The sequence below is a fragment of the Aquimarina addita genome (assembly GCF_039539305.1).
GTDB lineage: Bacteria > Bacteroidota > Bacteroidia > Flavobacteriales > Flavobacteriaceae > Aquimarina > Aquimarina addita.
Genome location: NZ_BAABCW010000014.1, coordinates 1 through 103,342 on the forward strand (window position 1 = coordinate 1; position 103,342 = coordinate 103,342).

The window sequence follows — 103,342 nt, forward strand, 5'->3', positions numbered from 1 at the left end:
TACAACACCAAAAGAAGACATACTGAAATCGGAAAAGTACCTCCAAATCAAATATTTTATCAAAAACAAATGGCTTCTTAGAAATTAAAAATATCTTTATCCTGTCCTAAGCATTGGGAGTATCATAGCAGAACAGTCTATACTATTAGGTAGTCCACATGTTTGTAATAAATTATTAAAACAAGCTTTTGAAATGCGTAAAATTAATTATAATAAAATTATGATTATTAAAGAAGTATGCTAGCAAAAAATGGTTAAATTTTATTTATTTTTTGTCTCATTTCTTTATTATCTGCTGGCATTTTCTCGTTCATAATTTATCAACCATTTCTTTCGTTCAATTCCCCCGCCATAACCAGTCATTTTTCCGTCTTTTCCAATTACTCTATGACAAGGTATAATTATAGAAATTCTATTATAACCATTTGCAGATGCAACTGCTCTAATTGCTTTTGGGTTGTTGATTTTTTCTGCTTGTTTTTGATAGGTTGTCGTTGTTCCGTATTCTATTTGTTGTAAACAGTTCCAAACTGAATTTTGAAAATCAGTTCCTGGTGTTTCAAGTTTTACATCAAATTTTTTTCTTGTACCTTCAAAGTATTCTTTAATTTCTTTCTTGGTTTGTTTGATATGTTCGTTTCCGCCCGAAATAATATTTGCATTTAGTAATTTTTGCAAATCTTTAAATTCTGTTTCGAGCATTCTTCTGTCCACAAATTCTAATAAACATATTCCGTTATCAGTTGCACAGATAAACATAGGTCCTAAAGGTGTCGTGAGTCTGTTTATGAGGATTATATTTTTATCTTTAATTTGCTTTGGTGATTTACCTACGAGTTTTTTAAAAGTATAGCCAAAACCACTTAACGATTCGTAACTCGTGTCAAAAGCAGTATGTGTAGCATTTTTTCCTTTTTTTAATTCTTGAAAGGCATTGTTTATTCTATACATTCTTTGATATGCTTGAAAAGTCATACCATAATTATTCTTGAACCATCTACGTACCACCTCTGGACTAATTCCTCTTTGCCTTAATTGAAAGTCGGTTATTTTGTCTTTAGAGTTTTCTTTTACCAAAATAATTGCTTTCTCAACTTGTTCAGGTGCTTGATTTGCATTTTCTGTTGGTTTACAGATTTTACAAGGTCTGTATCCATTATCCAAAGCCTCTTTAAATGATGTATAAAACTCTACATTTTCTCGTTTTGGTTTTCTTGCTCTACACGTAGCAATGCAAAAAACAGAAGTTGTTTTTACTCCTACAAAAAAAATACCAACAAAGCTTTGTTCTCTATCTATGAGAGCTTGATAATATGTTTCGATTTTAGTGTGGTCTGTAATTAGCATTTTAAAAGATAGACTTAAATGAATTTTGGTTTAAAACAGTTTGTACAGTTTCTTCAAATGTATTGTACATTTTGTCAAAAAGGAAATTACCCATACTTATTCGTTTTACTCCTAGCTTTGTCAATGTATCAAAGTCCGGAAGGTCAGGCATACACATTACATTAATTGGTAAAGTTGTGGAGTTTACAATTGTTTTAATATCATTTTCTTTCTCAACGCAAGGTGTAAAAATTCCATTTGCTCCAGCATTTTGATAAAGTTGAATTCTTTTTTTTGTTTCTTCAATGATATTTTCTTGAAGCAAGATAAATGTATCTGTTCTTACGTTTATAAAAACGTCAACATGTTCCTTTTCTAAATGTTCCTTTATTTCTGTTAGTGTCTTAGTAAAATCACTAGGGTTTAATAAAATTCTTTTCTCATTCATAACCACACTATCTTCAATGTTAATGCCAGTAACTCCTAATTCTACTAAACTTTTAATATGCCTGACAATTTGTTTTGGATTACGGCTGTATCCTGATTCTAAATCAACTGACAAAGGTAAATTTGTGTTGAGTGCAATTCGCTTTACAAAATATTCTAGTTCAGAAAATTCCATTTCTTCTCCATCATGATATCCTAAAAGTTGAGCAATTGCAGAACTTGAAGTTCCAATTGCCTGAAAATTTAATTTTTCTGCTGTTTTAGTACTTGGTACGTCCCAGACATTTCCGATTAATAAAGGTTTTTTCTGATTGTGTAAGTTTTTAAATTCCATCTTCTAGTTAAGATTTAGTGATATATTTAAAATTGTTCTTGTATTCAGACTCAAATTTTTTTCATTGTATCCTGCTCCAACGCATACAGGAAGTCCGATTGAACCCCAGTTGAAGCTATAATTAAGGAAAAAGCAAAGACCAGTTGTATAAGTGAATGAATCCGAAGACAATAATTGTTTTGGTACATAGGTTACTTCTCCAAACCAATTGGTGTGTAATGTCAAATTTCTATCCAGTTTTTTTGTTTTTATTGTAGTTCCAAAAAATGTATAAAATCCATAAATGTCATTGTTATTTATGAACGTTGCTAATTCGATAAAATTCGATGCAAGTGATAGTCCAAGTCCAAATGAAATGACTGGACTATATGATATTTGTTCTTGACTGAAATTGTAATTTACGACTTGTGGTGTTCTTAAAAAGACACTTGATTTCAGCTCTTGTCCGATTGTTACAATTGGCAACAATATTATGAATAGAAGCGAACATATTCTTTTGTGTAATTTCATAAGGCAAAGGAATACTTAAGAAATTTGTTCAGCAACCGAAAATTAGACGAGTATTTTTTTTCGCTTGCACGTAATGGACTTTTGTATCAAACGTAGCTTGCAAAAAGGCACTAACTTTTCGGATTAACACAGAGCCAAATTTTTCTCTTTCAAAAGCCAAATTAAAAGATTTTGCGGACCTTGTTACAAGCTCTAAATCCTGAATTAAGAACCAAAAATGTATTAATTATAGCCATTGTGGTTGTTGCACACCCTAAAATGCTAGTAGATCAGGTGGTTTTAAGGTTATGATCATTTGTAAGATGTTGATATTCAATATCAATTTTCATTTAAACAACTAAAAATCATATCCTCTTGTGGAAAAGGTTAGTTGTGTAACGGTTGCTGTTGTTGTGCGTAGTGTTTTTTAATTTTTTATGTATTTTAATAACTTTATTTCATTACAATTAAACTCTTCTATTGACTTTCCTAAATATAATTCTTCAAATTTTTTAATTAAGTCAAAAACAATAATTGTTTCATCTATTTCTTCTTGATTTTCTCTTATTTCTTTTTCAAATAGAGTTTGTGAACCTTCAGAAAATATTCCATCTCCACATTCTTTTGCACAAATAAATTTACCATTTATTCCTAATGCAAATCCAAAAACCATAACTCTATCATCATAAGATTTTGAGAAAATTTCGCAGTCAGAAAACTCTTTTAGGAAATTTTTTCTGATTTCGTCATTATGAATCATTTTATATGTTATTCCATTTCCAAAAATGATTGTTCCATTATTGATTTCTCCAATAAATAAATCTCTCACAATTCCTGTTTCACATAAATCGGTTTCATTAGAAAAATCGTGATGTTCAATTTCTAAAACAGTCGTTATTGATTCAATTTTTATTTCTGTTACTTTCTTATCTTTTAAAAAGATATAATCAGTTATTTGAGACATTCTTTATTTTTTAATGTTCGTTAAGATACATCGTTTATACAAAATAAAGATGTGAAATGGATATTAGTCAAAGTAGCCAGAAAATTATTAAGTCGGATTCATGCGATTATAAAAACAGAAACACCTTATCAAATAGGCGTGATAAAGTAAAAAATAACATAAGCCTTAAAACTCGAAAATACTTTTGGTACAAAATTAGTTTTGGGCAAGCGCATCTGGACAGATAGGACAACTAAACAATTTGAGTGAAATTCGATGAGTTATCACATTTTATAGCAAGTTGCCTTGTTAGCTAATCATAATTATAGAGATGCTGGTGGATCCGCAAGCGGATACCGTATATAGGATGCGGAGTTATTTATAGGTTGAGTCTTGAAATATTGACAACGCTTTAATTGCGTTGCTAATATTCTAACACTCTAAAATCATCATCATAATGAAATAAATCAAATAAAAAAATATCGTAAATTTATCTTAAGACTTGGGAAAGGGCTTTACATAGGATACATTGTTATGCAACGTTATTTTTTATGACGGATATAAATCTTTCCGCCATATTTTGGTACTTCTTTAATTTTAACACCTTTTATTTTCTTATCGATTGTTTTAATTAATTTCGTGTTAATATCCTTAAGTGCATCTTTTACAGGTTTAGCCGTATTCTTACTTTCGTGTAGTTCTAAAATCAAAACGTCTTCGTTAAATTTTAACACAACTCCATCAATATCAGTAACTATTCTTTTCTCCGGTGCTAAAGAGTAATTGTAAATTTTTATTCTTGAGATACAAATTAGAACTGTTCCTTCAAATTTTCTATAAGCAGATTGTTTTAATTGGTTTAATTCGTGTTTCCTATCCAAATATTTCTCAGAAACTATTGCTTTATCTAAATTTTCTTTAAGTGGGTTTAAACCAGCAACCTTCACTCCAAAATAATCATATTTTTCAATAGAGTGATTGTCAATGTCAAAATGATATTTTGGGTCTAAGTGATAACGTAATACAGCCCAAAGTATATTTTTGAATATGGGTAAGTTTTTATTTAATAAGGCTTTTCTAATATTAGAAGAAATGTGTTTTCGGATTGGGTTTTTAAAATCTGTTTTTTGTGCTTCTGTAATTGGTAGTTTATTCAAATTGGCATCGATTAAATCATTGATTTTTTTAGTTTTATTAAATTCATTAGATGCAGTTCCGATAATTTGTCCAATCGTAATGTTTCCAATATTATAGATGAAAGTTGAAAAGTGTTTAATGTCAAAATTATCTTCTATATAGAAATCAATAACTCGTTCATCTGTAAATGGGTTTAAGTCCATTGATGCGTTAACACCAGTTATTCCTTTTTTTACAGTCAAAATTTGTCTAGTGGCATTTGAGATTTCTTCAAAAACCATATTTTTTTTATCTAGTTGAATTCTTAGAAAATGATGTAAGTGGCAAACTGTAGGATTATATAACCCATTCTCTATGGCTTGATTAAGGTTTTTGACTACATCTGTTCCAATTGTTTTCGATGCATTTATTTCATAAGACCTTTGGTGGGTTTGACTCTTAATATTTAGATATAGATTATCGCATAGTATTGAAATGAGTGGTTCCAATATGATTGAAATCCTTTTATTTTGATATTTATTTTCAAACGAGTCTAATGATAAAACTGTGGAAAGAATGTCTATACTTAAAGGTAGGGAGCTATTTCTAGAATCTAATGCAATCATCGAAATATCCCTTAGTATAAAATAGATGTTTTTTAATTGAGATATTTGATTTGAACTTGCAATTATTTCGTTTTCTTCCTCTGGTAAAAGTAAGAGTCTATATATTTTTAGTAGCTCGTTTTGTCTTGTAACACGTCTTCTGAATGTTTTATAAATTCTAATAAAACTTATGATATGATGAAAACTTACATAGTCAAAATTAGGAATTACTTCTTCCGACCATTTTCTAAGTCTAGTATCCCTAATACAATTTAATAGCTTTCTTTTGAAAGATTTATTTTGGATACAATGAAGAAGAATTGTTTTTTCATCACCTATGGTGTTTTTACAATGGCCAAAATTAGAAAGTAAAATCCAGGTTTTAATTATATCATTTCCAAAATATTTAGCTCCATCTATTGTGATATTCCCTTGAGCGTTAGTTGTTCCTTTAAAAGTATTTTCAATTAATTCTGATATCACACATTGCAATATTAAATAATCAAATCTACTGTGATTAGAATTTTTAAAAGCGTGGGAAATTAAACCTAAATGAGCTGTCTTTTTTTGCCTATCTATTTCCTTAACATCCATGTAATGTTGATATAGTTTAGCACTTAAATCAAGGAAGTTTACTGTAACTTTTCCTAGTATTGGAATATCTTCCTTTATTCTCATTTATTTAATTCTAATGTTGTCTAACGGCTAGTGTATGGTTTATTAGCTATCTCGTAGGGAGTAGCTATGAACTATACACCTCTTTGCTGTGCTTTAGTGATTTTATTCTAAAATAGTAAATCATCTGAATTATTATAATCATTAAGCTTTTCTTCTTCCTTATTTTCTGATGTTTCACTATGATCAATTGATGAATTAAACCTTTCATAGATACCAGAAACTGTTTCTTGAATCAAAGTTAGTTTTTCAATATTATCTGCTTGACTAAAATCCTCGAACGTCGAAGTAAGTTTCAATCTCTTGGGAATTAGTTGTATTAAATAGTCAATAACAGGTTTAAAGTTGACATCATTAGAAACAGTAATGGTAATTTGGTTTTTGATAATTGTATCACCAAAAAACTCAATACTTAAATTATTCTTTTGAAATTGATTATTTACATTTATCATGAGTTGAGAAGTTTTTTAATGTTATACTTTCTTGATCTCATATCAAATATTGATTTTCCTCCATCAAGATTATCAATTATCAATTTTTGAAAATCTTTATTTTCTAAGAATAATTGACTGTATGAAATTTGACCACTTGTATTCTCTGCCAAAATAATTGATTCTGCGTCTCCATAGACTACAATTGAAGGATTATGAGTGACTAATATTATTTGTTTCAAAAATTTGAAATCTCTTAGTAAATTAATTAGATCTTCATTTTTGAAAGTGTTACCTAAATTGTCTTCAGGTTGATCAATCATTACAACCTTACACTTTTCATAATGTAAAATTGTTTTCAAATACATTTCAGCGTTGAATCCAGGTGACTTGTTTTTTGAATTTCCATTTCCACCGTAGTCCAAGTATGTTCTTGGGGCATCATAATTATTTAAAATCAGTTTTGTCTCTTTTTTGAGTTTCTGTATTAGACGATCTTCAGTATATTCTTTATAATCTTTAAGGTTATTGTTATCTCTAACTAAGACTAAGTAATTTTCATAAATAGATTTCTCTATTTCACCGCCATTTATGCAATTAGTAATACCTTGTCTTAACTGATCATTATTTTCTATTTCTAGAATCAGTTTTACGGATTCAGTAACTTTAATTTCTTCCTTATTATCACATTTAAGTTGTTCTAAAATCATACAGGATTCATCAAACTCTAAAGCTTGTTTGAATAATGTTTTACAAGTCGTTAATAGTGATTGTTTTCTGCTGAGAGCCTCTTTTTTTGCTCTTGAAGCTGATTCCAAATTATTGTTTTTTTCATCAAGAACTGTTTTAACCCCTTCAATAAAATGACTAATCGATTCATTTGTGAGCTTCTTTTGAAGTATTAATTCTTTTTTAGTTTTAATAAGATTCTCAAAAGATTCTACAACTGTGTTTTCACTATTATTGAACTCGAATATTTCATCATTCTTTAGGCTGGAAATATTATTTGAAATATTTTCTAATAACCTTTCTTTTTCTGTAAGGTCTATAAGTTCAACCGATGGTGTAAATTCGACAAAATGAAATTTATCATTTGTCATACTTTCAAAATCCCCCTCGTGTATTATAAAATCTTTGCGATATGAAGAATTGAATCGGTCAAATCTATTTTTGAACGTTTCAAATTCACTTAATAAATTGTTCTTAGTTGATTGTAATTTCTCCTTAGCCTCCGAAAGTTGATTTTCCCTTCCTGAGTCAATAACTAACTCTTTTAAATCACCAGTTTCGAAGTATTTAACAATGTCACCTTGATTAATGTAAATAACTTCATCATCGTTAAAAGGTAGTGTTAATTGAGGAGTTTGACTATTTGATGCCTTAATTAAAACTTCTGAATCATTACAGTTATATTTTTGGAAGTCATGCTTATTATTTCCTATTTTTTTTCCGATCAAATTAAAAAGAAGACTCTTACCCGATGAAGCTCCGCCTATAATAACATTTAGATTAGGGCTAAACTCGATATTACAATCATCAACATCTTTAATGCCTTTTATCTCTATTGTAGAAATGTGCTTTTTTACATTTTTTAAAAGGTCAACTTCCTGTTGTTTTCGGATTCTAGATTGTGGGTCAATAAAGGCAAATCTTAATGTTTCAAAGGTAGGTTCACCTTTTAGACAATAAAATTCGTGGGTAGCACCATTTTTTGGATTCGGATATATATCACAATTATGATTGTCTGAGAAATTTATGAATGCCTCATCTTTCTTATTTCGAAAATCTGGGTCTTTTAATTTATCAAACTCTTGCTGGTGCCGTAATCTATGCTTTTCTTTTACTTTTTCATGAGCACATTCCATTAGTAAAACCATTTCTTGTGCCTTTCTAATGTCAGCGTCTTTATAGGCATCAATAATATTTTTGTGCCCTCCGGCATGTGGTATGTAGAAAAAATGGTATGGTTGAAATAATTCAAAAATTTCATCTTCTGAGACACTCCGTTCTTTGATATTTGTTTCAGTTAAATGATTCTCAATTATAGATGCAATTTCATTTGCTTTTTCTGTTGTTGTTTCATCGAAAATTAATAGAGTATGATAAGTCAGAAAACTATCATCGTCTTGTTTGACTTTAATATCGAATTCACAACCTACCAGTAATACAGGATCTCCATTAGTAAAATTGTCATAGTAGTTTTTGTAAGCTTCAGCGTTTATAATATTGTGATCAGTTAATGAAAAAAGTTTGACTTGGTTTTCAATTAGTTTCTCTTTAAGGATGTCAATATTAAAGCTACCATCGTAATCCTTAGTTTTAGTCTTATTACTAAAGTCAGAGTGAATATGTAAGTCGACTTTAAACCAGTCGGAATAAATTTTATTCATTTTCTAATATTGATGATTTCTAGCATGAAGCATAACATGAATATATAGTTACCACGATAACCATATAACCTCGATATCAAGAATATAGTTACCATTTCAACCACTAATCTACTGTAAACATTCTACTTCACCTTACGGGAATCCGCAGTGTCAGTTTTTATTATTGTTATATGAGATAAAGCTAGTCCTTATAAAACGATTATAGACAAGTATACATACCTGTTTTATAAACAGGAGGATTTTAAATGTTATTATGGTTTATGACCTAGTAAAGAATAACAACCTACAAACGGTTATTAATTTCTTAATTCCTATCTTTCTTATCTAAACCTTCAAAGAAACTGACCTAAACGCTAACTATAAAGTATTGGACATTTATGGAAAAAATAATAATCAATTGTAACGATTGTAATCATAAAATGCGGATCCCTAAGCATAAAAAAATAACTTTTAGCTGCCCTAAATGTTCTTGTCCTATGGCATATGATGGCACTCCACAACCCATTAAGATCAAAAAGAGCCGCTTCTATATTATTGGAGGTATCATTGTACTAGCGATTGCTTATTTTTCATTTTTTGATGATTATTTTAAATACCTACAGGTAAAAAGTGAAAGAACAGAAGTGGTCTGTAATCAATATGCCTATAAATTTCCGGATGGATATTTTATAGAAGAAGTAGCCATGATTAAGTTCCAGACGACCAGAGATATTGAACACGTGAAGGATTTTATGAATACCTATCCTGATAGTAAAGAATATAAAGAAGTTGAAGATTTTAAGAATCAATTATGGGCATCAGAAATTAAGAGATATGACTCTATTGTAAATGTTAATACCGGGTTTGACAAAGAGGCGGTTTCATTTTTTAGAAATTTGTTACTGTATATGCGAGATCAAAATAATACAGAAATACAGCTTGATTTACAAGGGGATGTAGAAGTAAAGGATTTTGAAGAATATCCGGAAGAAGTAATTACATTACTGGATATGCAATTTAAGGCAAGCGAAAACAGAACCGTTACCGATAATATAGCCGCTATAAAAAAACATTACAGGCGAGGAAATATTCGTTCTTATGAAAGAATTATTACCAACTCTATTGAAGAGAGTTTTGAGAATGTATTGTCAGAAAATTTTATAAAGATTGTAAAAGAAGGCTCCTCTGATACCGGAGTGGCGATTAAGATTACCTATCATATTAAAAATCAGGAATACGGTAATCTGGATGCACAAGAAGATGAAGGAACAGGAGTTCCTAATATATGGGTATATGGTAAGGATGGTGCAACAAATGGGTTTATCTCTTATATCATAGGAGTATCAATAGCTTATGATTTTAAGATGGCGATTCCTGATACTCAGTTTACCTATGCTTTTAGTCATAAGACAAACGCATTGGATGATATCAATAATGTTGCCAATATAGAAGATGGATATCAACGAATGACAGAGCAAAATTTTTATAATTATGCGAATGATATCTCTGTAAAATTTGGGTTGACCAATATTACTTTTTGTGATTGTGTACTTGCCAGAAAGGTATTTACTAAGAAGATGGAGACAAATGGTGCTGATATAAAAGCATTGCAGCGAGAATATATTGGGCTTCAGAATACGTGTGAAAAATTTAGTAGAAATAAATCAGAAGCTGAATTAGAAGTTCTTAATAAAGAAGCAGAAGCATGTGGAGATCAAGAGAAAGAAAATGATAAGGCCGTCTAATGAGACGACCTTACTTCTGTTAAAGACAGAAACAAGTACGGGTACGAGGATCAATTATCCCTCCAAATTCGCATTCTGCAGCACAATCAGTACTATCACCATATCGTATTCCTCCATTAATAGTTTTTTGTTCTGTTTTAGATAAAATTGTACCTAACTTTTTTAAATCTTTCATAATTAAAATATGTATAAATAAATTTTTAGTGAACATTTAAAGACACTCACTTTTTGTGTCTGTTCTTTTTAAAAGAATATGATTCTAGCCGCAAAACCTTGTTGTATTAGGTTGTACGTTCTATAGAACTTCTTGTTGTGGTTCAGTTTCTTCATAAGCATAAGAAGCACCATGTACATCTTTAATAAAAAATCAGGAAGTTGAAATAATGAGTGTAACGCTACAGGTACTTCCGCTATCACATGACTGATATTAAAGTTTGATAAAACATTATTGATAATATGTAGACTCAGGTAGGAAGGATTACTTTGTATCTGAAAGCTTAGTTGCTCAGAATCTATTGTTGTTTTATCCTTTTGGAGCAATGTATCTATCATATAGATGAGTGGGTTTTTTGATTTGTGTGCTTATTGAATTTTTCAGACCATATACCGTATACTCTTAATAGCATACCCTAGGGGAATGTTACGTTTTTTTGTAAAAAAAATAATAGTTAATAATAAAAGAGAAGCGCGGGGAAATATAGCATAAGAATTAAAAGTCCAATAAACAGATGAATAATTATATTTGCACAATTTTAAGACAGTATGAGTATTACATTAGTATCTTCTCCCTTGCAGGGGTTTACAGACTTTCGGTTTCGGAATGCTTTTAACAGCTATTTTGGTGGGATTGACACATTTTATGCACCTTATATTCGTTTTAATAATAAACTCATTATAAAATCTTCGTATCAAAGAGATTTACAACCAGCTAATAATACTGTGGATCATCTGATTCCGCAGATTATGACAAACGATGCTGAAGAATTTTTGTTTGTAGTCAAATATATTCAGGAGTTAGGATATACAGAGCTCAATTGGAATCTGGGGTGTCCTTATCCTATGGTGACTAAACGCGGTATGGGCTCCGGGCTTATCTGTAATCCAGAAAAAATAGATCATATTCTGGATCGTGTACACTCAGAAACGGATATTACAGTATCGATGAAAATGAGGATGGGGTATGAGCATAGTGAGGAGATTCTGGAAGTGTTTCCGATTTTAGACAAATATCCTATTAAAAATGTAGCGATTCATGCACGGATCGGTAAGCAGTTATATAAAGGAGGAGTAGATTTGGAGTCTTTTCAGCGATGTCTAGATACGACTCATCAAAAACTTTATTATAATGGAGATATTACTACGGTTGCCGGATTTAAAAAAATGCAGGAACGCTTTCCTGTGATTGATCATTGGATGATAGGGAGAGGACTGATCGCAGACCCTTTTTTACCTGGTATGATTAAGAATAATACAACGTCTTATCCAGAGAACCGATTTGAAATATTTGAAAAATTTCATGATACTATTTACCAACAATATGATGCAGCACTTTCCGGACCTACACCGATTAAAATGAAAATGTTAGGTTTCTGGGAGTATTTTGCCACCTCTTTCCCGAATCCACAAAAAACATTTAAGAAAATAAAAAAGGCAGGTAACCCCAGAGCCTATCGATCTGCTGTAAAAGAGATTTTAAACGCAGTCTAGTTATGTTTTTAGTGGTTGCTGCTTTCTAATGTATTCTTAATAATTTTTTAAAAAAGTTAAATAAAAACTAAAACAGAAAGTCAGGGTTCGATTAATTGATTTTTACTTGTTTAATAAGTGTGTTGCTACTTATAATATAGGAGTAACACATAGACACAATCATTTTATAAACATTAATCTTTATCAATTATGAAAACCAATTACAAATTTCTCCTTTTTGTTGTGCTTCTATGTATTTCTAACATAGCGACGGCACAAATGGCACGAGTTCAGGTAATCCACAATTCTGCTGATGCTGCTGCAGCATCTGTGGATGTATATTTAAACGAAGTGTTACTTTTAGATGATTTTAATTTTAGAACAGCATCTCCTTTTGTAGATGCACCAGCAGGCGTACCTTTACATATAGAGGTATTCCCTTCTAATAGTATGGATTCTTCAGGAACTCCTGTGTATGAACTTACCGAAACTTTAGCGGATGGCGAGACTTATGTATTAGTCGCGGACGGTATTGTAAGTAGTACAGGATATTCACCAGCACCAGCCTTTGGATTACAAATTTATGATATGGGATCAGAGACCGCGGCAGTAGCTGGTAACACAGATGTGCTTGTACACCACGGATCAACAGATGCCCCTACAGTAGACGTAAATGTACAGGGTGGTGGAGCCACTTTAGTAGATGATATCTCTTACACAGAATTTGCAGGTTATTTACCATTATTGACTGATGATTATGCAATTAATGTGTCTACGAGTGATGGTACAACAATCGTAAAAGCATACGATGCTCCCTTAGCTACATTAGGTCTTGAAGATGTTGCTTTAACCGTTGTAGCAAGTGGGTTTTTAGATCCTTCTGTAAATAGTGATGGAGAAGCTTTTGGCTTGTTTGTAGCATTGCCAGCAGGTGGAGATTTGATTCCTTTACCAGAAAGTACTGCCAGAGTACAGGTGATTCATAATTCTGCAGATGCAGCAGCAGCTTCTGTAGATGTATATTTGAATGAATCATTGTTATTAGATGATTTTAATTTTAGAACAGCCTCTTCTTTTATTGATGCACCAGCAGGCGTACCTTTAAATATCGAGGTATTTCCTTCTGATAGTATGGATTCTTCAGGAACTCCTGTATACTCAGTGACTCCTACCTTAACGGCTGATGCAACTTATGTACTGGTAGCAGATGGTATCGTGAGTAGTACAGGGTATTCACCAGCACCAGCCTTTGGATTACAAATTTATGATATGGGATTAGAGACAGCGGCAGTAGCTGGTAACACAGATGTGCTTGTACACCACGGATCAACAGATGCCCCTACAGTAGATGTAAATGTACAAGGAGGTGGAGCTACTCTAGTAGATGATATTTCTTACACAGAATTTGCAGGTTATTTACCATTATTGACTGATGATTATGCAATTAATGTGTCTACCAGTGATGGTACGACAATCGTAAAAGCATACGATGCTCCCTTAGCTACATTAGGTCTTGAGGATGTTGCTTTAACCGTTGTAGCAAGTGGGTTTTTAGATCCTTCTGTAAATAGTGATGGAGAAGCTTTTGGCTTGTTTGTAGCATTGCCAGCAGGTGGAGATTTGATTCCTTTGCCAGAAAGTACTGCCAGAGTACAGGTGATTCATAATTCTGCAGATGCAGCAGCAGCTTCTGTAGATGTATATTTGAATGAATCATTGTTATTAAATGATTTTAATTTTAGGACAGCCTCTCCTTTTATTGATGCACCAGCAGGCGTACCTTTAAATATCGAGGTATTCCCTTCTGATAGTATGGATTCTTCAGGAACTCCTGTATATTCAGTGACTCCTACCTTAACGGCTGATGCAACTTATGTATTGGTAGCAGATGGTATTGTGAGTAGTACAGGGTATTCACCAGCACCAGCCTTTGGATTACAGATTTACGATATGGCCAGAGAGACCGCAGCAACCGCAGGTAATACTGATATTCTTGTGCATCACGGAGCTACAGATGCTCCTACAGTAGACGTAAACGTACAGGGTGGTTCGATCTTAGTTGATGATATTTCTTATACAGAATTTTCAGACTATTTAGAATTAGCGACTGATGATTATTTTATTAATGTATCTACCGCCGATGGTGCTACTATCGTACAAGGATATGATGCTCCCTTAGCTACATTAGGTCTTGAAGATGTTGCTTTAACCGTAGTAGCAAGTGGGTTTTTAGATCCTTCTGCTAATAGTAATGGAGAAGCTTTTGGCTTGTTCGTAGTATTGCCAGCAGGTGGAGATTTAATTCCATTACCTTCTAATACATTAGATATAAGAGAGTTTGCTAATGTAGACGCATTAGTAGTATATCCTAATCCATCTGTAGCAGGCGACCTGTTTGTTAGATTACCTCAAATAACGACTGATATTGATGCGACAATTTATGATATGACAGGAAGAGCAGTACTAAGAGCATCTCTTTCTGAAGAACTTACGAAATTAGATGTGAGTACATTAGAAAAAGGAATGTATATGATGAATCTGAATAAAGGAAAGGATTCTTTTGGAACGATGATCTCTGTGCAATAAGATTATTATCAAAGTTATAAATTGTAAGCCTGTGATTTTTAAAGTCACAGGCTTTTTTTAGTTCAATCAAATTTGCTGAGACACTGATTCAGGTAAAGTATTTGGATGATTAGCAATCTAGCTTCACGATTCAGGATGAAAAAAATCCTGTTGTTGAATCTTCCCATACAGCGATCCTGATCCGCATATCTGACGGTGATGTTTAAAGTGATTTAAGGAATAGAGGAGGGACCGGTATATTTATAGTGTCCTATTATCTTATAATCAAAAAGACAATCAGATAATTCTTGTCCGCTGCCTATATTATGTACTATTAAATACCGCTGTTGGTCCTTTGATTTTTTATCCACGACTAACCCTATATGGGTAATAGCACCTCCCAGATTCCAACATACAATATCACCGGGCAGATAATCTGAAGCATTGGTAGATATCGGTTTTGTTTTCCCAAATCGGGAGAAGTAAGTCATAAGGTTGGGTACTCTTCTATGATCAATATTTTTATCTGTGCCAGAAAGTCCCCAGATTTTTGGATAAGTACTAAAATGAGCCTTCATATCCTCGTGTACCTCTTTTTGTAAATCGATACCTAGTTTTCTGTAGGCACGAATCACCACATCGGTGCAAACTCCTACGTGATCCGGAACATCACCATTAGGATATCCTATAGAAAAATAAGAAGGATTATAGGTCACTTGTTGTTCTGTTAAGGCTAAGGCTGCATTAGATAATTTGATATTAAAATTCTGTTGTGCAATGATACATTGCCAGGATATAAGTGTCAGAAGAACAGAAGTGCAGATCTTTTTTATCATATATTTATATTTTTTGCTAAGTTTAACATATTTTAAATTTTCATATTCAAGAAAAATCCTACAGTAAAATTCATTTAATTTAATGTTTTGTCTTTCTCTTTGCGAATTATGTATATTTAACTATAGTATACTAATGTATCATTTTTTTTAGACCCGTAAACTCATTTTTTCGTAATTTTGTTGTTGGCACTTAGGGGAAAAGGGTGTCAAAATAATTTTCTACTACGATCAACTTATGGGGGCAAGGTTGTTTTTATCAATCGCATTTTGTATACATTTTAGCGTTTTTGCGCAGAAAATTGATGTTAATTTCGCAAAGAATGGAGTACTGGTGTTTAAAGAGTTAGGTATGTTTTCGTCGAATATAATCGACTTTGACGTATTAGACGAACATAAAATTAATGTACTGTTTGAATCTGATGTGAATCGGTATTTAGTTCGCTTTAATGAAAATGGTACTCGCAATGTGGTTTTTGATACAAGCCATAACACTATAACACACGAGTTAATAAATCCTATTGCGATGAGCTCTGCTATAGATGGTGGTGTCTTAGTTTTATCTGATGTCTGGAAAGAGAATAACTGGGTGCTTACGATCCGTAAATATCAGGATAATGGTTATTTAGATCAGAGTTTTGGTGTTGAAGGATTGTATGAAAATAATATTCTGGATAATCAAGATAATAATTTTGGTCAACATATGTATATGTCGTCAAAAGGCGAAATTATTATCGTTGCCAGAGTAAGCCAGTTCCATATGGTCAAAGAAACCGAGAAAATTGCCATCATCAAAGTGTCTGAATCGGGAATAACTACCTCTACTAAATTATATGATGATCATCATTTTAATTTAAATTGTTCAACCATGCGCAATGATCAATTACTTGTCGCATATTCTGAGTCTATGGATAATGGTGCAGAAAGAGCCACCTATATCGTAGGATTAGATAGTAATAATATGGATAGCAATCCTGTAGATTGCTTAAATATAGATTCTGAATATCAGTTTTTTAATAAGTTAGTCATTGCAAATGGTCATATATACGCGTCAAACATAAAAAGTGATTTGTATAACCTCTATAACATTAGGAAATATGATATGGAAGGAAATCTGGATGAAGCTTTTAAAAACTTAGGAGAAATTGACTTCAATGCCGATATTTACAATACTGATTTTGTAGTGAATGATATTGGCGAACTTTTTATTGTATCTACCAGTCTGGATAACGAACAAGGGATTATTGTAACAAAATTGACCAATCGCGGAGAAATAGACCGTAGTTTTGGAGATAATGGAGTAACTACAGTATTCTTAAAGTATCCTATTACGGGGCTTCATCAACTAAAACTGGATGCAAAGCAAGATTTATATATATCAGGAACCATGGATATTTTAAGTGGTTCTTTTGGTTTTATTACTAAGATAAACCTGAATTCACAAGTACTTAAAAGAAAACAATTAGATAAGTTTATCGGAGAATTGTTTAAGAACTAGTTTAGATATATAATGATCTGCTACCTTTAATATGGGAAGGTATCAGGACTTATACCTATTTTGTCTATATTTCAGGCTAATAAGCCAACCTTTTCTATTTTTTTAGTTTAAAAATTTAACGATACCTACGACTATTCTAGAATTTTATAGCGTAAATCAGCAAAAAATAATTCGACCTAAATAAGTATATTACAAAAATAGAATTGATATGGTTCATTACTATTTAGAAAGTTCTTCCAGCCGTTCTTTTTCTATCTTAGATAATCTATGAATTCCTTTGTTATGGATTTTATCCAATAATGCATTGAGCTCTTCTTCTTTAGTCACTTTATCAATATTGTATCTGTCATCTACATCTAAGAGTCCTTCTGGTTTTTCGGATAGTAATTTTTTAACTGCCAGAAAATCAGGTTTGATGAATATGATACTCAAAAAAATGAGAGAAGGAACAAATACCAGTATAATGGGGATCGGATTCTGAGCTGTAACACCCGGAACCAAGGCAATAGCAATTAATAATCCAATAATACCACCTCCCAGATGTGCTTCATGTCCTATAGAATTGTTCTGTGATTTTATACCATAGATAGAAATGATTATAAATACTAATCCATACAACCAACCGGGAATACCAAAAGTAGTAAATAGCAAGCCTACTTCCATATTTTTAAATAAAGCAACAGCTCCCAATATTACACCACTGATAGCACCAGAGGCTCCTACAGCACTATAATCTCCATGTTTTCTATGAATGAATAATGCCAGCAGGTTTCCACCGATCAGACTTCCAAAATAGATAAGTAAGAACGAAAAAATTCCTACAGTAGATTCAATACAATAGCTAAAGAAATAAAGAGAAGCCATATTAAATCCAAAATGAATCCAATTGACATGAAGAAACCCAGAGGTAATCATACGTTTATAATCTTTGTGGACAAGTATCTCATCGATCTGAAAAGCATACTTTCTTAAAAACGCACTGTTTTTAAACCCTTTATAAGAAATAATAGTGTTTAGTATTATGAGTATTATTCCTGCGATTCCTATTTTTTCCATAGTGTACTCTGTAGGTTTCTATACTTATCTAATCCCTTTTATAAAATGAGCAATGGTATCTGCGCCGTGATTGGTAAGGTGTTTTATAAAAGCAGACCCTATAATGGCCCCTTTGGTCGTTTTTGTAGCTTGTGTAAACGTTTTATGATCACTGATCCCGAAACCTACAATCTGGGGGGCATTGAGATTCATTGCGTGAATACGGTCAAAATATGCTTCTTGCGTGTTGCCAAATCCAGAGGTTGATCCAGTAACACTGGCAGAACTTACCATATAGATAAAACCATTAGATACACTATCAATAAACCGAATGCGTTCTTCTGAAGTTTGTGGAGTTATCAGAAATACATTGATCAATCCATATTTTTCAAATGTTTCCTGATAGTGCTCATGATATTCTGCTACAGGAAGATCGGGGATGATCAATCCATCAATACCTATTTCCTGACATTTAGCACAAAACGCTTCGACTCCATATTGCATCATAGGATTAAAATACCCCATAATAATCAATGGAATACTTACTGATTGCCTAATATCTTTTAATTGCTCAAAAAGGAGCTTAGATGTCATCCCGTTTTTCAGCGCAGCGGTAGAGCTATCCTGTATGGTAGGGCCATCTGCTAATGGATCACTAAAAGGTAATCCAATCTCAATCATATCCACACCACTTTTCTCCAGATCCTGAATTATTTTTACAGTATCATCTATCGCAGGATATCCAGCGGTAAAATATATAGATAACAGTTTTTTATCTGTTGCTAGTTTTTGGTTTATTCTGTTCATGTTTTTTAGTACTGAGTATTGAGTGTAAAATATTAAGCATATAGACTTACTACTTTATACTCAATTTTATTTTTACAATTTAAAATAATCTATATATGTATTTAAATCTTTATCGCCACGTCCGGATAGGCTAATTACTACAATATCATCCGGTTTGAATTTTTTATCATTAAATATAGCCAATGCGTGTGAGGTTTCTATGGCAGGAATAATACCTTCTAATTGTGATAATTCTAATCCTGCTGTCATCGCATCATCATCAGTAACTGAATAAAATTCTCCACGCCCTGTTTTGTATAAATGAGAATGAAGAGGTCCTACTCCTGGATAATCTAATCCTGCAGATATAGAGTAGGGCTCAGTAATCTGACCATCTAATGTTTGCATCAATAAGGTTTTGCAGCCATGTATGATACCTTCTTTACCTAGCTGAGAGGTAGCAGCACTTTCTCCAGAATTCACTCCTTTGCCTGCTGCCTCTACGGCAATAATACCAACCGCCGGATTGTCCAGAAAATGATAATAGGTTCCTGCAGCATTACTACCGCCACCAATACAGGCAACTACATAATCAGGATCTTCTTTTCCTTCTTTTTCTTTTAATTGCCATTTGATCTCTTCTGAGATCACGGATTGAAAACGAGTCACCATATCAGGATAGGGGTGTGGTCCAATTGCAGATCCTATAATGTAGTGCGTATCTACCGGATTATTAATCCAATCACGGATCGCCTCATTGGTTGCATCCTTTAAAGTTTTACTTCCTGATAATGCAGGTTTCACCTCGGCTCCCAGCATTTTCATACGTGCTACATTAGGCGCTTGGCGTTTGATATCAATCTCACCCATATATACAATACATTGTATACCCATGAGGGCACAAACAGTAGCTGTTGCTACTCCATGCTGTCCGGCTCCGGTTTCTGCAATGATTCTGTTCTTACCTAATTTTTTTGCTACCAGAATCTGACCTATAGTATTGTTTATCTTATGAGCACCGGTATGATTTAAGTCCTCACGTTTTAGATACACCTTCGTATTGTATTTTTCTGAAAGGCGTTTTGCAAAATATAAAGGAGAAGGACGCCCTACATAATCTCTTAATAATTGATTGAACTCCTCTATAAAAGAAGGTTCGTTCATAATCTTAAGATAGGTAGTTCTTAATTCTTCTACATTAGGGTATAACATTTCCGGGATATAGGCTCCGCCGAACTCTCCATAATATCCTTTTTCATCAGCTTGGTAACTCATAATCATTGTTGTTTTTAGTGGGCAGTACATAAGTTGATAACATCTACTATGTACTGGTATTTTTTATTTGTAAAGTTTCAAAGAGCTAACGTTTTCTTTCTTTACAGGCTTTTATCTTTTCAACTTTTTTTAATTACTATTGTTTTTCAGTTTAGCTATATACGTTTTTAACTGATCTACATTTTTTAACCCAGGCTCAATTTCAAATTTACTATTTACATCAATAGCATATAAATACCTGGATGCCGGACTATTTTTAAAAGAAAGTACTGCATTCATCTCATCCGGTCCAATGCCTCCACTTAATATAAATGGCGTTGTGGAATGATATTCTTTTAAAACACTCCAGTCAAAAACATAACCATTGCCTCCTTTTTCTTTTCCCTTTGTGTCAAAAAGGAAGTAATCCACAATACCTTCGTATGGTTTTAGGATATTAAAATCAAATTGGTCTTTTATAGAAAAGACTTTAAATAATTCAATTTTATTAGAACTGGCAGTTGTATGCATTGTCTGTAATCTTGTTTTTAACTCCATGCAATATGCAGCAGTTTCATTACCATGTAATTGTACTGCTCTAAAACCATACATAGCTACTTTCTCTAAAATAAAATCTATAGAAGCATCCACAAAAACCCCTGTTTTTTTTATTGATTCGGGTAATTGAGGAATAGTATGCTCAAAATGACGAGGAGATTTTTTATAAAAAATAAAGCCAAGATAGTCAGGCCTTAACGCCGCTACTGCTTCTATATTTTCCTCATATTTCATTCCACAAACTTTGAGCTTCATGGTTCGTTTTTTAATTCATTTATAAATGTTACCGCACTTGCTCCCGGATTTTCTGTTTTCATAAAGTTTTCACCAATTAAAAATCCTTGATATCCATACGGCTGTAAATCTTTAATCGCTTCTACACTACTAATGCCGCTTTCTGATACTTTTACAAAATCATCCGGAATATGCTTACTTAGAGATTTGCTAACTGCAGTGCTTACTTCAAAAGTTTTTAAATTCCTGTTATTTACACCCAGCATATCCAGTGATGGCATGATCGATTTCTCTAACTCCTCCAGATTATGCACTTCTAATAACACATCTAATGAAAGACTTTTTGCAAATTCTGATAACACTTTAATCTCATCTCTTGTTAATACGGCAGCAATAAGTAAAATTACATCAGCACCATAGGCTTTGGCTTCCAGAATCTGATAGGTGTCAATAATGAATTCTTTGCGGAGTAATGGCATTTGTACAGATGCTCGCGCCAGTAAGAGGTCGTCTAAGGAGCCTCCAAAATATTTACCATCTGTCAATACTGACATCCCACAAGCTCCAGCGGATTCATAATCCAATGCTACATCTTGCACACTTACTTTCTGATTGATCACGGCCTTAGAAGGAGAACGTCTTTTATGTTCTGCAATAATTCCTGTATCACTGTTTCGCAGCGCAGTAGCCAATGATGTTGTAGGACGGTCAAAAAGTACTGAGTTCTCTAATTGCTTCGTAGGAATTAATTCTTTTTTAAGCGTAACCTCAATTCTTTTGTCTACGATTATTTTGTCTAATATATTCATATATTTAATTCTGAATGTAGTATGCTGAATTATTCAATTCTTACTTACTTAATTCTTGTACTTTCTTTAATGCAGTTAATCCTTTTCCTGATAGTAAAGATTCCTTAGCTCTTTCAAACCCTTGTATAGGAGTGAGCCCTTCTACAGTTGCTATGGCCATACCGGCATTCGCACATACTACATTATTCTGAGCTGTTGTCCCTTGTCCGTTAAGCACATCCATAAAAATCTGAGCAGAACTTTCTATAGAATCTCCTCCGGCAATATCTTTCATTTGTAAAGCCGCTACACCAAAATCCTTAGGACTTAACATACTTTCAGTATGATTAGAAATAGTTTTAGTATCTCCGGTTAATGAAATCTCGTCATAGCCATCTAATGCATGAATAATGGTAAAATTCTTATCGGTATTCTGATATAAATACCCATACATTCTGGCTAACTCTAAATTAAAAACTCCTACAATCTGGTTTTTAGGAAAAGCTGGATTCACCATGGGGCCTAGCATGTTAAAAAAGGTTTTTACTCCTAATTCTCGTCGGATGGGTGCTACATTTTTCATTGCTGGATGGAATAGGGGAGCGTGTAGGACACAAATGCCCGCTTCATCAATACTACGTTCCAGAAAATCTTTTTCATTACTGAATCTGATTCCCAGATGTTCCATTACATTAGAACTACCACAGGTAGATGAAACACCATAGTTGCCATGTTTTGTAACTTTAATACCCGCACCTGCAGCAATAAAAGAGGATAATGTAGAGATATTAAACGTGTCTTTACCATCACCACCTGTCCCGCATAAATCGATAGGATTGTAGTGGCTCAGGTGTACAGCAACACAAAGCTCTAATAATGCATCTCTAAAGCCCTCCAGTTCTTCTACTGTAATGCTGCGCATCATATAAACGGTTAGAAAAGATGCAATCTGGCTTTGATTATAGTCTCCTTTAGAAATATTAACCAAAACATCTTTAGCTTCCTCCTTAGAGATCGTCTCGTGATTTATTAATCGATTTAGTAAATTCTTCATACGCATAAACCCATCCTAACCTCCCTAAAGGAAGGAACTCATATCCGGGTAAAATAGAGTTTTACTTGTTCTATATATACTATTACCTATTCATTGATTAGGTGAACAGTTGCGATCACAACGATACATTAGTTCTTATTTCTAATACGGTCGTTGATACTAATTTAATTTTCAACCCAATTCTTTAATATTTTTTTTCCATCCGGTGTTAATACAGATTCCGGATGAAATTGTACACCACGGACATCTAGTTCTCTATGGCGCAGGGACATAATTTGACCGTTTACATCAAGTGAGGTGATTTCTAAGCAAGACGGTAAATTTTCTGTTGCTACTACCCATGAATGATATCTGCCAACATCAAAATTAGTGTTTAATCCCTCAAAAATTTTCTCGTCTAATACAGAAAGCGTAATATTTGTAGCTACTCCGTGATACACCTGATCAAGATTAATAAGATTTCCGCCAAAAACTTCTCCAATTGCTTGTTGCCCTAAGCAAACCCCAAAAATACTCTTTGTATCTGCATACCGCTTAATAATATCTTTTAGCAAACCAGCTTCTTCGGGAATTCCCGGGCCTGGAGAAAGCAATATTTTATCAAAAGGAGCAATTTCTTCTAAGGTCAATTGATCATTACGTTTTACGACAACATCGCAATCAAGATCCTCCAGATAATGAACCAGATTGTATACAAAAGAGTCGTAGTTATCAATTACCAATATTTTATTTTTCATTATTCTCTTTTTATTGAGTTTTTGGTTTTTTAGAGTCTTTTTTCTTATCACTCATCACTATAGACCTACTATATAACGTCATATCTCCTCAGCCATTTTTAGTGCTTTTGTCAGGGCACCTAATTTGTTATACACTTCTTGTAGCTCGTTTTCTTCATTAGATTCATTAACTAATCCTGCGCCTGCTTGCCAATGCAGTTCGTGGTTTTTGCTTAAAAATGTTCGGATCATAATGGCGTGATTAAAATTGCCCGAAAAATCCATAAAACCTATAGCACCTCCATAAAAATCACGATTTATATTTTCATACTTTTCAATCAGCTGCATTGCCATATGCTTAGGAGCACCACTTAGTGTGCCTGCAGGAAATGTATCTGCTACTACTTGCATAGTGCTGGTGTCACTGTGTTTTTTTCCAGTTACTTTGCTGACTAGATGTATAACATGTGAGTAGAATTGTACTTCTCTATAATTTTCTACTGTTACATTACTGCCATTGCGACTTAGATCATTACGCGCTAAATCTACGAGCATCACGTGTTCAGCATTTTCTTTTTCGTCAGCGGATAATTTCTTAGCAAGTTCTGCATCTTGTTCATCATTTCCTGTTCTTTTAAAAGTACCAGCAATGGGATGAATCTCTGCAATTTCATCTTTTACAACTAACTGTGCTTCTGGTGAGCTTCCAAATATTTTAAAATCTCCATAATCAAAATAAAAAAGATAGGGAGAGGGGTTGATACTTCTTAAAGCTCTGTATACATTGAATTCATCACCCTTAAATTTTTGCGAAAAACGCTTTGATAAAACTAGCTGAAATACATCACCTCGCTGACAGTGTTTTTTTGCCAATACCACGTGTTTTTTATATTCCTCATCATCAAGATTGGAACTGGTATTCCCTACAGAGGTGAAATTATATGATGCAAAATTTTTGACTTGTAATAATGATTCAATTTCAGCAATATTACTTTCAGAATTATAGCAATGCGCAAAAATATAGGCTTCATTATTAAAGTGATTGATTGCAATTATATTCTGAAACACGGTATATTGCACATCAGGAATATTGAGAGCACCTTCTCTTTTCTGAATTTTTATATCTTCAAAATAACGAACAGCATCATAAGAGATATATCCAAAAAGCCCATTGTTTATAAATTTAAAATCACTTTTAGAGGTTTGAAACTGGTTTCCAAAAGTTTCTATAACCTGAGGAATGTTAGTATCCTTTGTAATACGTGCTTCTTCAGTACTTTTGTCAGGAAATGATTTATATACAGTTTCATTTTCAATTTTAATATGTGCAATAGGATTACAGCAGATATAAGAGAAACTATTATCGTTCCCTCTGTAATCACTGCTTTCTAATAAAAGGCTGTTAGGAAATCGATCTCTGATTTTTAGATACACACTCACAGGAGTAAGTGTATCTGCAAGAATCTGTTTGAAATGTGTGGTTAATTTGTAATTCATTATATATATTTTACTTCACCAGAGGAAATGAAAAAAGGCTTGTCGTGAATTGACAAGCCTTTATATGTTTACTTACTAATATAAAAGGGGTTATCTCACGAAATTTTCGTTTCGAATAGACCACCACCAAGTATGTAATAAGTTATTTATCATTTGTTCTTTAGATTGCCTCAAATATATAAATTTATTGTAGTTCTAAAAAAGAAATTTTTACATTTTTAAATTTATAGCTAATTCGAACTCATCATAGATTGCTTTATCCCCCAAGTTGTCAAAAAAGCTACCAGATCCATATTTGATATTATACTTAGTTCTATCGATACTAAGTGTAGTTGATGCACTGTTCTCTGCTACTTTTAAATCAAAAGTAATAGGATTTGTAATTCCTTTTATAGTTAGGTCTCCTTCCATTTTATAAGTATCTCCAGATTGTTTTGTAGCTTTTGTAATCACTAATTTGGATGATTTATGGTTTGTCGTGCCAAAAAAGTCATCAGAAGTAAGATGTCCTTCTAATTTTTCTTTTCCTTTTCCAGTCTCCAGATCGGTCACGGATAGGGTTGTCATATCTACAACAAATTCACCTCCGGTAATAGTATCGCCATTTAAGGAGAGATGGCCTTTAGAAAATTTTAGAGTGCCTGTGTGTTCACCAGTCACCTTTTTGCCAGTCCAGTTAATAGTACTTTCTGATGTTTTAATTTCTTTTTTTTGACCATATGAAGCTATGGAGGTTATCATTAATAATGATATAGTGATGAATGCAAATTTGTTTTTCATAATAATTAGTATTTATTTATTAAATGTGAATATGTCTATTTATGCTCTTAATTTGTTTAGTAATTTATTTAATAGGATAAGTTCCGTTTCTGTAAGATTACACGTGGTTGTTTTTTCAAAATTGTCTACAATTGGATTAATTTGTTCAAGAAAATCAATCCCTTCTTTGGTAATTGTGATTTCAACTTTTCTTCTATTGGATTTACACTGTATCCTCTTCACTAAACTCCTTTTTTTGAGTTTATCTACTAAACGTGTAGTGTTACTCATTTTATTGACCATTCTTTCCTGGATGGTAGAAAGGTTTGCTGGTTTTCCTTTTTGACCCTTTAGAATTCTTAATACATTAAATTGCTGTATAGAAATGTCATATGGCTTTAAAACAGTATTCATATTGTCGCTAACCCAGTGCTCTGTATATAAAAGATTTACAATTGCTTTTCTGGATAGCGGTAAGGCTGAATTTGTTTTTATAATATCTTCAATATTCATTTGTATCAACAATTGTTGTATATACAAATGTATAACTAAATCATGTTGCACTATGGAGATTAGATATTAATTCTTTGTTAAAGTTAAATTTATTCCTCTTGTTTAATCTTATTATTGTTCATCGATACAGAGTGTTTGGTTATACAAAGTTGAGGGGATTAGGAAATTGTGAAAAATAGTGTAATTGAAATAATTGATATTTAATTATCTGATATTCAGTTTTTTGATTTTTTTATTTGAAGTGTTTTGTTCCTAATATTGTAGACTTTTGTAGATAACACTTGATTTATATTTATATGATGATAAGAAGTATTAAAGTTTTCTATACGAACTCTATAAGCCGTGTTAATTATCTTTTACTTAATCAAGCGTTTTAATATTTTAGTAATATGCAAAAGTTGATTTTGTTTTTAGGGTTGATGCCATTGTTTGTTAGCTGTAAGGTGGAACAGAAAATGAGGTTAGAGGCTGATAAGATTATTTCTAGTAAAGGAGTGGACATCCCAGTATATGATTTCCAGAGTTTTGAACCCTTATTGCATTTGGATGATGGTAAAACGAGAATTATTAATTTTTGGGCTACCTGGTGCAAACCTTGTGTTGTAGAGTTACCTTATTTTGAATTGATTAATAGTAGGTATAAAGAAGCAGGAGTAGAGGTGATACTGGTAAGTCTTGATTTACCAAGTCAAGTGGATACTAAATTAATCCCTTTTCTTGCCAAACAACATATTGAGAGTGAGGTACTCTTATTAGATGATCCTGATGCTAATGGATGGATTTCTAAAGTAGATAAAAATTGGTCTGGTTCCATTCCTGCAACTATTATTTGTAAAGGAAATAAAATGAACTTTTACGAAAGATCATTTACCTATAATGAATTAGAGCAGGAGTTAAAAAAGATTCTATAAGTAGTACAATATATAATAGAAGGGGGTACCTCTTATATTATCTAATGATTTTAAAATTGAGTATATGAAAACTTTAAAGATTTTAGTGGGATTAGCATTGATTATTGCGGTTAGCGCATTTGCTATTGATAAGGTAGGTGTTCACAATACTAATGTGGATGGGTATGGTATTGGAGATGTTGCAAATGATTTTGAACTTAAAAATGTTGACGGTGCTATGGTTTCTCTAGCAGATTATAAGGATGCTAAGGGGTATATTGTAATCTTTACGTGTAATCATTGTCCTTATTCTGTAGCTTATGAAGATAGAATTAATGCATTGGATAATATGTTCAAAACTAAAGGATATCCCGTGATTGCTATTAATCCTAATAATCCAAAATTATATCCTGAAGATAGTTTTGATAATATGAAAGTGAGAGCAAAGGAAAAAGGATTTACTTTTCCATATATTTTTGATGATGGACAGAAAATTTATCCTCAATATGGTGCTAAAAAAACACCACACGTATATGTTTTAGAAAAGACAAAAACAGGTAATGTTGTTCGTTATATAGGAGCTATAGATAATAATTATAAAGATGCAGCCGCAGCAAATGAAAAGTATGTAGAAGATGCTGTAAATGCTTTATTGGAAGGGAATAAAGTTCCGCTAGAAGTTACTAAAGCGATTGGGTGTAGTATCAAAGCCTAATATTCTATGTAATATTTTTGATAAATTTGTTCATCGCTTTTTAGAATTCGCTCAGGACGCCTATATTTGTAGATGATAATAGTAAATACAATTGATTTTATAAATTCTATATATGGCTGAAGATATATCACAAGATGAATGGCAAGAACTAATTAATAAAGATGATAAAGCAATCATTCTTGATGTAAGAACCGAAGAAGAAGTGGCTGATGGCTATATTCCTAATATGGTTCATTTAGATATAAGAAAGGGACAAGGTTTTCTGGATGAAGTGGCCAAATTAGATAAAGATAAAAACTACTACATTTATTGTAGGTCAGGAGCCCGTAGTGGACAAGCCTGTCAGTTAATGAATCAAATGGGATTTGAGACTACTTATAATTTAATAGGAGGTTTTATGAATTGGGATGGAGAAACGGTAGAATAATTAACGTAAAGAAAATTATGAGATTTAGAATAGCTTCACTTTTTATAGTATTCTCTCTATTACTATCCAGTTGTAAAGAGCATAAAGATTCTAGTTCTGTTGAACTTATAACTGTAGAAGAGATGGACTCTCTTTTACAAATGGAAAAAGTACAATTAGTGGATGTACGTACTTCAAAAGAATATGCAGAAGGTCATATAGAAGGAGCTATTAATATTGATTTTAGAGATAAAAATTTCGAAAATTTGATTTCTACTGTAGATAAATCAAAACCTGTCGCTGTTTATTGTGGACGTGGAGGAAGGAGTGCTAAATGCTCTTCTTTTATGGAAAAAGCTGGTTTTACCAAAATTTATGATCTTGATGGCGGAATTACAGAATGGAAATTTAAAGGAAAAGAAGTTATAGAATAAGTTTAGGACTTAAATGAAATATTAGAAAAGCCATTTGTTTGTAGATACATCAAATGGCTTTTTTGATGAATGTTGTCTCGTTCTTAAAAAAGAAAATACAAAACGAAACAGAAGGTGTATCAGCCTTTTCTAATATTTAGACTCAATACGGTTCATTTTGAAAAATTTATAAGTCAGTATCCTGATAAAGATATTGTAACAGTATCAGAACAAGAAATAAGAGAGTACTTATGACTGCTTATTAGTTAAAAGAAATCTACTAAATTTGTAAAAACATAACGTGTGTGTATCAGTACACATAAATCCTTGTTGTACTTAATTAAAAAAAAATGGCGTTCCCTAAAAAAAAGTCTCGAAGAATTATAGTTGATGACCACCAATATAGGTGGATGGTTAAAGGTGATTTTTATGGTGTTATGCTCTTAATTATTTCTGAAGAATATAATGGACAAAAACTATTGCAAATTTCAGGCATAGCATAAATGGAGAAAAATCTTGTATGTACGACAATACATTTATTATTGAACCTGAATTAGTTAAAAAAACTATTCTTTATGGACTATCAAAAGGCTATTCACCAGACCAAAAAGGCAATGACTTAAATTTAGGAGATTTGAGTCAACAATTAGTTTTGAATTTAATGTATAAAAAGTAATAAATGGATAAAAAAACATATGCTCTCCTAAAACTTATGGAAAAAAGGCCAGCAATGTGGCTAAGTGAAGTTACTTTGAAATCATACGATTCATTTTTGATGGGTTATTCTTGTGCTATTCGAGAATATAAAATCAAAGAGAATTTTGGTATTACCTTTGATTTTATGGAATGGACTGCAAATAAACTTGGCTATTTTGAATCTACAGCTGGTTGGGCGAATATGATATTAGCTTCAACCATTGGATTAAACCCTAAAGAAATTAGATGGGAAAATTATAATACAAATGTGACCAAAGAACAGCACCAAAATTCAGTAAAAAAATTTTATGAATTAATAGATGAATATATTACAGAAATCAAAAACTAAGTACAACAAGGTGTATGAAATCATAGTGGCTTTCGCCACAACGATTCATACACGCAACGTTTTAAGCTAATAAAGAAATTTGGAAATTGAAAACAAAATATTATTAGTACTTGATTTAGATGAAACTCTAATTCACGCAACTGAACGAAAACTCGAAATTGATTTTGACTTTCAATATGCGGATTATTTTGTTTATCGAAGACCACATCTTAAATGGTTTCTAGAATCAATGAGTGCTAATTTCAAATTAGCTATTTGGTCATCTGCTGACGATAAGTACGTTGAAGAAATAGTTGAAAAAATAAAGCCTGAAAATATTGACTTTGAATTCATTTGGGGCAAAACCCGCTGTACAACAAAAAGGGATTATCAACTTGACGAGTATGTTCACGAAAAAAGGCTAAAAAAAGTAAAAAAGAAAGGTTTCTCAATTGAACGGATATTGATGATTGACGATTCTCCTGAAAAAACAAAAGACAATTATGGAAATGCTGTTTATGTAACTGCTTTTGAAGGAAATCGAACCGACTCGGAATTGAAAATTCTTGCGGAATATTTGAACTCAATAAAGAACAGCTCGAATGTGAGGAGTTTCGAAAAGAGGGGTTGGAAAAATAAAAAAACGGCTTAGAATAACACCAATGCGATAATGTGGTTTTTGGCTAGATCAAAAAGTTACTGCCTATTTGATTTGTCGCCAACGTATTAGATCTAAGTATTGTAGAAAAAGATAAAAACAAAATATAAACTTTGGCTAATTGTACTAAGTACTAAGTCGAAAAACAGTAATTTTCTGCTCCCGCAATACGCATAGCTAAACGTCAGGCACAAACTGAACAAAATTAACTTTAAATTACAAAATCGAGCTTTAGGACAGAGTCCTATTTTACTTTGAATGTTCACTTCATTTTTAGTGTCAAGAAGGTAAACATCGTTGATATGAAAATGTGTTTTAATTTTACCAAAATCACCTCGTCTTGGAATATTAATGATATTTTCCTGATTTGTAACATCATTAATATGAGTTACTTCCCATGTGCCAATTAAGCTTTTAGTATCCACTTTAGTATAACAAGAAGTAAATAAAATCAATAGAAGAAGTATAGACAGGTATTTAATTCTGTATTTGTAAATAGAAAGAATATTTAATTTATTCATTTAAATAATTAGTAGAGTTTTTTTATTTCAGATTTTTCCATCTCTGCGGTATTTCTACTGGTTATTATAGATCGTATTAATGTTTTGCGAGATTCTATTTTCTAAAAGGAAGAATCTGGTATTTATTTTATATTGGTAGCGATCATTAGAATATTTATTTGTCCCCTAAAAGAACTCGTTTACCATTTTTAGAACCTTTTAATTATTGTTTCATTGAGATAAGCCTCATCTTTTATAATTCTTAATTGTCTGTGAGCCAATCGATCACCGAATTCATTCTGTTTATTAAAAAGCGATCGCATGGAATATTATTCAAGGTATCTTCAAGACCTAAAATAGGACTCAGACATTGGAATTTATAGTAATTTAGTGATTAATTTTTCAGGCTTCTTTGATGAAAAAGACATTAAAGACAAATAACAATTGACAAGGCTAGAAATTAATTTAGTGTAAACTTTAATCTTTAATTTTTATAAACTATGTATCTTAACGAACATGATGAAAAAGCATACTGAAACACTTTTTTTATTGATAGCCCTAATTTTCATAAGTTTTTCTGCAATAGCACAGAATGAACTTAAAATGGATATTGACTTCGATGGTGTTACTGATACTATTTTTATTGATACAGAAAAATCTACTATTGTATGTTTATTATCAAGTAAGAATTTTAAAAGAGTGGAAAGTAACCCTATAGAAATACTAAACCCACAATCCAGAATTACGGATGCAAGAAATGGGTTTTATTTTGAAAATGAATGGATGACTGCTGGCTACTCGAACCAATTTAGATATGATAAAAAATTAAAAAGAATAAGACTTATTGGAATGAGTCGATATGAATTTGGAAATGCTGCCAATGATGGAAGTGGAGAGTCTAGCGTAAACTTGTTAACAGGAGACTATTTGGGAAATTGGAATTATTATGATAATTGGAAAGAAGAATTGATTAAAATCCCTGAAATCAAGACAAAAATGCATTTTAATAAAATATATCTCGAAAACTTTGAAGAAGAAGTCTATTTTGACTTTGCAACAAAATGTTCAAAACTGTATTATAGATATAGAGAAATAGTTAGAAACAAAAGAAAATAAGTATTGGTAATAAAATGTCTAAAACATAGCTAATAAGTATTGAATCGGTAGTTTTTTGTATATTTCTGAAGACCGTCAAATTTTTGAATATATAAAAAACCCATCTTATATTCGATCATATAGATGGGTTTCTTTATTAATAGTAACGACTCATTTAGTATGTAAGCTAATTATAGCTGAAACTATAGTGTGATAAATTTATTTTAAGCATTCTTTTTCGGTAGATCTTTTTGAAAGATATGAATATCTGTTTGTGGGAAAGGTATAGAAATACCAGCATCTTCAAGACGTCTTTTAGCTTCTTCTATGACATTGAAATGAATATCCCAAAAGTCTTCATTTAATGCCCAGAATCTTAACGAAAGTGTGACAGCACTATCTCCTAATTCTGATACTACGACCATAGGAACTGGTTCTTGTATAACTCTTTTATCTTCATTAATCAGCGCTAATAAAATCTCTTTGGCAGTTTTGATATTGCTTTCGTACGCAATACCAATGTCTATTTTATCTCTTCTTTTATCCTCAGAAGAATAATTAACGATATTATCATTGGATAATTTTCCATTTGGGATAATGGCTAGTTGATTTCCAAAAGTATTAACCTTTGTCGTAAATATGGAAATCTCTTTGACTGTTCCTTCTATTCCTTGAGCCGCAATAAAATCTCCAATTTTAAAAGGTTTAAAAAATAGTATGAGTACACCTCCGGCAAAGTTTGCAAGAGAACCTTGTAGAGCAAGTCCTACTGCTAATCCTGCAGCACCAAGAATAGCAACTAAAGATGAACTCTGTACTCCTAACTGAGTAATAACTAAAATAACAAGCAGCACCTTAAGCCCCATGTTAATTAAATCGTATAGAAATTTTTCTAAGGTTTCATCATAATCTTTCTGTTTGAAGAATTTACGAAGCATTCTGCTAAAAAAGCCAATAAACCAAAGTCCTATTACAAGGATCAAAATAGCAGAGATAGCTCCGGGTATAAAATCCCATAACCATTTTAAAAATTCATCCCAATTTTTCTCTGTGATTCCTAAAGTTTCCATGATGATATATTTTTAGTGTAAAACTATTTAAACTAGTATTGTTTTACAAGCATAAACGTCATCTTTATAAAAATTAGAACGCAAAAACTAAGTTTCTTAAATATTTATTAGGAGAAAAATCAGTAAGTGAGACAATTACAGTATTTTCTTAATAAAACAATTCTTAATTAAAATCAAATTTGTTTAATTTTAAGTAAAATAAGTTAAACATTTAGTATCTTTAAACACGTAGGAGTATGATATAGAAAGAAGACAAAAGGATGATTTTAGAAACGACATATAAAAATAAAGATACTAAAAAGCGTATTAACGATACAGTAGGGAGACCTTTCTCTTTTATGGATAGCTTAAAAATGAGAGGGATTGGGTCAAAACGTATGATTATTGATCAGGTAAGTCCTAATCTAGATGTATATCTTAATACGGTGGCGGATGTTAATTATGGGAATATAGAATTGAGACCTAATGGAATTTTAATAGCAATTATTAAAGGATTGAGAAATTTTACCTGGGTAATTCCATATTACCAGTTTAATTTTTATAAAACAAATGGTGTTAGTATTCATGCTCAGGGACGTTTTGTGCATTTTAAAAAGAATAAAACCCTACAGGAAAATAAAGCTTTTTTTGATAAATTAATTCGGTTAAAAATTGAGTATGATGAAAAATATCCACATATCGATTCAATCGATCTTTAATCATTTTTAATGTATTTTTTTTGAACTATGAAGAAACGTGATTTACCAACGAAAATGTGTGTTGTCTGTCAACGTCCTTTTTCCTGGCGTAAAAAATGGGAAAAGCATTGGGAAGAGGTAAAATATTGCAGCGTACGTTGTAGACATAATAAAAAAAATAGTATAGCTGGTAATTAATATTTAAAGTAATAACATATTTATGTTAAAAACAGGTCTGGTATGGTTCAGAAATGATCTTAGAACAAATGATAATTATTCGTTATACAAGGCTGTATCAGAAAATGACAGGGTGATCGCGATGTTTTGTTTTGATCCACGACTGTTTGAGAAAGATATATTTGGTTTTAGGAAAACAGAAAAATACCGAACTAAATTTCTGTTGGAAACTATTGCAGAATTAAAGCAAAATCTGGAAAAACTCAATATTTCTTTACTTACTTATCAGCAAATGCCAGAAAATATAGTCCCTAAGTTGATAGATGATTTTGATATCACTACTATATACCTTCAGAAAGAATGGACTGATGAAGAAGTCATTGTAGCTGATCAGGTAAAATTAAAAGTTCAAGCTGTAAATTGGGTAGAAAGCTATGATCAGTTTCTCTTTCATCCGGATGATCTTCCGTTTACGATACAAGAGGTTCCTAAAGTATTTACTAATTTCAGAAAACAATGTGAGAAGTCTGTTACGGTGAGGTCATTAGTCACGATTGATCCCTTACCAGTACGACATAGAGTTACTCAAACTACTAATATACCAACGCTCAAGGAATTGGGTTTTGAAGAATTTACTACAGATAATCGTTCTGCGTTTCCATTTAAAGGAGGAGAAAATCAAGGCTTAGCAAGAATTCATGATTATTTTTGGAGTACCAAAAACCTTTCTTATTATAAAAAAACCAGAAACGGACTTTTAGGCATTAATTATAGTTCTAAACTCTCTGCCTGGTTAGCCAATGGAAGCATTTCGCCTCGTTACATCTATTTTGAAATACAGAAATATCAAAAAGTGATAGTAAAAAACGATAGTACCTATTGGCTTATTTTTGAATTAATATGGAGAGATTTTTTTAAATATATTTCTATGAAACATAGAAATGATATTTTTAAGATCGGAGGGATTTTACATAAAGACTATGAATGGTCTACCGATCAAAATCATATCGATGCATGGATACAAGGAGAAACTAAAGAGGATTTTGTGAATGCAAATATGGTAGAACTCCAGAAGACCGGATGGATGAGTAATAGGGGAAGACAAAATGTGGCCTCCTTTTTTGCTAAAGAATTAAAATTGGACTGGAGAATAGGTGCCGCTTATTTTGAGTCTTTGCTTATAGATTATGATGTACATAGTAATTACGGTAACTGGTTGTATATAGCAGGTGTAGGTAATGATCCCAGAGATCGAAAATTTAATATAAAATCACAGTCAGAGCGATATGATCCTAAACATACATATAAGAATCTCTGGCTTCAATCTACTTTATTTTAGTATATGATATTACGACTAATACTTGGTGACCAACTCAATCAGAAGCATTCCTGGTATCAGGAGGATTCACAAGATATCTGCTATTTTATGGCAGAAATGAGACAGGAAACGGATTATACTATGCACCATATTCAGAAAGTAACCGCTTTTTTTCTAAGTATGAGAAATTTTGCCAAGTGGCTAGACGAAAATGGGCAAGATGTTACATATTATGAACTAGATCACAAACAGAATCAGCAGGACCTTACTAAGAATTTAAGTCATTTAATTAAGGAAAAGAAAATTAAGAAATTCGAATATCAATTACCGGATGAATATCGATTGAATGAACAATTAAAAAATTTCTGCAAAACACTTTCTATAGAAACGTCAGTGTATGACAGTGAACACTTTTTAACATCCAGAACAGAATTGAACGACTTTTTTAAAGGTAAAAAACAATTCACCATGGAATATTTCTATCGGAATATGCGAAAGAAATATGATATTATGATGACTACCCCAAAGGATCCAGAGGGAGGCAAATGGAATTTTGACCAAAGCAATCGAAAAAAATGGAAAGGTAGTCCCGAAATCCCTGCTTATAAGAGTTGTAAAAAGGATGTTACTACATTGACAGAACTCCTACAGCGTTGTCACGTGAAAACAATAGGTAGTGTGGATGCTAAAAATTTTAGTTGGCCCACAAATAGAGAGGATTGCCTTCTTGTTTTGACATATTTCTGCGAACACCTGCTTATTCATTTTGGAGATTATCAGGATGCAATGCATCCGGGGGAGTATTATTTATTTCATAGCAGGCTTTCTTTTGCTATGAATAGTAAAATGTTACATCCTATGGAGGTTATTAAAACAGTAATAGCATACTGGCGAGCACATCAGGATACCATTGATATTTCACAGGTAGAAGGATTTGTACGTCAGATTCTTGGATGGCGTGAATATATGCGCGGCATGTATTGGATGAAGATGCCTGAGTATAAAAGCTTAAATACATTAGATAATCATAACAAACTTCCGGATTTTTATTGGACTGCAGATACAAAGATGAATTGCATGCATCATGCGATTAAACAAAGTCTGGAAGATGCATATGCGCATCATATACAACGGCTTATGATTACAGGTAATTATGCACTATTAACGATGACGCATCCCGATGCGGTGGATGAGTGGTACCTAGGTGTGTATATAGATGCTATTGAATGGGTAGAGATCACCAATACGCGAGGAATGAGTCAGTTTGCAGACGGCGGCATGGTAGCGACTAAACCTTATGTGTCCAGTGGTAGTTATATCAATAAAATGAGTGGATATTGCAAGGGTTGTCATTATAAAGTAGCAAAAAAACTAGAAAAAGATGCATGTCCGTTTAATGCACTGTACTGGAATTTCTTAGATGAAAAACAGCAGTACTTTAAAAATAATCAACGAATGTCAATGATGCTAAACTTATTGCATAAAATGGATGCGGATAAATTAAGTGCACTAAAAGAAAGAGCTTATGATATTATCCAACATCCCGAAAATTATTAACATATCGCGTGAAGTACAAAGTAGTTTGATTTTACTAGGGTAAAAAATTATATATAAAGTAAAAGTCAGAACGAAAATTCTGACTTTTACTTTATATTATCTTATCCTCATGAAGAAGGTCTAGTTTAACAACTCCAATAACTTTTCTGCAACTAATTCTGAGGATGCAGGATTTTGTCCTGTTATTAATAGTCCGTCTGTAACACTATAAGGATTCCAGTCTTCTCCTTTAGAATAAACGCCTCCATTATTTTTAAGCATATCTTCAACCAGAAAAGGAACCACATTTGTTAGTTGTACAGCTTCTTCTTCAGAATTAGTAAAACCAGTTACTTTTTTACCTTTTACTAAGGCATTTCCATCTTTTCCTTGTACATTTTTTAAGACTCCGGGTGCATGACAAACGGCAGCTACAGGTTTGTTGTGATTATAAAAATCCTGTATTAATGCAATCGAGTTTTTATCCTCTGCCAGATCCCATAGAGGACCGTGTCCTCCAGGATAAAAAACAGCATCATAGTCAGCTTGGTTAATATTCTTTAATTGTAAAGTGTTGCTTAAAACCTGTTGTGTCTCTTTATCATTATTAAACCTTTCAGTCGCAGGCGTTTTAAAATCATCGGATGCGCTTTTTGGATCAATAGGAGGTTGCCCACCTTTTGGCGAAGCTAAAACTACCTCAATTCCTTTATCTTTTAATAAGTAATAAGGGCTTGCAAATTCTTCGATCCAAAACCCGGTTTTTTCTCCCGTATCCCCTAATTCACTATGACTCGTTAATACAAATAATACTTTTTTCATGATTTTTTTTTATAGGTTAGCATTCAGGATAGTTATGCCGTAGTTTTATGATCAGAACGACGCAACCCTTTCCTGGCCTGACTTTATATTAATTACAAAAATACAGGAGATCATCAAGATATTTATTGATATAGATCAATAGAACAGATAACTTTTTTCTAAATTGATGAGAGTCGTTCTTAAAAATTAGTAGGAGTTACTAAACTGATAGTGAGAGCACATCCTCCACCAGGGGCAAGGTGCAGATCAAGAATCGTTGTAGCATCCACTTCTTGTTCTCTGATGAGATAAGCTTCTGGATTTTTAGAAAAATGTGAGTCAGGAGTATCGGCATATATTTTTGCCTTGTACTTTTTATGAGCATCTAAAAATTGTAGTGGTAATTTTAGATCCCTCTGATGTTCATCTGTAATACTTCCTATAAACCAATTTCCTGTATTTTTTTCCTCGCGAGCCATAGTGATATAATCACCAATTTCTGCATGTAATACTTTAGATTGTTTCCAGTCTACGCCAACATCACGTATAAATTGAAATGCAGGATGATCCTTGTAATGAGGTATAAGATCCGGTACCATTTGTACTGGACTGTACAGTACTACGTACAATGCTAGTTGATGAGCTAATGTAGTATTGATCTGATTATTTTCTTTAAACGGTTTTAGAGTAGTATTAAATATCCCGGGAGTATAATCTACAGGGCCACCAAGCATTCTGGTAAAAGGAACAATGGTAAGATGTTCCGGTGGGTTACCTCCATCATCAGACCAGGCATTATATTCCTGGCCACGTACACCTTCTCTGGAAATAGCTACAGGGTATGTTCTTCTTTTTCCAGTAGCTTTAATAGGTTCGTGTGCGTTTATTACTACCTTATTTTTGACTCCTTGCTCTAATACTTTTTGATAATGATTGACCATCCATTGTCCATGGTGATATTCTCCTTCGGGAATTATAGTACCTACATATCCGGTTTTAACCATATGGATTCCTAAATCATTCATTAAAGAAAAAGCAGTGTCTAACTGTTTTTCGTAGCGCTCCACATCTGCCGATGTTTCGTGATGCATCATCAGAGAAACTCCCTTGCTTTTTCCATATTGGACTACTTTTTTAAGATCATAGTCAGGGTAGGGTGTTACAAAATCAAAATCTACACTTTTTTGTTTTTTATCCCACCATTGTTCCCATCCTATATTCCAGCCCTCTACTAAGATCCCTCCAATATTATTTGCTGAGGCAAAATCGATCATTTCTTTAGTGTATTGTGTGTTTGCCGCATGATTTTTACCGGAATAATCCCAATTACCAGTACCAATATGCATATCCCACCAGATCCCCATATATTTTGTTGGTTCAAAATAAGGAAGGGCTCCTATGACATTTGGTTCATTGAGATTGAGAATCATTTTGGATTCCACGAGATTACCTGGTTTTTCTGCTATTTGTATGGTTCTCCATGGTGTATGAAATGGCGTCTGCTGAATAACTTTGCTTCCTGTTTTATTCCCTACTAATTCACTTTTCATCTGTAGCGCAAGAGTATCAACTTTTAATGTCATTCCGGCATAGTTAGTAAGATCAGCTTCATGAAAACTGAGATAGATTCCCGATTGGGTTTTCATAGTGACCGGAGTGTTTACAGCATTTTCTGGAACATATGTTTGCCCCAGATGTGTGCCCGGCTCGTAGTGCTCCAGTGCATTTATTTCTGAAAAAACAGTAGTATTATATGTATACTCATAAATATCCCAATCTCCGGGTGTCCACCATACCGTATGATCTCCTGTGAGGTTAAATTCTGTGTTTTCATCAGTAATTGTTACTTTTTTTAGATGATTCTGATCCGGAAACTCATACCTAAAACCGACTCCATCATTATAAAGCTTAAAAACTAAAGTGACTTTTCTATGTAGGTGGGTGGTTTCTTCTAAGTATACTTTTAGTTCCTTATATTGATTTATTATTTCGTGATCTTCACCCCAGACCATTTTCCAGGTATCATTAAATGAGGTGGTATCTATTTTTTTGATAATAAAATTATCTTTTAAAGGAAGTTTATTTTTGAAATCTATTCCTAATAAGGAAGAATCAATAAGTACATCATTATTATATTTTATAAGGTATGCAGCTTGCTTTTTTGAAGTAAGAAAAAAGGAAAGTTCAATTTTTGAGTCTGGTGATGTAAGACGAATCTGTGTATCTTCTGATCTTTTACACCCTACTATTGTATATAAAATTAGTACTATGATTATTAATTCTTTCATCTGTCTTATTTACTATTACTTACAACATAATTCTGCAAAGATTTCTCTTCTTATTTTTAGAGATCGGTTCTTATCAAAGACCAAGTATTAGCTGTTATAATTTTTGGTTTATTATTTTCCTCTTAGTTTCTCAAAGTTTTTATATGCTTTTTCTATTTTTTCTGTAGGAGCCTTCTCAAACTCTTTTTCTGTTACACCATATACGGTTTGAACTGAGTCGAGTTTAGTTTTCATCAATCCCACCATTTTCTGATATTTAATGTTATAAATAAGATTCTCTGTTTCTTTGGGATCTTTTTCTAAATCATAAAACTCCCATGTATCTATATCATCATAAAAATGAATTAGTTTATAGCGTTTGGTACGAATTCCGTAGTGTTTTTTTACCATATGAAAAGCTGGATAATCATAGTAATGATAATAGATGATATCTCTAAAATCTTCTTCTTTCAAATCACCATTGAGTAGCCCGCTAAATGATTCGCCCTGCATCTCATCTGTGAGATCAGCAGCACCTGCAAAATCTAAAAAGGTTTTAGCAAAATCCAGATTTTGAACCATGGCATCGATATTAGTATTAGGTTTAATCACCTCCGGATATTTGATTAATAAAGGCATTCTTAGTGATTCTTCATACATAAAACGTTTGTCAAACCATCCTTTTTCCCCTAAATAAAAACCTTGATCAGAGGTATAAACTACAATCGTATTTTTATCTAATCCAGTTTCTTTTAAATAATCTAATAGTTTTCCTACGCCTTCATCTACAGCAGCTATCGTGGCAAGATAATCTTGTAGATAACGCTGCCCTTTCCACTCAGCTAGTGCTTTCCCGCTTAGATTTGCTGTATGAAATGCATCATTTTTTGGCAAGTAGGCTTCGTCCCAAATTTTACGTTGTTCTGCAGTCATTCGGTTAAAATCAGTTTTCCAGGGATTATGGGCAAGTGTAGTACTTCCTTTTGCAACCGTCATTTTTAGATCATGACCTTCATACATATCTTTATAAATAGTTTGCTGCTGTTCTTTTGCTGCTTGTTGTCCCTCATGAGAAGTAAAATAAGTATCAGGTAACGGAAAAGGAATTGAATCATATTTGTTAAGGTGTCTTAATGCTGGCATCCAGTTTCGATGTGGAGCTTTATGATGCACCATCATAAAAAACGGTGTATCTTCTTTTCTTTCCTTTTGTAACCATTGCAGGGCTTCATCGGTAATAATATCCGTGGCGTAACCTTTTATTCTAAGTGAATCTCCGTTTTTAATAAAATTAGGATTATAATAATTTCCCTGATCTTCAATAATATTCCAATAATCAAAACCTTGCGGATATCCATGTAAATGCCATTTACCCACCATTGCTGTTTGATATCCTACTGTTTGTAATATTTTGGGTAAGGTAGGTTGATCACCATTAAATATCTCTCCATTCTGACGAAACCCATTGATATGACTGTGCTTTCCTGTGAGTATAACCGCCCGACTAGGTCCACAAATTGAATTGGTACAAAAAGCATTAGAAAAAAGTGCTCCTTCTTTTGCAATTCTATCAATATTAGGAGTAGGGGCTAACTTGCCAATAGGGTGATCATAAGCACTGATAGCCTGAGCTGCATGGTCGTCAGACATAATGAAAATAATATTAGGAGTTTTTTTAGTTTCAACAATATCTTTTTGTATTTCTTTTTTTTGAGTACAGGAAAAGAAACTGAAAATGAGAAGCGTTAAAATTATTTTGTTCATGTTTATACGTTTTAGGTAGGATTGTTAAAATGATGAGTGTATTAAAACAATGTTTACTTAATAGATGAAGCTTTAATCAATAAAATTCCTGGACGCTCTGCCTCGGGTGCATTGTATATAATCTGGATAAAGGAATTTTGTTTCCTGACGCTTGTAACGAAGCGGTCTTGATTTTGATACCTTTTACCCTTGGGTTGAGGTAGTTCATTTAATAAGTTTTTCATTTCTCCTCTAGTTTAAAATGATGTGTATATGGTAATTCTGAGTTACCACCTACAAAAAATTCAAATTCACCAGGTTCTGCTACCTGTTTTAATTGTTGGTTATAAAATTTTAGATCATCTGTTGTAATGGTGAATATCACCTTTTTACTTTCTCCTTTTTTTATAAAAACTTTTTGAAATCCCTTTAATTCTTTAACTGGGGGTGTAGTGCTTCGTACTTTGTCATGAATATATAATTGTACAATTTCTTCTCCATCATAATCTCCGGTATTTGTGATTTCTGCCGTTACTTGTATTGAAGATAATGGCGTTAGTACCGTACTATTTGCAGTAACCTCATATTCAAAATCTGTATAACTCAATCCATACCCAAAAGTGTATAAAGGTGTATTAGGAGAATCCAGGTAATTAGATTTATAATCTTCTGAAGGATGAGAAGGGGTAATGGGACGTCCTGTACTTTTCATATTATAATAAATAGGAACCTGACCTATAGTTCTGGGAAAGGTAACGGGTAATTTTGCAGAAGGATTATAAGTACCAAACAAAATATCAGCAATACCTGCTCCTCCCATGGTACCTGGAAACCATGTTTCCAGCATAGCATCTACCAGCAGGTGTTCCTCTGATAGATCCAGTGGTCTGCCATTCATAAGAATGAGAACTATAGGCTTGTCTGGGAACTCTGCGGCTACCTTTTTAATAAATTCTGATTGTAGACCAGGTAATTTAATACTAGTTCTGGAAGCTGCTTCTCCACTCATATGATAATGTTCTCCCATGGCCAAAAGAATTATATCTGCATCTTTTGCAATGCGTATAGCCTGATCAAAATTCCCTGCTTCTGTAGAATCAATTGTACACCCTTTAGCATACAATATATTTCTTTTATCAACATATTCCAGTAAGCCTTCATAGATACTTACTGCTTTTCCAGTTCGATCTCCGGCCGCAGCCCAGTTGCCAATAATACTTTCTTCGTCCTTAGCTAAGGGGCCTAAAAGTGCAATTTTTTTATCAGGTGTTATTGGTAATGTCTTATTATCATTTTTTAAAAGGACAGAAGCAGCAGCAGCTGATTTACGTGCGGCATCCAGATACTCTTTTTTATAAATAGTTTCTTTCTCTCTGGTTGCGTTGCTATATCGATAGGGGTCATCAAATAATCCCAATTTAAATTTAGTTTCTAATATTTTTCTACATGCTTCATCCACCGTTTGTTTTGTTACTTTCTCCTCTGTAATTAATTCTTTAAGATATTGCTTGTTTACATTTCCCATCATATCCATGTCTATGCCGGCATTCATGGCAAGACGTGCAGCATCTTTTTCATTGGTAGCAAAACCGTGAGAAATCATCTCATTAATTGCGGTATAGTCAGAGACTACAAATCCTTTAAAATCCCAAGTATCCCGTAATACTTCTCTGAATAAAAAGTTGTTACCAGAAGCAGGAATTCCGTTTAATTCATTAAAAGCTGTCATAAAAGTAGCCACACCAGCATTAACAGTTGCCTCAAAGGGAGGTAAATACGTATTCCATAATTCGTTGGTACCTATATCTACGGTATGGTAATCTCTACCCGCTTGAGCTGCTCCATACCCTGCAAAATGTTTTGCACAGGCAAGTACCGTATTATTAGCGGCTAAATCATCTCCCTGAAAGCCTTTTACATATGCTTTAGCAATCTGACTTCCTAAGTAAACATCTTCTCCTGCACCTTCAGAAATACGTCCCCATCTGGGGTCTCTGGCGATATCGACCATAGGGGCAAAGGTCCAGTGGATTCCTTCTGCGGATGCCTCTTCTGCAGCAATTCTAGCACTTTGTTTAATGAGTTCCAGATCCCAGCTTGCTGCCATACCCAGGTTGATAGGAAAAATGGTTCTATGTCCGTGAATTACATCATATCCAAAAAGTAATGGGATTCCTAGCCGTGTTTCTTCAACCGCTATTTTCTGAAGATTTTTTGTAGCTTTTGCAGAATATACATTCAGCATGGCACCTACATTTCCTTCTCTAATGTAGGTTCTGTTATGATCACTAATTGTAGGGCCTGTTTTGTCCCAGCCTCCACTATACATTGCTGTTTGCCCTATTTTTTCTTCTAATGTCATTAATGACATTAAAGAGTCTATTTGTAATTTGAACAGTTGACTGTTGACCTCTGTTGTTTTTTTCTGTGCAAATGAAAAGCAACATACAAAAACTAATAATTTTGTACAGATAGGTGTGAAAAAGGAATTATTCATTTTTTTCTTTTTTTTGGGCATATAACCAATGTAATAAGCCTGGTTCTGCAAAAGCAGCATCCCAACTATTGTGATTAGCAAAATCATATAATGTGAATCTGGGGAACCCGCCATTTTTTAAAATAGCCTGTACCATTTCTATCGAAAATGTAGGGTCTACGACGGTATCGTGTGCTCCATGAAAGACCCAAAGAGCTACCTTCTTACTATATGCAGAAGCGGCGTTTGGGGAGCCGCCACCGCAAATAGGAAATGCTGCTGCAAACATCGATGGTCTCCTGTATAGCATTTCAAATGTTCCCATACCTCCCATAGATAAACCACCTATGTATATCTGATTATCTTTAGTATACTTTTTTTGAACCATGGTATCCATTAGATCAATTACTAAGCTTAGAGATTTAGTCGGTTTTTCTGTATAACTAAAATTGAATTTTTCTCTTCCTTTTTTATTTCTGTCTATATTCACAGTAGACCAATAATCATCCTCAGGACATTGTGGAAAAATGAGTATAGAAGGGAATTCACTACTGAATTCATTATTTAGAAATAGATCACTTCCATGGGTCAATTGTTTTTCATTATCATTACCTCTTTCACCTGCACCGTGTAAAAAAAGAACTACGGGATACTCTTTATTTTCAGAAAAGTCTACAGGCCAGAGAATACGATAATGCAGCGTATCTAAATCTTTGATAAATATCTCTTTATCATACGTTCGATCCTCTTGTGCGCTGGTGATAAAGCCTGCTAAGATTGTGATTAAAAATACTATTGTTATTTTATGGAACATGTGTAAACCCTAATTTTTGAAGCCCTCTTAGTACATCTTCATTTTTCATAAACAGGTTCCAGATAAGCTGTGTTCTGTAGTTTTCTATCATTACAGTAATGGGCCCTTGATCAATTGATAAATACCTTGGTAAATACCAATTATGTTCTAAACTAAAGGCATCATAAGGCCCGTATTTACCAATAAGCGTGTCTTGTTTCTCATATAAATGTCTTAAAAAATGCATACTTTCTTTTGGTGTATAAGGAAATGAAGATAATGCAGCAGTTGGCGAGATGACTCCTAAATCTTTTCCTGGTCGATGGCCTTTATAACCCGACATAGAATAGCTAGAAGTTAATCCCCAGTTGTTTTCGCCATATCCCTCATAGTTTTTTGGATTATCCAGACTATATAAGTAATGGATTTTAGCATGATTTTGATTCAGTTTCCAATAATCTCCATATTGATCTTTTAGTCCGTTTGGGTTTAATCCTAAATAGGAATAATGAGCCCAAAATAATGGGCCAACTGCATCTTCATTATGCTCATAATGATCTAATTCTGTATCCAGACCATAGTAAACGGTACCATTTGATATTGCACCATTTTTTGCCCACCCTTGTTCATATACTTCTTTATCAATGGGGTGCGTAGGAGAAGATGCTGCCAAAATGTACATAATCAAACATTCGTTATATCCTCCTACAGGAAAATTCATTTCCCATTGGTACTTAGGAGACCAATGCCAGTACAATACATTTTTTCCGTTTTGAGTATACCAATCCCATTCTACTTCTTCCCAAAGGGTATTTATATTATTAACAAGCTCTTTTTCTTCGACACTTCCATCTTTAAAATATTCTGATACTGTTAGTAGCCCCTGTATTAGAAAAGCTGTTTCAACAAGATCTCCACCGTCATCTTTTTCACTAAATGGTTTTACTTTTCCTGTCTCACCATTAATCCAATGTGACCAGGCACCGTGAAACCGCTCTGCTTTTTCTAAAAATGCTACTATTTTTTTGAAACGCTCAAAGGCTTGACTTCTGGTAATGAATCCTCGTTCTACTCCCACAAGGATTGCCATTAATCCAAACCCGGTACCTCCTGTAGTAACATTATTTAAATCATTAGAAGGATACTCATTGTCAAGGTGAATGCGCTCTCTTGCCATACCAGAATTAGCTTCACCACCTTCCCAAAAATATTGGAATGTCTGTTTTTGAACTAAATCTAATAATTCTTCATCTGTAAGTACATCTATAGGTTCATCTGGTGTTTCTTCAATCAGTATTTCTGTGGCTGAAAGTGTTTCTTTTTTTTGATTGTTACATCCTATACTTATGCACATGCATACAAGTAGAACTTTCAGTATCAGGAGATTTCTTTTCATATCGTTTTATTAAAGTAAATTTATTTTTTTTGTTACCACCCTGGATTTTGTGACATATCAGGAGTTTGAATCAATTGATCATTTGGGATCGGAAATAATTCATGTTTTCCGGTAATGAACGGTTTTCCGTGTGCTGTCATTACTGAAGAAGCCTGCCCGGTTCTTATAAGATCAAACCACCGATCATGCTCCATAGCAAGCTCTAACCTTCTTTCATTCCAGATTAATTCTCTTAATGATTCCTGATCGGTAGTAGTAATATCCGGAAGATTTACTCTGGTACGAACCCTGTTTAAAGCATTTATGGCAGCAGAAGATTGATTTAACTCATTTAAAGCTTCTGCCTGTATTAATAAAACTTCTGCAAAACGTAGAATTCTTATGTTTTTATCACCATCACCATTCCCCGCATTGGCACTGGAATATGCTTTTTCATTATACCTGGGGTTTTCTACAGAAGCACTCACTTCTCGTCCATCAAATAAAGTTTCGCCAGCAAAAATGATTGTTGCATCTCTTCTAATATCATCTCCGGCAGCGTTAAAAGCGTTCAGAAGATCTTCTGATGGCGTATTGAATCCCCAGCCCCAACCACTTGTTCCTTTAGCACCTTGTGATGTGGAGTATTGTTGTATACCATGTGCTATAATCTCACCTCGTGCCTGTAACTCGAATATAGATTCTATACCATTTTCTCCCGATGCTCTCCATATTGTTGCAAAATCAGATGCTAAATCATATTGACCTGAGTTAATGACAGTAGTAGCCATATCGGCAGCATCTTGCCATTTTTCCTGATACAAATATACTTTTGCTAAAAGGGATTGAGCAGCACCTCTGGTTACTCTACCTAAATCTGAAATTTCATATTCACTTTTTTGTGGTAACGCATCTATAGCTTCTAATAAATCTTGTTCTATATATTCATATACTTCTGTAGTAGAAACTCTGTTTATAATATCCAAATGCTGTAATGGGATATCACCAAAGGACCGAACTAACCAGAAATAGTTTAAAGCTCTTAGAAATTTGCATTCTGCAATGAGCCTTGCTCTTAACGCTTCATCACTCATTTCGAATGTTTCTGTGTATTCTATAGCTAAGGAAGCTCTTCCAATAGTTTTATACCATTGTGTCCACATGGCTCTGATAGATACGCTTGATGTGGTATGCGTTAAACCATCTAATAAGTTTTTATCATTTCCGGTATCAGTAGGGGAACTTCCTTTATCTCCATTATCGGAGATAATTTCTGTAATACCAAGAAATGAAAATCCGTATGCAAAATCCGTATGTCTCCCATATACACCTGTTACAAATTGTAATGGCTCAAAGACTTCACCGCTTTCTTCAGCAGTAGGGGAAACGACCTCTACATCCTCCACAAAATCATCACAGCTTATCATAAAAATCCCTAAAAACAAAAGGGGAACTAAATATTTAGATCTTGTATTCATAGTGTTGTTTTTTAATAATTCCGTTTTTTTATAATTGTAAGTTAAGTCCTAATATAAAAGCTCGGGTAGTAGGATATGCAGATAATTCGATACCTGTAGTTCCTTTTGGATCTCCATATTCATCACCATCCAGATCATAGTTTAATTCTGGAGTAAAACCAGAATATTGAGTGATAATGAATGGGTTTTGTACCGTAAAATAAATACGAGCTTTATTGATCACTGATATTTCATCAATAGTATAACCAACAGTTATATTATTAACTCTAAAGTAATTTCCATCTTCTAACCAATAAGAGGAAGCTAAAGCATCTCTGTCTGCTCCGGGTGCAGTATTTGTAGATCCTTCTCCTGTCCATCTGTTATTGAATGTTTCTACTGTAATGTTTTCTCCTCCTAATCGTGTATTTGCAAGTCCATTATAGATTTTGTTACCACCCACACCAAAACCATCAATACTGAAATCTATGTTTTTATAGGTCCCACCAATGGTTACCCCATAGTTGAACGTAGGAAGATAAGAACCAAAGAATTTTTTGTCTCTATCATCAATAACTCCATCATCATTTTGATCTACATAACGCAAATGACCAGGAGCGGCATTACCTACAGATGGGTTATTATCAATTTCATCTTGATTTTGCCAGACACCATCTGCTTCTAGTAGCCACCAGGAAAATAAGGGTTCTCCATCTGCTAATCTTTTAGTGATTTGTCCATTAACCAGTGTGCCGCCAGTTTCTCCATCAAAACCAGGAGTTACATTTTCTACAGTGTTTTCATTTGTAGAAAAGTTAATACCGATGTTGTAGCTAAAATCTTTACCTATCTGGTCTTTCCAGTTTAATAAAGCTTCTATACCTGTATTTGATACTTCAGCAGCTTGTGCCAGAAAATTACCTTCAGATTGAGAGTTAAGTATATTCTGAACATTGATTATAGCATTTGTATTTCTTCTATTGTAGTAATCCACGGTTCCTGATAACTTACTTTTAAAAAGAGAGAAATCAAATCCAGCTTCCCATTCTTCAGTTATTTCCCATTGTAGTGGCGCTACGGGGCTTCCTAAGGAGGCCCCGAAAATTAGACTTTGTGTAGGTCCAAAAGCATAATTTTGATTACCACTGGCTGCATTCGTATTCACTTGTTGTACATTAAACGGTACATTTGCATTTCCTAATTGCCCCCAACCAGCAAAGATTTTAAGATGGGTCAGGGTGGGGTTATCTTTTAAAAAGTTCTCATTAGAAATAGTCCATCCTAAACTAACTGCAGGAAAATTATCAAAGAAATTTTCTCCTGTTACAAAATCACTCGTTCCATCTCTTCGGATTACTGCTCTTATAAAGTATTTTTGATCAAAATCATATTCTATTCTTCCAAAATAGGATTGAAGATTAGTAGATTGATTAAATTCTTGATTTATAGTGTTGTCAAAAAATGATGAGGTCCTATTGCCTAAACTTCTTAATCTTTCTTCTTCAAAAACATCGTATCCAAAAGCAGTAACTCTTTCTCTACTTCCAAAATTTTCTCTACTCATACCTAAGGTAGAGGAAAGGTTATGCCTGCCAAAGGATTTATTAAATGTAAGGAACCCTTCCAGATTCCATCTGTAATACTCTTCATCGATAACCTGCAGCGAGTTGTTTGCAAATTCTGTAGAAATAATACCATCACCATCTGTATCTATTCTTCCTGCTTCAAATTCTTCTATCGTTCTTCTGGGATCAGCATTTAGCCATCGTTCTCTAATGGGATTATATGTATTTTGTTTAGAATAAAATTGAGTGGCTCCAAATCTACCAGTAAATGTCAAAAAATCCGTGATATCTAATGCTGCAGTAATTTGCCCTTGTAGGGTAGTGGTATTGATATCTTCATCCTGAAATACTATTTCGGAAACTGGATTTCCGTGTGGGTACAATCTTCCAACGGATTCTCCTTCTGCAGCTTCATAACCTGCAATTCCTGTTGTTTGATTGACAAATGATTGTCCAAACCTTCCATTATCATAATATACAGGTATTAATGGTGATTGACGATATGCATTATTGAACGCTGTAAAAGGCTTGGGATTTTGATTTGTATACGTAATATTGACATTTTGAGTAATTCTGAATTTGTCTTTAAAAAGATGGTACGTATTGTTGTTACGGATAGTTCCTCTTCCAAATTTACTGTCGTTTATCCCTTCTTCTTCTAAGAAGTTATAACTAAAGAAGTAATCTATATTTTCTCCTGCACCTGCAACTGAGAAATTATGATTGGTAGTACTACCTAGTTGTATGAGTTCGTCATACCAGTCGGTATCATATCTCTGATTTTCTTGTAACAAAAAACCGTCTGAAGCAGCACTTTCTTCATTAAAGTATTGTGTATACTGTGCTGCATTTGCCATTTCTACTTGATTGAGAATTGTTTTTACTCCATAGAAAGAGTCAAAACTGAAAACTGCTTTTCCTTTTTTTCCTTTTTTTGTTGTAATTAAAATAACACCATTGGCAGCTCTTATACCGTAAATATTAGCGTAAGAAGCACCTTTAAGAAATTCTATGGACTCTATATCTGCAGGGTTAATACTTCTTATATCTTGTATGGGTTGACCGTCTACAACATAAAAAGGTTCTCTACCAGCTTGTGCAGTTCCTAAACCTCTTACAATAACAGTGGGCGTGGCACCAGGGGCATCATTTGCTATAATATTAACACCAGCAACTTTTCCTTGTATGGATTGTAAGGCAGTAAGTGCAGGCTGTTTTATAATTTCATCTGATGCTATAGATACTACGGAGCCAGTGATGGATGCTCTTGACTGACTACCATATCCTATGACAACTATTTGTTCTAATTCGGATGTTTTAGCGTCCATTATAATAGAGAGTTCCGTTTGATCTCCAATAACAGTTTCTTCTGCCTCTAATCCAATGTAGGAAAACACAAGTGTTTGTCCTTTTGATGCCTCGATACTAAAATTTCCATCAAAATCCGTTTGTGAACCAATATTGGTTCCTTTTATTAAAATGTTAACGCCTGGTAAGGGTAATCCACCTATATCAGTAACAGTGCCTGTGATTAGTGTAGTGTCCTGAGCATTTAGGGTTTGGAATAAACACATAGTAAGTATACATATTACTATTCTGATCATTCGTTTATCGAATTTTGATCTATGATTTAATAAGCACTTCATTTTGTGATAATTTAATTATTAAGTTAAATTTTTATCAAATTAATAATATTTTATTGTTGTTCAGGATTTGGGCAAGTACATAAAAAATACATCATTAGAGATTTATGTGGCTTAGACTTGTGTTACAACGCTTTTGAAGTAGTAGTTTACCAGCATTTTATGTTGCTTTTTTAACTTATTGATGTAGTGATGATGTAGTTCTAAAATTAATGTTTTATGATTTTCTTAGCTATTTTGGAGTAAGACTACCTCAGTAATCAAAAATTCGAAGTTCAGTTTGTATTATTCTATACTCAGGTTGAATAAAGATGCGTATATTCTTCTTTATCTAGGCGATCGTGGATAAAGCGGTATTCTTTTAGTTTATAAATCCTTGTGAAACTTATAAAGGTCTTGTCATACTAATAGTGCTAATTATTGGATTCTTTTTTCTATTGTCTCATTATTGGAAAAGTAATTCTAAGCGATATCTATAAACGAATTATTTTTTTTAAAAAGTTAATGCATTTGTATATCTAAGCAGTATTAATCTTAAATAACTTAACGCTTATATCAACCTGTAAGTAGGATACAGTAAATGTTACTTAAATGTGATTAAGAAATTAGATAAGTTCTTAGAACTATCTATTTCTAATTTTTTTCTTAAACGATATCTATGTATTTCAACACCTCTGATTGTAATGGCCATTAGCGGTGCTATTTCTTTAGAGGATAAATTCATTTTGAGATACGCACAAAGTTTTAGATCCTTTGGTGTCAACTGGGGGTAATGTTTAAGAAGGTTATCAAAAAAATCTTCGTGTAATTCTTTAAAATTGACTTCAAAACGTTTCCAGTCTTCATTATTATTTATAGAATCATTGACTTTTTTGATAATAGATTTGTAACGTTGTTGGTTAGAAAATTTCTCTTTGTTCAACAAGATCATACTTTTTAGTTCCAGAATTACTTCGTTCTTTTTGGCAATATTCATAGTTATTCCCGCTAATTCTTTTTGTTTTAACTTAATTTCTTTGGTCAACTTCTCTCGTTCGAAAGCAATTATTTTTTCATTTTGCTGTTTTTCTAAACGTTCTTTTAATTCTTTATGATGTTTTTTTAGTTTATTTTTATTGTACAATCTTATCAGATATATAAGCCCTAATAAAATTAAGAAATACAGAGAGAGACTTACATTAGATAAATACCACGGGGGTTTAATTTCAAATTGGATTTCCTTTGGGATCGATTTTTGATTATTAACTCCTATAGTAAAGATGTTAAGTTTGTAGTTTCCATAGGGTAGATTCTGTAAATTAATGGTACTTGTTTCTAGATAAGAAGACTGTGTCTTAGTGCCGGATAATTCATAATAATATTTTTTATTAATAAGACCAGGGGACGAGACTTCCAGAGTAATATTTTGAGAGTTTTTGAATGGAATTTTTATGATTTCAGTATCTAATGGATATAAAGTTTCTTCATCTTTGATGACATATATTTTAGGGGCAGGAATACTATCAACCCGCTGTTTTCCCTTTAATTTTAAAAAGTTCACCTGAGCATATCCATCTCCCAGTGTGATGAGGTGCAGAGAGTCGTTTAATCGAAGACTATTTTCTGCATCAGGAACGAGTCTATTCATTAATTGATTTTCAGAAATAACCAAACTATCTTTTTTAAGATCTGTATAGATAATTCTTTTAGGATTTTCATTATCTATAAACCAAAAATGTTCTTGATCAAAAGAAACAAGGTCAATATTAGTATAGGTTTCAAATTCTTTGAATTTTACGATTTTATCAGGAATTGGATCATATTTATACCAGGTTCCTTTACTATTAAATACAATTTGATTTTTAATATTATAGAGTTTTACCTGATAATTACTATCCGTGGTATCTGTATGAAATTCTTGTATTTGTTCAATAGTATCATAGCTTTCATTTATTTTTATTTTATAAAATCCTTTATAAGGGTGGGCAACCCAGATGGAGGTAGGATTTTCAAAACATAACTGTTTTACCGGGAATTCAATCCCTTTAAGTCGGGATGTGTGCCAGATACCGAGTTCAGTTTTATGATATTTTACAATTCCATTGTAGGTACCTTGTAAAAAAGTATGTGGTTGTTCCGGGATTTTTATCATCTGATATCCACCAGAAAAATTTGAAATCTTTTGAAGTGTTGATGTATTTACTATAAAGGTACCTGTATTATGACCACAAAATAATTGATCGTCTAAGACTGTTAAATCCCACACATGTCCTTGTGAACCTTCTACAAATTGTAATGTATCATTTTGTATATAATAAACCCCGGTATTACTACCCAGGTAAGTAATAGTGTCTAATACTGCAATATCATATACAGTGCCTACAACACCAGAATAATCCGTATAATATTTGGTCGGCGAATCTAATTGAATTCGATCAATTCCACTATCCAACCCAACCCATAATTGTTCTTTGAACTTATGAAGTGATAATATAGTGTTGTTTTGTAATCCTATTTTTCTATTAATCTGCTCTATTTTTTTTGTTTTAGTATCATATATGTAGATCCCATTTTTTATGGTACCAAAAACAATGTTGTATGGACTTATAGCTAACATCTTATTTAGTTGATGTTGCTGCAAAAAGCCATTGATCGTCTCATTCCAGGGGATTACCTTATCGTCTTTATAAAAGTAACAACCTTGTAATTTTGTTCCTACCAATATGCCTCCATCATATAAAACCATATCGGTAATGGTTTTATTTTTAAAGAGTTTTTGATCTTTTAACGGTATTAATTTATTATTAACAAATTCATAAAGCCCTTGTTTCCTGCTGGCAGCAATAATTTTGTCATCTTTTACAATGAGATCTGTTATAATTTGATCAGTATCTAATACAGTAATTTTATCGTTCTGATAGGTATAAATCCCAGAAAAAGATCTAAAAATGACAGTATTATTATAAGGTATTATTTGCCAAAACTCTTCATTTGTAAACGTATGATTTTTGATTAAATTTGTAAGAGACACGTATTCAAACTGTCCTATGCTATTAGTCGTCCAGTATCCAAATTCTTCATAAGAACCAGTAAAAACTTTATTATCAACGATTGCTATGGAGCGGATAATTGTATTGTTGGGTAATTTATTTAGTTTCCATCGTTCTCCATTAAAATGAAGTAATCCTCTATTATTAGCAACAAATAGTTCTCCATCCTTGTTTGTAGTTAACCCCCAGTTCTGACTGGCGGCATTGTACTCAGAGACTTTATAATTATTAATTGGTGGAATAAGGTCTTGAGCTATTATTTCAGGACATAAAAAACATAAAAAAAGTACTAGGTTAATGTGTTTTTTTATTTTACTCAAATACATTTTCTAAAAATTAGTGAATGATATCATTTTCTACCCTGATATAGTTATTTAGAATATTTTCTTTTACTAGCATCTTCTTATCGTTAAGGACAATATTGTAGAAAGGAAGTACTGCATTACAAAGAAATGCATAAAGCAATCTCATCTCCTAAGCACAATTTAATTCATAAATAAAACAGGGAGTTTATGTAAACTTATTAAAAATACTTTGAATCTGATTCCTAATGATGAAAATGTTAAGATGATATGTTGCTTTTACACATTACATAATTATATGAAGAAATTGAATAAAACAACAAGGGGCTATTAGTAATTTTATTTAGGAAATCATTATATACACAAAAGCCCTTTGGTTAAAGGGCTTTTATAAAATTATGATGATGGTATTATAATACTACTTACAAAGTTTTTTGAGAAATCGTAAGTATTTGGTTAATAGGTTTTAAGGTTGTAATTTCGGTTGATTTAGTTCTATAAGAGTGTTTAAGATGATACAGCAACAACTCTAGGTTCTTCAATTTGTTTTTCTTCAATCTGTTCCTTAGTTATCTCTCTGGTTAACCATCCACTTCTACCTGCTGTAGCAATAGCATAAGGAGTAATCCAAAATAAAGTAAATGCATAGAAAAGACTATATGGATATGCCCATAATGCTTCTGACGAGCTATGTTTTTTAGCATAAAATAAGGCTTGCATACTTGAGAAAGCTAAAATACTAACTAAGGTAGAGCTTAAAAATAGTACAGGATAAGTAAAGATAAAAAATAACATTAGTACCACTGCAGGATATGCCATTATCATTTTTAACCATTGATTTAACAATAATATTCTTGTTCCTGTTTTAGCTCCATCTCTAAAATTTCCAAAAGCAAATTTACTCATAGCAAGATTCTCACGCACATTACTTCTTTCCCAACGTGTAAACATTTTATTAAGGTTTCTGTAATTTTCAGGGATATTTGTGTATACAAATGCTGTACGCTGAAAAAATACTTTATATCCTTGTTTCAAAATCATATTCGTCATTGCCCGATCTTCACCAATCTTAGATACTTGCCCCATAAAAGTTTGACTAATCCATTCTTCTCTACAATTAAAAACAGCCTCTTTACGATATGCAGACAAAGCACCAGGTGTACATAATACAGACCCTAATCTACTTTGTGCAGAACGAATGAACTCAAAACTAAAAGCAAAACTCACATTTAGCATACGAGGAATTAACGCTTTATCTCTATTAAGGACACGTACATTACCCGCTACTGCTCCACATTCTTCATTCACAACAAAAGGGCTGGCCATAATACGTAAAGTATCTTGTTTTACTATAGAATCGCTATCTACAGTAATAAAAACATCTCCCATACCTAGATTAAATCCACGGTATAATGCATGCCTTTTACCTTTATTTTCAGGTTGTTGATATATAGAAATACGGTTACCTAATTCTGCTTTAGCTTTTTGCATCCATTGCCAAGTATCATCTACACTTCCATCATCAATAGAAATTATTTGTAATTTTTCGTGTGGATAATCACTTGCAACCAAACTTTTTAAGGTTTTATATACTAGCTCTCCTTCATTGTACGCAGGTACAATCACTGTACATAATGGTAATTCTTCATTCGACACTGATTTAATAACTTTATATCGTAGGTATAATGATAATATATATACTAAAAAACCTACTTTGATAGCTAGAAGAGATAATCCTGCGATCATCAAAGTAATACCCCAGGCAGTACTCATTCTTTCTAAATATATTTTTTCAAAGTAAGGTTGTAAGAAATAAAACAATGATACAGCTCCAAATAATAATAGAAATGTTCCTACTAAAATAAAAGATGAAGATGAATTTGCAATTAGCCTTTCTAAACGATTAGAAGGCTTGTCTACAGACATAATTTTTTCTGTGGATATGGATGTTGTTGATCGCTTCATAAATATTTCCCTTAATTTTTATAATTAGAGGTCAAGTTTAATGCCGTTTTGAAATATGACTGAATAACAGTGTTTTAGGGTTTTTCAGGCCATTTTTAAGTGTGAAAATTTTACACATGTGTAGATATTTTACCCACAATTTCACTTGTAATTAAGGTCATGTATATATTTTTATGATAGGCATTGTAAAAGTATAAGGTATATAACCCACGGATCAAGCGATCAGGTGTATTAGAAATATAAAACTATTCTTTTATTATGTAATAAATAAAATTCCTAAATATTAGCATAGTAGTAAGATAATGTTTTGCTAATGGGGGTATTTTTTTATGCAGGAGATGAATTATAATCAAATGGCAACCTCGTATTTTTGTAGCATTTCTAAGCTGATGTATTCAAGAGCTTTTTGATGAGTTGCCTTGAGAATTACGTTTGGAGCTTTTCCTGCACGTTCAGCTTCTAACCATCGGTTAATACATAAACACCATGTTGAGCCAACTGTAAGACCAGGAAAGTTCCAATAGGGTATTGGAGTGGATAGATCATTTCCACGAGATTTTGTATAATCTAAGAATTCTTGAGTCATGATAGAGCATACGATATGCGTACCTGTATCCTCTTGTATGGTTCTACAAAACCCATCTCTGAAGTATCCGGTTTTAGGATCTTCACAACAAGATTGTAAAACGGTTCCCAGTACATTTAATTCTTTTTTGTTTGTCATATTTATATTCCAGGATCAGGTCTTCCTTTCAGCCTTATTTCGATTCTTTTTTTCTTTGCAGTCAAACGTTTCATGACGTCCATTAAGGATGTATCTTTTGTTTTCTTATAAATTTCGTTAATCGCTAAAATAAGTCTTTTTGCTTCTCTTGATGCAACAACTCTATCGCTGGTAGACATATGACTCATTTTTGCATTTTCAAATAGGGTAGCTTCTTTTAAAATATCCATTGCATATCTGTTTAATATTATTTAAAAATAGTTAAACAAATTTATTTTGCAAAATAAAGACACTTGATTATAATAATTTTAAGAATATTTATTAGTAACTATAATATCATTCAATTTTTGTATTTAAATCTAATTAGATACTAAAATTTGTTTGTAGTTGCTTTCTTTGTACGTTGTAAATTATTTTTATAATACTCCATCTTTTCATTAAATTCGTTTTTATCCATTTCATTTTTTGAACTTAAAAGTATATCCATTGCTTTCTGAAAAGAGGTATTGGCTTTGCTAATTTCTTCATTTTTTTCATAAAATTCTCCTTGGCTATCATAAAGGTTATGTGCTTTAGGGAATTTGTTGATTGCCCAGTTTATTACTATAAGTGCATCATCTGTTTTTTGGTTCCAAAAACATTCATAGGCAAATGTATTTACCATTTCTGGATCTAATGTGATTAGGTTATTATTTGCTAAATCCTCATAGTATTTGATAATATTTTTTCCCGTCCTGAATTGATAATCAATGTACGCCTTAATACCATAAAATACTCCGACAGGAACTGTAGTACTGTGGTTCTCAGTAACAGAAAAATCTTTTGTACTTAGATGAATTTTAGATGTAAATTTTTTATCGCTAAGTAATTTGATAACCTTTTGATTAGCTTCTGACCAACCTGCCCATCGGTCTGCAGTCCGCGTATTTTCATTAGAGTTACTGATGAAAACCATCTTTTCTGTTTTTATATCTTTAGGGGACAATTTCGTGAATTTTTTTACCAGCTGTCCATCATCGTATGCATAATTTGGGGATATAGCAATGTATGCATCAAAAATATCTGGTTCTTTTATAAGACTATAACTGATAAAGGTAGCACCATTAGAATGTCCTATGGCAATTTTTTCAGGAAGTGTTCTATATTGCTTATCAATATAAGGGACAAGTTCTGTTTTAATAAAATTTAAAAAATTATCTGCTCCTCCAGAAAAATTACCATATTTCTTAATCGTTTCTTGGTTAGTCGCTTTTGGTAAAAAATCATTATTTCGGCTTTGATTCTTTTCTCTATTAAATGGTGATTCAATTCCCACTACGATAAAGGCAAATTCTTGACCACTTTCAAATTGAGTAATAGCATGTACCAGATCAAAGTATTCTCGTGCCTGCGCATCAAAAACATATATAACTTCTAGTTTTTTATCAGGATATTCTTCATATTGCCATGGAGTATATATCCAGATATTTCTTTCCTGATCTAATACAGCAGAACTAATTCTTGTTGATTCTATGTGTTGCGCACATAGCGAAAAATGAAATAAAGTCAATAAAAAAACCAGTTTTCTCACGTGTCTATTTAATTTTATTTGTGTTTAGTAAAATAATTAAAAGTAATCATTTTTCGAATATACATAATTTAACCTCTCTTTTCTTACTGAAGTATCCGTCTGGTCTACTAACTTTCTATTCTTTTGTCTATATTACTTTATGAAAACTGTTATTATAAAATCTACATCAAAAAACGGGATCATAAATATCAATGTCTTTTGGAAGATAAACGCTGATCGTTTCTATTTAAATCGTAGTACTACAGTTTCTTTATCATTGGGATAGAAAGTAAAAATATAAATAATGATGCCAGTATCATTGGTAGTATAGTTTGTAACCATGATACAGGCAACCTCTCTTTATAATATTCTGGTGTAAATTGACTCCAATCTATAACATCTGCTTTTTTGCCTTCGAATATTGTGGGGTAAAAAAACAAACGTAATTTTTCATGAAACTGACGTGTAGCATCTAAGTAGTTTAATTGCTGGCTCATACTAGTTCCAGATAATTGGTTGAAAATAAGCTGTATGTACATATTGGGAACTGCTGTCGCCAATTTCTTGCTAGTCTGTTCTCTTAATCTGATTTTTTTATTTAATGCCTCTCTTTCTTTTTTCGAATCATCATCACCCATCTGCTGCATTGCATAGTACCATAACCAATTAAAACCATCCGTAGGATACCCGTATTTTTCAAATTGTGGGTAATGTTTATAAAACTTGGCTATCGTAGCTGTTTTATCAGTATCCCATTTTACGTGATATCCATCTCGTTGTGCTATTGCAGTACTTAATGCTTCAGGAACAGGATATTTTAAAGAGACGTAACTATTGATTCCGGCGGGTATAAGTATTAGTAATACAAGCCATGCGGATAAAAGAAGTAACGCATTAAAGCCTGAAGTTTTTTTGTGAATAATCACAAAAAATGAGAGTGCAAACCAAAAAATAATATAACAAATAGCAAGTGCAATCATTGCTAAAAAACGACTGGTAAAAGGAATATTCATAACAAACTTAGCAATACAAAAAAGAAGGATGAGTACTGAAACTAATAATACAAATCTGATTGCGAGTTTGGATATGATAAAACGAAGCTTTGATGTTGCCTGAATGGCTACTAATTGCCAGGTGCCGGTTTCTGTTTCTTCTGAAACTACATTAAAACTCAAAACAATGACTAATAGAGGAAACAAGTAAATAATTACAAAAGAAAGATCGAGATTCCCTGATTGAAGATTCATTGGATTGACCAAATCTGTATCAAACCTTTGTGCTTCAAAAGTTTTTATGGTAATCTGTTTTACTATTGGGTTTACATCTGTCTGACCAATAGATATTCCAGCTAGCGGGTTTAATGAATTAATGTAGCTAAACTTTGTGTAATACAATAATAGACCTAAATCATCATTATGAAGTGCTATTTGCCGATCTACATGTGTTTTTTGATATTCATTCACTTCAGCGATTGCCTGTTGTTGTCGCTCGATGTGTTTATTTCCGATATTAATTGCAATAATACCTAGTACTGTAATGAGCAGTAAACTAATCCAAACTTCCTTGGATCTGATACATTGCTGTAAAAATAAGATATAAGTCTTCATATCGCTTTTGCTCTTTTTGATGTGATCACTAGCCATACCATAGCTACAATTGTCCACAGCATTAGGGACAGTAATGCCGGGAAAGCAATTTTAATTGAATTACTAAATTTTATAGGTTCGTGACTGAAATCCTGAAACGCTGACCAATGGGTGTGATCTATGATATGCTTTTTTCCCTCAGAACCACTTGCTTTTTTTGGACTTATATATTCCATCTGTAGTTCGTTCATGGTTTGCGCTAATTGATATCGATAATCATCAGCCTTATTTTGAAAATCCATATAAGATGAAAAATCCGTTTCTGACAGGGTCATTGATACTAATTTAATAGCTGTAAATGGATTGATAAAAGATGAAAAGTGTGTAACATTATTTTGTTTTTTATAAATATTTACTAATGCTTCATGATGTTTTCTATATAAGGCAGACGAGATTTTTTCTCCTTCTCTCATTACAAAACCTGAATAATTAAAGGGTAAATCAGTTACTTCATCTACGTTATGAGCTTTTAAAACAGAATCTTTAAGATGTTGGTAGTGCGGATCATCAGGATTATGGCTGTCACCTTGCTCAATAACCTCTTTCTCAATAGCAGATTGAAACGCTAATTTACTGGGTGTAGGGAACCAATAGTTCCCTAACGCCTGAGCAGATTTAGGCAACAGTACTAAAAATAATAACCAGATCCCTAATAATCGCAATAAAGCATTTTTAGGACTGCTACTAGTCGCCGATACTACAATGGTTAGTATAGATACAATACACAAAAATACTAAATACCCCAATCCGATGAGTATAAATCGTAACCAAAGATGATCACTCATAGCTTGATCATTACCTGTTATAAGTGTAATGGTAAGTAATAAGAAGACAGGAATAAAATATAATAAAGAGATGGCTAACAGCCCCATTGATTTTCCTATCAATAGTTCTTTCCAACTAGCGCCTTGAGAAAGCAGGATCTTCAGCGTGCCATTTTGTCTATCTGCTGCTACGCTCGGAAAGCCAATAAAAAATATTATCAAAGGTAATACGAGTTGTAATAATAACGCTAAACTTAATTCACCAAATCGTAAAGTACCCGTAGAGAATGTTGCCTCAGAAAAATTAACACTGTTTTGCTGGTGCGCTTCTAAAAAAATGGTGTTTCCGGTAAAACTTTCCAATCCATAATCAAACATAGCGAGTGGAGGATGTTTCCGAAATGCAAATGTTCCAAAATGAGACATTCTGTGGGGATGCTTATCAGGGTTAGCTTCCCAACTTTGTCTGGCTTTCACTTGATGGTCTTGCCTGATATTATTTTGCGTAATATGATTTTGAACACCATTAACTATGGCATACCCAGCGAGTACTATAAAAATAAAATATAATACATAAAATGCTTTGAGGTTCGTCGCATTACGCCAAAAGTTAAGTGCGAATAATCGAATGTTTACCCATTTCATATGTTCATTTTTATTGTTTTTTAATTATCATACTTGTGTCGATACAGATCAGTATAGCACCTTTTATGATTCAAATAATCATAAGATGGAATGATTATTTGAATCATATTGGTTTCATCTTTTTTAAAATTTATAGGTGGTTGTTAGTAACACATTTCTAGGTGCTCCCGGAAAAACTCTGGTCGCATTCAATGCTCCATTCCAGTAGGTTTCATCTAATAAATTATTAAGTTTTAGTGCGATCTGCATATCAATTCCCGAAGGGCGATAATAAACCGCAGCATCAAATACTGTATATTCTGGTAATACAAGACGATCTCCGTACCATGACAAGCGATCTCCTCGATATTCCATGCCTAAACCTACTCCGATATTTCGAAGCGTTCCGTGTGTAAAATCATATCTACCCCAGAGATTAGCGCTGTGTTCTGGAGCTCCCCCAATACGTTCACCAATTAAAGCAGGGTCATCATCTTCAATAATCTCTGCATCAATAAATGCATATGAAGCACTTATCTGAAGATTAGGAAGTACATATCCGTTAAGATCCCACTCAAAACCACGACTCTGCTGTTCTCCTCTTTCAGTCAATATAGACTCATCATTGGGGTCTTGTTGCAATAAATTCTTTTGAGTAATTTGATAAATTGCAGCATTTACAGTTAGTTTTCCTCCTAAAAATTCTCCTTTTGCACCAAATTCGATATTATTACTTTCTAAAGGATCAAAACTAGCGGGAGAGCCTCCCCAGAAAAAACTTTCGGTAGCTGGTGATAATGTCACCGTGTTAGATTGCGGTTGAAAACCTTCTACATAGGAGCTATATATACTAATCGCATCTGTAGCTTCATAGGTTACACCTATTCTAGGAATAAAAGCTTCATTCTTAAAGGATTGTTCGTTATTTGACTTGTAATCAAATACATCTTCATACCAATCGTAACGTAAATTTAGCAATGCTGAAAATTTACCTATTTTAAATTGATTCTGAATATAAATACCATTAGAGGTAGTAAGGTTAGCTGGAATAGCAAACTCAGAGATAATATAATTTGCAGTTTCTCTGGCAGTATTGTTTGGATTCGCAAGGTCAAAATGATCTACATTAGGTCTTGGCGCAGTGATACCATCAATATCTATGGTTTCAAACTGATCTGCTGCATCAGGATCAAAAGAAGTTGCTGTACCGTCTATCCTTCTGTATCTACGAGCTCCATTAGACGCGCCACCTATGGTACGTTCCCATCTGCTACCATCATATCCGGCTAAAAATTTATTGGTAATCTTATCATGTTCCATATCAATGTTGATAAATGCACTATAGTTGTCTGTAATCCAAAACTGCTGTCGTTCTGTATAGCGCAATTCAGCTAGGGTAGGGATACTATTTCCATCGATATCCACCGCTGCAGAACCTGCTACACGGTGTTCTGCAAGATCCTCTTCCCATGTTTGTTTCATATAAGAAGCATTAAATCCAATATTCTTTGTAATCTCCTTGCTAAAATTACTCATGATCATAAATTCTTTGGATCCATAAAAGTCGTTAGCTGCTCCCACATTAGTAGAGATATCCGTACTATTTAGATCAAACTCTCCATTAATAGCACCAAACAACGGTTGCCCACGATCCAGATTTCCTACACCGTTACTATATATCATTTCTACATTTAATGCGGTGGTGGTATTAGGCAAAAACGTAATAGACGGTGCTATCAGGAACTGATTGTTCTGTACCAAATCTCTAAAAGATCTTGCTTCTTGAACCGCTGCATTAAAACGATACAATAAAGTTTTAGATTCATTCAATGGTCCGGTGAAGTCTGCAGTAGCTCTAAGTGTTCCGAAACTTCCTGCTGTAGCACTAACCTCATTTCTTTGTTCTTTTAAAGGTTTTTTAGTTACCAAATTCACAGATCCACCGGGATCAACACTAGAGAATGTTACAGAGGATGGTCCTTTAATAACTTCTGCTCTTTCAATATGGGAGGTAATGGGTTGTAGAAAATAATACTGACGTGTTCTTAAACCATTAATAAGTTGACCGTCTTCTGCCTGAATGATCCCTCTGATATTAAAATGATTGTAGAAACCGGTATGTGTTACACTACTCGAAGTTTTTATAGCATCTGCAATCTGAAAAGCTTGTCTATCATTCATTAACTCTTTCGTGATAGTGGATACTGCCTGAGGTAATTCTTTGTTTTTTATGGCGACTTTTGTTGATGAAAACGAATAATCACTGTTATAATCCGTTCTGGCTCGACCCACTACTTCTACACTTTGTAACTGCTCTGTGCCTTCTTCTAATAAAATGGTTCCTATATCGAATGATGGACTATCATTAATCTCGAAGGTGTTTTTATAAGGTTGAAATCCTAAATAGCGCACTTCAATAGTATAGGTGCCAGAAGAGGCGTTTATAGTAAACAGACCTGTGTTGTCTGTGAGTCCGTTATACTTATTTGTAGAATTTTTTATAGAAATAGAAGCTCCTGGTATTGGCAAATTTTGAGAGTCGAAAACAGTACCTGTTATTTTTACCTGTGCAAAAGAAGCATAGTTGACTACTAAAAATAATAGGAGGGTAATTGATTTAAAAAGTTTCATTATGTGAATTGTTTTTTTTAAAAATTTAGATGGTTTTTAAATATAGATTTTGTAATTCGGTCGCGTTAATAGTACTAGTGTCAGAAGTATGAACCAATGTTCCTTCTTTCATAATACCAATCTGGGTGCCTACGTTTACTGCGTTAAAGATGTCGTGGGTAGCCATAAAAATAGCTTTCCCTTCGTTGCTTAGTTCTTTACATATTTTTGTAAATTCTTGTGTTGCTTTAGGATCTAAACCAGAGATAGGTTCATCCATAAAAATGTACTCGGCATTTTTAGAAAGTGCGATGGCTATTCCTACTTTTTGTCGCATTCCTTTAGAATAGGATGATAATTTTTTCTGGTGCGCAGCTTCTTGTAGCCCGGCTTTTGACAAAAAATCAGACAATTCTGATTTTGTATAAGTTGCCCCTGCCAACCTACTGAAGAAGTTAAGGTTCTCTATACCCGAAAGATTTCCATATAATTGAACTACTTCTGGGATGTAGGCAATCATCTTAGTAGTTTTATTGTTATTAGGTTTTACTGTAATTCCGTTGACTAATGCTTCACCACTGGTAGGAGCCATAAGTCCTAAAAACAAATTAATAGTGGTGGTTTTACCGGCACCGTTTTGACCAAGTAGACAAAAAATCTCTCCTTTTTCAACAGATAGGTTTAATCGATTGAGTGCTTGATGCTTACCGTACGTTTTTGTAAGATCTATAGCTTTTAGCATATGTTTATATTTAGAAAATGTATGATGATAGTTTTTTGTTTTTTTAGATGTTAGCATTGGGAGCATGCGTATAACAATTTTTGTTCGTACACTTGTAATAGTTGTGATTATAGATATAGAGAGCTACTAATGCAATTGATGGTATATAGATTGTGGTCTCTATTATATAAGAGAAACCTGATTTTTCGTTTAAAATGAATACAAACATAAGTATCCAACTTAACCAAAACGCGCGTGGTATCCATTGCTTCGTGGTATGATGAAACGACCAGAATACAGCTATAAATGCAACGGCTATTAAAATAAGATCTGGTGTTCCCCACCATAAGGGATTAGAAGGATGAAGCTGTTTGTGCCCAGCGTGTGTAGTCAATAGAAAAGGTGTAGCTACACAATACGTAAGGCACAAACCGCTTGCAAAACGATCCAACATATCGTGGGACTCACTCAATCTTGTAACTACTTTCATAAAATTTAAGGTGCTGAAAAAAACTTACTGTTGTAGGGTAACGGTTCGGACAACTTTATTAAAAGGACCTGGTATCAGATTTCCTTCTGCATCAATAAGTTCCAGCTGGATGGTAACTTCACCTTTTGGCAATCCTTGAATAATGTGTGGAGCCCATTCAGCAATCATAAATTCCTCTCCATTAATAGTAGCGCGAACCTTATGACCATTTTCTGAAAGTTTTGTGTTGAGTACAAAGAAATCCAATAACAGGTTCTCAGTGTCTTTACCTGAATATGTTCCTTTAGGACGACTATAAATGAGGGTGGGAGTATCCATAGTAAGACCAAGAGTGTCCTTTGGGTTTGAACCTACCTCTAATTTCTGTACTACTACAGAATTTTCATTTTTAACCGACTCGTGATAGGAACGGCTTAAAAAGGCAACTAAGTGATGAACTCCATCAGGAATTTCTTTTTTAAATGTAGGTTCATAATGTGCAGAGTAGGGTTGATTATCCAATATAAAATGGATGTGTTGTCCCTTATCAGAATTGGCTAATAATGTTGCATTTTGGCCTTTGGTTTGCGCACCTAATTCATAATTATTTACGGCAAAAGTAAAATTAATTTCTCCATTATTAATAGCCTTATCCGTTTTGGGGATATTCATCTGTAATTCGGCATCAGCATACGCTGGTGAACCCTGTAGTTTTTCAAGAGTGATTGGCGGTACTGCGATTTCTTCAGAAACTTCTTCATCAATTATAACTTCTTCTTTTGAACTGCGTTGCTGCTGTTTGCAAGAGGTAATAGTCAATGCAATAAGTATGAGTGTTGTAAAACGTTTTTGGATCTTATTTTTCATGTTACTATATTTTTAAAAAGGTTCCTATTTAATAACTATTGTTTTTATGTAGTTGGTTAAAGTCCCAAATTGATACTTTACCATTATTTGTTATGGTCAGATTTCCTAGTTGGCGGGTAGTGTTATCCTTTTTATTTAGATTACAAGTGATTTGAGTAATTCTACTGTATTCTATTTTGTCTGAGAATTCAATCACTATATTAATATCTCCACTTTTGATAGTATATACCTCATTTTCCTCTTTTATCAATTTGCACTTTAAATACCCTAACTCTTGTGCAATCCGCCGAAAATCATTCAGGGTACAAGTCAATCGTATAGATTTGATGCTATGAAATAGCTTATGGTTTTCATAAATACCTTCTAAAAACTTTTCTCTCGAATAAGAGGTATGTTTCTGGTTGTGAAGATGATCTAAAAAGCCAGGATTATAGAAACCATACCAGGTATGTAAAGATGTTCCGAAACTGGGAGTGTAAAAAGCTTTAAACCAGGTCTGTTCTTCGCCGTTAAGAGACATTTTTACAATTTCTGAAGCATGTAATAAGGAATCTTTTGCTTTCCTTAATTTAGGTTTCATACCTACATGAAAATGCTCTCCTTCATTTTTTAATGAAAATCCTATACCACTTTTTCCAACTGGTTCATTGAATCTATTATTTGGACCTAAAATTTCAATATAATGCTGGTGTCCTCTTAGGTAACAGGTAGAAAAACTTTCAGTCATCGGTGCAAAATCCGGTAGCCCTGAGTCTATGGCACCATAAGTATTTTTCCAATGGTTGTTTTCGTTTAAACTAGCATAGGTGGTACTATCAACGACTACATATAAATGATCAAACAAAACTTTAGAAATATCTTGCCCCAGAGCCGCATCCACTTTTTGTCGGTCAATGATGGAGGGGTCATATTCTTTCTGTCCTTTCCTTTGGCAAGAAATGAGAAATAATGTAAATAGTGTAACGGCTGTAATACGAAGTATCATATTAAAACTATTTAAAAATGTTATTTTATCAATAAATTATGTATCTCTGTTTAAGCCCTTGTGTTGTAGATAATAAAGGCTAGAAGACATTAAACGTTGTAGGATACCGTATTCCTTCTAAGCAATTATGGTAATAAGATTATAGTATACGTTTTAGCTATCGCTTCTTAGCCTATTGGATAAAAGCATAAAACAATTACAGAGATTATTACAAATTAATAGATAGAAATAAAGACTTTATAACACAGGAGGTGGTTTATTATAAACCGAGGTAGGAGAAACAATCTTAGCTATTGGACTGTTAAAGAAACAGTCAACTACAATAGAACTTGGATTATTTACAATATGTCCGTTATCGTATGATGTATCTCCTGTGTACCAATCTAATTGGACTGATTGTGATGTAATATCGCAGAGCTCACAAGAAATAGTATCATCATCTTCAAACATATGATCTAATGCATGCATATCCGCAATCCTTGGCACAAGAAAAGCGACCAAAAACAAAAAAGTACTTATATGTTTATGAATTGGATGCTGCATTTTATACTTTAAGACGATAAAACTAATCATTTTCAATTAAATAAAAAGATATAATGACTATATTTTAATGTCCATACGCTTCTATTTTTTCAATAAATACTTATGAGTTATTAAATTAACATAAATGATTGATTCTTTTAGTGTAATTAACATTTCACAAATACTGAATTTTAGTAGATCTTTAATTTGTTAAAATTACATATCTTTGCTTGCTTAACTAAAATACTATATTTATGAAATACTTAATGATTTTTGCAGTTGTATTCGCTGTAATTTCCTGTAAACAAAACCCTGCTGAAACTGCCGAGCATAAAGAACTTATATCAGCGCATGAGGCTATGGAAACAGCTCACGCAACAATGACCTCTGAGCATGATGCAATGAAAGACAATCATGATCAAATGATTGCTGCTCATAAAGAAATTGAGAACGATTCTGTTCATTTAGAAATGGAAAAGCAGCATAGTGACTTGTTATCAAAACACCAAGGACTTATCGATTCGCATAACGAACTTCTTAAAAAGCATGCAGAACTAGAAACTAAACATGCTACGGGTGAGATGACTTTAGAAGCAATGAAAGAAGAGCATGAAGCTATGAATGTAGAGCATGAAAAAATGGAAAAAGAGCATCAAACCTTAAAATCTGAGCACGATAAAATTGCAGAAGAGGACAAGAAGATGATAGAAGAGCATAAGAAGATGATGATAGAAGATGCCGAGAAAACTGTTGAAGAATAACTTGTACCTTTATGATAGATAGTATTAAAAGTCTTTTTGTTAGAAAAACTGTAGTTTTATAATAACACAACCCTTTTAATAATTTATCAAACCGTAGTATGTCTGTCTATAATTTTTTTAGGAATTAGGAAAACTAAAAATGATTTCTAAAACTGATACATATACATACTAATCGTTAAAAGTAAGAAAGTAAAAAGCCCTTAAAAACATACATGTTTTTAAGGGCTTTTTTTGTTGTATTGTGTAAGAGTACAGAAATGTAAAGGAATATACTAATAGACCACGCAGCAAACATAAATTATTAACTATATTTTTTATGGTCTAAGATGTACTTTAAGCGGAAGATATATTCAACATAAAAATGTGTTTTAAAGCTCATAAAAGATAACATTATTTTACAAACGCAACCTTGTTGCATTTGTAAAATTTATTTACTTTTGACAAAATAATTTTATGATCCAAACAAAATCGTTGAGGTTTACCTATCAGAATGCAAAAAAGGATACCTTTTGTTTTCCTGATATTAATGTGCCTTCAAAAGAAGATCTATTAATTTTAGGAGCTTCTGGGGTTGGTAAAACTACTTTTTTACATCTTTTGGCAGGACTTTTACCGCCTAAAGAGGGCGATATTTGTATTCATAATAGTTATTTGAACAGACTTACAAGAAAGCAACTTGATTATTTCAGAGGGCAGCACATAGGATTAATCTTTCAAAAAACATATTTTATCAAATCATTAACCTTACTAGAAAACTTAACGCTACGAGAGCGACTTGCTAAAAAGAAAAGTGATCGTTATCGAAGAGAAGAATTGATCATGCACTTAGGGCTTTCTAATCTTCAAAATAAGAAGGTGTATCAATTAAGTGAAGGACAACAACAACGATTGTCTATCGCACTAGGAGTTATACATAAGCCTAAAGTGATATTAGCTGATGAACCTACCTCTAATCTGGATGATATTAATTGCAGCATGGTTATTTCATTATTAAAAAAAGAGGCCGAAATCTGTAAAAGTAATTTGGTGATCATCACTCATGATCAAAGAGTAAAAGCACATTTTAGTAATCAGATAATTTTATAGAAATTGATATATCTGGCGTACAAAAATTTGATTTCTAAGCCTTTGAATACTTTGTTAAGTATCTTACTACTAATGCTAAGTATTTCATTGGCAACTTTTGTCTTACAGATAAGAAATCAACTCAACAAACATTTAGAAAGTAATATCAAACCATTTGATATGGTTATTGGTGCCAAAGGAAGCCCATTACAGCTTGTACTGTCGTCTGTATTACATATTGATAATCCTACTGGTAATATATCATTAGAAGAAGCTTTAAAAATTTCCAGAAATCCTATGGTGAAGGAAACGATACCTGTTTCTTATGGCGATAATTATAAGGGACATAGAATATTAGGCACATCAAAGGCGTATTTGACTAAGTATAGCGCAACGTTACTGGATGGTATGCTATATCAAAAGCCCTTTGAGGTTGTTATTGGTAGTGATGTAGCAAAAAAGAATTCGCTACAGATTGGAGACACTTTTGTAAGTGCTCATGGCTTAGTCAAAAACGGACTCGAAACTCATGATGAAAAACCATTTGTTATTACCGGAATATTAAAAAAAACAAATACAATTATAGACCACCTCATCATTACGAGTCTGGAAAGTATCTGGAAAGTTCATGAACACGAGGGAGCACAAGTTGACGGACATAATCATCATGAAGAAAAGCATGAAGAACAGCATAAAATAACTTCTTTATTAATTAAATTTAGAAACCCTTTAGGAGCTTTACAAATGTCCAGATTTATTAATGAAAAAACGACCATGCAAGCGGCACTTCCCAAATTTGAGATTGAACGGTTGATGGAGTTTTTGGGATTTGGTTTTCAAACAATTAATGGTATTGCTATTGCAATATTATTGGTAGCGGGCTTGAGCATTTTTATAAACTTAATAAAGACAGTAAGAGAAAGAAAACAGGAGCTGGCCTTGTTGCGCACTTATGGTGCTAACACCTTTCTATTGATAAAATTAGTTTTTTTTGAGGCACTTTTTTTGTCTTTATTAGGAGCTATTGTAGGCTGGTTTTTAGGAAGGATAAGTATCTGGTTATTTTCAGTTTTTACAGAAAATATGTACGGATATCATTTTGTACTTAGTTTACCTGATAATAAAGAGTTATATATATTAGGATTAGTAATTCTAACAACGCTACTGGCAGCAGTTATAGCTTCATTTTCTTTGTTTACATTAAACGTTTCTAAAATCATAGCTGATGCATAAAACAGTTTTCTTATTCTTACTTCTTGTACTCATTAAATTCAACTTGTTTTCTCAAGAAAAATTGACCTGGAATGATTTAGCCGATGTAAAATTTTATAATGTTTACAGTGCACAGTATGATGATATCTTTTTAAAGCCAAAATTTGGATCTACTATAAAGTCATATCAAGGTAAAAGGATTCAAATTAAAGGCTACTTTTTAGATTTTTCTATTGAAGAAGATGAATTTTATTTGATTTCTAAAAATCCTAAGTCTTCTTGTTTTTTTTGTGGAGCAGCAGGTCCGGAAAGTGTTGTAGAGGTTGTTTTTAAACAAAAACCAAATTTTAAAATGGATCAGGTAATTGAGGTAACAGGCGTTCTGGAGCTTAATGTAGAAGATGTAGATCACTGTAATTATATACTTAAAGATGCTGTTGCTACCTTAGTACAGTAAAATATATTACATTGTCTATCGGTTTACACCTGTGAATTAATTGGTTTTTAATTGATAATACAAAGTTGATACTATATTTTTTTACTAAAAATTTTTGTGCTAAACTTCATAATTTAGCAAACGATATTGATCTAATGAAAAACACTATGTACAAAAGTTTCGTTTTACTCGTATTTTTAATCTTACTTTCATCCTGTAAGAAAAAAAATCACCTTTTAAAGGCTGAGAGTACAAGAATTGAAATCAATGATCAAGCTTTGTCCAATATAGCTATTGATAGTTTTATAAAACCATATAGGCAAAATGTAAAGAAAAATCTGGACAGTGTTTTGGCGTATTCACCAGAGGCACATACGAAAGGAGATGGAGTGTTAAATACAGCTATTGGTAACTTAATGGCTGATATTGTTTTAAAACAAGCCAACCTGGTTTTTGAATCTAGAACAGAAAAAACGATACACATGACGTTGCTAAACTATGGAGGGATTCGTGCACCTATCCCAAAAGGTGATATTACGGCACGCACTGCTTATGAGGTGATGCCATTTGAAAATAGTATTGTAGTAGTGGAAATGAAAGGTATAGATATCAAGAAACTGATTAAGTATTTACAAAATTCTAAACGAGCACACCCCATAGCAGGATTAAAGCTGGCTGTTGATGCTAATTTTAATCTAGTCAAAGCTTTAATTAAGGATAAAGAAATTAAAGATGACGAAATCTATTTTGTTGCGACTAATGATTATTTATATTATGGAGGTGATGAAATGTATTTTTTTAAACAGGGGATCAAATCATATGCATTGAATTATAAAATTAGAAATGCTATGATTGATTATTTTAAAAAGGTTGATACGATCATAGCTAAAAAAGATGATCGATTCATACAGATTAACTAATCAAATTTTGAAATGAAACGAAGAGCATTTGTAAAACAGACCGCTGTAGCATCCTTAGTCACATTAGGAGGAGTAGGTCTATCATCCTTTTCTGCCAGTAGTGGTGCAAAAAAAATAACTATCTTACATACGAATGATGTACATAGCCATATAGATCCATTTGATCCCAAAGATGGAAAATATCCTAATATGGGCGGTGTAGCAAGAAGAGCATCAATTATTGAAAAAATAAGACAAGAGAATCCAAATACAATATTACTGGATGCCGGAGATATTTTTCAAGGAACTCCTTACTTTAATTTTTATGGAGGGGAACTCGAATTTAAGCTTATGAGTATGCTCAAATATGATATATCAACTATAGGCAACCATGATTTTGATAATGGTATTAACGGGTTCTATGCACAACTCCCCAATGCGCAATTTAAGTTTGTTTCTGCTAATTATGACTTTACAGATACGGTAATGAATACCTTAGTTAAACCTTACGAAATATTAATCAGAGATGGTATTAGGATTGGAGTATTTGGTTTAGGTATACAATTAGAAGGGTTAGTAATGAAGGACCTGTATAAGGAAACTAAATATCTCAATCCCATAGAGATAGCTCAGGATATGAGTACTACGTTAAAAAAGGAAGAAAAATGTGACCTTGTTATATGTTTGTCACATCTGGGATATGACTACAAAAATGAACCAGATAGAGTTAGCGACCTTATTCTTGCCAGGAATACTGAAAACATAGATCTTATAATAGGCGGACACACTCATACTTTTCTAGAGCAGCCTACTAAGGTGCAAAATAGAAAAGGTAATAATGTACTTGTTAATCAAGTAGGTTGTTATGGATTGTATTTAGGAAGAATAGATTTTTATTTTGACAGCCAGAAAAATAAAACTTCTGAAGATAGTTTTATTAGTATCTAAAGCTATACATAATTCTTTCTCAGCGTTGTTTTTATATCATTCATCAAAATTTGTGATAAATCTGTTATTATGATAAGTAATTATCTATAATAGATTCATGTTTATTAGAAGTACCGGCACTATAAACAGTATACAAGTCAGGACAACTGATGTATTTAAGGAATATGGAGAAATATATTGAGACAGCACATATATCCGTAAGCTACTAAACAAATAATTAGTGAAGGTTTTTTGTTTTTAAAATTTTGATAGAAGCTTTTTCTGTGAAATTTTATGTGGCAATGTTATGTTTGTTGAGGGAAAATTTAGATGTTTTTAGCTGTTAGGTAACGAAATTCTGAGATGTTTTTGTTAAATTTAGTTTAAATAAGTTAAAAAATGTTAATATTTTAATAGTGATAAACCACCGCTTTCCTACAAATATGATTTGAAAGATTTTTCTTGTTAAATACTTGTCAAAGTACTGTCTTTGTTAAAGCAACAATGTTGCAATAAATCATGATTTTATATTTTTGTTTCCTCTTAATTTTTGTCAATCAATAACTTAGCCTACGGTTTTTCCATAATGTATTCATTATCTGAATTCATACTTTTGAAAAACTAACTCAAATTATATTTAGAATGAAAAATTTTAGTAAACTTGCTTTAGGAACCTTCCTCACAGCATTAGTAATTACTTCATGTCAGAATGAAACTGTTTCTGAAGGAGTAGTAGAATCAGCAGTAGAGCCAACCAGCACTGAAGGGAAAATTATTCCCGGACAATATATTGTTGTTTTTAAAAATTCAAAAATTGAACCTGCATCAAATGTAGTTCAGAAATCCGCATTTACCAGTAGAGAATCAAAATCCTCATCAATTAGAGAGATTTCAGAAGCTTCTATTAAGAAAATGAATACGATTTTGTTAGATAATGATTTAGATGAATCTAAAGTACTTGATTATTATACGACCAAAATTTCCGGAATGGCCATCAAATTAAGTGATGATGAATTCCAAAAGTTATCAAAAGATGGCAATGTAGCTTCTGTTGAATATGACAGAGTTGTAGAGCTACCAAAATTCGAGGTGGAACAAATCATTCCTCCATCTGATGGGTCACAAAAAATGGCGCAACAAACTCCATGTGGTATTTCAAGTGCAGGAGGTGCTGCCGATGGTACTGGTAGAGATGAGTGGATATGGGTAATCGATAGTGGGATTGATTTAGATCACCCGGACCTTAATGTGATTACAGATTCCAGGTATGCAAAATCTTTTGTAGGTGGTTCGCCTGATGATTGTAATGGTCATGGAACTCACGTTGCAGGGACTACAGGAGCTGTTAATAATAGTATTGGTGTTGTCGGTGTTTCTGCAGGAGCTAATGTTGTACCCGTTAGAGTTTTTGGATGTAATGGCTCCAGTAGCACATCTATTATCCTTTCTGGGATTAATCATGTGGGGCAATTCGATCTTCCTGGTGATGTTGCTAATCTAAGTCTAGGAGGATTCTTCGGATCAGGATGTTCTTCTAATTCTTCATACAGTAGCGCTCTTACATCATTAGGTAGCAGTGGTACTTTTGTTGCTATTGCAGCAGGAAATGATGGTGCTAATGCAGCTAATTATCAACCAGCTTGTGTGAATGGAACTAATATATACACGGTAGCTTCAATGACATGTAGCGGTGGATTTTCATCCTTCTCTAACTATAATATAAACCCAATTGATGTTATCGCTACTGGTAGTAGTGTAACAAGTACTTATTTAAATGGAGGATATGCCACACTAAGCGGTACCTCTATGGCCTCTCCACACGTAGCTGGAATAATGCATGCCAGAGGGTCAGGACCAAGAACTTCTGGCTCTGTAAGCAGCAGAGGCGAAAATTATCCCGTAGCTGTAAGATAAAAAGAAGCACTTTACTTACGTTGGGATTGTGTATTTACTACAACCACCTGTTGGAGAACAGGTGGTTTCTCTTATTTACATTTATTACAAATACCAATTACTAAAAATTGGGTTTCCTGAATGGTAAACCCTTCTAGATTGGGGATGTGTAATGTATTAGGTTGGCAAGTCACTTCTTTACATCTCTGACACTCAAAATGAATATGATTATGGATGTTATGTGATACCCCACAATTATTGCAAAGTGCATAATATGCTTTACCATTTTTACCGGTCACAAAATGAACTTCACCTTTTTCTGCAAAGCGATCCAGTATTCTATAAATGGTGGTTTTATTTACTTTTATAGGCATGGCAGCCATGATGTCTTCTGCCGACATGGTATGCTCAGTATTAGATAAAATATCCTTTACAAGATTTTGTTTCTCAGTATTCCTTGTTTTTTTGGTTTCCATGGTGTGAAATTCAAAACATATTTACTGTATCGAAAATAGTAATTTTTTAGAGATTACACTTGTTTTTGCTAAAATAGAAAGGATTGATATCTATTTTTCTGAATTCTTAGCGATGTCGATGAGTGCTTATCGTATTAACTATGCTCACCCGTATTAGTTCGTTTTATTCATTTTGCAATAATTTTTTAGATATTATATCATGAGTAACCAATTGATCTAAGGTAAAGTTTTGTTTTCTTAGATTTTGGTCATTTTCAACGGCTTTTAGGTTATAAAAAAAAGGATTTCAGGTTCTAACTTTGTATCAACAAAAATATAGAACTCATGAAAAAAATAATTATAGTTACAACAATATACTTTTTGACATCTGTAGGAATTCTTATCGGTTGGGCTGGATTGGTTACTACTTACTTTTAAAGTAAATCAAATAAAAGTAGTAGTCTTAAAAATATATAATAGCACTAAAGAAGAATGGTTTTTGATCATTTATAAAAAGATAATAGTTAACATTTGTGACATTTACTAAACTATCTTTATGATAGTTAAAAATTACAATTAGAAAAAATATAAAAATGAAAAATACATTTAATATAGGGATTATAGGTTCAGGGAGTATAGGCGGTTTATTAGGAAAATTTTGGGCAAATGCAGGACATAAAGTAATGTTCAGTTCTAGAAATCCTGAGAAATTGACGCCACTAATCGATGAAATAGGAAACAATGCACAGGCTGGTAGTATAGTGGAAGCTTCAGAATTTGGAGATATCGTTTTACTGGCAGTGAATTATCAAACAGTTGATGAGGCTCTGGAAAAGGTTAGAAGTCTGTTAGATAATAAAATAGTAATAGATGCTACTAACCCTTTGGCTTATGATGATAACGGAAAAATTTTCAGAATGATTCCCGAGGATATAACTGCTGGTGAATTTATGGCAAAAAAACTACCGAATACTAAACTTATTAAATCATTTACTACACTATGGTCAGAATATTTAAGAAAAGAGTCATTTCGTGATGATGAACTATTGGTAATGCCGATTTCTGGAGATGATGAAGCGGCAAAAAATAAAGTTAGTCAACTTATTGAACAAGCAGGTTTTCTGCCTTATAATTTAGGAACACTCAAGGATTCTAAACCTCAGGATCCAGGAAGTCCAATTTGGAATAAACCATTGACGCTTTCAGAGTTCAAAATCATACATACTAATACATAATGAGTATAAGATCAATACTGATCTGAAGTATTGATCATTATATTTTAAGTTTTAACTTTGTCTTATGGTTAAAAAAGAAATACCAATTTTTGAAAGAAGTAATGATTTGCATCAAGCTACGGGATTCAATCACCGTTCTCATATTCCTTCCTTTGATATTTTTACCTTACAATCTCTAAATCCTACAGCACGAATGTGTATGCCACCTTATAGACAAGGGTTTTATCAAATTGGGATTTTGAGTAATACAGGTATGAGTGAAATTAACCTAAATACAAATGAAGTAAAATTAGAACAGTCTCCCCTTTGGTTTGTAGTGCCAGGACAGGTTTTTTCTTGGGTTAGAGACAAAAAAACAGTAGGATATCACATTCAATTCAGAAAAGAATTTATTTCTAAAACTATCGTTAACCTCACAGAAGAATTTCCTTTTTTGAAACTTGTGGAAAATAGTGTGTTTCTAATGAAATCAGAGGAACAGAAATCATTAGAGTTGGATATGCAACGGATGTATTCTATATTTCAAAACCCTCACCCTTATCAAGAAAAAATGCTCGAGGGCATGCTGATTTCTGTACTTTATAATTGTAAATCTGTGTATGAACGATATAAAACTACTGAAAGTCATTTATCCCGGGCACAAGTTTTAACGCAGCAATTCCAGCAACTAGTTGATAAGTTATATGTTGATTCAAAAAGAGTAAGTGATTACGCAAGTAAACTCAATGTAACGTCTAATCATCTCACTACGACAATTAAACGAATTACAGGTAAGACAGCTAAAGATATCATCCAGCAGCGGGTGTTTTTAGAAAGTAAAACAATGTTATCATTTACAGCTATGGATGTAGCTGAAATAGCATATCAACTTAATTTTCAAGAACCCACTCATTTTACGCGTTTCTTTAAAAAGATAAGTGGTATTACACCTAATAAATTTCGTCAATCACTATAGTCACTACGGTTACTATATTATTTTAAAAAGTCATAATTTGTAGCTGTAGCTTTGGTGAAATTTTGTAGTGCAATTCTCGAACAATAGTTTGTTAAGCTACAAAAACTATTCATTTTGTTATGATTAGCTAAAAAATAAATCAAAAAACTCCTTAATTATGGGCTATATATAAAACTCCCGTAATCATTGATCATTCGCAAGTTTTTTGTGGAGCCGGGCGCAACAATTAAAATTTTAATTTCCTAGTGATAATAAGACGTTCAAAAGGTACCTTTTCTATTGGTTGCAGATTTGGTCTCGATGTAACAAAGTTTTACATTCAGGTTTTATTGTAACCTGTATTTTACATTAAATGCATATAAATCTTATTTTTTCACCAAACATGTTTGTCAAAATTATTATCGGAAAATGAAATAATACTAGGGAAGAATTAAGTAACCGATATACATAACCTATATTGGGTTCGATATAAAAAATACAAGTCTATATTCAACTTTTATATTTCTAAAAAATAACACTATTTATTTTTTAGCTAGCATTTCTGGAGTTACAACTGTTCTAAACCCTGTATGGTCAGATCCAGAATCCGGACTCATTCCCATTTTAGCAGAAATCCTGTAACTAGCACAGTAAGAAGCATTACAAAGAAAAGAACCGCCTTTTATCACATGTTCTTTCGCATAGGGATTATCGGGATTAAATGCTGATGTTGCGCCCTTAGGATTGATAATATTATCATTTTCTTGTAATGTTTTGTAATAATTAACATTGAAATAATCACTGGTTATTTCCCAGACATTCCCAGACATATCATAAATTCCAATCGAATTTGGGTCATAAGATTTTACAGGTGCAATGTACTTAAAGCCGTCTAAGGGTTCATTAATTAGAGGAAATTGACCTTGCCAAGTATTTGTTTTTTTGTTTAAAACTTCAGCATTGTTCCCCCAGGTAAAAATAGCATCTGTTTGTATTCCTTGTGCAGCAGATTCCCATTCTGCTTCTGTAGGTAATCTTCTATTTGCCCATTTACAATAGGCGAGAGCATCTTCATATGAAATATGAACCACGGGAAAGTCATCTTGACCTTTAATTGAAGATTCTGGTCCTTGCGGGTGTTTCCAGTTTGCTCCAATCTTCCAAGTCCACCATTGCCCATAATTTTGCATATTAACTACAGCATCCACATTTTTATTGAATATTAGGCTCCCTGGCTGTAAAATAGAATCATGAGGCTTTGGTGTACCTTCAGGTAATTCTTTTTTCATTTCATCCCAATCTATAGACCGTTCTGCAATGGTAAGATAACCTGTAGCATCAACAAATGCCTGAAATTGTTTGTTTGTGACTTCGGTTGCATCTATAAAAAATCCATCAACAGTAGCATAATGCGCAGGTTTTTCTCTATCCATGGCAAACGTATCGGTATCTTTTGCACCTTGTAAAAAAGTTTTCCCTTCTACCCAAACCATATTCTCTGGCGCTTTTATTACTGCAGGTATTTTAGGTGTTTTGGGTTCATTTTTGCATGCTGTAGAAATAGATATATAGATAAGAAGAAAACCATATTTTAAAAGAAGTATCGATATCGATCTGAGTTTTAAAACAGCCATAGTTATTATAAAGTTAAGCTTTACTAGCAAATATAAAATATAACTGGTTTAGATTAACAGCTATTGTTTCTGTTTGACATTTTTTTACCATTGTTTTTTTAATTCGTTTTAAGATAAATCTGGCTGCTTCAACACCGATTTCTTGTGTATTCTGATGCACAATGACTAAGGAAATATAAAGCAGGTAACCAAAATTGAGATGTAAGTAGAGCAAAGGATGGAAAGGTATATGTTGCTAATAATAGTGGTTTATTGGAGTATGATACCTTAATCAGGAAGTTATCAATTACCAGCTAAAACTAACAGTAAGATCAGTTTTAGCTATTGATGATATTATATATACAGGATTCTATGAAGAGTTTGGATACTGAAAAAGTGATGGCTATAGATTACTTAACTACGATTCATTAATAGATGCTATACCAGATTTAATTTCACCAAATGAAGAAATTTTGGAAATAGGAAAATTCAAAGACAAAATAATTTTTCGATCATTTTTAAATATTTACATATATGACTATAATAATAAGAAGGATTGTTGTCAATATATTAAGTACATTTCCTTGCTATTCCGTAAAAACTACATTTCAGAAAAAGAACTTCATGAAAGTATTTTGGAAATAATCTCCATTTTTGACTTTTTATTCTGTTAGCCCTTTCCGCTCTGCTGGATTTAATTTGTTACAATAAATTTATCTTTTTTCGTTTATGAACTTAAACGTTTAATATCTTATATTTGTTAATGGCTAAAAAAGTTTCATTAAAGGACATTGCTCAGAAAGCAGGAGTATCTATTGCTTCAGTATCCTACGTTCTAACAAAAGGAAATAATAGCGGTGTAGGTCCAGAACTTTCAGAAAAAATAAAGAAAATAGCATCTGAACTTAATTATCGACCAAACCAAATTGCCAAAAGTTTACAAAGTGGTAAATCATATAGCATTGGTTTAATTGTAGCAGATATATCAAATCCTTTCTTCGCGAATATTGCAAGAATTATTGAGGATCAAGCTAAAAAGTATAATTATACAGTGATCTTTGGTAGTTCTGACGAGATGGCTAGTAAGTCCTCAGACTTAATAACTTTTTTCGTTAACCGTCAAGTTGATGGATTTATTATTGCTCCTGCAGAAGATTCATTAGAACAGATAAAAGCATTACAAAAACAAAATATACCATTTGTTTTAATTGATAGGTACTTTCCGGAAATAGACACTAATTATGTTGCTACAGATAATTTTATGGCAACTTTCAAAGCAACCAATAAGCTTATAGAATCTGGTAATAGCGAAATAGGCCTTATTGCTTACAATAGTGAGTTATATCATATGCAAGAAAGAATTAATGGTTATTGCAAAGCTATTGAAGAAGCAGGATGTAGTCCGAAGAAGAGTAATATTAAAAAGATAGACTTTTCAAGCTTGAAGGAACAGATTAATAAAAAAGTTGACGAATTAGTATTGTCAGATAATCCTGTCAGCGCTATCCTTTTTGCAACCAATACATTGGCTTTGTATGGTTTAAAGCGCATAGATGCTTTAAAATTGAAAGTGCCAGATGATGTTTCTGTTATTGTTTTTGATGCGGCAGAAGCGTTTGATTTTTATTATTGTCCTCTTACTTATATTAAACAACCACTTTTTGAAATAGGAACTAATGCTGTAGATATTCTGGTTGATCAAATTGACAAGCCCAATAAAAAACTCTCTCAAGTATGTATTAAAAGTACTTTGGTAGAAAATGAATCTAGTAAATAATAACTTTTTTTATTGCATAATCCTCAGTGAATCGACTAATTAATTAAATTTTAATCATTTAACTTTTTATTTAAACGTTTAAGTAATATATTTGATCTCATACTTTTGCATGTTTCTTAAACGTTTAAGTGGTCTAAATGTTCAAAAATGATTCAGAAGTTTATTAACCACTATAGATATGAATAAAATTTTAGTTAAGATACTCATTCTATGCATGTTTTTAGCTTGCAAGGAAAAAACCAAACGGACTATTGAAATGGATACAGATAACTTTGAGAAAGGAAGTTTTGCTTATGATAAAGCATTTTTAAAAAAGCAGGATACTAACCTTATTATATTAAAACGAGGAAGTGCAGAAGTGATAGTGTCTCCTAAATTTCAGGCAAAGGTTTTTACATCTACAGTTAATGGAAATAAAGGGAAAACATTAGGATGGGTAAATTATGATGCCTTTGGAAAGCAAGATGCACACATGAATGCTTATGGTGGTGAAAATCGATGTTGGCTAGGACCAGAAGGAAATATCTTTTCATTGTTTTTTAAACCTGAAATCGAAATGACTTTTGAAAATTGGAAAACTCCTTCTCCTATCGATAGTGAACCATGGGATATAAAAAGCAAGAATACAACTTCAGTAACGCTTACAAAACAAATGCTGTTAACTAATTATGCTAATTCAGATTTTAATATAAAAGTAGAAAGAGAAATTTCTATTTTAAATAAAAATGATATGGAAAAGCTTTTAAGCGTTAGTGTCAAAAATGTTGAAGCAGTTGCTTACCAAACTAAAAACTCAATAGAAAATAGTGGGGATAACGCTTGGACCGAAACTACAGGTGCACCCTGCATATGGATACTAGATATGTTTCCTCCATCAGAAAAAACAACGGTTGTTATTCCCTACAACTTACAAACTGAAGGTAATGTTGCTACCACAGATTATTTTGGTCAAATCCCAAAGGATCGCATCAAATTGGAAGATGGTATTCTATATTTTAAAGCAGACGGTAAATCTCGTGGTAAATTAGGAATAAATCCAGTGAGAGCTTTAAATACTGCGGGTAGCTATGATGCTATTAACCATATTTTAACAATCACGATATTCGATATTGACCCTAGCGCTACTTATCTCAACCAAGAATGGAAGTTAGAAGGAGACCCTTTAATTGGAGATGCCATGAACGCTTATAATGACGGACCTTTGGAAGATGGCAAACAAATGGGACCATTTTATGAAATTGAAAGTGTCTCCCCAGCTGCGTTCTTAAGACCCGGAGAAATATTGACACACAATCATACTGTTTTTCATTTCATAGGAACTACAAAAGAATTAACTAAGATCTCACAATCTGCTTTAGGGGTCTCATTAACACAAATTATTAACGCTTTATAGATCTAAATGATAGATATGACAACTAAAACTAAATATCCCAAAATAGGTATTCGTCCAATTATTGATGGCAGATTAGGCGGCGTCAGAGAATCTTTGGAGGAAACAACTATGAATATGGCTAAAAATGTAGTTAAACTATTTGAGGAAGAATTGCGATATCCAGATGGTTCACAAATTAAGTGTATCATTCCTGATTTCTGTATAGGTGGAGTAAAGGAAGCAGTAGATTGTCAGGATTTATTTTCTACTAATAGCGTAGGTGTTTCCTTATCAGTCACTCCTTGTTGGTGCTATGGTACCGAAACTATGGATATGGATCCACATTTGCCAAAAGCCATTTGGGGTTTTAATGGTACAGAGCGTCCTGGTGCGGTATACCTGGCAGCAACCTTAGCTGCACATAATCAAAAAGGATTACCTGCTTTTGGTATTTATGGTGAAGATGTACAGGATTTAAACGATAATGAAATCACCCCTGATGTAAAACATAAACTTTTAACGTTCGCAAAAGCAGGCTTAGCCGTAGCATTGATGAAAAATCGAAGCTACCTGGCTATTGGAAGTGTTTCGATGGGTATTGCTGGCTCCATGATCAATCCTGATTTTTTTCAGGATTTTCTTTGTATGCGTAACGAATATGTTGATTCTTCTGAAGTTTTTAGACGAATCGAAAACGAGATTTATGATAAGGACGAGTTTGAGAAAGCGCTAAAATGGACCAAAGAAAATTGTAAAGAAGGAGAAGATTTTAATGAAAAGACACAACAACGTTCCAGACAACTGAAGGATGATGACTGGAAATTTGTAGTAAAAATGACGCTTATTATTCGTGACTTAATGGAAGGAAACCCAAAGTTAAAAGAGATGGGGTATGGAGAAGAAGCAATGGGACACGATGCTATTGTCTCGGGTTTTCAAGGGCAACGTCAATGGACGGATTTTTTACCAAATGGGGATTTCCCGGAAGCCATTTTAAATTCTTCTTTTGACTGGAATGGCAAGCGCGCACCGTATATGGTGGCAACAGAAAACGATGCCCTAAACGGTGTTTCAATGCTTTTTAATTACTTGTTAACCAATACAGCGCAAATTTTTGCCGATGTAAGAACGTATTGGAGTCCAAAAGCTGTTGAACGAGTTACCAAATGGAGTCCTGATGGTATTGCCAAAAATGGTTTTATTCATTTAATAAATTCCGGATCTGCGACTTTAGATGGTACTGCTCAACAAACAAAAAAAGGTAAACCAGTTATGAAACCTTTTTGGGATATTTCAGAAAGTGAGGTACAAGCTTGTATCGATGCGACTACTTGGTATCCTGCTAATGTTGGTTATTTTAGAGGAGGAGGTTATTCTTCGGGCTTTCTTACCAAGGGGGAAATGCCTGTAACCATGTGTCGTTTAAACCTAATTAAAGGTTTAGGGCCAAGCCTTCAAATTGTAGAAGGCTATACTATTGATTTGCCTGAAAATGTTCATAAGACTTTAAATAATAGAACCGATAAGACATGGCCTACAACTTGGTTTGTCCCAAACTTAACAGGAAAAGGAGCTTTTACAGATGTCTATGCTGTAATGAATAATTGGGGATCTAATCATGGTGCTATCAGTTTTGGTCATATTGGAGATCAACTTATCACACTTGCTTCAATGCTTCGTATACCTGTGTGCATGCATAATATTGATGAGACAAGGATTTTTAGGCCTTCCGCTTGGAATAGTTTTGGTATGGAGAAAGAAAGTTCAGATTATCGTGCTTGTCAGACTTACGGACCTTTATATGGAACAAATTAATTAAAAATCTTGGTGCATTATGAATAAAAAGACTCAGGTTCCTGTTATAAAGCCAGGTAATAAATGGCCATTTATCCTCATTACAAGCCTCTTCTTTTTATGGGGATTAGCTAATAATATGACAGACACTTTATTGGCCGCCTTTAAGCGTATTATGAGTATGAGTGATTTTCAAACCTCATGGATTCAGATGGCGTTTTATGGCTCCTATTTTTTATTAGCATTACCAGCCGCCATTCTTATCAAACGGTATACTTATAAAATAGGTGTATTGTTTGGGTTAGCCCTCTTTATTTTGGGTGCATTATTGTTTTACCCTGCAAGTATAACTATGGTATATGGACACTTTTTAGCAGCACTTTTTATTTTAGCTGGTGGGTTGTCCATTTTAGAAACCGCGGCAAATCCTTACATCATCTCAATGGGAGCTGAAGAAACCGCAACGAGAAGGCTTAATCTTGCGCAATCATTTAATCCGATTGGTTCGATTACAGGTATAGTATTAAGTAAGTTTTTCATTCTTTCTAATCTTAATTTATTAGATGCTGACCAACGTGCAAGTATGGATGTGATGGATCTCAAAGCTATTCAGTCTGAAGAATTGACTTCTGTAATGGGAACTTATGTTAGCGTTGCTCTTTTTCTATTGTTGGTTTGGCTATTGGTGAAGTTTACAAAAATGCCATCTATAAGTCATAAAGTCAAAAAATTGGAGATTGGCACAACCTTGAAGCGTCTTATCAGAAACAAGAATTATATATCGGCGGTTGTAGCGCAATTTTTTTATATGGGTGCTCAAATTGGTTTATGGTCTTATACGATACGATACGTTATGCAAGAACTGGATAAAAATGAAAATGATGCTTCGGTATATTATTTAGCATCCATTATTCTTTTCTCAGCATCTCGTTTTTTGTTTACCGCATTAATGAAATATATACAACCTCGAAAACTACTAATGGTCTCAGCACTTTTAGGAATACTATGCACTATAGTTGTTATCTACGGTAACGGTATCGTTGGAGTTATTGCATTGGTACTTGTTTCAGGATGTATGTCCTTAATGTTTCCTACTATTTACAGTCTAGGAATGAGCAAATTGGGAGACGATTCTAAAATTGGTGGATCAGGATTAATCATGGCTATTTTAGGTGGTGCAGTTTTAACAGGGTTACAAGGTATTGTCTCTGATTGGACAAAAAGCATAAACCTATCATTTTATATACCCTTATTTTGTTTAGCTGTCGTTGCAGTATATGCTATGATTCAACATAAAATTCAACCAAAAAACCTAGAATCTTAAAAAGTATGTTCATACATAAAAATGAGGCTTATGTAATTGGAGTAGATTATGGTACAGCTTCCGTTCGCGCTATATTGGTAAATGCTTTTAATGGTGCAGTAGTTGCCGAATCAGAATATGAATATCCGAGATGGAAAAAAGGACAGTATTGTAACCCTTCTAAAAATCAATTTAGACAACATCCTTTAGATTATCTGGAGGGTTTAGAGTATACCATACGTAGTTTGGTAACGAATACGTCAAAAGAAATTGTTCAAAACATTAAGGCTATTACTATAGATACTACAGGTTCTACACCTACACCCGTAGATGAAACGGGTATGCCACTAGCCTTAAGAGATGAATTTAAAGACAATCCCAACGCTATGTTTTTTCTTTGGAAGGACCATACAGCGATGAAAGAGGCTGATGAAATAAATGCACATGCTAAAAAGTTTGATATTAATTACATTCAATATTCAGGTGGTATTTATTCGTCAGAATGGTTTTGGGCAAAATTATTACAAGCATTAAGAGTTGATAAAGAAATTAGAGAAGCCACAGCATCATGGGTAGAGCATTGTGATTGGATGCCCTTTTTACTAACAGGTGGTACCAATTATAAAAATATAATACGAAGTGTTTGTGCGGCTGGACACAAAGGCTTGTGGGCGGATGAACATGGGGGCCTACCTCCAAAAGATTTTTTTAGTTCATTAGATCCGCTATTCAATACTCTTGAACATCCTTTATTTACTGAGGTGTTTACCTCAGACACATCTGCAGGTTATTTATGCTCAGAGTGGGCTTTAAAACTAGGTTTAAACGAAGGAGTTAAGATAGGTGTTGGTGCATTAGATGCGCATCTAGGAGCTGTTGGAGGGCAAATAGAGCCCTACTATTTAAGCAAAGTTATGGGTACATCAACCTGTGATATGCTGGTTATTCCAAAAAGTGATAAAGAGCAGATATTGATACCAGGAATAAGTGGTCAGATAGATGGGTCAATCATACCAGGCATGATCGGTTTTGAGGCAGGTCAGTCCGCATTTGGAGATGTCTATGATTGGTTTATAAGATTGTTAACTAATACAACCTTTGATTTTATCTTAAAAGCAGATGTAGAAGAGGATGTAAAACAAATGCTAATAAAAAATATTCAAATGAATGTTTTAACAGATTTAAGCAAAGCTGCAAAATGTTTACCGTTTGACGAAGACTCAGAACTGGCTTTTGATTGGTTCAATGGTCGCAGAACACCAAATGCTAATCCTTACTTAAAAGGAGCAATTTTTAATCTTGATTTAGCAAGTGACGCACCAAGAATTTTTAGAAGTTTGGTTGAGAGCACATGTTTTGGTTCTAGAAAAATAATAGAGCATTTTATAGAGAAAGGTATTCCGATTAAAGGTGTTATTGCCTTGGGAGGTGTAGCTAAAAAGTCTGATTTTGTGATGCAAATGATGGCGGATGTTATCGGTATGCCTATAAAAGTTAATAAAGCAGAACAAACGTGTGCACTTGGATCTGCCATGTTTGCAACAGTTGTTGCAGATATTTATGATACTATTGAAACGGCTGTTTCAGCTCTAGGGCAAGGTCTCGATACTATTTATGAACCTGATTTGTCAAAAGCGAGTTTATATAGTAGGCGGTATAAAAAATATCAGGAAATAGGTGCGATTATTTAGTAAATATTTATAAAATAATGAGATTTTTTGAGAATCAAAATCGACACCTAAACTCGATATTTTGAGTCTTTTAATTTGCCAGTGGTCTGCCTTTTTACTTTGAGAAAATTACGATTATGATAGTTTAAAAGGTAAATATTAACAATATTATTGATTTAAACGTTTAAGTATTGCGTAATTAAAAATTATAATTTATTTTTGTTACAGATTATAAAAACATATATAAAAGTACTTAAACGTTTAAGTAGTAACGGTGAATTAATCTTTAAAATTCTCATGTATGAAAGCCCACTACAAATTTCATGTATTATATAAAGCGGTATTCCTTGACATTAAAAGCAAATTACTAGCTGTCTTATGCTGTGTAGGGTGCATCAGCGTAACTTTTGCTTCACCAACTGAAATCTTTCCGAAGATATCTCAAGAAGTTCAACAAAATATAACCGGTGTGGTTAAGGATAAAGCGGGTACGCCATTAGCTGGTGTTAATGTGTTAGTGAAAGGTGAAATGAAAGGAACAACAACTGATTTTGATGGAAAATTTTCGATTGCGTTTCAAGCTGGGAAAACCCTCGTATTTTACTATATAGGCTTTTCAACAAAAGAAGTTGAGTTAACTGAAAATAAACCTTTAACTATTGTTTTGGAGAATGATATAAGTCAATTAGATGAAATTGTTGTTATTGGATACGGTTCAGTGAAGAAGAGTGACCTTACAGGCGCAGTTACATCTGTAAGTGAAAAGGATTTCCCAAAAGGTGCTCAAAGTAGCTTACTAAACGTTATTCAAGGGAAGGCAGCCGGAGTTCAAATAACACAACAGAGTGCATCACCTGGTGGTGGTTTTTCAGTTCGAATACGCGGTGCGGGTTCCATTACTGCGGGTAATGAGCCATTATATGTTATTGATGGTTTACCAAGAGATCCAAGTAATGCAATCAACCCAGGCGACATAGAATCTATTGAAATTTTGAAAGATGCATCTGCGACAGCTATTTATGGTTCTCGAGGAGCAAACGGAGTTGTATTGATTACTACTAAAAAAGGAAAAGAAGGAAAAGTAAAAATAAACTATTCTACATATTATAGTGTTCAGAATGTAGCAAAGCGTCTTGATTTACTTAATGGAACTGAATATGCTAACTTTATTAACGATATCAGTACGGATAATAATCAGTCTGCCATATTTACTCAGGAGGAAATTAGTCAAATAGGTGAGGGAACAGATTGGTGGGATCAGGTTTTGGGCACAGCATCTGTAATCAATCATCAAGTTTCGGTTTCTGGAGGTTCTAACAATACAAATTATTATTTGTCTCTAAATCATTTTGATGAAGAAGGGATTATCTTAAATACAGGCTTTCAGAGGACAATGGCTCGGGTAAACATAAATCACGAAAGTAAAAATTACAAGTTTGGAATAAATCTTAATACAAGTTTAGTTCAAGATCAGGATGTACCTTATGGAGATATAAATGCCGCGGCAGGTGTAATAACTACAGCTTTGCAAATGGACCCTACGCTACCCGTTTTTGATGAAAATGGTGATTATTCTGAAAGTATGATCATAGATTTGGATAACCCTCTAGCACAAGCAGAAACTATTTCTATCCTTGCCAGAACCAATAGAACTTTTGGTAATGCATATTTTGAATATTCATTTTTGGACGAACTTAGCGCAAAAATCAATCTGGCAAACGACCGCTCAACTGGAAGAACCGATACTTATATCAGCTCAGTTACCAAGAGAGGGCAAGCAAGTAATGGCTCAGCTGGAATTGCGTCTTCAGAATCCTGGAGTAATTTGCTTGAGTTTACGGTAAATTATAATGATATCATTGCCGAAGACCATAGTATAAATGCAGTATTAGGATATTCATATCAAGATTTTAACAATAGGGGTTTCGGTGCAGGTAGTTCAAACTTTCCTACAGATGCCTTTCTTACTAATAACCTTGGAGCAGGCGACCAAGAGAGATTTACTGTGAGTTCTGAACGATCTAAAAACCAACTCCTTTCATATTTGGGAAGAGTAAATTACGGTTTTAAAGACAAATATTTGGCAACCTTTTCCTTTAGAATAGATGGTTCTTCAAGATTTGGTATAGACGAAAAATACGGTTATTTCCCTTCGCTTGCATTGGCTTGGAAATTGAAAAATGAGTCGTTCCTTGCTAATGTCGATTTTATCTCTAGTTTAAAACTACGCAGTTCTTATGGAATTACGGGCAATCAAGAAATTGGTAATTATAATTCCTTAGTCTTGCTTGGAACTACAGGAGATGCAGTTTTTAACGGCCAACAATTTGAATCTATTGCACCAAGCCAGTTAGAGAATCCTGATTTAAAATGGGAAAGAACGGGACAGTTAAATATAGGATTGGACTTTGGTTTCTTTAATGACAGGATTAATGGTTCCATTGAATATTACAAGAAAAAAACATCTGACCTGTTGCTTGCATTACCAATCCCGGAAACAAGCGGGTTTGGCAGCTCATTGCAAAATATTGGAGACGTAGAGAACAGTGGACTTGAATTTTTGCTAGAAACAAAGAATTTTATTGGAGATTTTAATTGGAGTACATCCTTAAATCTGTCAACATTAAAAAACGAAGTAACTAATCTTGGAGAGCTACCACTCATTCTAGGAGGAAGCCTGAGATTTTTACCTGAATCTACTATTATTCGAGTAGGTGATCCGATCAACTCCTTTTATGGCTATAATGTTGATGGTATATTTCAAACACAAGATGAGGTTAATAACTCGGCTCAACCAGATGCCAATCCAGGTGATATAAGGTACACCGACTCTAATGGTGATGGTATCATAAATGTGGATGATCGCGTGATTTTAGGAGACGGTTTTCCTGATTTTTTCTTTGGTATTACTAACACTTTTTCTTATAAAAACCTCAGCTTGAATTTATTTTTTCAAGGTGTACTGGGAGCCGAACGGCTTAACTATACAAGAATAGATACTGAAAACCCCATCGAATTAAGAAGAAACAGGCAGAGCTATGTTTTAGATCGCTGGACTCCAGAAAATCCCTCGACAGAACATCCATCCTTCTTAACTAATGATTTTTCAAGAGCTATAAATAGTAGGGTGGTAGAAGACGGTTCTTATTTTAGACTCAGGGAGATTACATTAAGCTATAATTTTCAACATCTCAACAACAAGTTTATCAATGATTTCTCAATATATGTCACAGGTCAAAACCTTTTTACAATTACAGATTATACCGGCTTTAACCCTGATATTGGAGGAACCGATTATAACTCTTATCCGTTATCAAAAATTTACACTTTAGGAGTGAATATTAACTTTTAAATAACTGGCAATGAAAATGACACAAATTATAAAAACACTTTCTATACTATCCATAATGACATTGATTTCTTGTAGCGATGCCTTAGAAGAAGAGACGTTTTCTGTCTTGGGACCTACAAATTTCTACAATTCTGCAGAAGATGCCGAAGCATTGTTAAATGGAGTCTATACAGCATCACAGGGCTATAGGGATATCAGTAGAGACTATCTTACAATCAATGAGATGACTACTGATATTCTTATTGAGCGCGGAGGAGGAATCAACGCAAATACCCAACCCATAGAAGATTTTATATGGCCCACTACACATCCTTACTTTGATTTTTTCTGGGGGCGTTATTACGTTGCTATTTATCGGGCAAATGTTACCATAGAACAAGTTCCAAATATTGATATGGATGAGGAGCGAAGAACTCAAATTGTCGCAGAAGCAAGATTTCTTCGCGCATTCAATTATTTTCAGCTGTATGATTTATTCGGTCCTGTGCCATTAATCGTAACAAGTCAAACTGCTGTCACAGACCGTCCATTTAGATCTACAAAGGAAGAAATGCTAACCTTTATGGAAAATGAATTTAACACAGTGGCCGATATTCTTCCTGCTACACAAGAACAATTTGGTCGTGTAACAAATACTGCTGCACTTGGATTTCTTACTAAGATGTATTTAAATAATAGAGATTGGCAATTAGCGGCTGATACCGCTCAGGAATTAATTTCCCTTGGAGTTCATGATTTATTTACTGAAGGGAATCGAACAGATCTTTTTGCCTTGGCAAATGAAGGAGATAATGAATTTATCTTTGTCGCTCCTTTTCCAGACAATCCAGCAACTGGTTTAGGAAACACCTATCTAAGTCATGCAGCGCCACCAGGCTATCAATTTGAATTTCCACCTAAAGTAAATTTTGCAGCGCAGTTTAAAATTTTATCTAGTTTCATAGATATATTTAGCGAAGAAGACGAACGTCTTGACGCTTTTCTGTTTGAATACACGAATGGTGAAGGCAATTTAGTTGTTTTAGGTGAAGACGATACACGAAGCTTTAAATACCAGGAGGACCCAAACGGCATAGGTGATATCAGTGGAAACGATTGGCCATATTTAAGGTATGCTGATATTCTTTTGTCTCGTGCAGAAGCATTGAATGAATTGCAGGGACCTAATCAAGAATCGATAGATTTAATTAATGATGTAAGATTGGCGGCAGGTCTGATGGCAGTTTCAGTAGTAGAATTTCCCTCATCGGATAGCCTCAACGATTTTATTCTGGAAGAAAGAGCCAAAGAGTTTCATACAGAGGGATTAAGACGTCAAGATTTGATCCGACATGATAAGTTTATTTCAGAAGCAATTTCCCGTGGTAAGCCTGCGCAGGATTTTAATCTACTATTTCCGATTCCACAGTCTGAGATTGATAAAAATCAAAACCTTATGCAAAATGATGGATACTAAATACTCCTAAATGATACAAAATAAATTTAGTAAAATGGTATTTTGGAATTTTGTGATCTTTATATTTTTACATTGTCCAACTTATGCTCAAAACGAAAATCCAAACATCATCATAATCAATGTTGATGATTTAGGCTATGGCGATTTGGGATGTTATGGACATCCAGGTATCAGAACGCCTAATATTGATACAATGGCAAGCGAAGGTCAACGCTGGACAAATTTTTATGTGGCGGCAAATGTATGTACGCCATCAAGAGCAGCCCTTTTAACAGGACGATTACCAATCAGAAGTGGTACTGATACTAATCATGGGGCAAGAGTTTTTTTTCCTAATTCATCAGGTGGTCTTCCACAAAGTGAAATAACCATTGCAGAAATGTTGAAGGATAAGAAATATAAAACTGCGGCTATTGGTAAATGGCATTTAGGCCACCTCCCAAAGTTTCTGCCTACGAGTCAGGGTTTTGATTATTACTACGGTATTCCATATAGTAATGATATGGATCGCACAACAAATTTGAGTCATGCTGAGGCAAATGCTAATCCTAAGATAGCATATTTTAATGTCCCGTTGATGAGAGATGAGGAGATCATAGAAAGACCTGCAGAACAGCATACTATTACTAAAAGATATACAGAGGAAGCGATTGATTTTATAAAAGAAAATAAAGAGAATCCCTTTTTTATTTATTTAGCACATAATATGCCCCACGTACCTTTATTTGCTTCAGAGAAATTTTTAGGTACAAGCAGAAGAGGATTGTATGGCGATGTCGTTGAGGAACTAGATTGGAGTGTGGGTGAAATTTTAAAAACTTTAAGAGAAAATCAAATATCAGAGAATACCTTAGTAGTATTTACTTCAGATAACGGACCGTGGACCGTTTTAAACGAAAACGGAGGAAGTTCTGGGCTGCTTAAAGGTGCAAAGGCTACTTCATATGAAGGAGGGATGAGGGTTCCGGCTATTTTTTGGTGGCCCAATAAAATTAAATCAGAAATAGTAATGGATATAGGATCTACACTTGATCTTTTTCCAACGATTGCAAAACTTATCCATTCAGAAATGAAAAGCGACAGAGTCTATGATGGTTATGACCTAACTCCTGTTTTACTAGAGAAAAAAAAAGGTGTACGGGAAAGTCTGATTTACTATCACGGCACCACTGTTTTTGCAGTTCGAAAAGGGGATTACAAACTTTATTTTTATAAAAATAATCCTCGTGGTTATCCAGAGAACCTTCAAGAATTAAAGAATCTGGAATTATATAATATTCAAAAAGATCCATCCGAAAGGTTTAATATTATTAAAAAACATTCAGATATGGTTGAAGCAATAAAGATCTTAGTGAAAACTCATAAAAGCACTTTAAAGCAGGTAGACGATCAAATGATTAAAAAAACTAAGTAGAATTTATTTAAACGATAAAATTAAGCGATTATAAATGAAAAATTTAACAACTTCCTTATTAATAACAAGCCTTTTTATAATCAGTTTTTCTATAAATAGTTTCGCACAGAATAAAAAAAGAAAACCTAACATAATTATAATCAATGCTGATGACTTAGGTTACGGTGATATTGGCATACAAGGAGCCACTAAGGTGAAAACACCAAGTATTAATAAATTAGCTGCGCAGGGTAAGCGTTTTACTGATTTCCACGCGGCGTCAGCTGTATGTTCACCTTCTAGATATGCACTTCTTACCGGGCGTCTTCCGGCAAGAGAAAATCTTTACAGTCCTATATTTTTAAAAACATCATTACAAGTTGAAACTGATAGGATGACACTGGCAAGTTTAATGAAAACATCGGATTATAAAACAGCTGTGATTGGCAAATGGCATCTTGGGTTTGGAGAGAACAGCCCTGTGGATTGGAATAAGAAATTAAAACCAGGTCCTTTAGAACTTGGCTTTGATTACTATTTTGGTGTACCCGTATTAAACAGTCATCCACCTTTTGTTTATGTCGAAAATCGTAATGTCGTCGGACTTGTGCCTGAAGATCCTTTTGTTTATAATAAAAAAGCCGAAACACGTTTTTTTGATGAGAAAATGGATATCGATATCATTGGAGGAGCTAAAGCAGCGCATCAAAATTACAAGGATCGTCTAGTGGGTACAACATTAAAAGACAAAGCCATTTCCTGGATTAAAGAAAACAAAGAATCACCTTTTTTCCTGTATTTCGCTACAACTAATATTCATCATCCTTTTACTCCCGCACCTCAGTTTATTGGTACTAGTGAAGCAGGTCCTTATGGCGACTTTATCCATGAACTTGATTGGATGGTGTCAGAAATTATGAGAACTTTAGACGAGGAAGGTCTTGCGGATAATACACTTTTAATATTTACAAGTGATAATGGTGGCATGTTAAATAGAGGAGGTCAGGTCGCCAGAGAAGCAGGTCATAATGCAAATGGTGATTATTTAGGTTTTAAATTTGATGCTTGGGAAGGTGGTCATCGTATACCCTTTATAGCCAGATGGCCGGGAAAAATTTCACCAGGATCAACATCAAATCAAATGCTATCAAATGTCGATTTATTTGCAACGTTAGCAGCTATTATAGACTATAAGCCTACGAAAAATGAAGGACCAGATAGTGTTAATATGTTGACGGCACTTTTAGGTGATCCTAAAGAGCCTGTACGTGAGCATATGGTAATAGCAGCCAGTTCTAAAAATCACTTATCTATACGGAAAGGGAAATGGATGTTGATACCTGCTCAAGGTGGAGGTGGTTTTAGTGACAAACAGTTAGGTAGTCATGGTTTTGGTGGTCCGGGAGCATTTCCCTTTACAAAAGAAATAAATAGTGATATTGAGAATGGTGAAATCAAAAAGAATGCGCCTAAGGCACAGCTATACAATTTAGAAAAAGACCCCTACCAGAGTATAAATTTATATAAACAAAATACCAAACTTGCTGCTGAGATGCAAGCAATACTTAAGCAAATTTTAAATAGATAAAATACAATGAAGAGAATAAAACCAACTATATTGATGCTTGTTTTTTCTATATTTTTTATGACATCCTGTATGGATTCTAAAAAAGAAAACCTAAATAAAAACATCAGTTATACCTCACTTGTTAATCGATTGACTGATTTGAAATCTCTTGCGACTTTACCAGGTAAAGGCGAAAAAAGTGAAATGTGGTCTAGTTATGATCGAAAAAGTAAAGTCGATTCAGTAACAGGTGAGTTTATAGAATGGTCTGCAAATAATGACGGACTTAGACCTCAGTTTATTAGAAAAGAAGGTAATAATGAGGTTTTAGCAGAGATGACTGGACCAGGAGCTATCGTGCGTATTTGGTCTGCAAGTCCAAAAGATGGAAAAGTTAATATCTACATTGATGGTAGCGACATACCGATTGTCAGTGAAGCATTTATCGATTATTTTAAGCCTAGTATACCAGCATTTAATTTTCCTGAATTGGTCTACGAAACGAATGCTAAAGGATTCAATAATTATGTGCCAATTACGTATCAAAAAAGTTGTAAGATAGTCGCCGAGCCTGGTTGGGGTCAGTATTTTCATTTTAACTATATTACTTTTAATAAGGAAGCTTTAGTAGAGTCTTTTAATCCAAATTTAAATGAATCTGCTAAAAGTGCTTTAACTATGGTCAATACTTTTTTTGCTGAAGAGATGGGTAAAAATCCTTCTGCTTTAGAATTAGAGACGGTAACTAAAGATTTTAATTTAAAAACAAATAGTAAGACGACAGCTTTCAAGTTAAAGGGTAAAGGAGCCATTGCAAGTCTAAAAGCAAAGATAAAAGTTATTAATCCCGAAAAATTAGATGAAGTTTTAAGAAAAACTATTTTAGAAATTTCCTGGGACGGCGAGGATACCCCATCAGTATGGTCACCCATTGGTGATTTTTTTGGCTCAGCTCCTGGTTATAACAATTATAAAACATTACCAATGGGAATGACTGATGGCTGGATGTATAGTTATTGGTATATGCCATATTTAGAAGGTGCAGAGATTACATTACATAATTCTTCTAGCGAAACAACGGCTGTATCTTTAGAAATAGGCAAAGAAGAACTTAAAGATGATGATAAGAATTATGGTAGATTTCATGCAAAATGGCATAGGGATTTAGAACCTATAAAAAAAGAGCGCTGGCCAGATTGGTTATTGTTAAAAACAGAAGGTAAAGGTAGATTTTTAGGAGCTTCCTTGTCTCTATGGAACCCTAAGGGAGGTAGTAATAGTAATGCTGGTGAAGGACATTACTGGTGGGGAGAAGGAGATGAGAAATTCTTTATTGATGGAGAAAATTTTCCTTCTACATTTGGAACAGGTACCGAGGATTATTTTGGTTACGCCTGGTGTAATCCTTCCATTTTTGAACAAGCCTTTCATAGTCAATCGATAGATAATGGTAACATGGGATATCAATCCGTTAATAGATGGCAGATTATAGATAATATTCCTTTTCAAAAATCTTTTGATGGTTATTTGGAGAAGTATTTTGCTAATGATTGGCCAACACAATATGCAACTGTGGTGTATTGGTATTTAGATGCAGATGGAAAAGATCCAATTAAACCAACACCGGCAGATGAATTGTTTGGTTATGAGATACCTTACAAAGTTTTTAAACAACCCAATGCTTTAGAAGCAGAGAATTTAATGGTTATTGAAAATTCCGGTGGATGGCTGAATACTGATGAGTTCGTTCATGAGTCTATGTATAAAACTGTGAGTGGTCATAAAATCTTATTTTGGACAGCTGAAAAAAACAAAAAGAATAAGCTAATCACTGAATTTGAAACAGAAAAGACGGGTAAATATGAGGTGTACGCGACTATTATAAAACAAGCAGATGGTGGTGTTTTTAAGGTTAAAATAAACAACCAAAACATAAAAAATATTAATTGTAAGTCTTCCGATGATTCTAAATATACGGAACGTATAAAACTAGGAACGGTTAATTTAGTTGCTGGAAAACAACAAATTGAGTTTAATGTGCTTAAGGATGACAAGTTCCCTCAAAGGATGTGGATTGATTATTTTGAATTTGTGGAATTATAATGAATAATATAACTGGATAGATTAACAGAAAGTGGGACAAACCAAACAGGACAGAATCACATTATTGTCAATGGAGAAGGCTCTGACCTCAACAAAAAAGAGGCGTTAAAAGATAGAGCAAAACGAAAAACTATTACGCAAATAATGATGCTGCGATTGATAGAAGTGGGGCAAGAAAATGGAGAACCAGAATTGGAGAAATCTTACTGGAATACCTATTACTGTCAACAGAATATTGTTACAGCAGATGGTCGGTGATATGGTAAGTATCGCAAAAACCGCTTTTGTACTCTGTGTTGTAGTATCCGTAAGGCAGAGATGATTAATACATATTTCCCAGTGATGAAAAAATGGGAAGAACCTTATTTTTTTTACCCCTACGGTTAAATCTTGTAACGCATATAATTTGCCGAGGTATATAAAGAAATTTACACAAGGCATACAAAGAATAACAGAAAAACACCGTAAAAGATACCAAAGAGGTAGAGAGAAAAAGCTTGTTGGGGCGCGTTCGCTAGAGTGTAATTTTAATCCTAAAAAGAAACATACAACCCACATTTCCATATAATTACTAAAGACAAATATACTGCTGAGGTATTATTAAATGAATGGTTGCGACTATGGACACCAAAATTTGCTAATAGAAAAGGGCAGAATATTCAACAAGTAACTGATTTAGAGAATGGATTAGTTGAAATCATAAAATACGGCAGTAAAATATTTACCGAACCAGATTTAAAGAAAAGGCAAAAAGAAACCAATACAGCACAAATTTATATAAAGGCATTGGATACAATGCTTATGGCTATGAAGGGTAAACGTATATTTGATAGATTTGGGTTTAACTTACCAAAACAGAAAAAAAACAAAAATTTTCAGCGAAGTTACTAAGCTGTTACAAAGAATGGGAGTATAATCCAAGGACTTTCGATTGGGAAAATATCGCTACTGGTGAATTATTGTGCGAATATAAGATACCTACTCATTTAACAGCACTTCTTGCCAATAATGTAGATGTAGTTAGATCATAATAGATATTCACGAGTGTGGGTGTAATATTGAATTAATAAGCGATATTTGAATGATAAAAAACTAGTTACACCGATTAGTTTTATATTTGTCAAAAAAAGGATGCTATGACAGTAAGATTGCCTAAAGATGAAAATGTACGTATTGCTAACTCAGAGGATATAGCTCGTATCATGAGAAAGATTCTTTTAAGGCAGAATAGATTACATAGAAAAAAGGAATACTTCTGGACTATCGGTTTAAGTACTACCAATGATATAGAGTATATTGAACTATTAACGATTGGCACGTTGAACCAAAATTCATTAGATCCTGTTGAGGTATTTAATTTTGCAGTGTCTAAAAAGTGCAAAAAACTAATACTTTGTCATAATCATCCATCAGGAGATGTTACACCTAGTAAATCTGATAAAATGTTAACAGAGAAAATTCACAAAGGAGCAGTTACTTTGAATATAAACTTATTAGATCATATTATTATTTGCGATAGTGAAGAATATTATAGTATGAGAAGCAATAATTTGGTTTAGTATTTCTTTTTAATGTATCCACATATTGGCAATTACCCTCTTCACTCAATATATTCACCCATCATCAAAGACCATTATCATAAATAAAACAGATAAGTTGTTTTAATACTTAATCTGTACAAGATAATTGAGTATGATTATGTTTTGCTTTTTTGATAGTGATATTATTATATAAAATTGATAAATTCCCTTTTTAAAACTGCATAATAACTATATGGCATTATATCAAACCTCTGTATTAAAGAAATATCTAAAACAACAAGATACCGAAATAGTAAACAAGGCTTATAAAAAATACACGAAGTATTTCTTAAATCCTACCATACAAGAAAATATACGTAACTCAAAAGAAGAGCAATTTCAAGCTACATTCCTTACAGAGAGCTATTTGTAAATATTTTGGGCTACACTTTAAATCCCAATCCTAAATTTAATCTTACTACCGAGTTTAAAAACCAAAAGAATGCACGTAAAGCCGATGGTGCAATTCTTAAAGATGATATAGCTATAGGTGTCATTGAGTTAAAAGGTACAAATACTAAAGACCTTGAAAGTATACGTAAACAAGCATTTGATTATAAAGCAAATCAAAAAGGTTGTGTGTATGTTATCACCTCTAACTTTGAAAAACTTCGTTTCTATATCAATGATGCTACAGAGTTCGAGGAATTCAATCTATTTGAGCTATTAGAAGAAGAGTTTCAATTATTGTATTTATGCTTACAAAAAGATAATGTACTTACTAATATACCGCTATCTATAAAAGAAGCGTCTATTGTAGAAGAAGAAAAAATAACAAAGAGTTTTTATAGTGATTACTCTGTCTTTAAAAGAGAACTTTACAGAGACTTAGTAAAACAAAACGGTACAAAACTTAAAGCAGAAGCACGAGAGCGTTTAAAAGAGGTTGCTACCGACGAAGCTGTAACCGCTGAATTAGAACGTATTGAGAGGAATGTAAAACTCTCTTTATTTAAAAAATCACAAAAGTTAATAGACCGCTTCCTATTTGTATTCTTTGCAGAAGATAGAGGTTTATTGCCACCTAACTCTACCGTACAAATCTTAAACAAGTGGAAAGCAGATTTAGACTTTGGAGACGAGCGACCACTTTACGGCTTATTTAAGCAATATTTTAACTTCTTAGACCAAGGAAGACAAGGCACAGCATCACGAGCAGAGATATACGCTTATAATGGAGGATTGTTTAAACCAGATGGTATTTTAGATGGTTTGTTAATAGACAATGAACTACTATACAAATACACCTTAAAACTTGCTAACTACGATTTTGAGAGTCAGGTAGATGTGAATATTTTAGGACACATTTTTGAAAACTCTTTAAATGAAATTGAAAGTATTAACGCAGAGATTGAAGGTGGAGATTTTGACAAACAAAAAAGCAAGCGTAAAAAAGATGGCGTATTCTATACACCAAAATATATAACTAAATATATTGTAGAAAACACAGTAGGTAAACTATGTGATGAGAAGAAAAATGAGTTCGGTTTTAAGGAAGAAGAATATTTTAAAGGACGTAAAAACCGTAATAAAGCTACTATTGCAAAGTTAGTAGGTATCTTAGATGATTACAGAACTTGGTTGTTACATATTACCATTTGTGACCCAGCTTGTGGCTCTGGTGCATTCTTAAATCAAGCATTAGATTTTTTAATAAAAGAACATAATTATATAGATGAGCTTAAAGCGAAAGTATTAGGAGGTGGTATTGTATTTAGTGATATAGAAAACACCATACTTGAAAACAATATTTACGGTGTAGACCTTAATGAAGAGTCTGTAGAGATAGCAAAACTATCTTTATGGCTACGCACAGCACAACCACGAAGAAAACTAAATGATTTAAGTAGTAATATCAAATGTGGCAATAGCTTAATAGATAATAAAAGTGTCGCTGGAGATAAAGCCTTTAATTGGGAAACCGCATTCACTAAAGTATTTGAGCAAGGAGGTTTTGATGTTATTATTGGAAATCCGCCTTATGTTTTTGCAAGAGATAATTTTTCACAGGAAATTAAAGATTACTACTCTAATAAATATGTTTCAGCTGAATATCAAATCAATTTATATCTATTATTCATTGAAAGAACGATACATCTAATAAAGGATAAGGCTAATTATGGTTTAATAATTCCAAATGCTTGGTTGATGGTGGATTCCGCCAAAGAATTAAGAAATTTAATACTAAACAAATGTTCCATTAATCAAATCATCAATTTAGCAGGTTATTCTTTTGAAGGAGTCAATGTAGAGACAATAATAATCCTAGCTTCAAAATCTTCAGAAAGAAACAATCCTAATGAGTTGGAAGTCCTACTTAGCTCAGGGAAAGAGTTTAGATTTTCTCATTTACGAAAACAAGTAGATTTTGAAAAAAATGAAGGTTATGAGTTTAGAGTTTTTTCTGATGAAGCTAGCGTTCAATTGACTAAAAAATTAAAAGAGAATTCTGAAATTCTCGATAATATAGTTCATATAAAAGCAGGTCTCCAAGCTTATGAAAAAAATAAAGGAGAACCAAAACAGACAGTTGAAGATGTAAAAAATAGACCTTATGATTTCGATTATAAATTTGATGAAAACACACATAAATATTTGGAAGGAAAAGATGTAGGTAGGTATTTTCTTAATTGGTCTGGGCAATATTTACAATATGGTAAGCAACTGGCATCTCCCAGAACTTTCAATTTATTTGATGGTGAGAAAATTATAATTAGAGAAATAACAGGTAAATTCCCTAAGAGTATAATATCAACATTTGACGATGGAGTTTATTTATATAATCGGAGTAATATTGGAATTGTAAAAAGACAAGAAATTGAAGTGTCATTAAAGTATATTCTGGCTATTTTAAATAGTAAATTGATATCTTATTACTTTGTTAAAAATACTGCTAAATCAGTAAGAAAAATGTTTCCAAAAATCATTTTAAATGATTTACGAAAATTTCCTTTTAAACCTATATCACCATCGGAACAAAAACCAATTATAGAAAAAAGTTCGATAATACTAAGTTCGAGTAAAGAATTCATTTTATTAATTAACAGGTTTAAAAAATACTTTATTCAGAAAAATAAACTAATCAAACTATCTCGTAAACTTGAAAACTGGCACGAATTAGATTTTGGAGACTTTATTAAAGAAATTAATAAAGCTATTAAATCAAACAATAAGATATTAGTTTCAAAAGAGGAAGAGCCTATTAGCTCACTAACGAAAAAAGATGAGTTTGAGTGGTTAGAATTGTTTGAAGAAAACAAGAAAAAAGCACAAGACCTACACCATCAAATCAATCAAACTGAAAAGGAGATTGACGCTATGGTCTATGAATTATATGGTTTAACTCAAGAGGAAATTGAAATTGTAGAAAATAGTTAAGATTTAAAAACACAATAATAAATCTATATGGGGAATATAGCTACTAGCTTTAAGCAACAAATTGAAAAGTTAAAGTCTCGAGGAATGGAATTAGATTATCCTGATGACAAAATCAAGGAAATTCTATTAGATATTGGCTATTATCGGTTAGGTTTTTATTGGCATCCATTTGAAATAGATGAGGATCATAACTTTAAAGAAGGAACGAGGTTTTCTGATGTTGTGAAATTATATTACTTAGATGTTGATTTGCGAAACCTACTCCTTAAATATATTAAACGAATTGAAATAAATTTCAGAACGAAATTAGTGTATTATGTGTCAAATAAATATAAAGAATCGCCAACCTGGTTCATTGATTATAACGTCGTAAACTCAACTTTTATAAGTGATATAGATAAACATTATAATGATGAATTCAAATCTAAGAATAAACCAATTAAATTACATCATGCTAAATATATCAACGATAAGTATGCGCCTGCTTGGAAGACATTAGAGTTTTTTACTTTTGGTGCAATTTTGAAAATTTTCAAGAGTTTAAATGAAAATGATATAAAAGAAAGGATTTCTGGTTTATATAATGTTCTCAATTTAAAGAAATTTATAAACATAATGGATACTATAGTATATATCAGGAATACTTGTGCTCATAGTGGTGTAATTTTTGATTTGAATACTCCAAAAGGTATTTCTATAATCCCTGGTATTACTTTTAATGAAAACAATAGAAGTTCATTGGATTCGACAATCAAAGTCATTCTGTATATCCTAGATAAGATATCAAATGGTAGGAAGAATGATTTAGAGCGCCAGATTGATGATTTGTTTATGGAGCAAAAAGGAAATGATATAATTAAAGGTATAATTATAGAAAAAATAGGATATAAGTATAAATAAATGTTTTTAGTAATAATTCCCTATCTTTGCAACAGTGCACTGTTATTCAATTATGCTTTAATGCTGCACTTAAAAAAAATAATAATAAGCCTAGACTAGCTCTAGGCTTTTTTTGTGTTCTCAATTTAACATGAAATAATAATCAGCACTTAATTAAATTAAAATTGTCGACCAAATTGTCGGCCGAAAACAAAAACTCCCGTAATCATTGATGATTTGGGAGTTTTTCGTGGAGTCGGACACGATCAAACGTTAAGAATTGATCCAGTGGATCAATTTAGCGTAGGAGCCAGCTGGCGCGTGGCCGAATCCCCCGAAAACACAAAATCCTGCCCATAAGGCAGGATTAAAGTGGAGTCGGAGAGGGCCGAAGCGTTAAGAATTGATCCAGTGGATCAATTTAGCGTAGGAGCCAGCTGGCGCGTGGCCGAATCCTCTGATTGCACAAAAAAACCACCCGAAGGTGGTTTTTGAAGTGGAGTCGGAGAGGGCCGAAGCGTTAAGAATTTGATCCAGTGGATCAATTTAGCGTAGGAGCCAGCTGGCGCGTGGCCGAATCCTCTGATTGCACAAAAAAACCACCCGAAGGTGGTTTTTGAAGTGGAGTCGGAGAGGGCCGAAGCGTTAAGAATTTG

General features: G+C 33.2%; 82 protein-coding genes and 1 pseudogene. 40 read left to right on the top strand and 43 right to left on the bottom strand.

The genetic code is table 11. The annotated features are described in order from the left end of the window. Positions 1 to 288 precede the first annotated feature (288 nt). The 7 genes from ABD816_RS15575 to ABD816_RS15605 form a co-directional block, all read right to left on the bottom strand. Positions 289 to 1,347 (bottom strand): bifunctional transcriptional activator/DNA repair enzyme AdaA, encoded by a 1,059-nt coding sequence (locus tag ABD816_RS15575; RefSeq protein WP_344928962.1) that lies wholly within the window; start codon positions 1,345 to 1,347, stop codon positions 289 to 291. A gap of 1 nt (position 1,348) precedes the next feature. After that, positions 1,349 to 2,107, bottom strand: coding sequence for an isocitrate lyase/PEP mutase family protein (locus ABD816_RS15580; RefSeq protein ID WP_344928965.1), 759 nt, complete (start codon positions 2,105 to 2,107; stop codon positions 1,349 to 1,351). 3 nt (positions 2,108 to 2,110) lie between these two features. Further along, positions 2,111 to 2,572: a hypothetical protein gene (locus tag ABD816_RS15585; RefSeq protein ID WP_344928967.1), complete on the bottom strand. Its 462-nt coding sequence runs from the start codon at positions 2,570 to 2,572 to the stop codon at positions 2,111 to 2,113. 451 nt (positions 2,573 to 3,023) lie between these two features. Beyond that, complete coding sequence (locus ABD816_RS15590) at positions 3,024 to 3,560, bottom strand: hypothetical protein (protein WP_344928968.1); 537 nt, start codon at positions 3,558 to 3,560, stop codon at positions 3,024 to 3,026. Between the two features lie 521 nt (positions 3,561 to 4,081). After that, the gene (locus ABD816_RS15595) at positions 4,082 to 5,938 is read right to left on the bottom strand and encodes a hypothetical protein (protein WP_344928969.1); all 1,857 of its coding nucleotides are present in this window, start codon (positions 5,936 to 5,938) and stop codon (positions 4,082 to 4,084) included. 107 nt (positions 5,939 to 6,045) lie between these two features. Continuing rightward, positions 6,046 to 6,387 (bottom strand): hypothetical protein, encoded by a 342-nt coding sequence (locus ABD816_RS15600; protein WP_344928970.1) that lies wholly within the window; start codon positions 6,385 to 6,387, stop codon positions 6,046 to 6,048. Beyond that, complete coding sequence (locus tag ABD816_RS15605; protein WP_344928972.1) at positions 6,384 to 8,756, bottom strand: PHP domain-containing protein; 2,373 nt, start codon at positions 8,754 to 8,756, stop codon at positions 6,384 to 6,386. Before ABD816_RS15605 ends, ABD816_RS15600 begins: the two co-directional genes overlap by 4 nt. Positions 8,757 to 9,133: 377 nt before the next feature. Here ABD816_RS15605 and ABD816_RS15610 point away from each other — a divergent pair, with 377 nt between their 5' ends. Then, positions 9,134 to 10,480, top strand: coding sequence for a hypothetical protein (locus ABD816_RS15610; protein WP_344928973.1), 1,347 nt, complete (start codon positions 9,134 to 9,136; stop codon positions 10,478 to 10,480). 19 nt (positions 10,481 to 10,499) lie between these two features. Here ABD816_RS15610 and ABD816_RS15615 read toward each other — a convergent pair whose 3' ends face one another. Further along, positions 10,500 to 10,655, bottom strand: a complete 156-nt coding sequence (locus ABD816_RS15615; protein WP_344928974.1) for a hypothetical protein — start codon at positions 10,653 to 10,655, stop codon at positions 10,500 to 10,502. A gap of 587 nt (positions 10,656 to 11,242) precedes the next feature. Here ABD816_RS15615 and ABD816_RS15620 point away from each other — a divergent pair. Continuing rightward, entirely contained in the window at positions 11,243 to 12,187 is a 945-nt protein-coding gene (locus ABD816_RS15620) for a tRNA dihydrouridine synthase (protein WP_344928975.1), read from the top strand. Between the two features lie 189 nt (positions 12,188 to 12,376). Further along, entirely contained in the window at positions 12,377 to 14,752 is a 2,376-nt protein-coding gene (locus ABD816_RS15625; RefSeq protein ID WP_344928976.1) for a T9SS type A sorting domain-containing protein, read from the top strand. A 212-nt stretch (positions 14,753 to 14,964) separates the two neighbouring features. On the opposite strand, the gene ABD816_RS15630 is transcribed toward ABD816_RS15625, so the two are convergent. After that, positions 14,965 to 15,567: a DUF1287 domain-containing protein gene (locus ABD816_RS15630; protein ID WP_344928977.1), complete on the bottom strand. Its 603-nt coding sequence runs from the start codon at positions 15,565 to 15,567 to the stop codon at positions 14,965 to 14,967. Between the two features lie 235 nt (positions 15,568 to 15,802). On the opposite strand from ABD816_RS15630, the gene ABD816_RS15635 reads away from it, so the two are divergent. Continuing rightward, positions 15,803 to 17,062, top strand: a complete 1,260-nt coding sequence (locus ABD816_RS15635; protein WP_344928980.1) for a hypothetical protein — start codon at positions 15,803 to 15,805, stop codon at positions 17,060 to 17,062. 219 nt (positions 17,063 to 17,281) lie between these two features. Here ABD816_RS15635 and ABD816_RS15640 read toward each other — a convergent pair whose 3' ends face one another. The 10 genes from ABD816_RS15640 to ABD816_RS15685 all read right to left on the bottom strand — a co-directional run bounded on the left by ABD816_RS15640 (position 17,282) and on the right by ABD816_RS15685 (position 26,256). Beyond that, positions 17,282 to 18,118 (bottom strand): rhomboid family intramembrane serine protease, encoded by an 837-nt coding sequence (locus tag ABD816_RS15640; protein WP_344928981.1) that lies wholly within the window; start codon positions 18,116 to 18,118, stop codon positions 17,282 to 17,284. A 24-nt stretch (positions 18,119 to 18,142) separates the two neighbouring features. Further along, positions 18,143 to 18,904 carry a tryptophan synthase subunit alpha gene (trpA, locus tag ABD816_RS15645; protein WP_344928983.1) on the bottom strand — a complete coding sequence of 254 codons (762 nt, stop codon included), beginning with the start codon at positions 18,902 to 18,904 and terminating at the stop codon, positions 18,143 to 18,145. A 72-nt stretch (positions 18,905 to 18,976) separates the two neighbouring features. Continuing rightward, a complete protein-coding gene (gene trpB, locus ABD816_RS15650) occupies positions 18,977 to 20,158 on the bottom strand; it encodes a tryptophan synthase subunit beta (RefSeq protein ID WP_344928985.1) in 1,182 nt (393 codons plus the stop codon). Between the two features lie 129 nt (positions 20,159 to 20,287). Further along, positions 20,288 to 20,950: a phosphoribosylanthranilate isomerase gene (locus ABD816_RS15655; protein WP_344928988.1), complete on the bottom strand. Its 663-nt coding sequence runs from the start codon at positions 20,948 to 20,950 to the stop codon at positions 20,288 to 20,290. Next, positions 20,947 to 21,738 carry an indole-3-glycerol phosphate synthase TrpC gene (gene trpC, locus ABD816_RS15660; RefSeq protein ID WP_344928990.1) on the bottom strand — a complete coding sequence of 264 codons (792 nt, stop codon included), beginning with the start codon at positions 21,736 to 21,738 and terminating at the stop codon, positions 20,947 to 20,949. The genes ABD816_RS15655 and trpC overlap by 4 nt, the downstream gene beginning before the upstream one ends. Positions 21,739 to 21,778: 40 nt before the next feature. After that, entirely contained in the window at positions 21,779 to 22,771 is a 993-nt protein-coding gene (gene trpD / locus ABD816_RS15665; RefSeq protein WP_344928992.1) for an anthranilate phosphoribosyltransferase, read from the bottom strand. Between the two features lie 164 nt (positions 22,772 to 22,935). Then, positions 22,936 to 23,508, bottom strand: coding sequence for an anthranilate synthase component II (locus ABD816_RS15670; RefSeq protein ID WP_344928993.1), 573 nt, complete (start codon positions 23,506 to 23,508; stop codon positions 22,936 to 22,938). Positions 23,509 to 23,586: 78 nt separating this feature from the next. Continuing rightward, a complete protein-coding gene (locus ABD816_RS15675) occupies positions 23,587 to 24,984 on the bottom strand; it encodes an anthranilate synthase component I family protein (RefSeq protein ID WP_344928994.1) in 1,398 nt (465 codons plus the stop codon). Between the two features lie 210 nt (positions 24,985 to 25,194). Then, positions 25,195 to 25,764 (bottom strand): YceI family protein, encoded by a 570-nt coding sequence (locus tag ABD816_RS15680; RefSeq protein WP_344928996.1) that lies wholly within the window; start codon positions 25,762 to 25,764, stop codon positions 25,195 to 25,197. Positions 25,765 to 25,803: 39 nt separating this feature from the next. Beyond that, positions 25,804 to 26,256, bottom strand: a complete 453-nt coding sequence (locus tag ABD816_RS15685) for a MarR family winged helix-turn-helix transcriptional regulator (protein ID WP_344928997.1) — start codon at positions 26,254 to 26,256, stop codon at positions 25,804 to 25,806. Between the two features lie 389 nt (positions 26,257 to 26,645). Here ABD816_RS15685 and ABD816_RS15690 point away from each other — a divergent pair, with 389 nt between their 5' ends. From ABD816_RS15690 to ABD816_RS15725, 8 genes are all read left to right on the top strand, one after another. Next, the gene (locus ABD816_RS15690; protein ID WP_344928999.1) at positions 26,646 to 27,167 is read left to right on the top strand and encodes a TlpA disulfide reductase family protein; all 522 of its coding nucleotides are present in this window, start codon (positions 26,646 to 26,648) and stop codon (positions 27,165 to 27,167) included. A gap of 64 nt (positions 27,168 to 27,231) precedes the next feature. Further along, positions 27,232 to 27,861: a thioredoxin family protein gene (locus ABD816_RS15695; protein WP_344929001.1), complete on the top strand. Its 630-nt coding sequence runs from the start codon at positions 27,232 to 27,234 to the stop codon at positions 27,859 to 27,861. 112 nt (positions 27,862 to 27,973) lie between these two features. Beyond that, positions 27,974 to 28,288, top strand: coding sequence for a rhodanese-like domain-containing protein (locus ABD816_RS15700; RefSeq protein WP_344929003.1), 315 nt, complete (start codon positions 27,974 to 27,976; stop codon positions 28,286 to 28,288). Between the two features lie 17 nt (positions 28,289 to 28,305). Continuing rightward, positions 28,306 to 28,701 (top strand): rhodanese-like domain-containing protein, encoded by a 396-nt coding sequence (locus ABD816_RS15705; protein WP_344929004.1) that lies wholly within the window; start codon positions 28,306 to 28,308, stop codon positions 28,699 to 28,701. A 329-nt stretch (positions 28,702 to 29,030) separates the two neighbouring features. Further along, positions 29,031 to 29,183, top strand: coding sequence for a hypothetical protein (locus ABD816_RS15710; protein ID WP_344929005.1), 153 nt, complete (start codon positions 29,031 to 29,033; stop codon positions 29,181 to 29,183). Positions 29,184 to 29,359: 176 nt separating this feature from the next. Further along, positions 29,360 to 29,725 carry a hypothetical protein gene (locus ABD816_RS15715; RefSeq protein WP_344929007.1) on the top strand — a complete coding sequence of 122 codons (366 nt, stop codon included), beginning with the start codon at positions 29,360 to 29,362 and terminating at the stop codon, positions 29,723 to 29,725. A gap of 79 nt (positions 29,726 to 29,804) precedes the next feature. Then, entirely contained in the window at positions 29,805 to 30,356 is a 552-nt protein-coding gene (locus ABD816_RS15720) for an NIF family HAD-type phosphatase (RefSeq protein ID WP_344929009.1), read from the top strand. A 1,025-nt stretch (positions 30,357 to 31,381) separates the two neighbouring features. After that, positions 31,382 to 31,978: a hypothetical protein gene (locus ABD816_RS15725; protein ID WP_344929011.1), complete on the top strand. Its 597-nt coding sequence runs from the start codon at positions 31,382 to 31,384 to the stop codon at positions 31,976 to 31,978. A 203-nt stretch (positions 31,979 to 32,181) separates the two neighbouring features. Here the strand turns inward: ABD816_RS15725 and ABD816_RS15730 are convergent, their stop codons facing one another. After that, a complete protein-coding gene (locus tag ABD816_RS15730; RefSeq protein WP_344929012.1) occupies positions 32,182 to 33,027 on the bottom strand; it encodes a mechanosensitive ion channel family protein in 846 nt (281 codons plus the stop codon). Positions 33,028 to 33,287: 260 nt separating this feature from the next. Here ABD816_RS15730 and ABD816_RS15735 point away from each other — a divergent pair, with 260 nt between their 5' ends. From ABD816_RS15735 to ABD816_RS15750, 4 genes are read left to right on the top strand one after another with little or no spacing between them, the layout of a single operon-like run. Next, a complete protein-coding gene (locus ABD816_RS15735; RefSeq protein WP_344929013.1) occupies positions 33,288 to 33,725 on the top strand; it encodes a hypothetical protein in 438 nt (145 codons plus the stop codon). A 27-nt stretch (positions 33,726 to 33,752) separates the two neighbouring features. After that, on the top strand, positions 33,753 to 33,902 hold the full coding sequence (locus ABD816_RS15740) for a DUF2256 domain-containing protein (RefSeq protein WP_344929016.1): 150 nt from the start codon (positions 33,753 to 33,755) through the stop codon (positions 33,900 to 33,902). Positions 33,903 to 33,924: 22 nt separating this feature from the next. After that, complete coding sequence (locus ABD816_RS15745) at positions 33,925 to 35,220, top strand: DASH family cryptochrome (protein ID WP_344929018.1); 1,296 nt, start codon at positions 33,925 to 33,927, stop codon at positions 35,218 to 35,220. A 3-nt stretch (positions 35,221 to 35,223) separates the two neighbouring features. Further along, a complete protein-coding gene (locus ABD816_RS15750) occupies positions 35,224 to 36,756 on the top strand; it encodes a cryptochrome/photolyase family protein (RefSeq protein WP_344929019.1) in 1,533 nt (510 codons plus the stop codon). 120 nt (positions 36,757 to 36,876) lie between these two features. On the opposite strand, the gene ABD816_RS15755 is transcribed toward ABD816_RS15750, so the two are convergent. The 21 genes from ABD816_RS15755 to ABD816_RS15855 all read right to left on the bottom strand — a co-directional run bounded on the left by ABD816_RS15755 (position 36,877) and on the right by ABD816_RS15855 (position 67,653). Beyond that, on the bottom strand, positions 36,877 to 37,557 hold the full coding sequence (locus ABD816_RS15755; RefSeq protein WP_344929021.1) for a type 1 glutamine amidotransferase domain-containing protein: 681 nt from the start codon (positions 37,555 to 37,557) through the stop codon (positions 36,877 to 36,879). A gap of 179 nt (positions 37,558 to 37,736) precedes the next feature. Next, positions 37,737 to 39,824: a glycoside hydrolase family 97 protein gene (locus tag ABD816_RS15760; protein WP_344929023.1), complete on the bottom strand. Its 2,088-nt coding sequence runs from the start codon at positions 39,822 to 39,824 to the stop codon at positions 37,737 to 37,739. 111 nt (positions 39,825 to 39,935) lie between these two features. Continuing rightward, a complete protein-coding gene (locus tag ABD816_RS15765) occupies positions 39,936 to 41,567 on the bottom strand; it encodes a sulfatase family protein (RefSeq protein WP_344929024.1) in 1,632 nt (543 codons plus the stop codon). A 220-nt stretch (positions 41,568 to 41,787) separates the two neighbouring features. After that, a complete protein-coding gene (bglX, locus tag ABD816_RS15770) occupies positions 41,788 to 44,043 on the bottom strand; it encodes a beta-glucosidase BglX (RefSeq protein ID WP_344929026.1) in 2,256 nt (751 codons plus the stop codon). Next, positions 44,036 to 44,836, bottom strand: a complete 801-nt coding sequence (locus ABD816_RS15775) for a carboxylesterase family protein (RefSeq protein WP_344929029.1) — start codon at positions 44,834 to 44,836, stop codon at positions 44,036 to 44,038. The genes bglX and ABD816_RS15775 overlap by 8 nt, the downstream gene beginning before the upstream one ends. Further along, positions 44,826 to 46,169 carry a glucoamylase family protein gene (locus ABD816_RS15780; protein ID WP_344929031.1) on the bottom strand — a complete coding sequence of 448 codons (1,344 nt, stop codon included), beginning with the start codon at positions 46,167 to 46,169 and terminating at the stop codon, positions 44,826 to 44,828. Before ABD816_RS15780 ends, ABD816_RS15775 begins: the two co-directional genes overlap by 11 nt. A gap of 74 nt (positions 46,170 to 46,243) precedes the next feature. Beyond that, entirely contained in the window at positions 46,244 to 47,668 is a 1,425-nt protein-coding gene (locus ABD816_RS15785; protein ID WP_344929032.1) for a RagB/SusD family nutrient uptake outer membrane protein, read from the bottom strand. 28 nt (positions 47,669 to 47,696) lie between these two features. After that, positions 47,697 to 50,816, bottom strand: a complete 3,120-nt coding sequence (locus ABD816_RS15790; protein WP_344929033.1) for a SusC/RagA family TonB-linked outer membrane protein — start codon at positions 50,814 to 50,816, stop codon at positions 47,697 to 47,699. Positions 50,817 to 51,438: 622 nt separating this feature from the next. Further along, positions 51,439 to 54,204 carry a helix-turn-helix and ligand-binding sensor domain-containing protein gene (locus tag ABD816_RS15795; protein ID WP_344929035.1) on the bottom strand — a complete coding sequence of 922 codons (2,766 nt, stop codon included), beginning with the start codon at positions 54,202 to 54,204 and terminating at the stop codon, positions 51,439 to 51,441. Between the two features lie 489 nt (positions 54,205 to 54,693). Next, entirely contained in the window at positions 54,694 to 56,151 is a 1,458-nt protein-coding gene (locus tag ABD816_RS15800) for a glycosyltransferase family 2 protein (RefSeq protein ID WP_344929036.1), read from the bottom strand. A gap of 349 nt (positions 56,152 to 56,500) precedes the next feature. Continuing rightward, complete coding sequence (locus ABD816_RS15805) at positions 56,501 to 56,875, bottom strand: DUF2237 family protein (RefSeq protein ID WP_344929039.1); 375 nt, start codon at positions 56,873 to 56,875, stop codon at positions 56,501 to 56,503. Positions 56,876 to 56,877: 2 nt separating this feature from the next. After that, positions 56,878 to 57,105 (bottom strand): hypothetical protein, encoded by a 228-nt coding sequence (locus tag ABD816_RS15810; RefSeq protein ID WP_344929041.1) that lies wholly within the window; start codon positions 57,103 to 57,105, stop codon positions 56,878 to 56,880. Between the two features lie 140 nt (positions 57,106 to 57,245). Beyond that, positions 57,246 to 58,445 carry an alpha/beta hydrolase gene (locus tag ABD816_RS15815; RefSeq protein WP_344929042.1) on the bottom strand — a complete coding sequence of 400 codons (1,200 nt, stop codon included), beginning with the start codon at positions 58,443 to 58,445 and terminating at the stop codon, positions 57,246 to 57,248. A gap of 239 nt (positions 58,446 to 58,684) precedes the next feature. Then, the gene (locus tag ABD816_RS15820) at positions 58,685 to 60,031 is read right to left on the bottom strand and encodes a DUF3526 domain-containing protein (protein ID WP_344929044.1); all 1,347 of its coding nucleotides are present in this window, start codon (positions 60,029 to 60,031) and stop codon (positions 58,685 to 58,687) included. Continuing rightward, positions 60,028 to 61,479, bottom strand: a complete 1,452-nt coding sequence (locus tag ABD816_RS15825; protein WP_344929047.1) for an ABC transporter permease — start codon at positions 61,477 to 61,479, stop codon at positions 60,028 to 60,030. Before ABD816_RS15825 ends, ABD816_RS15820 begins: the two co-directional genes overlap by 4 nt. A 123-nt stretch (positions 61,480 to 61,602) precedes the next feature. Continuing rightward, entirely contained in the window at positions 61,603 to 64,089 is a 2,487-nt protein-coding gene (locus tag ABD816_RS15830; RefSeq protein WP_344929048.1) for a TonB-dependent siderophore receptor, read from the bottom strand. Between the two features lie 25 nt (positions 64,090 to 64,114). Then, entirely contained in the window at positions 64,115 to 64,810 is a 696-nt protein-coding gene (locus ABD816_RS15835) for an ABC transporter ATP-binding protein (protein WP_344929050.1), read from the bottom strand. Between the two features lie 43 nt (positions 64,811 to 64,853). Then, entirely contained in the window at positions 64,854 to 65,279 is a 426-nt protein-coding gene (locus tag ABD816_RS15840) for a MerC domain-containing protein (protein WP_344929052.1), read from the bottom strand. 24 nt (positions 65,280 to 65,303) lie between these two features. Beyond that, entirely contained in the window at positions 65,304 to 66,125 is an 822-nt protein-coding gene (locus ABD816_RS15845) for a hypothetical protein (RefSeq protein ID WP_344929053.1), read from the bottom strand. A gap of 28 nt (positions 66,126 to 66,153) precedes the next feature. Then, the gene (locus ABD816_RS15850) at positions 66,154 to 67,110 is read right to left on the bottom strand and encodes a DUF5829 family protein (protein ID WP_344929055.1); all 957 of its coding nucleotides are present in this window, start codon (positions 67,108 to 67,110) and stop codon (positions 66,154 to 66,156) included. Positions 67,111 to 67,347: 237 nt separating this feature from the next. Further along, the gene (locus tag ABD816_RS15855; protein ID WP_344929056.1) at positions 67,348 to 67,653 is read right to left on the bottom strand and encodes a hypothetical protein; all 306 of its coding nucleotides are present in this window, start codon (positions 67,651 to 67,653) and stop codon (positions 67,348 to 67,350) included. Positions 67,654 to 67,886: 233 nt separating this feature from the next. On the opposite strand from ABD816_RS15855, the gene ABD816_RS15860 reads away from it, so the two are divergent. The 7 genes from ABD816_RS15860 (at position 67,887) to ABD816_RS15890 (ending at position 74,846) form a co-directional block, all read left to right on the top strand. Further along, a complete protein-coding gene (locus ABD816_RS15860; protein WP_344929058.1) occupies positions 67,887 to 68,393 on the top strand; it encodes a hypothetical protein in 507 nt (168 codons plus the stop codon). Between the two features lie 453 nt (positions 68,394 to 68,846). Continuing rightward, complete coding sequence (locus ABD816_RS15865) at positions 68,847 to 69,479, top strand: ABC transporter ATP-binding protein (RefSeq protein WP_344929060.1); 633 nt, start codon at positions 68,847 to 68,849, stop codon at positions 69,477 to 69,479. A gap of 42 nt (positions 69,480 to 69,521) precedes the next feature. Continuing rightward, positions 69,522 to 70,691, top strand: coding sequence for an ABC transporter permease (locus ABD816_RS15870; protein ID WP_344929062.1), 1,170 nt, complete (start codon positions 69,522 to 69,524; stop codon positions 70,689 to 70,691). Next, complete coding sequence (locus ABD816_RS15875) at positions 70,684 to 71,127, top strand: hypothetical protein (protein ID WP_344929064.1); 444 nt, start codon at positions 70,684 to 70,686, stop codon at positions 71,125 to 71,127. The genes ABD816_RS15870 and ABD816_RS15875 overlap by 8 nt, the downstream gene beginning before the upstream one ends. 146 nt (positions 71,128 to 71,273) lie before the next feature. Further along, on the top strand, positions 71,274 to 72,026 hold the full coding sequence (locus ABD816_RS15880) for a 5'-nucleotidase C-terminal domain-containing protein (protein WP_344929066.1): 753 nt from the start codon (positions 71,274 to 71,276) through the stop codon (positions 72,024 to 72,026). A 12-nt stretch (positions 72,027 to 72,038) separates the two neighbouring features. Further along, positions 72,039 to 72,953: a bifunctional metallophosphatase/5'-nucleotidase gene (locus ABD816_RS15885; protein WP_344929067.1), complete on the top strand. Its 915-nt coding sequence runs from the start codon at positions 72,039 to 72,041 to the stop codon at positions 72,951 to 72,953. Between the two features lie 621 nt (positions 72,954 to 73,574). Further along, the gene (locus ABD816_RS15890; RefSeq protein WP_344929069.1) at positions 73,575 to 74,846 is read left to right on the top strand and encodes a S8 family serine peptidase; all 1,272 of its coding nucleotides are present in this window, start codon (positions 73,575 to 73,577) and stop codon (positions 74,844 to 74,846) included. 71 nt (positions 74,847 to 74,917) lie between these two features. On the opposite strand, the gene ABD816_RS15895 is transcribed toward ABD816_RS15890, so the two are convergent. After that, positions 74,918 to 75,301 (bottom strand): Fur family transcriptional regulator, encoded by a 384-nt coding sequence (locus ABD816_RS15895; RefSeq protein ID WP_344929071.1) that lies wholly within the window; start codon positions 75,299 to 75,301, stop codon positions 74,918 to 74,920. A 572-nt stretch (positions 75,302 to 75,873) separates the two neighbouring features. Here ABD816_RS15895 and ABD816_RS15900 point away from each other — a divergent pair. Both ABD816_RS15900 and ABD816_RS15905 read left to right on the top strand, forming a co-directional pair. Then, the gene (locus ABD816_RS15900) at positions 75,874 to 76,515 is read left to right on the top strand and encodes an NADPH-dependent F420 reductase (RefSeq protein ID WP_344929073.1); all 642 of its coding nucleotides are present in this window, start codon (positions 75,874 to 75,876) and stop codon (positions 76,513 to 76,515) included. A gap of 64 nt (positions 76,516 to 76,579) precedes the next feature. Continuing rightward, on the top strand, positions 76,580 to 77,470 hold the full coding sequence (locus tag ABD816_RS15905) for a helix-turn-helix domain-containing protein (RefSeq protein ID WP_344929074.1): 891 nt from the start codon (positions 76,580 to 76,582) through the stop codon (positions 77,468 to 77,470). A gap of 521 nt (positions 77,471 to 77,991) precedes the next feature. On the opposite strand, the gene ABD816_RS15910 is transcribed toward ABD816_RS15905, so the two are convergent. Then, positions 77,992 to 79,083: a formylglycine-generating enzyme family protein gene (locus ABD816_RS15910; protein ID WP_344929076.1), complete on the bottom strand. Its 1,092-nt coding sequence runs from the start codon at positions 79,081 to 79,083 to the stop codon at positions 77,992 to 77,994. 742 nt (positions 79,084 to 79,825) lie between these two features. Between ABD816_RS15910 and ABD816_RS15915 the strand changes: the two genes are divergently transcribed. The 15 genes and pseudogenes from ABD816_RS15915 to ABD816_RS15990 all read left to right on the top strand — a co-directional run bounded on the left by ABD816_RS15915 (position 79,826) and on the right by ABD816_RS15990 (position 103,181). Continuing rightward, a complete protein-coding gene (locus tag ABD816_RS15915; RefSeq protein WP_344929077.1) occupies positions 79,826 to 80,839 on the top strand; it encodes a LacI family DNA-binding transcriptional regulator in 1,014 nt (337 codons plus the stop codon). Positions 80,840 to 81,017: 178 nt separating this feature from the next. After that, entirely contained in the window at positions 81,018 to 82,232 is a 1,215-nt protein-coding gene (locus tag ABD816_RS15920) for a DUF6786 family protein (protein ID WP_344929078.1), read from the top strand. 15 nt (positions 82,233 to 82,247) lie between these two features. Next, positions 82,248 to 84,026 carry an L-fucose isomerase gene (locus ABD816_RS15925; protein ID WP_344929079.1) on the top strand — a complete coding sequence of 593 codons (1,779 nt, stop codon included), beginning with the start codon at positions 82,248 to 82,250 and terminating at the stop codon, positions 84,024 to 84,026. Positions 84,027 to 84,045: 19 nt separating this feature from the next. Continuing rightward, positions 84,046 to 85,329 (top strand): L-fucose:H+ symporter permease, encoded by a 1,284-nt coding sequence (gene fucP / locus ABD816_RS15930; RefSeq protein WP_344929082.1) that lies wholly within the window; start codon positions 84,046 to 84,048, stop codon positions 85,327 to 85,329. Between the two features lie 5 nt (positions 85,330 to 85,334). Beyond that, positions 85,335 to 86,999, top strand: a complete 1,665-nt coding sequence (locus ABD816_RS15935) for a ribulokinase (RefSeq protein ID WP_344929083.1) — start codon at positions 85,335 to 85,337, stop codon at positions 86,997 to 86,999. Positions 87,000 to 87,279: 280 nt separating this feature from the next. Continuing rightward, positions 87,280 to 90,330 carry a SusC/RagA family TonB-linked outer membrane protein gene (locus tag ABD816_RS15940; protein WP_344929084.1) on the top strand — a complete coding sequence of 1,017 codons (3,051 nt, stop codon included), beginning with the start codon at positions 87,280 to 87,282 and terminating at the stop codon, positions 90,328 to 90,330. A gap of 10 nt (positions 90,331 to 90,340) precedes the next feature. Then, a complete protein-coding gene (locus tag ABD816_RS15945; protein ID WP_344929086.1) occupies positions 90,341 to 91,786 on the top strand; it encodes a RagB/SusD family nutrient uptake outer membrane protein in 1,446 nt (481 codons plus the stop codon). Between the two features lie 10 nt (positions 91,787 to 91,796). Beyond that, on the top strand, positions 91,797 to 93,200 hold the full coding sequence (locus tag ABD816_RS15950; RefSeq protein WP_344929088.1) for a sulfatase family protein: 1,404 nt from the start codon (positions 91,797 to 91,799) through the stop codon (positions 93,198 to 93,200). 34 nt (positions 93,201 to 93,234) lie between these two features. Next, positions 93,235 to 94,767, top strand: a complete 1,533-nt coding sequence (locus ABD816_RS15955; RefSeq protein WP_344929090.1) for a sulfatase family protein — start codon at positions 93,235 to 93,237, stop codon at positions 94,765 to 94,767. Between the two features lie 6 nt (positions 94,768 to 94,773). Next, positions 94,774 to 96,849 (top strand): glycoside hydrolase family 172 protein, encoded by a 2,076-nt coding sequence (locus ABD816_RS15960; protein ID WP_344929092.1) that lies wholly within the window; start codon positions 94,774 to 94,776, stop codon positions 96,847 to 96,849. A 612-nt stretch (positions 96,850 to 97,461) separates the two neighbouring features. Further along, positions 97,462 to 97,740, top strand: coding sequence for a hypothetical protein (locus ABD816_RS15965; protein WP_344929093.1), 279 nt, complete (start codon positions 97,462 to 97,464; stop codon positions 97,738 to 97,740). Positions 97,741 to 97,985: 245 nt separating this feature from the next. Further along, on the top strand, positions 97,986 to 98,408 hold the full coding sequence (locus ABD816_RS15970; protein WP_344929094.1) for a JAB domain-containing protein: 423 nt from the start codon (positions 97,986 to 97,988) through the stop codon (positions 98,406 to 98,408). A 214-nt stretch (positions 98,409 to 98,622) separates the two neighbouring features. Beyond that, positions 98,623 to 101,807, top strand: a pseudogene (locus ABD816_RS15980) (Eco57I restriction-modification methylase domain-containing protein). Between the two features lie 27 nt (positions 101,808 to 101,834). Further along, positions 101,835 to 102,707, top strand: coding sequence for an Abi family protein (locus ABD816_RS15985; RefSeq protein WP_344929098.1), 873 nt, complete (start codon positions 101,835 to 101,837; stop codon positions 102,705 to 102,707). A 351-nt stretch (positions 102,708 to 103,058) separates the two neighbouring features. After that, entirely contained in the window at positions 103,059 to 103,181 is a 123-nt protein-coding gene (locus tag ABD816_RS15990) for a hypothetical protein (RefSeq protein WP_344929099.1), read from the top strand. Positions 103,182 to 103,342: the final 161 nt, after the last annotated feature.

What these genes read in the sequence shown, in the direction of transcription:
- trpA (WP_344928983.1), bottom strand. Translation starts at nt 18,904, where the DNA reads ATGAACAGAATAAACCAAAAACTAGCAACAGATAAAAAACTGTTATCT.
- ABD816_RS15625 (WP_344928976.1), top strand. Translation starts at nt 12,377, where the DNA reads ATGAAAACCAATTACAAATTTCTCCTTTTTGTTGTGCTTCTATGTATT.
- ABD816_RS15655 (WP_344928988.1), bottom strand. Translation starts at nt 20,950, where the DNA reads ATGAAGCTCAAAGTTTGTGGAATGAAATATGAGGAAAATATAGAAGCA.
- ABD816_RS15735 (WP_344929013.1), top strand. Translation starts at nt 33,288, where the DNA reads ATGATTTTAGAAACGACATATAAAAATAAAGATACTAAAAAGCGTATT.
- ABD816_RS15940 (WP_344929084.1), top strand. Translation starts at nt 87,280, where the DNA reads ATGAAAGCCCACTACAAATTTCATGTATTATATAAAGCGGTATTCCTT.
- ABD816_RS15780 (WP_344929031.1), bottom strand. Translation starts at nt 46,169, where the DNA reads ATGTGCATAAGTATAGGATGTAACAATCAAAAAAAAGAAACACTTTCA.
- trpC (WP_344928990.1), bottom strand. Translation starts at nt 21,738, where the DNA reads ATGAATATATTAGACAAAATAATCGTAGACAAAAGAATTGAGGTTACG.
- ABD816_RS15715 (WP_344929007.1), top strand. Translation starts at nt 29,360, where the DNA reads ATGGATAAAAAAACATATGCTCTCCTAAAACTTATGGAAAAAAGGCCA.
- ABD816_RS15710 (WP_344929005.1), top strand. Translation starts at nt 29,031, where the DNA reads ATGGCGTTCCCTAAAAAAAAGTCTCGAAGAATTATAGTTGATGACCAC.
- ABD816_RS15935 (WP_344929083.1), top strand. Translation starts at nt 85,335, where the DNA reads ATGTTCATACATAAAAATGAGGCTTATGTAATTGGAGTAGATTATGGT.
- ABD816_RS15690 (WP_344928999.1), top strand. Translation starts at nt 26,646, where the DNA reads ATGCAAAAGTTGATTTTGTTTTTAGGGTTGATGCCATTGTTTGTTAGC.
- ABD816_RS15675 (WP_344928994.1), bottom strand. Translation starts at nt 24,984, where the DNA reads ATGAATTACAAATTAACCACACATTTCAAACAGATTCTTGCAGATACA.
- ABD816_RS15925 (WP_344929079.1), top strand. Translation starts at nt 82,248, where the DNA reads ATGACAACTAAAACTAAATATCCCAAAATAGGTATTCGTCCAATTATT.
- ABD816_RS15875 (WP_344929064.1), top strand. Translation starts at nt 70,684, where the DNA reads ATGCATAAAACAGTTTTCTTATTCTTACTTCTTGTACTCATTAAATTC.
- ABD816_RS15615 (WP_344928974.1), bottom strand. Translation starts at nt 10,655, where the DNA reads ATGAAAGATTTAAAAAAGTTAGGTACAATTTTATCTAAAACAGAACAA.
- ABD816_RS15610 (WP_344928973.1), top strand. Translation starts at nt 9,134, where the DNA reads ATGGAAAAAATAATAATCAATTGTAACGATTGTAATCATAAAATGCGG.
- ABD816_RS15685 (WP_344928997.1), bottom strand. Translation starts at nt 26,256, where the DNA reads ATGAATATTGAAGATATTATAAAAACAAATTCAGCCTTACCGCTATCC.
- ABD816_RS15620 (WP_344928975.1), top strand. Translation starts at nt 11,243, where the DNA reads ATGAGTATTACATTAGTATCTTCTCCCTTGCAGGGGTTTACAGACTTT.
- ABD816_RS15945 (WP_344929086.1), top strand. Translation starts at nt 90,341, where the DNA reads ATGAAAATGACACAAATTATAAAAACACTTTCTATACTATCCATAATG.
- ABD816_RS15855 (WP_344929056.1), bottom strand. Translation starts at nt 67,653, where the DNA reads ATGCAGCATCCAATTCATAAACATATAAGTACTTTTTTGTTTTTGGTC.
- ABD816_RS15790 (WP_344929033.1), bottom strand. Translation starts at nt 50,816, where the DNA reads ATGATCAGAATAGTAATATGTATACTTACTATGTGTTTATTCCAAACC.
- ABD816_RS15700 (WP_344929003.1), top strand. Translation starts at nt 27,974, where the DNA reads ATGGCTGAAGATATATCACAAGATGAATGGCAAGAACTAATTAATAAA.
- ABD816_RS15805 (WP_344929039.1), bottom strand. Translation starts at nt 56,875, where the DNA reads ATGACAAACAAAAAAGAATTAAATGTACTGGGAACCGTTTTACAATCT.
- ABD816_RS15680 (WP_344928996.1), bottom strand. Translation starts at nt 25,764, where the DNA reads ATGAAAAACAAATTTGCATTCATCACTATATCATTATTAATGATAACC.
- ABD816_RS15580 (WP_344928965.1), bottom strand. Translation starts at nt 2,107, where the DNA reads ATGGAATTTAAAAACTTACACAATCAGAAAAAACCTTTATTAATCGGA.
- ABD816_RS15750 (WP_344929019.1), top strand. Translation starts at nt 35,224, where the DNA reads ATGATATTACGACTAATACTTGGTGACCAACTCAATCAGAAGCATTCC.
- ABD816_RS15895 (WP_344929071.1), bottom strand. Translation starts at nt 75,301, where the DNA reads ATGGAAACCAAAAAAACAAGGAATACTGAGAAACAAAATCTTGTAAAG.
- ABD816_RS15740 (WP_344929016.1), top strand. Translation starts at nt 33,753, where the DNA reads ATGAAGAAACGTGATTTACCAACGAAAATGTGTGTTGTCTGTCAACGT.
- ABD816_RS15575 (WP_344928962.1), bottom strand. Translation starts at nt 1,347, where the DNA reads ATGCTAATTACAGACCACACTAAAATCGAAACATATTATCAAGCTCTC.
- ABD816_RS15785 (WP_344929032.1), bottom strand. Translation starts at nt 47,668, where the DNA reads ATGAATACAAGATCTAAATATTTAGTTCCCCTTTTGTTTTTAGGGATT.
- ABD816_RS15955 (WP_344929090.1), top strand. Translation starts at nt 93,235, where the DNA reads ATGAAAAATTTAACAACTTCCTTATTAATAACAAGCCTTTTTATAATC.
- ABD816_RS15890 (WP_344929069.1), top strand. Translation starts at nt 73,575, where the DNA reads ATGAAAAATTTTAGTAAACTTGCTTTAGGAACCTTCCTCACAGCATTA.
- ABD816_RS15885 (WP_344929067.1), top strand. Translation starts at nt 72,039, where the DNA reads ATGAAACGAAGAGCATTTGTAAAACAGACCGCTGTAGCATCCTTAGTC.
- ABD816_RS15880 (WP_344929066.1), top strand. Translation starts at nt 71,274, where the DNA reads ATGTACAAAAGTTTCGTTTTACTCGTATTTTTAATCTTACTTTCATCC.
- ABD816_RS15920 (WP_344929078.1), top strand. Translation starts at nt 81,018, where the DNA reads ATGAATAAAATTTTAGTTAAGATACTCATTCTATGCATGTTTTTAGCT.
- trpB (WP_344928985.1), bottom strand. Translation starts at nt 20,158, where the DNA reads ATGAGTTACCAAGCTGATGAAAAAGGATATTATGGAGAGTTCGGCGGA.
- ABD816_RS15835 (WP_344929050.1), bottom strand. Translation starts at nt 64,810, where the DNA reads ATGCTAAAAGCTATAGATCTTACAAAAACGTACGGTAAGCATCAAGCA.
- ABD816_RS15760 (WP_344929023.1), bottom strand. Translation starts at nt 39,824, where the DNA reads ATGAAAGAATTAATAATCATAGTACTAATTTTATATACAATAGTAGGG.
- ABD816_RS15725 (WP_344929011.1), top strand. Translation starts at nt 31,382, where the DNA reads ATGAAAAAGCATACTGAAACACTTTTTTTATTGATAGCCCTAATTTTC.
- ABD816_RS15670 (WP_344928993.1), bottom strand. Translation starts at nt 23,508, where the DNA reads ATGAAAAATAAAATATTGGTAATTGATAACTACGACTCTTTTGTATAC.
- ABD816_RS15755 (WP_344929021.1), bottom strand. Translation starts at nt 37,557, where the DNA reads ATGAAAAAAGTATTATTTGTATTAACGAGTCATAGTGAATTAGGGGAT.
- ABD816_RS15830 (WP_344929048.1), bottom strand. Translation starts at nt 64,089, where the DNA reads ATGAAACTTTTTAAATCAATTACCCTCCTATTATTTTTAGTAGTCAAC.
- ABD816_RS15745 (WP_344929018.1), top strand. Translation starts at nt 33,925, where the DNA reads ATGTTAAAAACAGGTCTGGTATGGTTCAGAAATGATCTTAGAACAAAT.
- ABD816_RS15595 (WP_344928969.1), bottom strand. Translation starts at nt 5,938, where the DNA reads ATGAGAATAAAGGAAGATATTCCAATACTAGGAAAAGTTACAGTAAAC.
- ABD816_RS15820 (WP_344929044.1), bottom strand. Translation starts at nt 60,031, where the DNA reads ATGAAGACTTATATCTTATTTTTACAGCAATGTATCAGATCCAAGGAA.
- ABD816_RS15845 (WP_344929053.1), bottom strand. Translation starts at nt 66,125, where the DNA reads ATGAAAAATAAGATCCAAAAACGTTTTACAACACTCATACTTATTGCA.
- ABD816_RS15825 (WP_344929047.1), bottom strand. Translation starts at nt 61,479, where the DNA reads ATGAAATGGGTAAACATTCGATTATTCGCACTTAACTTTTGGCGTAAT.
- ABD816_RS15960 (WP_344929092.1), top strand. Translation starts at nt 94,774, where the DNA reads ATGAAGAGAATAAAACCAACTATATTGATGCTTGTTTTTTCTATATTT.
- ABD816_RS15640 (WP_344928981.1), bottom strand. Translation starts at nt 18,118, where the DNA reads ATGGAAAAAATAGGAATCGCAGGAATAATACTCATAATACTAAACACT.
- ABD816_RS15635 (WP_344928980.1), top strand. Translation starts at nt 15,803, where the DNA reads ATGGGGGCAAGGTTGTTTTTATCAATCGCATTTTGTATACATTTTAGC.
- ABD816_RS15860 (WP_344929058.1), top strand. Translation starts at nt 67,887, where the DNA reads ATGAAATACTTAATGATTTTTGCAGTTGTATTCGCTGTAATTTCCTGT.
- ABD816_RS15915 (WP_344929077.1), top strand. Translation starts at nt 79,826, where the DNA reads ATGGCTAAAAAAGTTTCATTAAAGGACATTGCTCAGAAAGCAGGAGTA.
- bglX (WP_344929026.1), bottom strand. Translation starts at nt 44,043, where the DNA reads ATGAATAATTCCTTTTTCACACCTATCTGTACAAAATTATTAGTTTTT.
- ABD816_RS15840 (WP_344929052.1), bottom strand. Translation starts at nt 65,279, where the DNA reads ATGAAAGTAGTTACAAGATTGAGTGAGTCCCACGATATGTTGGATCGT.
- fucP (WP_344929082.1), top strand. Translation starts at nt 84,046, where the DNA reads ATGAATAAAAAGACTCAGGTTCCTGTTATAAAGCCAGGTAATAAATGG.
- ABD816_RS15910 (WP_344929076.1), bottom strand. Translation starts at nt 79,083, where the DNA reads ATGGCTGTTTTAAAACTCAGATCGATATCGATACTTCTTTTAAAATAT.
- ABD816_RS15800 (WP_344929036.1), bottom strand. Translation starts at nt 56,151, where the DNA reads ATGAAGCGATCAACAACATCCATATCCACAGAAAAAATTATGTCTGTA.
- trpD (WP_344928992.1), bottom strand. Translation starts at nt 22,771, where the DNA reads ATGAAGAATTTACTAAATCGATTAATAAATCACGAGACGATCTCTAAG.
- ABD816_RS15970 (WP_344929094.1), top strand. Translation starts at nt 97,986, where the DNA reads ATGACAGTAAGATTGCCTAAAGATGAAAATGTACGTATTGCTAACTCA.
- ABD816_RS15985 (WP_344929098.1), top strand. Translation starts at nt 101,835, where the DNA reads ATGGGGAATATAGCTACTAGCTTTAAGCAACAAATTGAAAAGTTAAAG.
- ABD816_RS15950 (WP_344929088.1), top strand. Translation starts at nt 91,797, where the DNA reads ATGATACAAAATAAATTTAGTAAAATGGTATTTTGGAATTTTGTGATC.
- ABD816_RS15630 (WP_344928977.1), bottom strand. Translation starts at nt 15,567, where the DNA reads ATGATAAAAAAGATCTGCACTTCTGTTCTTCTGACACTTATATCCTGG.
- ABD816_RS15705 (WP_344929004.1), top strand. Translation starts at nt 28,306, where the DNA reads ATGAGATTTAGAATAGCTTCACTTTTTATAGTATTCTCTCTATTACTA.
- ABD816_RS15600 (WP_344928970.1), bottom strand. Translation starts at nt 6,387, where the DNA reads ATGATAAATGTAAATAATCAATTTCAAAAGAATAATTTAAGTATTGAG.
- ABD816_RS15810 (WP_344929041.1), bottom strand. Translation starts at nt 57,105, where the DNA reads ATGGATATTTTAAAAGAAGCTACCCTATTTGAAAATGCAAAAATGAGT.
- ABD816_RS15730 (WP_344929012.1), bottom strand. Translation starts at nt 33,027, where the DNA reads ATGGAAACTTTAGGAATCACAGAGAAAAATTGGGATGAATTTTTAAAA.
- ABD816_RS15695 (WP_344929001.1), top strand. Translation starts at nt 27,232, where the DNA reads ATGAAAACTTTAAAGATTTTAGTGGGATTAGCATTGATTATTGCGGTT.
- ABD816_RS15765 (WP_344929024.1), bottom strand. Translation starts at nt 41,567, where the DNA reads ATGAACAAAATAATTTTAACGCTTCTCATTTTCAGTTTCTTTTCCTGT.
- ABD816_RS15605 (WP_344928972.1), bottom strand. Translation starts at nt 8,756, where the DNA reads ATGAATAAAATTTATTCCGACTGGTTTAAAGTCGACTTACATATTCAC.
- ABD816_RS15775 (WP_344929029.1), bottom strand. Translation starts at nt 44,836, where the DNA reads ATGTTCCATAAAATAACAATAGTATTTTTAATCACAATCTTAGCAGGC.
- ABD816_RS15900 (WP_344929073.1), top strand. Translation starts at nt 75,874, where the DNA reads ATGAAAAATACATTTAATATAGGGATTATAGGTTCAGGGAGTATAGGC.
- ABD816_RS15590 (WP_344928968.1), bottom strand. Translation starts at nt 3,560, where the DNA reads ATGTCTCAAATAACTGATTATATCTTTTTAAAAGATAAGAAAGTAACA.
- ABD816_RS15905 (WP_344929074.1), top strand. Translation starts at nt 76,580, where the DNA reads ATGGTTAAAAAAGAAATACCAATTTTTGAAAGAAGTAATGATTTGCAT.
- ABD816_RS15865 (WP_344929060.1), top strand. Translation starts at nt 68,847, where the DNA reads ATGATCCAAACAAAATCGTTGAGGTTTACCTATCAGAATGCAAAAAAG.
- ABD816_RS15850 (WP_344929055.1), bottom strand. Translation starts at nt 67,110, where the DNA reads ATGATACTTCGTATTACAGCCGTTACACTATTTACATTATTTCTCATT.